Origin of the sequence: Stenotrophomonas sp. LMG 10879 (assembly GCF_002750935.1) — a bacterium.
GTDB classification, from domain to species: domain Bacteria; phylum Pseudomonadota; class Gammaproteobacteria; order Xanthomonadales; family Xanthomonadaceae; genus Stenotrophomonas; species Stenotrophomonas lactitubi_B.
Genome location: NZ_PEJT01000018.1, coordinates 1 through 80825, shown reverse-complemented (window position 1 = coordinate 80825; position 80825 = coordinate 1). Strand labels below are relative to the sequence as shown.

74 protein-coding genes and 1 riboswitch are annotated in these 80825 nt (G+C 67.7%); of the genes, 31 read left to right on the top strand and 43 right to left on the bottom strand.

The annotated features are described in order from the left end of the window. Positions 1-352: 352 nt before the first annotated feature. Entirely contained in the window at positions 353-2254 is a 1902-nt protein-coding gene (gene asnB, locus CR919_RS20560) for an asparagine synthase (glutamine-hydrolyzing) (RefSeq protein WP_099821603.1), read from the bottom strand. Positions 2255-2599: 345 nt separating this feature from the next. On the opposite strand from asnB, the gene CR919_RS20555 reads away from it, so the two are divergent. Next, entirely contained in the window at positions 2600-3289 is a 690-nt protein-coding gene (locus CR919_RS20555) for a winged helix-turn-helix domain-containing protein (protein ID WP_099821602.1), read from the top strand. After that, positions 3286-4629: an ATP-binding protein gene (locus tag CR919_RS20550; protein WP_099821601.1), complete on the top strand. Its 1344-nt coding sequence runs from the start codon at positions 3286-3288 to the stop codon at positions 4627-4629. Before CR919_RS20555 ends, CR919_RS20550 begins: the two co-directional genes overlap by 4 nt. Here CR919_RS20550 and CR919_RS20545 read toward each other — a convergent pair. Beyond that, positions 4626-6098 carry a HAMP domain-containing sensor histidine kinase gene (locus CR919_RS20545; RefSeq protein WP_099821600.1) on the bottom strand — a complete coding sequence of 491 codons (1473 nt, stop codon included), beginning with the start codon at positions 6096-6098 and terminating at the stop codon, positions 4626-4628. The genes CR919_RS20550 and CR919_RS20545 overlap by 4 nt on opposite strands. Next, on the bottom strand, positions 6095-6814 hold the full coding sequence (locus CR919_RS20540) for a response regulator transcription factor (RefSeq protein WP_099821599.1): 720 nt from the start codon (positions 6812-6814) through the stop codon (positions 6095-6097). The genes CR919_RS20545 and CR919_RS20540 overlap by 4 nt, the downstream gene beginning before the upstream one ends. A gap of 144 nt (positions 6815-6958) precedes the next feature. Between CR919_RS20540 and msrB (CR919_RS20535) the strand changes: the two genes are divergently transcribed. The 4 genes from msrB (CR919_RS20535) (at position 6959) to CR919_RS20520 (ending at position 11708) form a co-directional block, all read left to right on the top strand. Further along, complete coding sequence (msrB, locus tag CR919_RS20535; protein ID WP_099821598.1) at positions 6959-7534, top strand: peptide-methionine (R)-S-oxide reductase MsrB; 576 nt, start codon at positions 6959-6961, stop codon at positions 7532-7534. Between the two features lie 2 nt (positions 7535-7536). After that, positions 7537-9300, top strand: coding sequence for a cytochrome c biogenesis protein DipZ (locus CR919_RS20530; RefSeq protein WP_099821597.1), 1764 nt, complete (start codon positions 7537-7539; stop codon positions 9298-9300). Positions 9301-9314: 14 nt separating this feature from the next. After that, positions 9315-10052: a peptide-methionine (S)-S-oxide reductase MsrA gene (msrA, locus tag CR919_RS20525; RefSeq protein ID WP_099821596.1), complete on the top strand. Its 738-nt coding sequence runs from the start codon at positions 9315-9317 to the stop codon at positions 10050-10052. 213 nt (positions 10053-10265) lie between these two features. After that, positions 10266-11708: a PLP-dependent aminotransferase family protein gene (locus CR919_RS20520; protein ID WP_099821595.1), complete on the top strand. Its 1443-nt coding sequence runs from the start codon at positions 10266-10268 to the stop codon at positions 11706-11708. Positions 11709-11790: 82 nt separating this feature from the next. On the opposite strand, the gene bioD is transcribed toward CR919_RS20520, so the two are convergent. Next, positions 11791-12477, bottom strand: coding sequence for a dethiobiotin synthase (gene bioD / locus CR919_RS20515; protein ID WP_099821594.1), 687 nt, complete (start codon positions 12475-12477; stop codon positions 11791-11793). Between the two features lie 68 nt (positions 12478-12545). Here bioD and CR919_RS20510 point away from each other — a divergent pair, with 68 nt between their 5' ends. Both CR919_RS20510 and CR919_RS20505 read left to right on the top strand, forming a co-directional pair. Next, positions 12546-13028 carry a GAF domain-containing protein gene (locus CR919_RS20510; protein WP_099821593.1) on the top strand — a complete coding sequence of 161 codons (483 nt, stop codon included), beginning with the start codon at positions 12546-12548 and terminating at the stop codon, positions 13026-13028. After that, complete coding sequence (locus tag CR919_RS20505) at positions 13025-13387, top strand: TfoX/Sxy family protein (protein ID WP_099821592.1); 363 nt, start codon at positions 13025-13027, stop codon at positions 13385-13387. Before CR919_RS20510 ends, CR919_RS20505 begins: the two co-directional genes overlap by 4 nt. An 84-nt stretch (positions 13388-13471) precedes the next feature. On the opposite strand, the gene CR919_RS20500 is transcribed toward CR919_RS20505, so the two are convergent. Continuing rightward, entirely contained in the window at positions 13472-14050 is a 579-nt protein-coding gene (locus CR919_RS20500) for a histidine phosphatase family protein (protein WP_099821605.1), read from the bottom strand. Between the two features lie 176 nt (positions 14051-14226). Continuing rightward, positions 14227-14448: riboswitch (cobalamin riboswitch) on the top strand. Between the two features lie 116 nt (positions 14449-14564). Between CR919_RS20500 and btuB the strand changes: the two genes are divergently transcribed. After that, positions 14565-16406, top strand: a complete 1842-nt coding sequence (btuB, locus tag CR919_RS20495; RefSeq protein WP_099821591.1) for a TonB-dependent vitamin B12 receptor — start codon at positions 14565-14567, stop codon at positions 16404-16406. 87 nt (positions 16407-16493) lie between these two features. Here btuB and gph read toward each other — a convergent pair whose 3' ends face one another. Beyond that, positions 16494-17162: a phosphoglycolate phosphatase gene (gph, locus tag CR919_RS20490; protein WP_099821590.1), complete on the bottom strand. Its 669-nt coding sequence runs from the start codon at positions 17160-17162 to the stop codon at positions 16494-16496. 127 nt (positions 17163-17289) lie between these two features. After that, complete coding sequence (locus CR919_RS20485) at positions 17290-18219, bottom strand: LysR family transcriptional regulator (protein WP_099821589.1); 930 nt, start codon at positions 18217-18219, stop codon at positions 17290-17292. A 105-nt stretch (positions 18220-18324) separates the two neighbouring features. Here CR919_RS20485 and CR919_RS20480 point away from each other — a divergent pair, with 105 nt between their 5' ends. Further along, complete coding sequence (locus CR919_RS20480; RefSeq protein WP_099821588.1) at positions 18325-18963, top strand: NAD(P)H-binding protein; 639 nt, start codon at positions 18325-18327, stop codon at positions 18961-18963. Between the two features lie 164 nt (positions 18964-19127). Beyond that, positions 19128-20039, top strand: coding sequence for an MBL fold metallo-hydrolase (locus tag CR919_RS20475; RefSeq protein WP_099821587.1), 912 nt, complete (start codon positions 19128-19130; stop codon positions 20037-20039). Between the two features lie 280 nt (positions 20040-20319). Here CR919_RS20475 and dinB read toward each other — a convergent pair whose 3' ends face one another. Beyond that, positions 20320-21408, bottom strand: coding sequence for a DNA polymerase IV (dinB, locus tag CR919_RS20470; RefSeq protein WP_099821586.1), 1089 nt, complete (start codon positions 21406-21408; stop codon positions 20320-20322). Positions 21409-21599: 191 nt separating this feature from the next. On the opposite strand from dinB, the gene fabA reads away from it, so the two are divergent. Both fabA and fabB read left to right on the top strand, forming a co-directional pair. After that, positions 21600-22115: a 3-hydroxyacyl-[acyl-carrier-protein] dehydratase FabA gene (gene fabA / locus CR919_RS20465; RefSeq protein WP_025878420.1), complete on the top strand. Its 516-nt coding sequence runs from the start codon at positions 21600-21602 to the stop codon at positions 22113-22115. Next, positions 22115-23323: a beta-ketoacyl-ACP synthase I gene (gene fabB, locus CR919_RS20460; RefSeq protein ID WP_025878419.1), complete on the top strand. Its 1209-nt coding sequence runs from the start codon at positions 22115-22117 to the stop codon at positions 23321-23323. Before fabA ends, fabB begins: the two co-directional genes overlap by 1 nt. A gap of 233 nt (positions 23324-23556) precedes the next feature. Here fabB and CR919_RS20455 read toward each other — a convergent pair whose 3' ends face one another. Genes CR919_RS20455 through CR919_RS20445 form a run of 3 tightly spaced genes read right to left on the bottom strand, consistent with a single transcriptional unit; the run spans position 23557 to position 26005 of the window. Further along, positions 23557-24240, bottom strand: a complete 684-nt coding sequence (locus tag CR919_RS20455; protein ID WP_099821585.1) for an HAD family phosphatase — start codon at positions 24238-24240, stop codon at positions 23557-23559. Beyond that, on the bottom strand, positions 24237-24938 hold the full coding sequence (locus CR919_RS20450; RefSeq protein ID WP_099821584.1) for a pseudouridine synthase: 702 nt from the start codon (positions 24936-24938) through the stop codon (positions 24237-24239). The genes CR919_RS20455 and CR919_RS20450 overlap by 4 nt, the downstream gene beginning before the upstream one ends. Continuing rightward, on the bottom strand, positions 24935-26005 hold the full coding sequence (locus CR919_RS20445) for a class I SAM-dependent methyltransferase (RefSeq protein ID WP_099821583.1): 1071 nt from the start codon (positions 26003-26005) through the stop codon (positions 24935-24937). The genes CR919_RS20450 and CR919_RS20445 overlap by 4 nt, the downstream gene beginning before the upstream one ends. 156 nt (positions 26006-26161) lie before the next feature. Between CR919_RS20445 and CR919_RS20440 the strand changes: the two genes are divergently transcribed. Beyond that, positions 26162-26425, top strand: a complete 264-nt coding sequence (locus tag CR919_RS20440; RefSeq protein ID WP_025878415.1) for a hypothetical protein — start codon at positions 26162-26164, stop codon at positions 26423-26425. A gap of 85 nt (positions 26426-26510) precedes the next feature. Here the strand turns inward: CR919_RS20440 and CR919_RS20435 are convergent, their stop codons facing one another. Together CR919_RS20435 and CR919_RS20430 are read right to left on the bottom strand one after the other, a co-directional pair. Beyond that, positions 26511-26804, bottom strand: a complete 294-nt coding sequence (locus CR919_RS20435) for a DUF3247 family protein (RefSeq protein ID WP_099821582.1) — start codon at positions 26802-26804, stop codon at positions 26511-26513. Between the two features lie 44 nt (positions 26805-26848). Next, positions 26849-28834: an ATP-binding protein gene (locus tag CR919_RS20430; protein ID WP_243380374.1), complete on the bottom strand. Its 1986-nt coding sequence runs from the start codon at positions 28832-28834 to the stop codon at positions 26849-26851. Between the two features lie 247 nt (positions 28835-29081). Here CR919_RS20430 and CR919_RS20425 point away from each other — a divergent pair, with 247 nt between their 5' ends. After that, the gene (locus tag CR919_RS20425; RefSeq protein ID WP_089238446.1) at positions 29082-29648 is read left to right on the top strand and encodes a DUF3016 domain-containing protein; all 567 of its coding nucleotides are present in this window, start codon (positions 29082-29084) and stop codon (positions 29646-29648) included. A 62-nt stretch (positions 29649-29710) separates the two neighbouring features. Here the strand turns inward: CR919_RS20425 and alr are convergent, their stop codons facing one another. Together alr and CR919_RS20415 are read right to left on the bottom strand one after the other, a co-directional pair. Beyond that, entirely contained in the window at positions 29711-30781 is a 1071-nt protein-coding gene (gene alr, locus CR919_RS20420) for an alanine racemase (RefSeq protein ID WP_099821580.1), read from the bottom strand. Beyond that, positions 30760-32064, bottom strand: a complete 1305-nt coding sequence (locus tag CR919_RS20415; RefSeq protein ID WP_099821579.1) for a D-amino acid dehydrogenase — start codon at positions 32062-32064, stop codon at positions 30760-30762. The genes alr and CR919_RS20415 overlap by 22 nt, the downstream gene beginning before the upstream one ends. Before the next feature lie 149 nt (positions 32065-32213). Here CR919_RS20415 and CR919_RS20410 point away from each other — a divergent pair, with 149 nt between their 5' ends. Beyond that, positions 32214-32693, top strand: a complete 480-nt coding sequence (locus tag CR919_RS20410) for an Lrp/AsnC ligand binding domain-containing protein (protein ID WP_089241164.1) — start codon at positions 32214-32216, stop codon at positions 32691-32693. 57 nt (positions 32694-32750) lie between these two features. On the opposite strand, the gene CR919_RS20405 is transcribed toward CR919_RS20410, so the two are convergent. Beyond that, a complete protein-coding gene (locus CR919_RS20405; RefSeq protein WP_089238441.1) occupies positions 32751-32903 on the bottom strand; it encodes a lana protein in 153 nt (50 codons plus the stop codon). Between the two features lie 417 nt (positions 32904-33320). Next, the gene (locus CR919_RS20400) at positions 33321-33695 is read right to left on the bottom strand and encodes a classical arabinogalactan protein 4 (protein WP_099821578.1); all 375 of its coding nucleotides are present in this window, start codon (positions 33693-33695) and stop codon (positions 33321-33323) included. Between the two features lie 137 nt (positions 33696-33832). On the opposite strand from CR919_RS20400, the gene msrB (CR919_RS20395) reads away from it, so the two are divergent. The 5 genes from msrB (CR919_RS20395) to CR919_RS20375 all read left to right on the top strand — a co-directional run bounded on the left by msrB (CR919_RS20395) (position 33833) and on the right by CR919_RS20375 (position 37166). Next, positions 33833-34300 (top strand): peptide-methionine (R)-S-oxide reductase MsrB, encoded by a 468-nt coding sequence (gene msrB, locus CR919_RS20395; protein ID WP_099821577.1) that lies wholly within the window; start codon positions 33833-33835, stop codon positions 34298-34300. A gap of 101 nt (positions 34301-34401) precedes the next feature. Continuing rightward, a complete protein-coding gene (gene motA, locus CR919_RS20390; protein WP_012509934.1) occupies positions 34402-35256 on the top strand; it encodes a flagellar motor stator protein MotA in 855 nt (284 codons plus the stop codon). A 3-nt stretch (positions 35257-35259) separates the two neighbouring features. Then, positions 35260-36234: a flagellar motor protein MotB gene (motB, locus tag CR919_RS20385; protein ID WP_099821576.1), complete on the top strand. Its 975-nt coding sequence runs from the start codon at positions 35260-35262 to the stop codon at positions 36232-36234. Between the two features lie 133 nt (positions 36235-36367). After that, the gene (locus tag CR919_RS20380; protein WP_099821575.1) at positions 36368-36877 is read left to right on the top strand and encodes a hypothetical protein; all 510 of its coding nucleotides are present in this window, start codon (positions 36368-36370) and stop codon (positions 36875-36877) included. Positions 36878-36890: 13 nt separating this feature from the next. Continuing rightward, positions 36891-37166, top strand: a complete 276-nt coding sequence (locus CR919_RS20375; protein ID WP_099821574.1) for a DUF4031 domain-containing protein — start codon at positions 36891-36893, stop codon at positions 37164-37166. Between the two features lie 136 nt (positions 37167-37302). Here the strand turns inward: CR919_RS20375 and CR919_RS20370 are convergent, their stop codons facing one another. Then, positions 37303-37845 carry a hypothetical protein gene (locus CR919_RS20370; protein ID WP_099821573.1) on the bottom strand — a complete coding sequence of 181 codons (543 nt, stop codon included), beginning with the start codon at positions 37843-37845 and terminating at the stop codon, positions 37303-37305. Positions 37846-37935: 90 nt separating this feature from the next. Here CR919_RS20370 and CR919_RS20365 point away from each other — a divergent pair, with 90 nt between their 5' ends. After that, positions 37936-38187 carry a DUF3297 family protein gene (locus CR919_RS20365; RefSeq protein ID WP_049466119.1) on the top strand — a complete coding sequence of 84 codons (252 nt, stop codon included), beginning with the start codon at positions 37936-37938 and terminating at the stop codon, positions 38185-38187. A 110-nt stretch (positions 38188-38297) separates the two neighbouring features. Here the strand turns inward: CR919_RS20365 and CR919_RS20360 are convergent, their stop codons facing one another. The 3 genes from CR919_RS20360 to CR919_RS20350 form a co-directional block, all read right to left on the bottom strand. Further along, positions 38298-39941 carry a Na+/H+ antiporter gene (locus tag CR919_RS20360; RefSeq protein WP_099821572.1) on the bottom strand — a complete coding sequence of 548 codons (1644 nt, stop codon included), beginning with the start codon at positions 39939-39941 and terminating at the stop codon, positions 38298-38300. A gap of 235 nt (positions 39942-40176) precedes the next feature. Continuing rightward, positions 40177-40986 (bottom strand): class III extradiol ring-cleavage dioxygenase, encoded by an 810-nt coding sequence (locus CR919_RS20355; protein WP_099821571.1) that lies wholly within the window; start codon positions 40984-40986, stop codon positions 40177-40179. Positions 40987-41029: 43 nt separating this feature from the next. Next, positions 41030-41440 carry a DoxX family protein gene (locus CR919_RS20350; protein WP_099821570.1) on the bottom strand — a complete coding sequence of 137 codons (411 nt, stop codon included), beginning with the start codon at positions 41438-41440 and terminating at the stop codon, positions 41030-41032. A gap of 95 nt (positions 41441-41535) precedes the next feature. Here CR919_RS20350 and CR919_RS20345 point away from each other — a divergent pair, with 95 nt between their 5' ends. Next, positions 41536-42417, top strand: a complete 882-nt coding sequence (locus CR919_RS20345; RefSeq protein WP_099821569.1) for a LysR family transcriptional regulator — start codon at positions 41536-41538, stop codon at positions 42415-42417. A gap of 68 nt (positions 42418-42485) precedes the next feature. Here CR919_RS20345 and CR919_RS20340 read toward each other — a convergent pair whose 3' ends face one another. Then, the gene (locus CR919_RS20340) at positions 42486-45548 is read right to left on the bottom strand and encodes an EAL domain-containing protein (RefSeq protein WP_099821568.1); all 3063 of its coding nucleotides are present in this window, start codon (positions 45546-45548) and stop codon (positions 42486-42488) included. Between the two features lie 174 nt (positions 45549-45722). On the opposite strand from CR919_RS20340, the gene CR919_RS20335 reads away from it, so the two are divergent. Then, positions 45723-47834, top strand: a complete 2112-nt coding sequence (locus CR919_RS20335; protein ID WP_099821567.1) for a M13 family metallopeptidase — start codon at positions 45723-45725, stop codon at positions 47832-47834. A 97-nt stretch (positions 47835-47931) separates the two neighbouring features. Here the strand turns inward: CR919_RS20335 and CR919_RS20330 are convergent, their stop codons facing one another. Together CR919_RS20330 and CR919_RS20325 are read right to left on the bottom strand one after the other, a co-directional pair. Continuing rightward, positions 47932-49107, bottom strand: a complete 1176-nt coding sequence (locus tag CR919_RS20330) for an MFS transporter (protein ID WP_099821566.1) — start codon at positions 49105-49107, stop codon at positions 47932-47934. Beyond that, on the bottom strand, positions 49104-50318 hold the full coding sequence (locus CR919_RS20325) for an MFS transporter (protein WP_099821565.1): 1215 nt from the start codon (positions 50316-50318) through the stop codon (positions 49104-49106). Before CR919_RS20325 ends, CR919_RS20330 begins: the two co-directional genes overlap by 4 nt. Positions 50319-50451: 133 nt before the next feature. Between CR919_RS20325 and CR919_RS20320 the strand changes: the two genes are divergently transcribed. Continuing rightward, the gene (locus tag CR919_RS20320; RefSeq protein ID WP_099821564.1) at positions 50452-51039 is read left to right on the top strand and encodes a TetR family transcriptional regulator; all 588 of its coding nucleotides are present in this window, start codon (positions 50452-50454) and stop codon (positions 51037-51039) included. A gap of 150 nt (positions 51040-51189) precedes the next feature. Here the strand turns inward: CR919_RS20320 and CR919_RS20315 are convergent, their stop codons facing one another. Beyond that, positions 51190-52119, bottom strand: coding sequence for an oxygenase MpaB family protein (locus CR919_RS20315; RefSeq protein WP_099821563.1), 930 nt, complete (start codon positions 52117-52119; stop codon positions 51190-51192). A 310-nt stretch (positions 52120-52429) separates the two neighbouring features. On the opposite strand from CR919_RS20315, the gene CR919_RS20310 reads away from it, so the two are divergent. Beyond that, positions 52430-53044, top strand: a complete 615-nt coding sequence (locus CR919_RS20310) for a hypothetical protein (protein ID WP_025878393.1) — start codon at positions 52430-52432, stop codon at positions 53042-53044. Positions 53045-53083: 39 nt separating this feature from the next. On the opposite strand, the gene CR919_RS20305 is transcribed toward CR919_RS20310, so the two are convergent. From CR919_RS20305 to CR919_RS20245, 13 genes are all read right to left on the bottom strand, one after another. Then, positions 53084-53428, bottom strand: a complete 345-nt coding sequence (locus tag CR919_RS20305; RefSeq protein ID WP_099821562.1) for a hypothetical protein — start codon at positions 53426-53428, stop codon at positions 53084-53086. A 32-nt stretch (positions 53429-53460) separates the two neighbouring features. Further along, a complete protein-coding gene (locus CR919_RS20300) occupies positions 53461-54231 on the bottom strand; it encodes a LytTR family DNA-binding domain-containing protein (RefSeq protein ID WP_099821561.1) in 771 nt (256 codons plus the stop codon). Then, on the bottom strand, positions 54221-55480 hold the full coding sequence (locus CR919_RS20295) for a histidine kinase (RefSeq protein ID WP_099821560.1): 1260 nt from the start codon (positions 55478-55480) through the stop codon (positions 54221-54223). The genes CR919_RS20300 and CR919_RS20295 overlap by 11 nt, the downstream gene beginning before the upstream one ends. 161 nt (positions 55481-55641) lie before the next feature. Next, positions 55642-57291 carry a M28 family metallopeptidase gene (locus tag CR919_RS20290; protein ID WP_099821559.1) on the bottom strand — a complete coding sequence of 550 codons (1650 nt, stop codon included), beginning with the start codon at positions 57289-57291 and terminating at the stop codon, positions 55642-55644. Positions 57292-57678: 387 nt separating this feature from the next. Continuing rightward, positions 57679-59325 carry a CsgG/HfaB family protein gene (locus CR919_RS20285; RefSeq protein ID WP_099821558.1) on the bottom strand — a complete coding sequence of 549 codons (1647 nt, stop codon included), beginning with the start codon at positions 59323-59325 and terminating at the stop codon, positions 57679-57681. Positions 59326-59341: 16 nt separating this feature from the next. Then, positions 59342-60016: a hypothetical protein gene (locus CR919_RS20280; protein ID WP_099821557.1), complete on the bottom strand. Its 675-nt coding sequence runs from the start codon at positions 60014-60016 to the stop codon at positions 59342-59344. 110 nt (positions 60017-60126) lie between these two features. Continuing rightward, positions 60127-61227 carry a hypothetical protein gene (locus CR919_RS20275; protein WP_099821556.1) on the bottom strand — a complete coding sequence of 367 codons (1101 nt, stop codon included), beginning with the start codon at positions 61225-61227 and terminating at the stop codon, positions 60127-60129. Continuing rightward, on the bottom strand, positions 61218-62414 hold the full coding sequence (locus tag CR919_RS20270; protein WP_099821555.1) for a hypothetical protein: 1197 nt from the start codon (positions 62412-62414) through the stop codon (positions 61218-61220). The genes CR919_RS20275 and CR919_RS20270 overlap by 10 nt, the downstream gene beginning before the upstream one ends. Before the next feature lie 107 nt (positions 62415-62521). Then, positions 62522-63784, bottom strand: a complete 1263-nt coding sequence (locus CR919_RS20265) for a sigma-70 family RNA polymerase sigma factor (RefSeq protein ID WP_099821554.1) — start codon at positions 63782-63784, stop codon at positions 62522-62524. 45 nt (positions 63785-63829) lie between these two features. Beyond that, positions 63830-64186 (bottom strand): DUF1428 domain-containing protein, encoded by a 357-nt coding sequence (locus CR919_RS20260; protein ID WP_099821553.1) that lies wholly within the window; start codon positions 64184-64186, stop codon positions 63830-63832. 24 nt (positions 64187-64210) lie between these two features. Then, positions 64211-64621, bottom strand: coding sequence for a VOC family protein (locus tag CR919_RS20255; protein WP_099821552.1), 411 nt, complete (start codon positions 64619-64621; stop codon positions 64211-64213). A 34-nt stretch (positions 64622-64655) separates the two neighbouring features. Next, positions 64656-65078: a VOC family protein gene (locus tag CR919_RS20250; RefSeq protein WP_033830236.1), complete on the bottom strand. Its 423-nt coding sequence runs from the start codon at positions 65076-65078 to the stop codon at positions 64656-64658. Between the two features lie 67 nt (positions 65079-65145). Next, on the bottom strand, positions 65146-65559 hold the full coding sequence (locus CR919_RS20245; RefSeq protein ID WP_099821551.1) for a YciI family protein: 414 nt from the start codon (positions 65557-65559) through the stop codon (positions 65146-65148). 730 nt (positions 65560-66289) lie between these two features. Between CR919_RS20245 and CR919_RS20240 the strand changes: the two genes are divergently transcribed. Next, on the top strand, positions 66290-66697 hold the full coding sequence (locus CR919_RS20240) for a YciI family protein (RefSeq protein WP_089238385.1): 408 nt from the start codon (positions 66290-66292) through the stop codon (positions 66695-66697). On the opposite strand, the gene CR919_RS20235 is transcribed toward CR919_RS20240, so the two are convergent. Continuing rightward, entirely contained in the window at positions 66675-68759 is a 2085-nt protein-coding gene (locus CR919_RS20235; protein ID WP_099821604.1) for an SMP-30/gluconolactonase/LRE family protein, read from the bottom strand. The genes CR919_RS20240 and CR919_RS20235 overlap by 23 nt on opposite strands. Before the next feature lie 163 nt (positions 68760-68922). Between CR919_RS20235 and CR919_RS20230 the strand changes: the two genes are divergently transcribed. Continuing rightward, entirely contained in the window at positions 68923-70458 is a 1536-nt protein-coding gene (locus CR919_RS20230) for a hypothetical protein (protein ID WP_099821550.1), read from the top strand. Positions 70459-70545: 87 nt separating this feature from the next. On the opposite strand, the gene CR919_RS20225 is transcribed toward CR919_RS20230, so the two are convergent. Together CR919_RS20225 and cycA are read right to left on the bottom strand one after the other, a co-directional pair. Continuing rightward, on the bottom strand, positions 70546-71322 hold the full coding sequence (locus CR919_RS20225; RefSeq protein WP_099821549.1) for a lytic transglycosylase domain-containing protein: 777 nt from the start codon (positions 71320-71322) through the stop codon (positions 70546-70548). Positions 71323-71656: 334 nt separating this feature from the next. Then, a complete protein-coding gene (cycA, locus tag CR919_RS20215; RefSeq protein ID WP_099821548.1) occupies positions 71657-73030 on the bottom strand; it encodes a D-serine/D-alanine/glycine transporter in 1374 nt (457 codons plus the stop codon). 228 nt (positions 73031-73258) lie between these two features. On the opposite strand from cycA, the gene CR919_RS20210 reads away from it, so the two are divergent. Further along, a complete protein-coding gene (locus CR919_RS20210) occupies positions 73259-74881 on the top strand; it encodes an EAL domain-containing protein (RefSeq protein ID WP_099821547.1) in 1623 nt (540 codons plus the stop codon). Between the two features lie 361 nt (positions 74882-75242). Here CR919_RS20210 and CR919_RS20205 read toward each other — a convergent pair whose 3' ends face one another. Together CR919_RS20205 and CR919_RS20200 are read right to left on the bottom strand one after the other, a co-directional pair. Continuing rightward, positions 75243-76427 (bottom strand): MFS transporter, encoded by a 1185-nt coding sequence (locus CR919_RS20205; protein ID WP_099821546.1) that lies wholly within the window; start codon positions 76425-76427, stop codon positions 75243-75245. Beyond that, entirely contained in the window at positions 76424-77602 is a 1179-nt protein-coding gene (locus CR919_RS20200) for a serine hydrolase domain-containing protein (RefSeq protein WP_099821545.1), read from the bottom strand. Before CR919_RS20200 ends, CR919_RS20205 begins: the two co-directional genes overlap by 4 nt. 228 nt (positions 77603-77830) lie before the next feature. On the opposite strand from CR919_RS20200, the gene CR919_RS20195 reads away from it, so the two are divergent. Continuing rightward, a complete protein-coding gene (locus tag CR919_RS20195; protein ID WP_099821544.1) occupies positions 77831-78730 on the top strand; it encodes a LysR family transcriptional regulator in 900 nt (299 codons plus the stop codon). Between the two features lie 166 nt (positions 78731-78896). Continuing rightward, positions 78897-80504, top strand: coding sequence for an ATP-binding cassette domain-containing protein (locus tag CR919_RS20190; RefSeq protein ID WP_099821543.1), 1608 nt, complete (start codon positions 78897-78899; stop codon positions 80502-80504). Positions 80505-80825: the final 321 nt, after the last annotated feature.

Below are 80825 nucleotides of genomic sequence, written 5' to 3'. Positions count from 1 at the left end.
ACAATTTGTGAACTGGTACAACCACCGTCGGCTGCACAGTGCCAACGGCCTTGTGCCACCTGCGCTCCGTGAAGTGCAGGTGGCCTGAACTCCCTTTGGGAGTGTCCAGAAGTACTTGACCACCACATACTTTGCCCAGACCCCTACCCGCCCCGACGAGGCTCGGCTTGCGGCACCAGGCGCGCAGATCGCTGCTTTCCTGAGGCCACCGAAGATCTCCCCACGCAGGGCGGAGGCCCTTGCGTGCGAAGTAAAGGGGGAGGTGACGGCCACAGGCCGGCGCCGGAGGACATTCGCACGCAAGGGCCTCCGCCCTGCGCCGCGCAGAATGAGTTCGTCGCGCAAGGAGTACTCAGCGCCCGCGATTCCCGTGCCAATGCTGGTACCACGCCTGGAACATCAACACGTTCCACAGGTGCGTATGCCATTTGCGCTCGCCGCGCAGGAACGCCTCCCAGATCGCGCGCACGCGCACCGCATCGAAGCAGCCCTGGTTGCGCAGCAGTTGCGGGTCGAGCAGCGCTTCCGCCCAGTCGCGCAGCGGACCGGCCAGCCAGCGCGCCATCGGCGGGCCGAAACCGCGCTTGGGACGATAGACCAGCGGCGCGGGCAGGTAGCGCGACAGCAGATGCTTGAGGATCCGCTTGTGCTCACCGTCGTGGTATTTCAGGTGCTGCGGCAGGCGCCAGGCCAGGCGCACCACCTCCATGTCCAGCAACGGCGAGCGCGTTTCCACGCCGGCCGCCATGCCGGCGCGGTCGACCTTGGCAAGGATGCCTTCGGCCAGATCCATGCGGAAATCCAGCAGCTGGATGCGTGCTTCTGCCGGCAGTGCGGTGTCCTGCTGCTGGAAGATCGTCGCCGGCTCGCGTGCGCCCAATACCACCTGGGTCGGCTGCCGCCAGCGGGTGACGCGCTGCAGGTAATGCCCCTCCACATCGTTGGCGGCCACCTCGGCCACCAGTGCCCGCCATCCGCCAAGCCGACCCCGCTCGACGTTCAAGCGGCTGCTGCCACGTCGCGCGAGGTCGCGCACCCAGTCCGGCAGGCCACCGCACAGGCGCGCATTGCGCAACGCGCGGCCATAACTGGGATGGCCGAAGAACAGTTCATCGCCGCCGTCGCCGGTCAACGCCACCGGCTTGCGCGCGCCGAGCAGCTCGCTGGCCAGCAGGGTGGGCAGCTGCGAGGCATCGGCGAACGGTTCGCACCAGACCTGCGGCAAGCGTTGCAGCAGATCCAGGCCCTGCCGGCTGTCCATCCTGTGCAGGTGGTGATGCACGCCCAGGTGGCGGGCGACCTGCGAGGCCCAGTCGCTCTCGTCGTGACCGGGGTCGTCGAAACCCACCGTCCATGCTTCGATCGGCAGCGCCGATTGCGCCTGCATCATCGCCACCACCAGCGACGAATCGGTGCCACCGGACAGGAACGCACCGCAGGCCACGGGCGAATGCATGCGCGCGGCGATCGCCTGCTGCAGCACCACCTCCAACTGGTCGGTGGCCTGCTCCAGGCTGGGCGCCGGCTGCAACGGCTCCTGCAGCGCGGATTGCATCGCATCGCGCGCGCACCAGTAGCGATGGCCTCCCTGCGTCGCCTGCGTTGATCCGCCGGCGGCATGGTCGTTGAGGTCCACGCGCAGCATCGCCCCGGCCACCAGCTTGTGGATGCCCCGATAGATGGTGTGCGGCGCGGGCACATAGTCATGGCGCAGCAGCAGGCTCAGTGCATCCTGGTCGATGCTGGGAGCGAATCCGGCAAAGGCCTGCAGCGCCTTCAGCTCCGAAGCGAACAGGAACTGGCCCTGGTACCACCCGTAATACAACGGCCGTTCGCCGACCGGGTCGCGCGCCAGCCAGAGTTCATGCGCCTGGCGGTCCCAGACACTGAACGCAAACGCCCCTTCGATGCGCGTCAGCGCACGCTGCACGCCCCACTCGACGATGGCCTGCAGCAGCAGGCGTGCATCGGTGCAGCTGCGTGGCAGATCGCGCAGCTGCGACTGCAGCGCCGCCCTGTTGTAGATGCGGCCATCCAGGCACAGCACGTAGCGCCCACAGCTGGAACTGAGCGGCTGCAACGGCATGTCGGTCGGCGCACGGCAATGACCGAGGGCCAGTCCTGCGTCGGCATCGGTCCAGTAACCGATGCGACCGCGGCCGCGCTGCTGCAGCGCCCGCAGCATCGGCGCCAGCTGCTGCAGCAGCTGCTCGTCGTCGGCCGGCGGCAGCCAGGCCCCGACCACGCCGCTCATCGCTGGCCTCCATGGCAATGGCAATCAAGGGAAAGCACGGGGCAGGAGGCGGACGGCATGAGGGCGGCACGCGGAGGGGGAGAGCTGCCATGCTCGGCCCCGCCGAGCGCCACGTCAGTCGTAGCGCTGTCAGCGACCGTCACCGCAGGCGCGCCTTGCGTAACGTTTTGTAACAACGCGATTGCTACGCTGCAGCCAAGTCATTGCCCGGCCTGACGCCCGGCCCGTGCGCCAGCAACCCCGGCTGAATGGCGCCCGCCCCCAGGACCCGGGCGGCCCGACAGCTGGGATAGCATCGCCGCGCTCGTGCCACGGCGGTACGGAAGCGCCCCGGAGGCCTTGTAAATGCTGGATATCGTACTGGTTGAAGACGACGCTCGGCTGGGCACGATGGTCAGCGACTACCTGCAGCGGCACGGTTACCAGGTCGCCCATGAGCGCTGCGGCCAGCGCGCGATCGCCCGGATCCTCAGCGAAAAGCCGGCGCTGGTCCTGCTCGATATCGGCCTTCCGGGCCAGGATGGTTTCGAAGTGTGTCGGCAGATCCGGCCCCACTATGACGGGATCATCTGCGTGCTGAGCGCCCGTACCGACAACATCGACCAGGTGCTGGGACTGGAACTGGGCGCCGACGACTACATCGGCAAGCCGATCGAGCCGCGGGTGCTGCTGGCCCGCCTGCGCGCCCACCTGCGCCGTCATCGCCGGGTCGAGCCACGCGATGAAGCGCTGCGTTTCGGTGAACTGAGCATCGACCCGTCCACCCGCAACGTGCATCTGCAGGGCCGCCTGCTGGAACTGACCACCGCCGAATTCGACCTGCTGTTCCTGCTGGCCGGCAACGCGGGCCAGATCCTCGACCGCGATGCGCTGCTGCGCGGCCTGCGCGGCATCGCCTTCGATGGCCTGGACCGCTCGATCGATGCGCGCATCTCGCGGCTGCGGCGCAAGCTGGGCGACAACCCGGAACAGCCCGAGCGGATCAAGACCGTGCGCGGCCGTGGCTACCTGTTCAGCCGATCGGCATGGGGATGAAGCATCCATCGTCGGCCATGCGTGGCCACGCCTTCCACTTCCTGCGCTACGGCATCGGCTTCCTGGTCGCCCATCTGCTGCTGATCGTGGTCGGATTGTGGGCCTGGGATACGCTGCTGGAAGACCGCACCGAGGCCAGCCTGCAGGCGGAAATGCGCGGCCCACATGCGATGCTGCAACATCGCTTCGCCGAAACGCCACCGGCGCAGTGGCCAGCCCTGGCACAACAGCTGGACAGCGATTTCGCCTATCCGCTGCAGCTGATGCCGCTGACCGAGGCGGCCGCGATACTGCCGGCGAAACAGCGCAAGGGCTTGCTCAACGGACACGTGCAGATCGAGCTGGACAGCATGCGCAGCCTGCAGCGCGTCGGCAACAGCAGCAGTGCGCTGATCCTGGGACCATTGGACCAGGCCCTGCCCGAGGAAGGCTGGCAGGACAGCGAGGCCTCCGGCGTGGCCATCATCCTGCTGATCCTGATGGTGGCGGTGGCGTTGCCGATGTACGTGATGGTCTACCGGCTGTGGCGCGATGTCTCGCAGCTGGCGCAGACCGCGCGACGGATGCGCGATGGCCAGCTCGACAGCCGTGCGCCGCGTGCCGGTACCGCGCTGGTGCGGCCGTTGGCCAAGGCGTTCAACCACATGGCCGAACAGCTGCAGTTGCTGCTGGAAAGCCAGCGCGTGCTGGCCCAGGCGGTGGCGCACGAAGTACGTACACCGCTGGCGCGGATGCGTTTCGGTCTGGCCGATCTGGAAGACACCGGATTGGACGACGCCCAGCGCGATGCGCTGTCCGGGCTGCGCATCGATGTGGACCGGCTGCAGCACCTGACCGACGCCGGCGTTGAATATGCGGCACTCGGGCGCTGCCATCAGCTCACCCGCCAGCGCCTGCAGCTGGCCGCGCTGGTACGCGGCGTGGTCGACCAGTTCGCACCACTGACGATCCCGGTGCAGCTGGACCTGTCGCCGGCAGGGCTGGTCAACGTCAACCGGCACATGCTGGAACTGGCGCTGCGCAACCTGCTGGGCAACGCGCTGCGCTATGCGCGCCGGCAGATCCGCATTGTCAGCACGCTCAACGAGGGATGGCTGTGCCTGCAGGTGGAGGACGACGGCCCCGGCATCGCCGTCGAACTGCGCAGCCAGGTATTGCAGCCTTACGTGCGGCTGGACCAGGCCAGCCCGGGTTTCGGGCTGGGGCTGGCGCTGGTGCAGGTGGTGGCGGACAAGCATCGCGGCCACGTGGAAGTGGCCGATTCGGCGCTCGGTGGTGCCTGCATCCGGCTGCTGCTGCCGATGGAAAGCGGCGTGGCGCCACCAGCAGAAGACGTCTAGTTCGTCTCCGCGTCCGCGCGCGGCAAGGCGAACACGAACAGCGCACCCTGCTCGCTTTCGCGCAGCTCGATGCGGCGGCCATGCAACTGCACGATGCGCTGCACGATCAGCAGGCCGAGCCCGCCGTTTTCGCCACGCCGTGCCCCCAGTGCCGCCGGCGCCTGGAACAGTTGCCCACGCAGCGCTGGCGGCACTCCGGGGCCATCGTCCTGTACTGCCACCTGCACACTGTCGGGCAGCGCCGACAGCTGCACCTGCACGCGGCCACCGTCCGGTGCATGCCGCAGCGCGTTGTCGAGCAGGTTGGTCAGCACGCGCTCCACCAGACCGAGATCGGCGCGTACCAGCGGCAGGCCCGGCGGGAAGTCAGCATGCAGGCGCTGCCCACGCGCCTGCGCGGCCAGTTCGAATTTCTGCAGTACGTCCTGCAGCAGTTCCGGCAGCGCGAAGACTTCCCACTCCAGCCGCACTTCACCGTGCTCCAGCCGCGCCAGTTCGAACAGCGCGCGGGCAAGACGGCCGACCTTGGCGCTCTGCGCCAGTGCGATACCGAGATAGCGACGACGCTCCTGCGGCGACAGCGTGGCTTCCTTCAGCGCCAGCGTTTCCAGGTAACCGTGCAGCGAGGACAACGGCGTGCGCAGGTCGTGCGAGATGTTGGCCACCAGTTCGCGGCGCTGCAGGTCCTGCTGGCGCAGCTGCTGCCACTGCTCGCCCAGCCGCTGTGCCATCTGTGCATGGGCATGTTCGAGGATCTTCAGCTCATCGCGCTCACCCACGCGCAGCGGTACCGGCGCGGGCAGCGGCGTTGGTGCATCGATATCGAAGGCCTGTATGCGCCGGGTGACCTGGCGCAGCGGCCGGGTCACCCAGTAGAAGGCCACCAGGCCGGCAAGCAGGCCCAGCCCGCCGATCAACAGCACCGACCACAGCGTGGTGCGCCATTGGCTGCCGGCGGCCAGGTCATCGGCCAGCATCTGCCGGTGTTCGCCCACCAGCACCACATACACGTAGCCGGCCTGGCGCCCCTGCACCACCAGCGGCGCGACACTGAACACCTTGCGGCCATCCGTGCTGCGCGGATCGTCACCGAGGATCGGCAGCGGCGCACCGGACAGCAGCCGCCGCAGCGGTGCCACGTCCACCTGGCTGCGCATCAGGTGGCCGCTGGGTGCATCGTGGCCGAGGATGCGGCCCTGGTCGTCCAGCAGGTACACCTCGACGCTGGGGTTGACCGCCATCAGCTGGCCGAACAAGGCGCGCACCGCCGCATCGCGCATGCCGCTGGTGTCCATCAGCTCGCTGCGCTGGGCGATGTGCTCGGCCAACCCCAGCGACAGGCGCTGCACCACTTCCTGCTCATGGCGGGTATTGGTGCGCATCTGCCAGGCCAGCAGCGCCATGCAGCACGTCAGCATCAGCGCCGACATCACCAGCGCCAGTTTCTGCCACAGGTTCGGCTTGATCATGCTGCCGCCCCGGCCGGGTCGACCAGCTTGTAGCCGCGCCCCCACACCGTCAGCAGACGCCGTGGGTTGCCCGGGTCGGTCTCGATCTTGCTGCGCAGGCGGTTGATGTGGGTGTTGACCGTGTGCTCGTAACCATCGTGCTGATAGCCCCAGACCTGGTTGAGCAGTTCCATCCGCGCAAAGACCTGGTCCGGGTGGCGGGCGAAGAACAGCAGCAGTTCGAACTCACGCGGGGTGAGCTCCAGCGCGTTGCCATCGACGGCGGCGGTGCGCGCGACCGGGTCCAGGCGCAGCCCACCGAGCTCGATCGCCCCTGCATCGATGCGCGCGTTCTGTGCCATGGCTTCGGCGCGGCGCAGCAGTGCACGCACGCGCGCCACCAGTTCCGGCATCGAGAAGGGCTTGGCCAGGTAGTCGTCCGCGCCCAGTTCCAGGCCGACGATGCGCTGGGTCTCGCTGCCGCGCGCACTGATGATGATGATCGGCACATAGCGCGCCATCGCGCGTGCACGCTGGCAGACCTGCAGGCCGTCCACGCCCGGCAGCATCACGTCCAGCACCAGCGCATCCCACGGACCTTCCTGTTCGATCAGGCGCAGGCCGGCATCACCGCTGGCGGCATGCGCGACGTCATAGCCCTCATCACCCAGGTGCATGCGCAGCAGGTCGGCGATATGGGCATCATCTTCAACGATCAGGACACGTTTGGCGGACATCGGCAGGGTCGGGCCAGTGGGGAGGCTGCCCGCATTGTGGCGCGGGAGCGGCGTGGATACCTCACGAAAAATTGAATCCTGCGTGAGGATTCGTTGACCGGAGGGGGCGCAGCATGGCCCCGTCGCCCCTTCCAGGAGTCCGCCATGTCCCTCACCCGCCGCCATCTGCTGGGCCTGGGCGGTGCTGTCACCGCCGCCGGCCTGCTGGGCCTGGGCGCATGCAGCCGCGCTGCCCCCGCCGCTGCCGAGGCACGGCCTTCGCGACAGTTCGAGGTGGCCCGCAGCGATGCCGAGTGGCGCCGGCTGCTGAGCCCGGCGCAGTACGCCGTGCTGCGCCAGCAGGCCACCGAGCGCCCCTGGAGCAGCCCGCTGAACAAGGAACACAGGCAGGGGACGTTCGCCTGCGCCGGCTGCGCGCTGCCGCTGTTCTCGTCGTCCACCAAGTTCGAGAGCCACACCGGCTGGCCCAGCTTCTGGGCGCCGCTGCACAACGCCATCGGCGAAGACCGTGACACCACCTTCGGCATGTTGCGGGTGGAAGCACATTGCCGTCGTTGTGGCGGCCACCTCGGCCATGTGTTCAACGACGGCCCGCGTCCGACCGGACTGCGCTACTGCATGAACGGCGCGGCGATGACGTTCATTCCCGGGGCTGCACAACAGGACGCCGCTGGCGGCTGGCGCGTGCCACTCGGTTCTTCCCCCACTTCGGGAGCATGATGATGCTGCTGTTGCTGCTTGCCTATCTCGGGGGCGTGCTGACCCTGCTCAGCCCGTGCATCCTGCCGGTGCTGCCGTTCGTGTTCGCACGCGCCGATCGTCCTTTCCTGCGCAGCACCCTGCCGCTGCTGCTGGGCATGGCGCTGACCTTCACCGTGGTTGCCAGCCTGGCCGCGGTCGGCAGCCAGTGGGTGGCGCAGGCCAACCAGATCGGCCGCTGGGTGGCACTGGTGCTGATGGCTGTGTTCGCCGTCGCGCTGCTGTGGCCGACCCTGGCCGACCATCTGCTGGCGCCGTTCCAGCGCATCGGCGCGCGGCTGAGCGCGCGTGCCGACGCCGCGGATGCGGCCGGCCGTGGCGGCGCCTGGACCTCGCTGCTGATCGGCATCGCCACCGGCCTGCTGTGGGCACCCTGCGCCGGCCCGATTCTTGGCCTGGTGCTGACCGGCGCCGCCCTGAACGGCGCCAGCGTCGGCACCAGTTCGCTGCTGCTGGCCTACGCGCTGGGCGCAGTCACCGCACTGGCGCTGGCAGTGTGGGTGGGTGGCCGCGTGTTCCGTGCCCTGCAGGCCCGGCTCGGGCTGGGCAATGTGGTGCGCCGGGTGCTGGGTGTGGCCGCGCTGCTGGCAGTAGTGGCGATCGGCCTGGGCTGGGACACCGGCCTGCTGACCCGCCTGTCCGCGGTCAGCACCGCGCGCATCGAGCAGGGCCTGCTGGACGCCGTGCCCGACGCGCAACCGGCAGCACCGCCGATGATGATGATGGCGGCCGGGCAGGCAGGCGCGCCGCTGCCGGTGGAAGGCACACTGCCTTCGCTGAGCGGCGCCACCGGCTGGCTCAACAGCCCACCGCTGAGTGCGGAGCAGCTGCGCGGCAAGGTGGTGCTGATCGATTTCTGGACCTACTCCTGCATCAACTGCCTGCGCGCGATGCCGTTCGTGCACGAGTGGGCGCAGCGCTACCGCGACCATGGCCTGGTGGTGGTCGGCGTGCATACGCCGGAGTTCGCCTTCGAGCGCGACCCGCGCAACGTGATGAAGGCCGTGCAGCAGCTGAAGGTCGAATACCCGGTCGCGCTCGACAACCAATATGCGATCTGGCGCGCGTTCAACAACCGCTACTGGCCGGCGCACTACTTCATCGACGCGCAGGGCAACATCCGCGGCCATCAGTTCGGCGAGGGCAACTACGCGCATTCCGAACAGGTGATCCGCCGTCTGCTGGTGGAAGCCGGGCAGACCGACCTGCCACCGCCTGCGGACCCCGCTGCGGCCGACCTGCAGGGCGTAGCCACGCAGGCCGACATGGGCAACCTGCGCTCGCCGGAAACCTACCTGGGCCACGCACGTGCCGAGCAGTTCGCCTCGCCGGGCGGGCAGCACGCCGACACAGCATTCGGCTACACGCTGCCGTCCACCCTGGCGCTGAACCAATGGGGCCTGTCCGGACAGTGGCGGGTCAACGATGAAGCGGCGCAGCTGCAGCAGGCCGGAGGCCGCATCGCCTTCCAGTTCCATGCCCGCGACCTGCATCTGGTGCTGGCACCGGGCGAGGACGGGAAGCCGGTGCGCTTCCGCGTGCTGCTTGATGGCAAGCCACTGCCAGCGGCCGATGCCGGCGCCGACGTGGCGGCCGATGGCACCGGCACCGTCAACGAACACCGTCTGTACCAGCTGATCCGCCAGCAAGGCACGATCGGTCCGCATCGTTTCGAGATCGAATTCCTCGACGCAGGCGTGCAGGCCTACGCCTTCACCTTCGGTTGAACCGGGAGCACACGATGAAACTCTCCTTCGAACAGGGCATTGCCGCCGGCGTCGCCGGCCTGGTCGCCACCGCGCTGGTCGCGGGCGTGCTGCTGGTGGACCGCGGTGCGGTGGCCGCAGCGGCCGAGCCCACGGCACAGGTGCAGGCGTTGCCTGCGCCCAGCGGCGACGCGGCGTTCCGCGATGACGCCAGCCATGCCAGCGTGGTCTTCGCCGGCGGGTGCTTCTGGGGCGTGCAGGGCGTGTTCCAGCACGTCAAAGGGGTGAGCAACGCGGTGTCTGGTTACATCGGGGGCAGTGCCGCCGATGCCCGCTATGAACGCGTCAGCAGTGGCCGCACCGGCCACGCCGAAGCGGTGAAGGTGGACTACGACCCGCGCCAGGTCAGCTATGGGCAGCTGATGCAGGTGTTCTTCTCGGTGGTGCACGACCCGACCCAGCTCAACCGCCAGGGGCCCGATCATGGCAGCCAGTACCGCTCGGCGATCTTCGTCGATGACACGCGCCAGCAGGCAGCAAGCCGCGCCTACATCGGACAGCTCGGCCAGGCCGGCAGCTACCGCGCGCCGATCGTTACCCAGGTGGGCAGTGGCCAGCGCTTCTACCCGGCCGAGAGCTATCACCAGAACTATATGAGCAACTACCCGCAGGCCGCATACATCCGCTACTACGACGCGCCCAAGCTGGCCGCGCTCGGCAAACAGTTCCCGGCGTTGTACCGCCGCGATCCGGCGCTGGTACCGATGCGGTAACACCCCTCTTCTGTAGAGCCGAGCCCATGCTCGGCTGCTCTTCCGCCAACAGCAGCCGAGCATGGGCTCGGCTCTACACACAACAAAAAAAGACGCACGGCCACAGGGCCGTGCGCTTGGGAAGTATCGACCCGGCCCCGATCAGGCCCGGCCGACAACGACATGCTAGGCTCGTCGGCATCACGGGTACAGAACCAGATGCGGGCTGAGTCGATGGATACAGAAGACACCACCACGATGATCCCACCCCGCTACCAGCGGCTGTCGGACGAGCTGGCTGAAGCCATCCACGGCGGGCGCCTGCCGGTCGGCAGCCGGTTGCCCTCGCTGCGGCAGATGGCTTCGCAGCGCCAGCTCAGCCTGAACACCGTGATTGCGGCCTATCGCCAGCTGGAAGACGCCGGGCTGGTCATCCCGCGGCCGAAGGCCGGCTTCGAAGTCGCGCCGCGACTGTCGGCGCCGCAGCGATCGCTGCGCGATGCGCCGTCAGCACCGACCGCGCCGCTGCAGCAGGTGCTGATGGCCCGCGTGCTGGAAGCACAGCGTCGCCCCGGCGTGGTCGACCTGGCCTTTGCCGGCCCGCGCGGACGACAGTTCTACCCGGGTGCGCAGCTGGCCCGGCACACCGCGCAGGTACTGCGCCATGGCCAGCAGACCGTGGAAACCTACGCCCGCCCCAACGGTTCGCAGCGCCTGCTGGCGCAGATCGTGCGGCGTGGCCCACGGCTGGGCCTGCATACCCATGCCGAGCGCCTGCTGCTGACCCATGGCGCGATGGAGGCACTGCAGCTGGCCCTGCGCGCGGTCACCCAGGCCGGTGATGCCGTCGGCATCGAGGCGCCCTCGTACTTCAACCTGTACCCCTTGCTGACCACCCTCGGCCTGCAGCCGATCGAACTGCCCACCCATCCGCAGCGCGGTCTGGACGTGGATGCGCTGGACGCACTGCTGGAGCACACACCGCTGGCGGCGCTGGTGGTGATGCCGACCGTACACAACCCTCTGGGCTGCACGATGCCGATCGCCGACAAGCAACGCCTTGCCGAGCTGGTCAACGCGCGCCAGCTGCCGCTGATCGAAGACGCGGTGTATGCCGAACTGCAGTTCTGCGAGCCGCCGGCCCCCTTGCTGAAGGCGTTCGACCGCGATGGCTGGGTGATGGTGGTCGGTGGCTTTTCAAAGACGCTGGCGCCGGACTACCGGATCGGCTGGCTCGATGGAGGACGCTTCGCCGAACGCATCGCGCTGCTCAAATTCCAGTCCACCGGCGGCGAACCGCAGCTGCTCGGTGATGCGGTGGCCGCCTACCTGGAAGCAGGCAGTTACGAGCACCACCTGCATCGCATGCGCCGCCTGTACCGCGAACAGGTCGGTCGCCTGCGGCAACTGGTGGCCGAACATTTCCCTGCCGGCACCCGCGCGACCGAGCCGCAGGGCGGCTTCCTGCTGTGGCTGGAACTGCCGGGCGTGGACACCCGTGAACTGTTCGAGCGCGCACTGGCAGAGGACATCGTGTTCATGCCGGGCCAGGTGTATTCGCGTGGCGCGCGGTACCGGCACTGCCTGCGGCTGTCGTGCTGCCAGACCCTGGACGCGCGCTTCATCGGTGCGGTGGAACGGTTGGGTGCGATCGCGCGGGAGCTGGTAGCACGTTGATGGATCGGTAGCGCCGGGCCATGCCCGGCGGCTTCTTTCCCTGCCGCGCTGCGCGCTCGCCGGGCATGGCCCGGCGCTACCCTCACGCGTCGTGCAGGTGTGTGCTCAATGCTTCGCCACCGGCTTCCGGCAGATGCGGCAGCCGTCCCCAGCAGGGCATCGGCAGGCGCTGCTGCAGGGTCGCGAAATTCTCATCCTGGCGTTGCATCGACGGATCGATGTGGTTGCCGATCCAGCCCACGCAGTCCACGCCGCTGGCCTGCAGCGATTGCGCGGTCAACCGCGCGTGGTTGACGCAGCCCAGGCGCATGCCGACCACCAGCACCACCGGCAGCCGCAGCGCTCGCACCAGATCACGCTGGTCCAGCTGCGCCGACAGCGGCGCCAGCCAGCCGCCCACGCCTTCGACCACCACCACGTCGGCCTGTGCGCGCAGGCGTTCGAAGGCCGCCACGATCGGGGCCAGTTCGATGTGCACGCCATCTTCTGCCGCCGCCAGCTCCGGCGCCAACGGCTGGCGCAATGCGTAGGGGTTCAGATCGGCGTAGTCCGGCACCGGCAGGCTGGCGGCCTGCAGTGCCAGCGCGTCGTCGTTGCGCAGCCCCTGCCCCGGATCGTGGCTGCCGCTGGCCACCGGCTTCATGCCCACCGCGCGCAGGCCGCGCCGGCGCAGCGCGTGCAGCAGCGCGGTACTGGCGGCGGTCTTGCCGATCTCGGTATCGGTGCCGGTGACGAACAGGGCAGGCGGCAGCGTGGCGGGCAACGGCATCGATGGGCTCCAACGGGGAAACAGTGTGTGCATTATCGCCGGCCCGGCACGCTTGCTAGACTGCGGCCATGTTCGCCAACGCCTCGCTCACCGGCAGCAAGCCGGAACAATACGCCCAGCTGCTGGAACAGGCCCGTGGCCTGGTCTACGGCGAGTCCGACCGCATCGCCAATGCGGCCAACCTCGCTGCACTGGTCTACCACGCCCTGCCCGACCTGAACTGGGTCGGCTTCTACCTGTATGACGGCAAGGAACTGGTGGTCGGTCCGTTCCAGGGCCTGCCGGCCTGCGTGCGCATTCCGCTGGACAAGGGCGTGTGCGGTGCGGCCGCCAGCCAGCGCGTGACCCAGCGCATCGAAGACGTGGAGGCCTTTCCCGGCCATATCGCCTGCGATGCCGCATCGCGCTCGGAGCTGGTGGTGCCGCTGCTCCGGGGTGAGGAGCTGATCGGTGTGTTCGATATCGACAGCCCGGTCGTCGGCCGCTTCGATGCTGAGGACCAGGCCGGTCTGGAAGCCATCGCCCAGGTGTTCGTCGGGGCGTTGGCGTGAGCGCGGTCAAGCTGCGCAACATCGGCCCGAAGAGTGCGGCATGGCTGCGCCAGGTGGGCCTGCGCAGCCGCGAGGATCTGGTTGCCATCGGTGCCGTCGGCGCCTTCGTCAAGGTCAAGCGTGCCGGCTTCAAGCCCAGCCTCAACCTGCTGTATTCGCTGGAAGGTGCGCTGCTGGATTGCCACTGGCAGGAACTGAGCGAAGCGCAGCGCACCGCGCTGGTGCAGGACTACGAAGCGCGTATCGCCGTGCATCCGCTGAAGGCGGCAGGTCCGGCATCAGGCCCGGTGCATGAGCAGCGCTTCGACGCCGAGGACGACGGCGAAGAAGGCGCGGCCGAAAGCACCGACGAGGATTGATCGGTAGCGCCGGGCCATGCCCGGCGAGCGCGTAGCGCGGGTGATGTGGAATCCGCCGGGCATGGCCCGGCGCTACCGGATTCGTCAGGGCTGCTGCAGCTCCAGCAGCTCGCCCACCAGACCCGTTTCACCGCGCTCGACCCACACCCGCAGGCGTGTTCCGTGGTCGATGCGCAGCGCCCAGCACAGCGACATCGGCAGGCCACACACCTGCGACAGCACCATGCGCAACGGACCGCCGTGGCTGACCACGACCGTCGGCGCCGGGTCGTCGTCATCCAGCAGTCGATCCAGTGCGCGTGCGATGCGCCGTTCGAAGTGGCCCCAGCTCTCGCCATGCGGTGGCGGAAACGCGTGCGGATCGGCGTGGAAGGCGGCCAACGCGTCTTCCGGCAGGTCGAACAGCGATTGGCCATCCCAGTCGCCGAAATCCAGCTCTTCCCACTCCTCGTCCGTCTCCACGTCCAGCGCGCGCGGTGTGGCCAGTGCCATCGCCGTATGCAGCGAGCGCAGGCGCGGCGAACTGATCACCCGTTCCCACGACTGCCCGGCATAGGCATCGACCAGCTCCTGCGGCAAGCGGGCCAGCTGCGGCGGATCGCTGCGGCCATCAAGGAACTCATCACGACCGTTGCCGGCATGGCGGACCAGGTCGAGGATCATGCGCGTGCCCAGTACGGGCGGCGCGGGAACAGCGGAAAACAGACGGACATCGGCAACGGCACCACGATAATTCGAGCTGCATTCTAGGCGCTGGCGCAGGTCTGCTGCACCGTGCAGGTGCATTCGCGCCTGTCCAGGCGCGCAGGTTCAACGCTACGGGTCGGCCGCGATGCCGTAGACTGCGCGCACTTCCAGGTGACCTGCGGCCCTGCCGGCAGGTTGAAACGGGAAGCCGGTGACGCGTGACAACACGCCATGCCGGCGCTGCCCCCGCAACGGTAAGCACGTCAGTTCCAGGCAACCCGCCACTGTGCCGCAGGCATGGGAAGGCGCCTGGACGGTGGCCTCGGGCCACCCGGCGGCGAGCCCGGAGACCGGCCCGGAAGCCTCAGGTCGCGATGCGGTGGGCATGGCGCTGGATGTCTGTGGCGATGGCCGCGGCATCGGCGCGTGCCTGCCTGTTGTGACTCCTCCCCTTCGCTGCGCGGGCGTGCGCGGCACCTGGAGTCCCCCGATGAAACTGCAGTCCCGAATGCTGTCCCTGGCCGTGCTGGCCGCACTTCCTGCATTGGCCCTGGCCGATGATGGCGCCGCCGACCTCGACCAGGTGCTGGTCACCGCCACCCGCACGCCGATCGCCCTGCAGGACAGCATTGCGCCTGCGCAGGTGATCGACCGCGCGCAGATCGAATCCAGCCAGGCCACCTCGCTGCAGGAACTGCTGCAGGGCCGCGCCGGCATCAACCTGACCAATGCCGGTGGCCTCGGCAAGCAGAGCTCGCTGTTCCTGCGTGGCACCAACTCCTCGCATACCGTGGTGCTGGTCGATGGCGTGCGCATCAACAGCGCCGACCTCGGCCTGGCGATGTACCAGGATCTGACGCTGGCGCAGATCGAGCGCGTGGAAATCGTGCGCGGCCCGCAGTCCAGCCTGTACGGTGCCGACGCCATCGGTGGCGTGATCCAGATCTTCACCCGCCGCAACCAAGGTGATTTTGCTCCGCACTTCCAGCTGGGGGGCGGCAGCAATGGGCTGCGTGAAGCCAGTGGCGGCATCGGTGGTGGCACCGAACGCGGCTGGTTCGGCGCCGACATCGCCTACCAGCATTCGGACGGCATCGATGCCTGCCGCGGTTCGGCCACGCTGTTCACCGGCTGCTTTGCCGATGAACCCGACCGCGATGGCTACCGCAACCTGTCCAAGAGCCTGCGTGGTGGTTACAACCTGAGCGACGAGTGGACCGTGGAAGGCAGCGCCCTGCGTGCCGACGGCAAGAACCACTACGACGGCTACTACAACTACTCCGAGACCCGCCAGCAGGTGCTGGCCGGCAAGGTGCGCTACACCCCGTCCGAGCAGTTGACGCTGACCGCCAACGTCGGCCGCAGCGACAACGAGTCCGACAACTTCGGTGATTTCGGTGCACGCGGCAGCGCACAGACGCACCGTGACAGCGCTTCGCTGCAGGCCGACCTCGGTGTGGCCGAAGGCCAGCTGCTCAGCGCCGGCGTGGACTGGAGCGAGGACAACCTGGATGGCAGCAGCGCCGGTTACCTGGTCGACAACCGCCGCAATACCGGCGTGTTCCTGCAGTACCAGGCGCGCTTCGGCCGTCACCAGCTGCAGGCCAGCGCGCGCAACGACGACAACCAGCAGTTCGGCAACCACGCCACCGGCAGCCTCGGCTGGGCGATGGAGCTGGGCCATGGCCTGCGCGCCAACGCCAGCTACGGCACCGCGTTCAAGGCGCCGACCTTCAGCGACCTGTACGACCCATGGAGCGGCGTGCCGACGCTGGACCCGGAGAAGTCCAAGAGTGCCAACCTCGGCATCTCGCAGCAGGGCCAGGGCTGGCGTTGGGGCCTGGACGTGTACGAGACCCGCATCGATGACCTGATCACCTATGACGCGGCCACCTTCCGCATGCAGCAGGTCGAGAAGGCACGCATCCGCGGTGCGGAACTGACCGGCGGCGCCACCGTGGCCGGCTTCGACATCAACGCGCAGCTCAGCTTCACCGATCCGCGCAACCGCACCCGCGGCAGCGCGCAGTTCGACAACTGGCTGGCACGCCGTGCGCAGCAGACCGCGCGCCTGGACATCGACCGCCGCTTCGGTGATTTCCGCACCGGGCTGACCGTGCAGGGCGCGGGCAAGCGCTACGACGATGCCGCCAACGCGGTGAAGGTCGGCGGCTACGGCACGCTGGATCTGCGCGCCGAATACGCGCTGACCCCGGCATGGTCGGTGCTGGCGCGGGTGGCCAATGTGTTCGACCGCGCGTACGAGACCGTGGCGTGGTTCAACCAGCCCGGCCGCGAGTACCAGCTGAGCGTGCGTTACCAGCCGAAGTGAAAAGGGGCGCCGGGCATTGCCCGGCGCCCCCTGATGCCATCGACGCATGGCGTCGATCTACTTGTAGAGCCGAGCGCAGGCTCGGCTCTACGCCGGGATGCCTGCAGCCAGGCCCGGCAATTCGCGCAGGTCGTCGATCACTGCGACAGCGTGCGCATTGTCCAGGTCCAGGCCGCGCGGATAGCCGTAACGCACCAGAGCGATCGGCATGCCGGCGTCTTCGGCGGCGCGGTAATCGGTAAGCGAGTCGCCCACCATCAGGCACGCATCAACGGGCAGTTCGAAATGCGCGGCGATATGCCGCAACGGCTCGCCGCTGGGCTTGCGCTGCGGCAGCGAATCACCGCCCAGCACCAGCGCGAAGGCCTCGGCGATGCCCAGGTGCTGCAGCAACGGCGGCACCAGGGCGGCCGGCTTGTTGGTGCAGATGGCCAGCGGTACGTTCAACGCGCGCAGTTGCGCCAGCGCTTCGACCACGCCATCGAACAGCTGCGGGCTGCGCAGCAGGCATTCGCGGTAGTGGACCATGAACGTCGGCATCACCGCTGCCAGGTCGATTTCGCACCCGGCAGCCTGCACGGCCTGTTCGACCAGCCGGCGCACGCCGTCGCCGATCCAGCCCAGCACGGTGGCTTCGGGTACGCGTGCCAGACCGATGTCTTGCAGCGTGCGGTTCAGTGCTTCGGCGATATCAGCGGCGCTGTCGACCAGCGTGCCATCGAGGTCGAACACGACCAGCGGATAGGGATACGACAAGGGACGGCTCACTCGTGCAACGTGGGGCCGTCCATTGTACGCCCGCGCTTTCAGCCGATCCGGCGTGCGCGGCTGGCCTGGCGGTCCCAGGCGGCACGGTCGTGGTCGATCAACGCCTGTCCATGGTTCATGTGTTCTCCTTGCCCGAAGGGCGCCAGTCCAGATCCTGGAAGGCCGGGCTCGCGAAGCATTCGGCGAGGAAGTCCAGGAATCGCCGCATGATGGCGGGCTGCTGTCGACGCGACGCGTACACCGCATGGATGCCGAGCTCGTCCAGGCTGTACTCGGGCAGCAGTTCGATCAGTTCGCCACTGCGCAGCAACGGTGCGACCTGGTAGGTCGGCAACATGGCGATGCCTGCATTGGCGCGGACGGCCTCCAGCAGCAGCGATGCTTCATTGGCACTGATGTTGCCGCCCACCGCAACCGACAACGAACGCCCTTCGCGATGCAGCTGCCATAGGCTCTTGCCGACGTAGTGATGGGTCAGGCAGTTGTGCGTGGCGAGATGTTCGGGGGCAGTCGGCGTGCCGCGTGCCTGCAGGTAGGCCGGCGTCGCGCACAGCACCGAGCGGCAGATCGCCAAGCGACGTGCGATCAGGCTGGGATCGATCTGCCTTGCGATGCGCACCGCCAGGTCGACGCGCTCCTCCACCAGGTTGACCGTGCGGTCGACCAGCAGCAGTTCGATGCGTGCGGCCGGATGGCGCTGCACGAAGGCGGCCACTGCGCGCGCCAGATGGCTCTGCCCGAACGACACGCTGGCGGTGATGCGCAATGTGCCGTGCGGCTCGGGATCGTCGCTGGCCAGCTCGCCCTGCAGTTCATCGCCGATCGCCAGCATCTGCCGGAAACGCGCCAGCGCGGCTTCACCTGCCCCGGTCAGGCTGACCCGCCGCGTGGTCCGGTGCAGCAGCCGCGCACCCAGCCAGCCTTCTACTTCGGCCAGGTAGCGGCTGACCATCGCCCGCGACATGTCCAGCACCTCGGCGGCGGCGGTCAGGCTGCCGCGCTCGGCGACCTCGACGAACACGGTCATGGCGGTCAATCGGTCCATCTGCTCGATCCATGCAACAAACAAGCGCGTTATACGCTGTTTTTCGAGCGACTGCAGCGGCCTACAGTGGCCTCATTCCCCCGCCCTACCCCACGGAGTCCTGCCATGAAGATCGCCCTCGTCGGTGCCACCGGCAACATCGGCCGCCAGATCGCCCGCCACGCGCTGGCCAACGGCCACCAACTGACCGTCATCGTGCGCAGCGCGCAGGACCTGCCGGCCGAGCTGGCCGGCGCCCATCCGGTCATCGCCTCGCTGGACGACCAGGATGCCCTGGTCGCCGCCATTGCCGGCCACGATGTGCTGGCCAGCGCCTACGGCCCGCGCCCGGGCGACGACATCGGTCGCGTCGGCGAGGTTGCCGCGCAGCTGGCCGACGCCGCCCGCAAGGCCAACGTGCCGCGCCTGGTGGTGGTCGGCGGTGCTGGCAGCCTGGAAGTCGCCCCCGGCGTGCAGCTGGTCGACACCCCCACCTTCCCGGAGGCCTACAAGCCCTACGCGCTGGCCCACCGTGAAGCCTTCAACCGCCTGCAGGCAGTGGATGACCTGGACTGGACCTTCTTCTCGCCGGCGGCCGAAATCGGCCCGGGTGAAGAGCGTGGGCAGTATCGCGTGCAGCCCAAGGCCTTCCTCGCCGATGCCAGCGGCCACAGCCGCATCAGCTACGCCGACTACGGCGCCGCGTTCGTCGCCGAACTGGAAGCGCGCAAGTACCCGAAGCAGATCATCACGGCGGCGTACTGATCGACACGCTTGTTCTGTAGAGCCGAAGGCAACGGCAGGAGCCGTTGCCAACGTCGCTTGCGACGGCCCGTAGGGGGCCGGGCAAGGACGCCCGGCGTAGCCCACGCTCGGCTCAACGCAAACATGTAGCCGAGCATGGCTCGGCTCTACACGAGGAATTCCCCATGCGTACCGCTGCCCTGCTGCTTCCCCTCGCGCTGGCTGCCAGCTTCGCCAGCACCCCGCTGCTGGCCGCACCGGCCGCGCCTGCGCCTGCCAGCGCCGCGAAATCCCAGCTGCGCCTGCAGACCTTCCATCCCGGCCCGCAGGCGATGTTCTCGGTGTCCTCGGTGCTGATCGAAGGGCGCAACGACGCGATCCTGGTCAACGCGCAGTTCGCTGCCGGCGATGCGCGCCGGCTGGTCGAGCAGATCCGCGCCAGCGGCAAGCGGCTGACCACCATCTACATCAGCCATGGCGATCCGGACTATTACTTCGGCCTGGCCACCGTGCAGGACGCGTTCCCGCAGGCGCGCATCGTCGCCACCGCGCAGACCGTGGCGCATATCCGTGAATCCCAGGCCGGCAAGCTGGCGTACTGGGGGCCGAAGATGGGTGCCGACGTTCCCGCACGCATCGTGGTGCCAGCGATACTGGAAGGCGATGCACTGCAGCTGGAAGGCCAGCGCCTGCCGTTGATCGGCCTGGATGGACCGACGCCGGACCGCAGCGTGCTGTGGGTGCCGTCACTGCGCGCGATCGTCGGTGGCATTCCGGTGGTGGCCGGCGAGCATGTGTGGATGGCCGACACGCAGACGCCGCAGTCGCATGCCGATTGGTTGCGCACGCTGCAGCAGCTGCAGGCGTTGAAGCCGAAGGTGGTGGTGCCCGGTCATTACGCGGAGGGTGCGGCACTGGATGCCAGTGCGCTGCGCTTCACGGCGGATTACATCCGCGCCTTCGATGTTGAAACGGCCAAGGCCAAGGACAGTGCGGCGTTGGTGAAGGCGATGCAGGCGCGCTATCCGAAGCTGGCGGGCGTGACGTCGCTGGAGTTGAGTGCGAAGGTGGCCAAGGGCGAGATGCAGTGGCCGTAAGGTAGGAGTTTTCTTTTGCAGGGCTGCGCCCTGCACCTGCCGAATCGACGGCAACGGCAAAAGCGGGCATTCCGTGGGTGGGCGGGGTGGGTCCGGTTGCGGGGGACGCCGTGAATACGTCCCTGTAGGCTTGGCCGCGGCATCCATGCCGCGGACACCCCCGCAACCGGACCCACCCCGCCTTCGACAGATCTCCGCAATCTGTCTGGATGGCATGGCCTGCCCTTGGTAGGTGTCGACCTTGGTCGACACGCAGATCCAGACATGCGTGGATGAACAATCAGGATCGGTCGGTCGGGGAGTGCTCGAACAATTCGCCCTGCACCACCGGCTCCTTTTCGCGGAAACCGCCGAGGCCGACGCCGACCAGGCGGTAACGGGTGTCGGCGGGCAGGTCGACGCGGGCGCGCAGTGACAGCGCGATGTCGCGCAGTTCGGCCATCGATTCCGGCGGGCGTTCCGGGGTGAAGCTGCGGGTGAGGAGGCGGAACTGCGCGGTCTTCAGCTTCAACACCACGGTGTGGCCGATGCGTTCGGTCTTGCGCGTGGCATGCCAGGTCTTCTCGGCCAGCTGCACGATCGCTTCAGCGAGGTCTTCCAGCAACAGGTCCTCGGCGAAGGTGTCTTCGGAGGAGATCGACTGCACCTGCTGGTCAGGCTCCACCGGCCGCTCGTCGACACCGCGTGCGCGGTTGTACAGGCTGCGGCCGAAGCTGCCGAAGGCTTCTTCCAGGTCCGGCAGCGTCCACTGCCGCAGGTCGCCGCAGGTGACGATGCCACGCGCCGCCAGCTTGCCTTCCATCACCTTGCCGACGCCGGGCACGCGGTTCACCGGCAGCGGCAGCAGGAACGCATCCACCCGCTGCGGCGGAATCACGAACTGACCGTCGGGCTTGCGCCAGTCCGAGGCGATCTTGGCCAGGAACTTGTTCGGCGCGATTCCGGCTGAAGCAGTCAGCCGGGTTTCCTCGCGGATCTGCGCGCGGATGGTGCGCGCGATGTCGGTGGCCAGTTCGATGTTGCTCTTCGGCACCGTGACATCCAGATAGGCCTCATCCAGTGACAACGGCTCGACCAGGTCGGTATGGCGCAGGAAGATCTCGCGCACGTGGCGCGACACCGCCTTGTAACGTGCGAAGTCCGGCGGCACGAAGATCGCGTCCGGGCACAGGCGCTCGGCGCGCAGGGCCGGCATCGCCGAACGCACGCCGAACACGCGCGCCTCGTACGAGGCGGCGCACACCACTGAACGCGCGCCGCGCCATGCCACAACCACCGGCTTGCCGCGCAGTGACGGATCGTCGCGCTGCTCCACCGACGCGTAGAAGGCGTCCATGTCAACGTGGATGATCTTGCGCAGTGCGTTCATGGTTGGCCCACATGATACCTGCACCGTACCCGTCCAGACGCCGAAGTATGGTCGTTGTGCATCAACGGGATGCGTGGTTTCAGCTGAAAACACTACGCACGCGTACGGAGACGCGGTTTGATATCCGCCTGATCCGTCGTGCATCCTCGGGAACTCGTTGCCTTGTTTTCGCTTCCAGGATTGCGCTTTCCATGACTCGTCTCCACGCGTTCAACCGCGACCAGCTGCTGGCCAGCGCACGCGGTGAACTGTTCGGCGCTGCCGCCGGCCGGTTGCCCAACGACCCGATGCTGATGTTCGACCGCATCACCGAAATCCGCGAGGACGGCGGACCGCATGGCAAGGGCATGGTACGCGCCGAACTGGATATCCGCCCGGACCTGTGGTTCTTCGGCTGCCACTTCATCGGCGACCCGGTGATGCCCGGCTGCCTGGGCCTGGATGCCATGTGGCAGCTGACCGGCTTCTTCCTCACCTGGCTGGGTGCCCCCGGCAAGGGCCGCGCCCTGGGCTGCGGCGAAGTGAAGTTCACCGGCCAGGTGCTGCCAGACGCGAAGCTGGTGCGCTACGAGATCGACATCAGCCGCGTCATCAACCGCAAGCTGGTGATGGCCCAGTCCGACGCCCGCATGTACGTGGACGACCGCGAGATCTACAACGCCCGCGACCTGCGCGTGGGCCTGTTCACTGAAACCGGGAGCTTCTGATGCGTCGCGTCGTCATCACCGGCATGGGCATCACGTCCTGCCTCGGCAATGATCTGGATACCGTTTCTGCCGCCCTGCGCGAGAGCCGTGCCGGCATCACCGCGCTGGCCGACCACGCCGAAGCCGGCCTGCGCAGCCAGGTCGGCGGTCGCGTCGACCTCGACCTGGACGCGCTGATCGACCGCAAGCAGAAGCGCTTCATGAGCGATGCCGCCGCCTTCGCCTACCTGGCGATGGCCGATGCCATCACCGATGCGGGCCTGACCCCGGAGCAGGTCAGTGGCCTGCGCACCGGCCTGATCGCCGGTTCCGGCGGTGGCTCCAGCGAATGGCAGGTGGGTGCGGTCGATCTGCTGCGCAGCCGTGGCGTGCGCAAGGTCGGTCCGTACATGGTGCCGCGCACGATGTGCTCGACCGTGTCGGCGTGCCTGGCCACCGCGTTCCAGATCAAGGGCGTCAGCTACTCGCTGTCGGCCGCCTGCGCCACCTCCGCACACTGCATCGGCGCGGCTGCCGACCTCATCCGCCACGGCGCGCAGGACATCATGTTCGCCGGCGGCGGTGAAGACCTGCACTGGTCGATGAGCGTGATGTTCGATGCGATGGGTGCACTGTCCACCAGCTTCAACGACACCCCCGCCAGCGCCTCGCGCCCGTATGACAAGGACCGCGATGGCTTCGTCATCGCCGGTGGTGGCGGCATGCTGGTGCTGGAGGATTACGACCACGCCGTGGCACGTGGCGCGCACATCCATGCCGAGCTGATCGGCTATGGCGTGACCTCCGATGGCGCCGACATGGTCGCGCCGTCCGGTGAAGGCGCCGTGCGCTGCATGAAGATGGCGCTGCAGAACGTGGACCGTCCGCTGGATTACCTCAACACCCACGGCACCTCGACCCCGCTGGGCGATGTGACCGAGCTGGGTGCGATCCGCGAGGTGTTCGGCGATGCGATTCCGCCGCTGTCCTCGACCAAGGCGCTGTCGGGCCATTCGCTGGGCGCTGCCAGCGTGCATGAAGCGATCTACTGCCTGCTGATGATGCGCGACGGCTTCGTGGCCGGTTCGGCCAACATCGGTGAGCTGGACCCGAGGGTGGAAGGCTTCCCGATCCTGCGCGAAAGCCGCGAGCAGAAGCTGGATACGGTGATGTCCAACAGCTTCGGCTTCGGCGGCACCAACGCGGCGCTGGTGTTCGGCAGGGTGTGATCTGAAAGCGTGCCAACCAAGGTTGGCACCTACCAGAGCGGTAGCGCCGGGCCATGCCCGGCGAGAGCGGTGAAGCGTGCCGACCAACGGTCGGCACCCACCGGGTTCAAGGTTGGCATCCCGGGTTCAGGGGTGGCACCTACCAGGGCGGTAGCGCCGGGCCATGCCCGGCGAGAGCGGTGAAGCGTGCCGACCAACGGTCGGCACCCACCAGCACCCACCCTCACCCACCGTTACCTCGGCAACAGCGGCAGCAGCAGTGCGTGGGCGTCCACCAGCGAGCCGACGATGCGGTGGCCCAACGCACGCAGTTCTTCATCGGGATGCACCAGGTCCGGCACCTGGATCACGGTCATGCCCGCCGCCAGCGCGGCACGCGTGCCGGCCGGGGAATCCTCCAGCGCCAGGCAGCGTTCCGGTGCCTTGCCCAGCCGCTGCGCGGCCAGCAGGTAGATGTCCGGTGCCGGCTTGGCCCGCGCCACGTCGCCACCGGCGATCACCGCATCGAAGTACGGCAGCAACCCGGTCGCGGCCAGCTTGCGGTTGGCCCGCGGTTGCCGTGTCGAGGTCGCCACCGCACGCGGCACCGCGTGCGACTTCAACAACTCAAGCAGTTCCAGGATGCCCGGACGCAACGGCAGGCCGGTCTGGGTGCGTTCCTCGTACAGATCATGACAACGCGCGGCCATCGCCTCGATCACGCTGTCTTCGATCCCCTGCTGGCGCAGCAGCGCCTGGCTGTCGCGGTCGCCAAGACCGACCATGCGCACGAAGAAGCTGGCATCCAGCGGCAGGCCGAACTCCTCTGCGGCCTCGCTCCAGCATGCAAGCGACACACGCTCGCTGTCGATCATCAGGCCGTCCATGTCGAAGATGACGGCGTCAGGCAGGAACGGCAGCGCAGCGATGGAGGTCATGGAGCGAACAGCGTATCCAGATCGGTGGAGGTCAGCAGCCGCCATTGCCCTTCGGCCAGTCCCTGCAGGTCCAGGCCACCGACACGGCTGCGATGCAGTGCCTGCACGTGGTTGCCTGCGGCAGCGAACATGCGGCGTACCTGATGGTAGCGACCTTCGTGCAGCACCAGGCGCGCTTTGCGCGGCCCGAGCACCTGCAGTTCAGCCGGCAGCAGGGGCGTCTTTTCCGCTTCCAGCATCAGCGTGCCGCTGGCAAACAGCGCCACCTCGTCACCACGCAGGTCTTCAGCCAGCTCCACTTCGTAGACCTTGGGCAGCTTCGACTTCGGCGAAATGATCCGGTGCAGCAGGTTGCCGTCGTCGGTCAGCAGCAGCAGACCGCTGGTCTCGCGGTCCAGGCGGCCGACGGTGGACAGCACCGGGTCGCGGTCGCGGAAGCGCGGCGGCAGCAGGTCGTAGATCAGGCGGCCCTTGTCCTTGGTCGAACAGGTGTAGCCGGCCGGCTTGTACATCGCCAGCGACAGGCCCACCGGCGGGTCCAGCGGCTCGCCATCGACCCGCACCGCTTCATGCGGCACCTGGTCGTCGGCATACAGCACCTCGCCGTCAGCGTCGGTGACGCGGCCTTCGCGGAACATCCACTGCACCTGCTTGCGGCTGCCGTAGCCGAGGTTGGCGATGAGCTTGACCAGTTTCACCGGCCCTTCCCCTTGCCCTTTACCGCCTCGACCAGCTTGAAGCCATCGCGCTCGGCAACCACGCGCACCGCGCCGAAGCTCTCATTGAGCGTGTACTCGTACGGCAGGTGGCGGTTGGCCACCACGTACAGGCGCCCACCCGGGCGCAGTGCCTGCGCGGCCACAGCGATGAAGCGCTGGCCGATGTCCGGGCGATCCGCACGCGAGGGCGTGTGGAATGGCGGGTTGCTGATGATGACGTCGTAGTCCGGCTCGATACCGGCGGTGACATCGCGCCACAGGAAGCGCAGCGGCACCGGGCGCGGCGGCGGCGCCAGATTGAGTTCGGCCAGGTCCAGCGCGCGCTTCTCGGCCTCGTACAGGTCCAGCGCGGTGATCTTCGGGCAGCGCTCCAGCAGCTCGCGCGACAGGTAGCCGTAACCGGCACCGAGGTCGGCCGCACGCCCGGCCAGATCGGCCGGCAGGTGCTCGGCCAGCAGCGCCGAGGCCGGGTCGATGCGGTCCCAGGCGAATACGCCCGGTCGGCTGAGGAAGCGGCCACCCACGATCGGACGCACCGCGTCCAGGCTGCCCCAGCGCTTGGCCACGTCCGCATCATGCTGGCCCTGCAGCGGCGCGGTCCAGAACACGCGGCAGTGGTTCTTGGTCAGGCTGCCGCCGAGGCCGGCCAACTGCTTGAGGTCGCCTTCGCCGGAGCGGGCGCCCTCGTTGTTGTGCTGGCAGGCCACGATGCGGCCCCCCTCGGCGACCAGCGCCAGGGCGCGGGCGAACAGCGCGCGGGCTTCCTCACGCTGGCGCGGCGGCAGCACCAGCACCAGCGGGTAACGGCCGCGGCCGGCAACATCATCCAGCTGGCCGCTGACGGTCCAGCCAGCGGCCTGCTGCAGCGGCTGCGCGAACGGAGCGAAGCTCTGCTCGCAGTCGACCTCACGGCCGCCGGCCTGCTCGCGCAGAGGCCAGCCGTCACGGGCGCGCAGGAAGGCCACCGGACCCTCCGGCCAGCGCAGGGCGCCGCTGGAGAACGGCAGGAACAGGGTCTGCAGGGGGGCGTCGTCGCTGGATGCCATCGGCGCGGGTACTGGAAGCGTGAGGGCCGTCCATTGTACCGGCTTGTCCGGCCCGGCCCCGGCCGCCGCTTTGCGAAACTTCAACGTTGCCTTGATGCCGCAGCAACATGCCAGCGTTCAGGGTAGAAGCTCCCCCGCAACTCCTGGAGATCCTGCATGCGTGCCTTGTTCGTCGGAGGTGTTGTCGACAACAGTGAAATGGACCTGGAAGGCAGCCATCCCCCCGTGCATTACCCGGAGGACACCGGCGGTGGTCATTCCCGCTACCGCCTGCACCAGGTCGGCCACGGCGCCGATGGCAGTGTGGCCTACGCCGTGTATGGGGCACCGGATCTGGCCGACGATGAAGTGACCCGGGTAGCCGAGGAGCGCGCCTATGCGCGCAGGTTCGAGGCGACGGCAACGCTGTTCGAGCACTGACAGGCCTGTAGCGCCCGAGCCCATGCTCGGGCGGCGGCACAGCCGCGCAAACGGCAGCCGAGCATGGGCTCGGCTCTACATCGGATCAAGGCGCCGTGGGCGGCAGCTCGCGGATGCTGGCGATTTCATCCAACCACACGTGATGCTGCTGCACCGGCGTATCGAGATCGTCCAGCCGCAGCTGGCCGTTGCTGCCTTCGTCGCCGGCGTCGTTGCGGTACTGCTGCAGCGTCGGCTGCACCGCAACCGTGCCCAGCAGGCGGCGGCCATCGTGCAGGGTCAGCTGCACCTGGGTTTCGCCGCGCAATTGTGGCAGCAGGGCTTCCAGGCGCGTGATCTGCGCTGGATCGGTATGAATTCGGGGAGCAATACGGGACATCGGCGACCTCCTGCTCTGCAGGGTCGCCGATTGGCCGTGAATGCTCAGTGCAGCAGTCCGTCCCCGCGCGTGGCCTGCACGCGCCGCACGACACCTACCAGCTGGGCCACCGAGTACGGCTTGGCCACGTGTTCCTGGAAGCCCGAGGCCAGCGCGCGACGTCGGTCGTCCGCGCGCGCCAGCGCCGTCACCGCCACCGCTGGCAGTGCGGCGGCATCCACGCCCAGATCCTGTCGCAGCGTGCTCACCAGGCCATAGCCATCCATGCCCGGCATGCCGATATCGGTCAGCAGCACGTGGTACTGCAGGTGGCCATTGTCGGCCAGCAGCGCCAGCGCCTCGCCTGCGGAACTGGCCGCGGACACGCTGGCGCCCTGCTCTTCCAGCATGCGCCGCAGGTACTCCAGCACTTCTGGCTGGTCTTCCACCGCCAGCACATGCAGGCCGCGCAGCGGGTAGGGCTCGACCACCATCGGCTCCAGGATCGGACCGCTGACGACCTCACGCAGCGGACGCCGTTCGGCATCGGGCAGGTGCTGCGGCAGGCGCACGGTGAAGGTGGAGCCGTGGCCGTGGCCATCGCTGGCCGCGCTGACCGTACCGCCATGCAGTTCGACCAGCTGCTGCACGATGGCCAAGCCCAGGCCCAGACCGCCATGGCGGCGGGTGGTGGTGCCGTCGGCCTGGCGGAAGCGGCTGAACAGATGGTTCAGGAACTCCGGCGCGATGCCGTCGCCGGTATCGCGCACGGTGATCGTCCAGTAGTTGCCATCGGCCTGCAGCTGCACATCGATGCGGCCTTCGGCCGGGGTGAACTTGATCGCGTTGGACAGCAGGTTCCAGAACACCTGCTGCAGCCGGGTGGCATCGCCCAGCACCTGGCAGGCCTGCGCCGGCAGCTGCAGGGTGACGTCCAGCGCCTTGCCCTCGGCCACCAGCTCCTGCGCGCCCATCGCTTCGTTCAACTGGTCGCGCAGGTCCAGCACTTCCACTTCCAGCTGCACCTTGCCCAGCAGCATGCTGCTGAGATCGAGCATGTCCGAGATCAACCGCTTCTGCGCGGTGGCACTGTTGGCGATCACCCCCAGGCCCTTGTACAGCGGGCTGGTGGCATCGACGCGCTGCAGCAGCAGTTCGCTCCAGCCCAGGATCGTGGTCAGCGGCGTGCGCAGCTCGTGCGACAGCGTGGCCAGGAATTCATCCTTCAGCCGCGCCATGTTCTCCGCAGCACTGCGCGCGGCGCGCTCGGACTGCAGCAGCTCCTCGCGCGCCAGTTCGATCTCGCGACGCTCGGTGACGTCCGGGCTGCTGCCGGCCAGGCCGATGAAGCGGCCCATCCGCGAGAAGCGCGGACGCGCGTTCATTTCCAGCCAGCGCCACTGTCCATCGGCACGGCGGGCGCGCACCAGCGCGTGCATCGAACGCTGCGCTTTCAGTGCTTCCTGCAGTTCGTATTCGAACACCGAGGCATCGTCGGGATGCACCAGGCCGCGCCAGACATCTTCCGGCACGCGGTTCTCGTCGCCGCCGAAGAACTCGCTGAAGGCACTGTTGACGAAACGGGCGTGGCCGCGCTCATCCAGCACCCACACCGGCATCGGCAGGCCATCGGCCAACGCACTGAAACGGGCCTCGCTCTCGCCCAGTTCCACTTCCATCTGCTTGCGCGCGGTCACATCGAAGAACAGGATGCCGACCTTGTCCTCGCCTGGCCGCCCCACCCGAACGGCATCAACGGCGAACGTACGCCCCAGGGCACGTGCCTCCATCTCGAATTGGGCCGGCCGCCCGGTCCGGGCGACTTCGCCATAGATGCGGAACCAGTCGCCTTCGTGCTGCGGCTCCAGTGCGCTCATGCGCTTGCCACAGGCATCCTTCAGGCCGGTGTGGCGCTCGAAAGCGTCGTTGACCTCGAGGAAGCGGTAATCGATCGCCTCGTCGCCATCGAACAGCACCTGGATCACACAGAAACCTGCGTTGATGCGCTCAAGCACGCCATGGTGCAGGTCAGTTTCGGGCGTCGGCACCATCAAGGGTGAGCGCTCCACGAGGGGCGGCAGTGTGGACAAGGGCGTCGTGAAAAGACCGGATGGAGGTACAGCATCTTCCAGAGCGCGTATTCACAGCGTCAAGCGCCGTCAGTCACGGTTGACGACCATGAATTGGCGGCAACTGTTGACGCATTTGACGCTACTGACCATTGCTGCGGCCCTCCAGCGGGATCACACTCGATCCGAGATCATCACCCTCCCCGCTTCGGGGACGCAGGAGACTGCCATGAAAGGTTCGCTTTCTACCGCCCTGCTGCTGGCCGGCATGCTTGCCGTGGGCAGCGTGGCCGCCGCGCCGCGCACGGTAACCGCGCCCGACGCACCGCGCGCGCTGCAGGCCGATGGCCCGGTCAGCGTGAAGTGGGACGATCCGGCGAAGTTCACCGAGCTCCGTCAGAGCAGCAACCGCTTCGAGGCTGAACGTGGGGACTGGGTGCAGCAGCTGGCACGTTACGTACAGACCAGCGCCGCCAAGCCACTGCAGGCCGGGCAGACGCTGGACGTGACCCTGGTCGATATCAAGCGCGCGGGCGACTACGAGCCCTGGCACGGCCCGCGTGGCAGCGACATCCGGATCATGCGCGACATCTACCCGCCGCGGATCACCCTGCAGTACACGCTGAAGGATGCCAGCGGGCGCATCATCGATGAAGGCGACGCCCGCCTGAGCGACAGCGGCTACCTGCACAACATCGGCCTGAAGAGCGATACCGATCCGCTGCGCTACGAAAAGCGCCTGATCGATGATTGGGTGAAGCGCCAGCTGACCTCGCGCGTCACCGCTGCCCGGTAGGTGTCGACCTTGGTCGACACGCATTCACGGCGCCGACCAGGGTCGCCCGTTACCAGCGCCGGTCAATCCTGGTAGACGCGTGCCACGCGCTTGACACCACACGGCAGCTGGTAGGCACTGACACCGCAACGCGGCGCCAACTCTGAAAGGGTCGGCGCAGTGCCCCACAGTTCCACCACGCTGCCGACGCCGGCGTGCGCATGCGCGGTCAGGTCCACGGTCAGCATGTCCATCGACACGCGGCCGATCAGCCCACCGGGTTGGCCATCGATCAGCACCGGGGTGCCATTGGGAGCGAACTGCGGATAGCCATCGGCATAGCCCAGTGCGACCACGCCCACGCGTGTGCGTGCCTTGGCGACGAAACGCGCACCGTAGCCGACCGGCTCGCCGGCCTCGATCCAGCGCTCGGCGATCACCTTGGACTGCATCGTCATCACCGGGCGCAGGCGCGCAGTGAGTTCGCTGTTGTCCGGCAGCGGGTTGGCCCCGTACAGCATCAGGCCCGGGCGCACCCAGTCACTGCGCACATCCGGCCAGCCCAGCAGCGCCGGCGAATTGCAGACGCTGGTCTCACCTTGCAGGCCTTCGATGGCCTCCACGAAGGTCGCGGCCTGCTCATGGGTGCGCTCGCTGTCCAGCTCATCGGCGCGCGCCAGGTGGGTCATCAGTACGATGCGCGCCACCTGCGGCAGTGCCGACACGCGCGCGTGCGCGGCGCGGAAACCGGCCACGTCCAGGCCCAGCCGGTGCATGCCACTGTCCAGCTTCAGCCACACCGTCAGCGGGCGCGGGCTGTCGAACGCGGCCAGCGCTTCCAGCTGCCACGGCGAACCGACCGAGAACCACAGGTCATGCTCGGCCACCAGCGCCATTTCGCTCGGCTCGAAGATGCCTTCCAGCAGCAGGATCGGGGCACGGATACCGGCCTGGCGCAGTTCCAGCGCCTCTTCAATCGTGGCCACACCGAAGCCGTCGGCCTCACCTTCCAGTGCCTGCGCGCAGCGCACCGCACCATGGCCATAGGCATCGGCCTTGATGATCGCCAGCGCCTTGCCACCGCCCAGTTCACGGGCCAGGCGATAGTTGCTGCGCAGTGCGCCCAGGTCGATCAGCGCGCGGGCAGGACGCATGTGCGGTTCTCATGTTGCGGGGCGTGGCGGTACTGGCCGTAGCGGAAGATATCCAGGCCTTCGGTGCTGATCTGCGGCTGGCGCGCGCTCATCAGGTCGGCCAGGTAGCGGCCCGAGCCGCAGGCCATGGTCCAACCCAGCGTGCCGTGGCCGGTGTTGAGGAACAGGTTGCGGAACGGCGTGGCGCCGATCACCGGTGTGCCGTCCGGCGTAGCAGGGCGTAGGCCGGTCCAGAACTCGGCCTTGGCCAGGTCACCGCCCTTCGGGTACAGATCGCGCACCACCAGTTCCAGCGTCTCGCGCCGGCGCGGCGACAGCGACAGGTCAAAGCCGGCCACTTCGGCCATGCCGCCGACGCGGATGCGGTTGTCGAAGCGGGTGACCGCCACCTTGTAGCTCTCATCGAGGATGGTCGAGGTGGGCGCCATCGCCGGATCGGTGATCGGCAGGGTCAGCGAGTAGCCCTTCAGCGGGTACACCGGCAGGCGCATGCCCAGCGGCGCAACCAGTGCCGGCGAATAGCTGCCCAGTGCGACCACGAAGCGGTCCGCGGTTTCCAGCTTGCCGCCGATGCGCACGCCGGTGATGCGGTCGCCGTCGAATTCCACGCCGGTGATGTCCTGGTCGTAGCGGAACTCGACGCCCGCTTCGGCCGCCATCTGCGCCAGACGGCGGGTGAACAGCTGGCAATCGCCGGTCTGGTCGCGCGGCAGGCGCAGTGCGCCGACCAGGCCATCGACGTGGGCCAGCGCGGGCTCGGCCTTGATGATGCCGGCGCGATCCAGCACTTCGTACGGCACGCCGTACTGGGCCAGGATCTCGATGTCCTGCGCCGAGGCATCCAGCTGCTGCTGGGTGCGGAACAGCTGGGTGGTGCCCAGGTCGCGCCCTTCGAAATCGATGCCGATCTGCGCGCGCAGCTCATTCAGGCAGTCGCGGCTGTACTCGGACATGCGCACCATGCGCGCCTTGTTGATCGCGTAGCGCTCGTGGGTGCAGTTGCGCAGCATCTGCCACAGCCAGCGGTACTGGGCCAGGTCCATGCCCGGCTTGATCGCCAGCGGCGCGTGCTTCTCGAACAGCCAACCGATGGCCTTCTTCGGCACGCCCGGGGCGGCCCACGGCGAGGTGTAGCCGAAGGACAGCTGGCCGGCATTGGCGAAGCTGGTTTCCAGCGCGGGACCGGGCTGGCGGTCGACGACCGTGACTTCAAACCCGGCCTGTCGCAGGTACCAGGCACTGGTGGTGCCGATCACGCCGCTGCCGAGAACTAGGACTCGCATGGGAATTCTCCAACCCGATCATTCCCTGCATTTGGGTGCGCAGGGGCCACAATCGGGGAAGTATATTCTTCCGTTCCTAGGTGATTTGCCTGATTTTAGGAATGCAGGCAGGATATTTTCCTCTGATTCATTCCCCGAGGTTGACGGCCATGACCACCCGCCCCCGCGAACTGGACAAGATCGACCGCAAGATCCTGCGCATCCTGCAGGGCGAAGGCCGCATTTCCTTCACCGAGCTGGGCGAACGTGTCGGTCTGTCGACCACCCCGTGTACCGAGCGCGTGCGCCGGCTGGAGCGCGAAGCGGTGATCACCGGCTATCACGCCCACCTGGACCCGTCGGCGCTGAAAGCCAGCCTGCTGGTGTTCGTCGAGATCAGCCTGGCCTACAAGTCCGGTGACATCTTCGAGGAGTTCCGGCGGGCGGCGCTGAAGCTGCCCAACGTGCTGGAATGCCATCTGGTGTCGGGCGATTTCGATTACCTGCTGAAAGCGCGGATCAGCGAGATGGCTTCGTATCGCAAGCTGCTTGGCAGCACCCTGCTGACCCTGCCGCATGTGCGTGAATCGAAGAGCTACATCGTGATGGAAGAGGTCAAGGAGACCTGGTCGCTGCCGATTCCCGATTGAATCGACCGGCGGCAGCGGGACCAGATCCCGTAGCACGGGCTCTGGCCCCTGGCTGCATCAACGCTGCTGCGGGTTCTTCATGGAACCCTGTTGCGGATTCTTCTTCTGCTGCTCGTTCGGCTGCTGTTGCTGTTGCTGCTGGCGCTGCTGGTCCTGCGGTGTTTTGCCCTGCTGTTCCTTGCCGGGATGACGGTTCTGCTGGTTGGCCATGATCGTATTCCAAGGGGACGAGGGAAGCGCGACGGCGGGGATGCCGGCGCAGGTCCACCGTGGTCCTGGCGCGGTTAATCGCAGGCGAAAAACGGGTGATGCGGGGCGTGCAGGGCGGGGGCTGTTTTCCGGCGTTCATGTGGGTGGCGGGTTTCCTGCCAACGGCTGAGCCCCTTGTGGCTGGGCCGGGTGCGGTGCTGCGGGTGGGCCGGGCGGGTGGGCTGTGCAGGGGGCGCTGCAAGTACGTCCCTGTAAGCTCGGTCGCCGCATCCATGCGGCTCACGCCCCTGCACAGCCCACCCGCCCGGCCTTGGACAGGTTCATGCGGGCGCCAGCCACGGAAAAGAAAAAGAAAAAAGAGCGACAGCGGGTCGCTGCGCTCTCTTTGGGTTACTCGATTGGTTTCAGGCGCTGGGGTCAGCGCTTGATCTGCTGGCCGTCGCCGGTGGGTACGCTGTCGTAGTAGCGGCCGGTGCGCGAGTCGAACACTCGGTTGGGGCCGACCGGTTTGACGCCGGGAACGATGCGGCCGTTGCGGTCGTAGACCTTGTCCGGCAACGTCGGTGCGGGCGTGGGGGCCACCTGGGCCGGGCCGGTCGAGCGGATCGGCTGGGCCGGCTGCGGCGAGGGCAGCACCTGCGGCTGCGGGCGCGATGCCTGCGGTGGCGGGGCGACAGGCGGCGGTGCCAGCGTCGAGCTGCTGCGGGTGGCGGTCGGATTGCCGGTGGGCACCTGCGCCTGGACAAGCAGAGGCAGCAGGGCCGTCAACAGTAGAACCAGACGGGGTTTCATGGCGCGCTCCAGGGTGGACCACATCCACCCTGCACCTGCCCCTGTGTGCCGCCCATGAACGGCCATCACACTTGCAAGCGCGTGCCGACACCCCCACGTCTGCGGCATCCCAGGCCACAACCCCACGGAGAGCCGGCATGAGCGCTTTCGATCTGACGCCCCCCACCGCCACGCAGACCGACGCCCTGGTCGCCGGGCTCAGCGCCGAGGAGCGCCGCGTGCTGCTGCAGCATGGCACCGAGGCACCCTTCTGCGGGGTGTTCCTCGACAACAAGCGTGAGGGGGTCTACTGCTGCCGGCTGTGCGCGCTGCCGCTGTTCCGCTCCAGCACCAAGTTCGATTCGGGCACCGGCTGGCCCAGTTTCTTCGCTCCGTTCGACCCGGCACATGTGCGCGAGATCCACGACAGCAGCCACGGCATGGTCCGCACCGAGATCACCTGCGCCCGCTGCGGCAGCCACCTGGGCCACGTATTCCCGGACGGTCCGCCGCCCACCTACGAGCGCCATTGCCTGAACTCGGTCTCACTTTCGTTCACCGGCAACGGCGAGCCCTGGCCCGATCCGCTGCAGCGTGGCGGCGCGGAAGCCGGCGTGGCGGGCTGACACCCGCCGCACTGCCCTGCTGACCGACTTCACAGAATTCCCTCTTCAGAAACACCGGTGTCAGGCCGACAAGGAGATATCCCCTCTCCTTGCGTCGCGCCATGCTCATCATCGTTGGATTCCTGGTCGTCATCATCAGCGTGCTGGGCGGCTACCTCGGCGCACACGGCCGCCTTGGGGCGCTGTGGCAGCCTTATGAGCTGGTCATCATCGGCGGTGCCGCGCTGGGTGCGTTCCTGGTCGGCACACCGGCCAAGACCGTCAAGCAGACGCTGCAGGCCATGGTCGGCGTGTTCAAGGGCCCGCGTTACAAGCAGCAGGACTACATCGATGTCCTCAGCCTGGTGTACGAACTGCTCAACAAGGCCCGCCGTGAAGGCTTCATGGCGCTGGAAGACCATGTCGAGCGCCCGGCCGAAAGCGCGCTGTTCGGCAACTACCCGAAGGTGCAGGCCGACCACCACCTGATCGACTTCATCACCGACTGCCTGCGCCTGATGATCGGCAGCAACATCGAGCCGCACGAGCTGGAGCCGCTGCTGGAGCTGGAGCTGGAGAAGCACCACGCCGAGGCGATGGCACCGTCGCAGGTACTGACCAAGGTCGCCGACGGCCTGCCCGGTTTCGGCATCGTCGCGGCAGTGCTGGGCATCGTCATCACCATGGGCTCGATCGGCGGCGACATCGTCGAAGTGGGTGGCCATGTGGCCGGCGCGCTGGTCGGCACGTTCCTCGGCATCCTGCTGGGCTATGGCTTCGTCGGCCCGATGGCGTCGGCGATGGAAGCCCGTGCCGAGCAGGACAGCCGCATCTATGAGTCGGTGAAGACCGCCCTGCTGGCCTGCCTGCGCGGCTACAACCCGAAGATCGCGCTGGAGTTCGCCCGCAAGACGCTGCCGTCGAACGTGCGCCCGGCGTTCTCCGACTTCGAGCAGCACCTGAAGACGGTCAAGTAAGCCATGGCCGAGACCAAGCCCACCGTCATCGTCCGCCGGGTCAAGAAGGCCGGCCACGCCGCCCACCATGGCGGTTCGTGGAAGGTGGCCTATGCCGACTTCGTGACCGCGATGATGGCCTTCTTCCTGGTGCTGTGGCTGATGGCCAGCACCAGCAAGCCCGAGCGTGCGGCCATTTCCGAATACTTCCGCAATCCCAGCCCGCTGGTCGGCTCCAGCGCAACGCCGGCGCCGGGCATGGCCGGGCCGGGCGGCGCCAGCACTTCGATGATCAAGCTGGGTGGCGCCACCGACGTCTCGCGTGGCAACAGCAACGATCCCTTCCAGAACCAGCAGAAGTCGATACCGCAGCCGGTGGACGAACAGCAGCGCGACAAGCAGCAGCTGGAAGCGTTGATGAAGGAACTGCAGGAGGCGATCAGCCGCAGCCAGGCGCTGGAACCGTTCAAGGACCAGCTGCTGCTGGACCTGACCCCGGAAGGCCTGCGCATCCAGATCGTGGACAAGCAGAACCGGCCGATGTTCGACCTCGGCAGCGCCACCCTGAAGCCGTACACGCAGCAGATCCTGCACGAGCTGGCCGAGTACCTGAACCACGTACCGAACCGGATCAGCCTGACCGGCCACACCGACATCACCGCCTATTCGGCCGCACGCGGCTACGGCAACTGGGAACTGAGTGCCGACCGCGCCAATGCCGCGCGCCGCGCGTTGATCGATGGCGGCATGGACGACGGCAAGATCACCCGCGTGGTCGGTCTGTCTTCGTCGGTGCTGTTCGACAAGACCGACCCGCAGAACCCGATCAACCGCCGCATCAGCATCGTGGTGATGACCAAGGCCGCCGAGGAGGCCGCACTGGCCGGCGCCGGGCCGCAGGTGGGCCTGTCGGCGACTACCGTGGATCCGGACGTGCAGGCCGCGCAGGGGCCAGCAGGGGTCGGATCCCTTTCTGCAGGAAAGGGCTCTGAGCCCTGACCGGGTTCCGCCGGGCATGGCCCGGCGCTACCGGATCCCAGCGCCCAAAGGCAGCGCCGGGCCATGCCCGGCGAGCGCGCAGCGCGGCACCCAGTACAATGGCGGTCTTTCCGTTTCCAGGTGATCCCACCCCATGTCCCAGTCCTCCAAGGCCAAGCGCGACAAGCGCAAGAAGCAGCAGGCCAAGCGCCCGTTCCTCCGTCTGAACGCCCAGCAGCAGGTGCAGAACCATGCCGTGCTGGTCAACGAGGACGGCCAGGCCGTGGCCGCCATCGGCCTGCAGGGCCGCGAGTGGCTGCTGGCCATCGGTGGCCAGACCATGGGCAATGCCGACAACCCGGTGCCGATGCTGGCCATGCTCAAGCACCTGTCCAACGTGCAGGAAGCCGAAGGCCGCAAGGTCACCCTGGAATATTCCGAGCTGATGCAGAAGCTGCTCGACACGCTGGCCGAAGAAGCGGGCCAGACCGGCGAGGAGTACCTGGACAAGCTGGTGGCCGAGTTCGCCAGCGAGCAGGCTGAAGACGCAGCCGCCGAAGGCGACGCTGCCGATGAAGCGGCTGCGGATACTGCCGGCGCCGAAGGCGCTGCCGACGCCGAGGCCGCTACGGCCGCCGACGCCGACGGCAAGCCGCAGGCCTGATCCGGCGGCGGCGGTGTCGGTCTACGTCGATGACGCGGTGCATCCCTGGCGCGGTCAGCGCTGGGCGCACCTGATGGCCGATACCCTGGCCGAGCTGCACGCGATGGCGGCGCAGCTCGGCATTCCCCCACGCGCCTTCCAGAACAAGGCCAGCGGGGCGCATTACGATGTCACCGTCGAGCTGCGTGCGCAGGCGCTCGCGCTGGGCGCGGTGGCCATTTCCCGGCACGTGGATCGCGCGCTGGTGAAAGCGGTGATCGCCAATGCCAGGGCGCAGTACCGGCCGTAGGCGCGCCCAAGGAACACGAGGGCGCGATTGGCATGAACGCATCGCAATGCGCGCGAAACCTGCCGCGACACATTGGACACGATTCATCCAGCGCGGCGAGAAGCCGCCGGGCATGGCCCGGCGCTACCGGTGAATCTCAGAACGGGTCGCTGCCCAGCCGCACTTCCACGTTCAGCAGCGAGCACAGCGCCAGCAGGGCGTCGTCATCGCGGGTCAGCGCCATCCAGCCACTGAAGCCGTCGTTGCCGGCATCCACGCTCCACAGCGTGTAGTTGTGCTCGCGCAGGCGGTCGAAGGCGGTGCTCATCAGCTGCACGCCGTCCAGGTCTGCGGCGAAGTCCTCATCGTCCAGGTCGCCACCCCAGTCCAGCTGCAGGTTGAAGCGCGCTGACAGCTCGTTCACCGCCGACTGCAGCGAATCGAAGTCATCACGCTCGACCTCGAAGCCGGACTGCCAGGCGATGGCGGTGAACAGCGCCGGCAGCCAATTGCTGTCGGCTTCCAGCGGCTGGCCGTCCTCGGACAGATGCTCGCGCCAGCGGTTGAACTGCTGCAGGGCCAGCTCTTCGTCGCCCGGATTGATCAGCACGAGCAGGTTCCAGACCCGCGCCTCGAAATCGTCCTCGTCGAAATCGTGGGCGTCTTCCTCGAAGTCGAAATAGTCGCTGTTGTCAGGCATGGCGGAACGTCCTCGGGAGCAGGTGGGCATTCTACGGTTTATCCTGTACCGCTGAAGCCGGCCGTGGTGGCCGTCACTGTGAATGAAGCGATGAGCGATACCCCTCCCGACCACCTGGCGATCAACCCGGCCAGCCCCTTCCACGATGCGCAGGCCCTGGAGCGCGGCGTCGGCGTGCGCTTCAACGATGTCGAGCGCGACAACGTCGAGGAATACTCGGTCAGCGAAGGCTGGATCCGCGTGCAGGCCGGCAAGGCCCGCGACCGTCGCGGCAACCCGATGACCATCAAGGTCAAGGGCAAGGTCGAGGCGTATTTCCTGGAACAGAAGCCGGAAGCCTGACGGCTGCCTTGTAGAGCCGAGCCCACGCTCGGCTGCTTTCTGCTCAGGTGTCATGAAACCTGGACGGAAAGCTCAGCCCAGCGTGGGCTCGGCTCTACACAACACGCCGGTCACTCGCGCTTGCGCGATTCCAGCAGGTCCAGGTTGCGGATCAGCCGCCGCGCGATCTCGTCCGACACCACGCCGCGACGGGTCAGCCGGAACAGTTCCTCGCGCTCGGCGTTGAGGCCGGCGCTGCGCAGCTGGCGGTAGCCCATCTCCATCCGGTTCACCTTTTCCGGGTCCACGTCGGGGTTGTCGCGGTCCAGATGCCGCTGATACAGCAGGCTCACCCGCGATGCGGCGTCGTTGTACAGCTGCACGTTCTCGGTGTTCTGGTTCAGCACCAGCTGCTGGCGCATGCGCTCCACGCCCGCCAACGCCGCCTTCGAGGACAGCTTGCGGGCCAGATCCTCTTCCTTGCGCTCACCCGAATCGGCCGGCAGCTGCAGGCCCTTCAACAGCTGCGGCAGCGCCACGCTGGCGCCGACCAGCGAGCACAGGATCACTGCGGCAGCCAGGAAGATCACCAGGTCGCGTGCCGGGAACGGGCTGCCATCGGGCAGGAACAGCGGCAGGGTCAACACACCGGCCAGGGTGATCGCACCCCGCACGCCCGCCACCGAGGTGGCCACCACGATGCGCCAGTTCGGTGCCTCGCCATGCTCCAGGCCGCGGCGCCGTGCACGCAGCAGGTTCCACCGCAGCGACAGCCACACCCACAGCAGGCGCAGCGCGATCAGCGTGGCGTTGATCACCAGCACGTACACCAGCAGCCACCACGCGCTCTGGTGGCCGCTCTCGTTCATGGTGGTGGTGGCGCGTTCGACGATGCCCGGCAACTGCTCGCCCAGCAGCACGAACATGATGCCGTTGAAGCTGAACTGCAGCATGTTCCAGACGCCGGCACGCTGCACGCGCATGCTGCCGGACACGCGGCCGGTCATTTCCACGTAGCTCATGGAGATGCCCGCTGCGACCGCAGCGAGGATGCCCGAGGCGTTGATCTCTTCTGCCAGCAGGTATGCCGCGAACGGGATCAGCAGGTTGACCAGCATCGCCGCGCCCGGCTCTTCGCCGAAGCGGCGCCACAGCCAGCGCTGGAACGTGGACACGCCCAGAGTGACCGCCACGCCGACGGCCAGGCCGGCCACCGCCACCCACAGGAAGGTCAGCGAGGCAGTCGCCAGCGAGAAGGTGCCGGTCATCACCGCCGCCACCGCGAAGCGGAAGCAGACCAGGCCGGAGGCATCGTTGAGCAGCGACTCGCCTTCGAGGATGTGCATCAGGCGCTTGGGGATCGGCGCCTTCGAAGCGATTGCACCAACCGCCACCGGGTCGGTCGGCGACACGATCGCGGCCAACGCGAAGCACACCGCCAGCGGCATCACCGGAATCATCCAGTGGATCAGCAGGCCCGCGCCGATCACGGTGAACACCACCAGCCCAAATGCCAGTTCGAGGATCGCGCCCTTGTCGCGGAACAGGCCCTGCTTGGGAATGCGCCAGCCATCGAGGAACAGCAGCGGCGGCAGGAACAGCAGGAAGAACACTTCCGGTTCCAGCGCGTGGCCGCGGTTGAATACCCCGGCGATCACCGCACCGAGGCCGATCTGCACCAACGGCAGCGGCAGCGAGAATGGCAGGACGCGAACCAGGTAACCGCTGGCGACAACGGCCACCAGCATCGCCAGGACGACTTCGATGGTGTGCATGCTTCTTCCACAGGAGCGGCGCGTGGGGCCGGAAAAACCGGAGTGCGCCGGGGGACGGGAAAAAACTTAACACAGCAGGCCGCCACTGCGGCCAGCCATCTGAATGCGCGTCAGGACCGCGACAGCAAGCGCCACTCGAGCCGCGCCGCAGCGCTGCCCGCCCCAGGCGGCAGCACACCCCGGCCCTGCCCTTGTGCCTGGGCAGGGCGTTCCAGCACCGGCTGCAGCAGCCGGCTCATGCCGCGTTCTGAGCGCGATCTGCGCCATCGAAGCGGTACAGGTCCATCGCCAGGAAGCCGGCATCGACACCGGCATCGATGCGCTTGGCACCAAAGCCGCCCTCGCCCGCCGCACCCATCGCGAAGTACAACGGCAGCAGGTGCTCGTCGGTGGGGTGCGCACGCTCCGCAAACGGTGCCTGTCGGCGGTAATCGAACAGGGCATCGCGGTCGTTGGCGGCCAGCCGCTGCTCCACCCAGTCGATGAAAGGACGCACGTAGGGCGCTTCCTTGCCGTCCTGGTAGTTGCCCCAGTCGTGCAGGTTGTGGGTGATGCTGCCCGAGCCGATCAGCAGTACGCCCTGTTCGCGCAGCGGCGCCAGTGCACGGCCCAGCGCGAACTGATGCTGCGGGCCCAGCATCGGCTGGATCGACACCGGCACTACCGGAATGTCAGCCTGCGGGTGCAGCAGGCGCAGCGGTACCCATGCGCCGTGGTCGAGGCCACGTTGCGGATCGAGCGCCACCGGCAGGCCGGCGGCGGCGATGCGGCCCGCCACGTCTTCCGCCAACGCCGGATCACCGGGCGCCGGGTACTGCAGCTCGAACAATTCGCGTGGAAAGCCACCGAAATCGTGGATGGTCGGGGGCTGCGGATGGTTGCCGACCAGCGGCTGCCGGGCCAGCCAATGCGCCGAGGCGATGACGATCGCACGCGGTGCCGGCAGGTCGCGGGCCAGCTCGGCCAGGCGCACGCCGACCTGGCCCGGATGCAGGGCGGTCATCGGCGAGCCGTGGGAGATGTACAGCGAAGGCAGGCGGGACATGATCTTCTCCAATGACAGGAACAGGCAGCGGGCTGGGTAACGATCAGCGCGAACGCAGGGTCCAGCGGCCATCGCCCAGCAGGAACAGCACGACCAGGGCCAGCGCCCAGAACGCCGGGTATTCCCAGCCGCCGCCCGTGTTGGCGAAGCTGAAACCGTTGGCGCCATGCACCGTCACGATGGTGCCCAGCAGCAGCGGCACACCGAGCAGGCCGATCCAGCGCGCGTAGATGCCGAGCAGCAGCGCTGCGGAAATCGTCAGTTCAACGGCAATGGTGAGGTAGCCCAGCACGCCGGGCAGGCCCAGCGACTCGAAGAAGGCAGCGGTACCGCAGGGGGTGAACACCAGCAGCTTGGTCAGCGCATGGACCAGGAACAACCCACCCAGGGCCAGCCGCAGCAGGGTCGCGGCATACGGGGCGAGCGGGGACACGGGGGCGGCGGTAGCGTTCATGGGGGCACCTCGGAGGGGACAGAGCACAGGTTATTGCGCTCTCCATCACCGATAAATACGATGAATCGACCGTATTTATTTCAAAAGGCGCAACAATGGACACCCTGGATGCCATGCGCGTGTTCGTCGCAGTGGTCGAACGCAACGGCTTCAGCGCCGCCGCACAGGCGCTGGACATGTCCACGGCCGGGGTCACCCGCCAGGTCGCCGCGCTGGAAAAACGCCTGTCCACCCGCCTGCTCCACCGCACCACCCGCCGGGTCAGCCCGACCAGTGCCGGCGCCGCCTACTACGCCCAGTGCGTGCGCCTGCTGGCCGAGTTCGATGCGCTCGAGGCCAGCATCGGTGCACAGGCGCTGGAGCCGTCCGGCATGCTGCGCATCAACGCACCGGTCAGCTGGGGCATCGCCCGCCTCGGCCCGTTGCTGGCCGGCTACCGCGAGCGCTTCCCGCAGGTCGAACTGGACCTGGCGCTGTCCGACCGCCTGGTGGACATGGTCGAAGAAGGCTACGACGTGGCCATCCGCATCACCCGCGAGCCCAGCCCGACCCTGATCGCGCGGCGCCTGGGCCAATCACGGATCAGCCTGTGTGCCGCACCGGCCTACCTGGCTGCGAACGGCACGCCGCAGGCACCCGAGGATCTGCAGACGCATACCTGCCTCGGCTACAGCTACTGGGCAGCCGGCGACCACTGGCCACTGCAGGGGCCCGGCGGCGAAGTGAAGGTGGCAGTGACCACCCTGCTGCGCGCCAACAACGGCGACGTCCTGCGCGAAGCGGCGATTGCCGGCATGGGCGTGATCCTGCAGCCGGACTTTCTGTTGGAGGAGGCGCTTGCCGATGGCCGCCTGGTACGGATCCTGCCGGAATGGGAGGCCGCGCCGATCGGCATCTTCGCCGTCTACACCAGCCGCAGCCACCTCGCGCCGAAGGTGCGCAGCTTCATCGATTACCTGGTGGAAACCGGGGTGTGAGGGCGCTACCAGAGGCGTGCCCATGACACGGTAGCGCCGGGCTATGCCCGGCGAGCACGACGCGCGGCCTAGGCAACAACCTCATCCAGCTGCGCGATGATCTTCTCCAGCGGTGCCGGCCGCCCCAACAGGTAACCCTGCACCTGGTCGCAGCCATGCGCGGCCAGCCAGTCCAGCTGTCCCGGCGTCTCCACGCCCTCGGCGATGATCGTCAGCCCCATGCTGTGGCCCAGCGACAGCAGCGCCCGGCAGATCGACGCGTTGCGCGGATTGGTCTCCACGTCGGCAACGAAGCTGCGATCGATCTTGAGGATGTCCAGCGGCAGGTGCTGCAGATAGGACATGCTCGAGTAGCCGGTACCGAAATCGTCCAGCGACACGCTGATGCCCTGCTCGTGCAGGCGCTGCATGGTCTGCATCGCCTGTGCCGGCTTGCGCATCAGGCTGCTCTCGGTCAGCTCCACGTGCAGTGCGCCGCGGGCCAGGCCGAAATCCTGCTGCGCGCGGGCGAACTCGGCCACCAGATCGCTGTTGAAGAACTGCACAGCCGACACGTTGACCGCGATCGACAGCTCGCCCCAGCCGGCTTCGACCAGACGCCGCTGCGCCTGTGCCGCCGCGCGGATCACCCAGCGTCCCAACGCCAGGATCAGGCCGGTGTCTTCGCACAACTGGATGAACTCGCTGGGCGGGATGAAACTGCCGTCGGCCTGCGGCCAGCGCAGCAGGGCCTCCAGTGACGCCGGGCTGCCATCGCTGGCGTGCCGGATCGGCTGGAAGTACAGCTGGAACTCGTTGTCGATGGCCGCGTGGATGCGACCTGCCAGGCGCAGGCGGTCGGCCAGGCGGGTGGTCACCGCCGCATCGAACCAGGCCACGACGTTGCCTTCGGCGCGGGCCGCGTGCGCCGCCTGCGCGGCCATGCCGATCGCCTGTTCCGCACTGTGTCCTGCACCGGCGTCATGCACCGCCACACCAATGCGGGGTTCGAACTGGTGCAGCGAATCCTGTCCGCGCATCGGTGCCGAGACGATCTGCAGCAGATCGTCCAGCACGCGCTGGGTGTTGTGTTCCGGCGCGATCGCCAGCACGAAGTCCTCCGCCGGCTGGAACGCCAGCAGGCCAAAGCGCGCGCCCAGCCCACCCAGGCGCGAGGCCATCGACTGCAGAACCGCATCGCCGATCTCGCGGCCCAGCGTATCGGCCACCAGCTGCAGGCCGCGCAGCTGTACATAGGCGATGGTGTAGGCGCCGGACTGCTCGTCCAGCTGTTCGCTCAGCGCACGCACGTTGAGCAGGCCCGTGGCCGGGTTGTGGCGTGCGTGATAGGCCAGGTCGCGCTCGTAGGCCAGACGCTCGCTGACATCCTCGGCCAGCACCAGGCATGCGGGCTGGCCGTCGAAATCCAGCTGCGACAGGTGCACGCGCACTTCAAACACCGTGCCATCCTTGCGCTGGTGCAGGCGCACCGCAGCATCCTGCAGTTCACCACTGCGCACCTGCGCGATGGCGCCCTTGACCTCGTCCCAGCCCTCGCGCGGGCGGATGTCGAGGATGCTCATCGCCAGGAATTCATCGCGGCTGTAGCCGTACTGCTGCACGGCCGCTTCGTTGACCTCGATGAAGCGCAATGTGTCCGGATCGAACACCCAGAACGGCGCGGGGTTGCGATCGAACAGCAGGCGGAAGCGGCGCTCGACCTGGCGCATCTGCTCGCGCGCCTGGTAGCGCTCGCTGAGGTCGGTCAGTGCACCGATCATGCGCCGCTGGCGATCGGCCACCGCCACCCGCTGGCCGCGCGCGGCCACCCAGCGCACGGCACCGCCGGGCAGCACCAGGCGGAATTCTTCGTCGAGTACCGCGGTGCCGGCGAAGGCCTGGTCGAAGGCCTGCTGCATGCGTGCGCTGTCATCGTGGTGCACGCGGGCGAAGAAATCGGCCACCGGCAGCGCATCGGTCTGCACACCGAAGATCTCACGCGCCAGCGGTGACCAGCGCAGCAGCGCAGCGTCTTCGTCGACATACCAGGTACATACGCGGCCCACCTGATGGGCCAGGCGCAGCTCGGCGTGGCCGGTCCGCAGCTCTTCGGCCATCGACTGCTGCCGGCAAGTGCTGCGGCGCACCGCATACAGCAGCGCCACCAGCACTCCGACGTAGGCCAGCACGATGGCGATCGCCGCCTGCAGGTACGGCCACCAGGGCTTCAGCACGTCCTCGTCGGCCAGGCCGACCTGCACCGCCAGCGGGCTGCGTTCGAGGGTACTGATGGTGGAGATGCGCGGTATCTGGTCCACCGCGCCGGGAATGCTGCCCAGTTCAACCACTGCCTGCCGGCCCAGCAGCTTGCGTGCCGGCAACAGGTAGCGGCGGCCGACGGTGCCATCCGGATCGGGCACGCGGGCCAGCATGTAGCCATCGGCATCGCTGATCGAGGCCAGGCCGCTCGGTCCCACATCCAGACCGCCCACGATCCGCTGCAGTTCGCCGCAGCGCAGCCGCGCCAGCAGCCAGCGATCACCCTCCATCGGCAGCGCCAGCGGCACCACCCAGCCGCCGTCGTTGGCACGCTGCGGCGGGCCGATGTACAGCGCACTTCCCTGGCCTCGTCGCTGCGGATCGGTCCACAGCGGCAGCTGCAGGTCGCCCTTGCCGGCCGTCAGGGCGCGGCCGTAGGTATCGAGCACGACAATGCTGTGCAGTTCAGCGTGCCGGCCCAGCACGCCGGCGATGGCAGCGTCCAGCAGCACGGGCGCCTGCGCAGGCACCGTGCGGAACAGCTCGGCCGCATCCGCGGCGATGCCGCCCATCGCCCGCTCCAGGTTACGCAGCTCCAGTGCCAGCAGGCGCTCGCTGCCTATCGCCAGCGCCCGGCTCTGCCGCTGCGCGGCTTCCAGCCGGCGCTGGTAATCGTTGGCCAGCATCGCGGCCAGGCCGAGCGCCAGCAGCACGCCCAGCACCACGCCGCCCCAGGTAATGGCACGCAACGGCCGGGCCAGCGCGTGTCTCAGCGCCGGCATCGGTCGGTCTTCCCTGTGCAGTCGGCTGGCTTCATGCGCGAACGATTCCTCCACATCCCCGACCTCAACGGCCGGCGGACGCCATTCTTGACGCCTCAACCTGTCCTGCATGCGCCCTCCCCCGGGTGCTGCAGACATCCAGCCCGCAGCATGCACCACGCCGGTGACCGCGTGAAGGTCGGCGCTGCGTGTTCAGCCAGATCACGCACAGTGCTGGCCCTGCCGGGCACGTCCAGCCGGCCCGCAGCGGATTAGACTTGGAGTTTTCCGCCGCAAGAGAAGTCCATGTCCAAGCTGCGCCGCCCCACCCTGGCACTGGCCATCGTTGCCAGCCTGTCCCTGGCCGCCTGCGACCGCCCGGCCGATCCGGCCGCCGGCACCGCCGCACCGGCCGAGGCGACCCCCGCTGCCGCCAAGCCGATGCTGGGCAGCTTTGGTTTCGATGCCAGTGGCATGGACCGCAGCATCGCCGCCGGTGACGACTTCTTCGGCTTCGCCAACGGCAGCTGGGTGAAGAACACCGAGATCCCGGCCGACCGCTCGCGCTTCGGCAGCTTCAACGTGATCGCCGAGAAGACCCAGGCCGATACCCGCGCGATCCTGGAAGGCGCTGCCGGCAACGCCCAGGCCAGCGGCGAAGACAAGCTGATCGGCGACTACTACGCCGCCTACATGGACGAGGCCGGCATCGAACAGCGCGGCCTGGCGCCGGTGCAGCCGCAGCTGAAGAACATCGATGCGATCGCCGACAAGGCCGGCCTGGCCCGCGCCCTCGGCGGCGACGTGCGCGCCGATGTCGACCTGCTCAATGCCACCAACTTCTACACCGACCGCCTGTTCGGCCTGTGGGTGTCGGTGGACCTGCTGCAGCCCGACCGCACCGCGCCGTACCTGGTGCAGGGCGGCCTGGGCATGCCGGACCGCGATTTCTACCTGGGGGGTGGCCGCATGGCCGAGCTGCGCAAGCAGTACCAGGCCTACATCGCGCAGGTGCTGCAGTTGGCCGGCGTGGCCGACCCGGCCGGCAAGGCGCAGCGCATCCTCGCCCTGGAAACGAAGATCGCGCAGGCGCATGCCACCCAGGAAGAAACCAATGACGTGACCAAGGGCGCCAACCCCTGGACCCAGGCCGACTTCAACGCCAAGGCCCCGGGCATGGACTGGGCCGCGTTCCTGGACGCAGCCGCACTCGGCAAGCAGCAGGACTTCATCGTGTGGCAGCCGAAGGCCGTGGCCGGCCTGTCCAAGCTGGTGGCCACCGAGCCGCTGGATGCCTGGAAGGACTACATGACCTTCCACGCGCTGGACCGCGCCGCCGCCTACCTGCCGAAGAAGTTCGCCGATGCGCGCTTCGCCTTCCACGGCACCGCGCTCAGCGGAACGCCGCAGCAGAGCGACCGCTGGAAGCGTGCGGTGGATGACGCCAACCATGCGGTCGGCGAAGCCATCGGCAAGCGCTATGTCGAAAAGCACTTCGATGCGAAGACCAAGGAACGTGCCGACGAGATGGCGAAGAACATCATCGCCGCCTTCGCCAAGCGCATCGATGCACTGGCCTGGATGTCACCGCAGACCAAGGCCAGCGCCAAGGCCAAGGTGGCCGGCCTGACCGTGGGCATGGGCTATCCGGACAAGTGGCGCGACTACAGCGGCCTGGAGATCCGCCGTGATGATCCGCTGGGCAATGCGCAGCGCGCCGAACTGTTCGAGTACCAGCGCAACATCGCCAAGCTGGGCAAGCCGGTCGACCACAGCGAGTGGGCGATGCTGCCGCAGACCATCAATGCGATGAACGTGCCGCTGGAAAACCGCCTGGTGTTCCCGGCGGCGATCCTGCAGCCGCCGTTCTTCGATGGCGCCGCCGACGACGCGGTGAACTACGGTGCCATCGGCGCGGTGATCGGCCATGAGATCAGCCACGGCTTCGACAACGCGGGCGCGCTGTTTGACGACACCGGCAAGCTGCACAACTGGTGGACGGCCGAAGACCTCAAGCAGTTCAACGCGGCCGGTGATGCGCTGGCCGCGCAGTTCAGCAGCTACGAACCGTTCCCGGGCGTGCACGTCAACGGCAAGCTGACCCTGGGCGAGAACATCGCCGACGTCGCCGGCCTGGGCACCGCTTACGACGCCTACCAGCTGTCGCTGCAGGGCAAGCCGGGCCAGACCCTGGAAGGTTTCACCCCGGACCAGCGCTTCTTCCTCGGCTTCGCCCAGGCCTGGCGCAGCAAGAGCCGCGAGCAGGCGCTGCGCAATTCGCTGCTGACCGATGTACATGCACCGGGCCAGTTCCGCGCGCTGACGGTGCGCAACATCGACGCCTGGTACCCGGCGTTCGACGTGAAGGAAGGCCAGAAGCTGTACCTGGCCCCGGACAAGCGGGTCAAGGTCTGGTGATGTAACGCGAACGGGCGCCGAAAGGCGCCCGTTTCGTTTTCATGGGTAGATGCCAACCTTGGTTGGCGCTTTTCCGCCATCCACGAATGGCGTGGATCTAGTGCCTGCGCATACCCGCCACAACCAACGTCGCCGCCGCCGCGAACCCGGCCGCCGCCCACAGATTGGCGTGCAACCCGAGGCCATCCAGCAGCAGTCCCCCACCCCACGCACCCAGCGCGATGCCGATGTTGAACACGCCCACGTAAAGCGCCGTAGCGATCTCCACGGCTTTGGGGACGGCCGCCATCATCCATGTCATCAACCCCACCGATACCCCACCATAGGCCAGGCCCCACAACAGCAACACCACCACACCGCTGGCCGGCGTGCCGCCGGTCCACAGGAGCAACAACGGTGTCAGCAGCAACCCCAGCGCAATGGCCAGCAGCAACCCGCGCGGACGTCGCGCTGCCAGCAGGCCAACGATGAAGTTGCCGACGATGCCGGCCATGCCATAGGCAAACAGCAGGCCTCCGATCCACGCCGCATCGATGTGTGCCAGCGTGGTCAGCAGCGGCCGCACGTAGGTGAACGCGATGAAGTGCCCCGCCACCAGCAGCAGGGTCAGCAGCAGCCCCTGCTGCAGGCCGCGGTTGCCCAGCTGCTGCACGAACTGGCGCGCGCGCACCGAGCCGTCCACCGGCAACGCCGGTACCACCCACAGGTGCAACAGCAGGACGGCTGCACTGAACGCAGCCATCACCACGAAGGCCCAACGCCATCCCAGCGCCTCGCCGATCAGCGCACCCAGCGGCACGCCCAGCACCGAGGCCGCGGCTACGCCACCGAAGATGATCGAGGTGGCCAGGCCGATGCGCGCTGACGGCACCAGGCGCGCCGCCAGTCCGCCGGCGATGGCCCATATGCCGCCCATGCAGAAACCCACCAGCACGCGCGCGGCCAGCAACCCTCCGATGCCTGGCGCCAATGCCGAGGCGACGTTGGCCACCAGCAGCAGGCCGAGCAGCGCGCACAGGATGCGGCGACGATCAATGCCACCGGCTGCAATCACCACCAGCGGTGCGAACAGCGCCGCCAGCAGTGCCGGCAACGAGATCATCAGACCGGCGGTGCCTACGGACGCGCCGAGGCTGTCGGCGATCGGAGTAAGCAGTCCGACCGGCAGCATTTCGGTGGTGACCACGGAGAAGGTGGCGAGGCCGACGGCCGAGATGGCCCACCACGGATGGCGTGGCACAGGCGCGGCGTGCGCGGGCGATGAAGTACTCACGGGACCATCCCTGCAGAGGAAGTGGACGAAGTAGAAGTGCGTAGCGCACCTTGCGCGAGCAGGGCGACCAGCAGCACGACACTGCCTGCCACCAACGCGACGACGAAGCCGCTGCGCGCACCACCGGCATCGACGCGCTGCCCGGACAACGCAGCACCCAGTGCCACGCCGATGTTCAGGCCAGCCAGCAACCAGGTCATGCCCTCGGTGAGGCGCCATTCGGGCACGCGCTGTTCCACCAGCGACATCGCCACGATCATGGTCGGCGCGAAAGCCAGCCCAGCCAGCAGCACCGCAGCGGCCAGTGCAGGCAGGGTGCCCACCAACAGCAGCGGCAACGTGGTCAGCGCGGTGGCTGCTGCACCCAGCAGCAACAGGCGCTGCAATGGCACCTGCAGCTTCAACGCACCAAACAGAAGGCCTGCCGCGCAGCTGCCAAGCGCGTAGGCCGACAGCACTGCGCTGGCTGCCAGGGGCTGACCTCGCTGTTCGGCAAAGGCCACGCTGGTGATGTCGACCGTGCCGACGATCACACCCATCGCCAGCATCAGCAATGCGAGCAGGCAGATCTCCGGTTGCCGCAGCAGGGAGCGCGACGGTGCGGCGCCCTCGCAGCTCTGCAGCGGTGGTTCGGTGCCACGCTGCAGCACCAGTAGAGCCACGCCGACGACAAGCAGCAGGGCGGCAGCCAGCACGCCGGCCTGCGGCCATACCGCCACCGACAGCCCGACCGACAACGGCGGCCCGGCGATGAAGGTGACCTCATCGAACACCGTCTCCAGCGAATAGGCCGTCTGCAGTTGCGGGCGGCCGCGGTGGATCGCGGTCCAGCGCGCGCGCACCATCGCCGACACGCTGGGCATGCAGCCGGCCAGCATCGCCGCAGCGAACAAGGTCCAGTCCGGCGCCCGCAGCACCGTACAGGCCAGCAGGAGCAGCAGGCCTGTCGCGCTGGCTGCGGTGGCCCACGGCAGCACCCTGCCCTGCCCATGGCGGTCGACCAAGCGCGACACCTGCGGCGACAGCAATGCATAGGTGAGCACGAAGGTGGCCGACACCGCCCCGGCCAACGCATAACTGCCGCGCAGCTGCGACAGCAAGGTGATGAGGCCGATGCCGGTCATCGGCAGCGGCAGGCGTGCCAGCAGCCCGGCCAGGGCAAGGCCGGTGGTGCCGGGGGCTGCGAACAGGTCACGGTACGGGGTGGCCATCAAAATCTCCAGGGCAGCGACTTGCCTGGCGCACGCGGCGCCACGACAATACATACAGAGCGTATGAATAAGAGCCTACATTCATACGCTCCGTATGTAAATAATCATGCACTTCGTATGTAAGGAGTTCCGGATGGTCCGTCGCACCCGCGCCGAGATGGAAGAAACCCGCGCCAAGCTGCTGGCTACTGCCCGCCGCGTGTTCAGCGAACAAGGCTATGCCGCCACCTCGATGGACGACCTGACAGCCCAGGCTGGTCTGACCCGCGGTGCGCTGTATCACCACTTCGGCGACAAGAAGGGGCTGCTGGCGGCGGTAGTCGCCCAGCTCGACGCCGAGACAGATGCGCGCCTGCAGGCGATCAGCGATGGCGCCGACGATGCCTGGGACGGCTTCGTGCGGCGCTGTGGTGCCTACCTGGAGATGGCGCTGGAACCGGAGATACAGCGCATCGTGCTGCGCGACGCACGTGCGGTGCTCGGTGGTGCATCACCGGAATCGCAGCGGCACTGCGTGCACTCGATGCAGCGATTGATCGAACAGTTGATCGCGCAGAATGTAGTCGCGCCGGTGGATGCGCAGGCGCTGGCTTCGCTGATCTACGGCAGCTTGGCCGAAGCAGCGTTCTGGATCGCGGAAGGCGAAGATGGCGATGCACGGCTTCGCCAAGCAACGGCGGCACTGGAGATGCTGTTGCGTGGGCTGAAGTCGACCAGGTAAGGCCTATCCACGCATGGCGTGGATCTACTGGGCATCATCCACGCATGGCGTGGATCTACCGTTGCATTCACCCGGGTCGCGAGCGTGCAGTAGATCCACGCCATGCGTGGATGCGGCGCCGCGCGGCGGCGCGCCGACCAAGGTCGGCATCTACCGGGGCAGTGCTGGCCACTCGCGCAACACGTCCACCGGCACCCCCACCCGTGCGCAGGCGCGGGTCGCCAGGCCATCGGGCAGCGCGCGGCGGAACAGCGGCGCCATGCCCTGCATCAGCTTGGCCGAGGCTGCGGCCTGCGCACGCTGGCGCGTGCTGCGCTCGAGCATGCCCTCGGCCCAGTCCGGCAGCAGCGCGGCACCGGCACCGAGGAAAATTTCGCGTGACAGGCCAGGCACCGGCACCGGCAGGCGCACGCCGGACAGCACCTGCAGCACCTCGCGTGAGCGTTCGTCCACCACCAGCTCCGGCTGCCGCGCGCAGAAATACGCATCCACTTCCGCCTCGCTGCGCGGCACATCCACCGCGCCCAGCGCTTCGGCCACGCAGCGGTACTCGTCGTAGTAGCGGTCGGCGATCGCGGCAGGCACTTCACGCCCGTAGCGGCGATAGCCCTGCAGGAAGCCGTAGGCCTCGGTCACATGCACCCACGTCAGCAGCTGCGGATCGTCAGCGGCATACGGCTCGCCCTGCGCGGTATGGCCGCGGATCTGCGCGTGGATGCGCCGCACCTTGGCCACCAGCGCTTCCACCTCGCCTGCCGGTGCGTAGCTGGTGCCTGCCACGAAGGCGGTGGTACGGCGCAGGCGGCCGACCAGATCCTGGCGGAAATTGGAATGGTCGTAGACACCGGCCAGCGCGCGCGGATGCAGGGTCTGCAGCATCAGGGCACACAGGCCGCCGGCCAGCATCGAGGGAAGTTCGGCGTGCATGCGCCAGGTCACGCTGTCCGGCCCGAACCAGCCCGGATCGCCCAGCGGGTGGTCGTAGTCGATGCCGCTCTGGCCACGCGGAAACGCATCCAGTACCCAGCGTCGGATCGGGGCGGTGACGGGGCGGGAAAGACGGTGCAGCAACGGCGGCATCACGGGTCCAGATCGGCGGAGGGGCGGACCGCGTCCTGCGCGGTACACCCCGATTCTGGGCGATCACGACAGGCACGGCGAGCCCGGCCGCTCAGCGTCGGTTTCATGTGCGCGCGCAGCACGTTTCACTCTGCGACATCTTGTCGCAGGCCATGCGACCAATGCTGCGCCGCACAAATATTCACCTGTTCAGACAGAACCCTTGTGCCGCGTGGCCTTGAGGCCATTGCACCGCTCGCTGGAAGTGCTAGAACTGAACCCGCCACACCGTCCACTGCAGATCGCCGCACGTTCCACCAAGGAGCCAGCCATGATTGCTTTGTTCAAGGGTTTGGGATTACTGCTTCGCGACAACGAGCTCTACAGCAGCCCGTTCGAAAAACAGGTCGCGCACTGGCGCAGCCTCAGCGAACAGCAGATCCGCGATGAAGTGGCGGTGCTGGCCCAGGCCAAGTGCCAGTGGCTGATCACTTCGATCGTCGGATGGCAGGCCGCTTCGCTGCTGATCCTCGGCCTGATCACAAATTACCTGTGGCGCGACGATTACCACATCACCTTCACCCGCGTGGTCGTGGTGTTCGGCTCGTGGATCTCGATCCTGTTCGTGATCTGGTTCATGGCCAACATGTTCGACCGCACCGCCGGCTTCGAGCGCTGGATGAAGGCCTTCAACAGCCGCGCCCGCATCACATCCAAGGCCGACAGCGTCGAGCACGTGGCCGAAGCGCTGGACCTGGCTGAACACTATCCGGAAGTGCTGGACTACAAGCAGGCGGTCACCGCCAAGCGCGAGCTGCGCCACGAGGACATCCGCATCATGACCGAGATCGGGCGCATGAAGCAGCACTCCGAACTGGTGGGTCGCCTGAACCATGTCGGTGAAACCGAACACCATCACGACATGACGCTGCAGCCGGCTTACTGAGCCGAACGCAATCCGGGGGGAGCCACAATGCCACCGTGCTCAGTCACGGTGGCATTGTTCTTTCTGCACGTCGCTGACGCACTGGCGGAAGTCCCTGGGCAGGCCACTGACCTGCTCGCTCCTGCCTACGGCCACCGCGAAATGGCGCAGCGGCGGCGTCGCACAGGCAGCATCGGTACTGCAGCCCGGGGCCAGCACCAGGTAGTGGCATTGCCCACTGCTGCTGGCGATGCATTCGAAACGCGCCACGCCATCGACCACCGTGCTCTTGCTGTACAGCGTGTCCACGCCATTGGCATTGGTGCGGGTGATCGAGGTGTTGCTGGAGTTTTCGCAGCCGGTAATGGCCAGCACGGCGGCAGCTGCAAGCAGGATACGGCGCATGTTCGTTCCTCGGTGAATGGCAAAGGCCACGGCTACATGCCGCGGAACAGGCTCATGAACGGCTGGCTGACCACCAGCGTTTCCGCACGCTGGCGCAGGCGCAGCACGCCGCGGCCGGTGTCATCGCGGCTGACCGCTGCGACGGCCTTCATGTTGACGATGGTGGAGCGGTGCACCTGGCGGAAGTGCTGCGGATCAAGCACTTCCAGCAGCTCGCGCAACGGTGTGCGCAGCAGGCTTTCGCCGGCGGCAGTGACCACGGTGGTGTACTTGTTGTCCGCGCGGAAATAGATCACATCGTCGAGCATGATCAGCTGCGTATCGCGACCGTTGCTGGCGGTGATCCAGGCCAGCGGCGGCCGATCATTGGCGGCCGGGCCTGCACCGAGGCGCTGCAGCAGGCGCTCCAGCACCGCATCGTCCTGGCGCGCGGATGGCAGCCGCGCAAGAATGCGATCGCGCGTGGCCAGCAGCCGCTCGTCGCTGACCGGCTTGAGCAGGTAATCCATCGCACCCTGCTCGAAGGCATCGATGGCGTATTGATCGTAGGCGGTGACGAACACCACCTGGGTGCGCGGGCTCAGTTCGGCCAATGACCGCGCCACTTCGATGCCGCTGATGCCGGGCATGCGGATGTCGAGGAAGGCGATGTCCGGCTGCTTCTCGGCCAGCTGTTCCAGCGCACTGGCACCGTCTTCGCATTCGGCCACCAGCTTCAGCTCCGGCCACAGCCGCCCGAGCTGCTCGACCAGCGAGTGCCGCAGCAGCTCTTCATCTTCGGCGATCAGCGCTTCAAGCGGCATGGCTGGGCTCCTTGGCCGACTGCGGCAGGGTCATGGTGGCGGCTACACCACTGGGGAAATTGGCCACGATCGCCACCCCGGCCTGCTCGCCGCAGGTCAGGCGCAGGCGCTCGCGCAGGTTCTTCAGGCCGATGCCGGTACCGCTGGTGCCCTGGCCGAAGCCGAGCCCATCGTCGGCGACGGTCACGGTGACGTGGTCATCGAAACCACGCGCGAGGATCCAGATCGTGCCGCCACCGGGCTTGGGCTCCAGGCCATGCTTGATCGCGTTCTCGACCAGGGTCTGCAGCGCCATCGCCGGCAGCTTCACCTCGTGCAGCTCGGTGGGCACCTGCACTTCCACCGCCAGCCGTGCGCCCATGCGGATGCGCAGGATCTCCAGGTAGGCGCGGGTGCGTTCCAGCTCCACGCCCAGCGTGGACATCGATTCATCCACCTGCGGCAGCGAACTGCGCAGGTACTGGATCAGGTGGCCCAGCATCTGCTCGGCGCGCGCGGGGTCGGTGCGGGTCAGCACCTGGGCGTTGGCCAGCGAGTTGTACAGGAAGTGCGGCTCGACCTGCGCGTGCAGCAGGTTCAAGCGCGCGACCGACAGTTCCTTTTCCACCTGGGTCTGTTCGGCGGCGGCCTGCTCGTCGCGGCGCTGGTCGGCCACGCGGCGGCTGATCGCGCGGGTCACCGCTTCGGCGTTCTCGTAGTTGCTGCCTTCATCCAGTGCCAGCAGATCGGCCCACCAGCCGGCGTCCGGTTCGAACAGCAGGGTGACGGTGCTGGTGCCCTGCCCCGGCGTTACCGTGGCCAGCACACTGTTGCGCTTGATCGCCAGCCGCGCCGGCAGGTTCCAGCGCGATGGTTGCCGGCCGTTCCACAGGTCGACGCGCCGCACATAGGCACGCACCTGCAGGCTGCCGGCAGAACTCTCCACCTCTTCCACCCGTGGCAGTTCGCCGACGGCTGCTTCGACCACCGCAAAGGCCTGGCCGGCATCCATCGGAAGCTCGATCTGCCGGCGCTGGCGGCCCGACAAGGTGGCGCCATCGAGGCGACCGGCCACCAGCCAGACCCGGCGCACGTGGGTGATCGCGCTGCCCAGCGCGGAGATCATCAGGAACATCACCAGCAGCCCGAACACCCAGCCCGGGCCGTCGTTCATGCCGCTGAAGATGCCACTCCAGACCATGCCGGCAACGAACAGCGCCGCGGCCCAGGCCAACAGGTGACGGATGATGAGGGAGAAGCTGGCGATCACGGCGGCGCCTTGGTGGAAGGGGTGAGCCGAGCATAGAGCGGCCCTTCGGGCAAACAAGCGGTGTGCGACGAAGGGCCGGAAAGGGTGGATGGAAGCCCTTGCGGAAACGCCGGGCATGGCCCGGCGCTACCAGGTGTGGCGGAGCAGCGCCCCGCCTTCCCTTATTTGCGCTGGTCGGCGCTGGCGTCACGCACGGCGCGGAACGCCTCGTCCTTGCTCCAGTTCGGCCAGGCTCGCGAATTGGCCAACTGGTTGCCCAGGGTGTACAGCACTTCCAGGTCGCGGGCGGCGCCGGCGAATACCCAGTCCGGCTGCCACTCGTCGCCCTGCTGGTGGTAACGCTTGGCGGTGTAGTCCTCGGACGCCTTCTTGCCCGCCGCGACGCCACCGTCCACCCAGTCCTGCCCGGCCGACCAGGACAGCGCCGGCACGCCACGCTTGGCGAACGGGAAGTGGTCGGAGCGGAAGAACAAGCCGGCCTCCGGCTTCGGGTCCGGCGTGTAGCGGATGTCCCAGCCCTTGGCCACGTCCTTCAACTGGTCCAGCAGTTCGAAGCGCGCCGCGCCATAGATGCCGAAATCGCGCGACGGACCGAACGGCGCCATGCCGTCCATGTTGATCATCGCCACGGTCTTTTCCAGCGGGTACAGGGGGTGCGTTGCGTAGTACTCCGAACCCAGCAGGCCCTTCTCCTCGGCCGTCACCGCCAGGAACACGACCGAACGCTGCGGACGCGGCGCCTTGGCAAAGCCACGTGCCAGTTCGATCAGCGAGGCGGTGCCGCTGGCGTTGTCCAGCGCGCCGTTGAAGATGCGGTCACCGCGTGCATCCGGTTCGCCCACGCCGATGTGGTCCCAGTGCGCGCTGTAGATGATGGTCTCGTCCGCATGCGTGCTGCCTTCCAGGCGCGCGGCCACATTGTGCGAGGTGATCACTTCGGTCTTCACCGCGTACTTCGCATCCAGGCTGGCGCCGGTCAGCGGCACGGGGGTGAAGTCGCGCTGCTGCGCCTTCTTCTTCAAGGCTTCGAAATCCTGCCCGGCCGAGCGGAACAGCTCCACGGCCAGATCGCGCTGGATCCAGCCTTCCAGCAGCGGGTGGCTGTCGGCCGGGTTGTCGCGCACCACGTCGAACATGGTGTTGGTGTTGGAACCGGCCACCGTGGCCCAGCCGTACGAGGCCGGTGCGGTCTCATGCACGATCAGCACGCCGAGTGCGCCCTGGCGTGCGCCTTCTTCGTACTTGTACGGCCAGCGCCCGTACCAGGTCATGCCCTTGCCGTCGAAGTCGCCCTTGCCGGTTTCGAAGTCCGGGTCGTTGATCAGCACGACGGCGATCTTGCCTTTCAGGTCCACGCCCTTGAAGTCATCCCAGTTGCGCTCCGGTGCCTTCACGCCGTAGCCGAGGAACACCAGCGGCGCCTTGCTGATGTCGACGTTGCTGGCGCCGTTCATGGCGGCGCGTACGGCAATCTGCTTGCCCTGCTCCAGCGTGATGGTCTTGCTGCCCTGCTGCAGCGACAGCTGCGGGGTGCCAACGATGTCGCCCTTGCGCAGCGGCACGGCCTGGGTCCACAGGCGCTTGCCGTCCTTCAGGTCTCCGCCGGGCTGCAGGCCGGCATCGGCGAACTGCTTGCTGAGGAAGGCGATGGTCTTTTCTTCGCCGGCGGTGGCCGGTGAGCGGCCTTCGTAGGCGTCGGAGGCCAGTTCCTTGACGTCGGCGGAGATCCGCGCGCCATCGAATTTCGGGGTGGCCGCCATCAGTGCGCTCGACACCGACAGGGCCAGCACGCCCAGTACTACTCGCTTCATTGCTCTCTCCAGCAGGGAAATCGTTCTGGAGTGTAAGGGGTTCGCCCGGGCGGCGCCCGGGACCCGCCGAAACAACGGCGACAGCCGAAGCAACGGCAACAGCCGAAGCAACGGCAACAGCCGAAGCAACAGCAGAAGCTGGTTTCCTGAGGGTAGGCGGGGTGGGGCAGCGTGCGGGGGCCGCTGCAAGTACGTCCATGTAAGCTCGGTCGCCGCATCCATGCGGCTCACGCCCCCGCACGCTGCCCCACCCCGCCTTCGACAGATCTCCGCAATCTGTCGGAACGGCGGTCTGCTCGGGTAGGTGTCGAACGAAAACAAGAAGGGGTCAGATCCCTTTCCCGGCGGGAAAGGGCTCTGACCCCATCTGTGTGTTGCTTGGACGTGTTACCAGTTCGGGTCTTCAGCCGGGGCGGCGGCGGGCTTGGGCTTCGGCTTGCTGGCCGGGCGCGCGGCAGCGGTCGGGGCGGCCGATGCGGTGGCCGATGCGGCAGCCTTGGGCTTGCTGCCCAGCTTCTGACGCAGTTCGATCTGGCCCGGGCGGAAACCACCGCGCATCGCGTCCACGCCCTCTTCCAGGGTGCCGTAGGAGGTCTGCGCGGCCACGCGGTCGATGCGGATGGTGCAGCACGGATGCTCGCTGCGGCCGAGCGAGCGGCCGGTCTGCGGGTCCTTCAGCTCTTCGCCCAGGCGCACGGCCTGCCAGCGCTGGCCGACCTGCACGGTGTCACCGCCCTGGCTCAGCACCACCTGGTCGCCATCGACGGACACCACCGACACCGGGAACAGCGTGGTGACGATCGTGCTGCCGATCTGGCCGGACAGCGAATCCATCATGGAGGCAGCCATGCTGCGGCCGTTGACCACGCGCGGCAGCGTGCTCGGGCCGGTCGAGGCCAGCTGGTGGTCGAAGCTGTCGGACATCACCACCTGGCCGGTGGTGGCGTTGACCAGGCGCAGGGTGATGCGGCCGCCACCGGAGTACGAGGTCACCTGGCGATCGGACATGCGCAGGTTGCGCACGCTGCGCGGGTACTCGAAACGTTCGATGGTCGGAATCAGGATCAGGTCGGTCGCCAGCTGCTGGCCAACGCGTGCGGTGTCCTGCAGGCGCACGTTGCCACTGTTGATGTGGTCGATCTCGGCCTGCAGTTCGTCGCCGAACTCGCGGTCCAGCACGATGAAGCGCTGGGTCTGGGTAAGCGTGTCGGACAGCCGCGCGCGGATCGCCTGAGCGACCTCGTCGGCATTCACCCGGCCATCGCCAACCGCATAGCTGCCCGACTTGGTGCGCGGCAGGGCCACCACGATCTTCGGCTTGCCTTCTTCATCCGGTGCACGGTACTGGGCAATCTGCGCGCGGACACGTACCTTCCAGTAGCTGCGCATGCTGCGCCGGGTGACGTCCGAATCGAAGGAGCTGGCACCGCGCTTGGCGTCGACCTTGACCTGCTCTTCGTAGCTTTCCTTGACGCTGGCCGACGCCGAACCGCCCTTGGCGGAGGCTTCGCCGGAGGCGCTGGCCGAGGCCGAACCCTTGAAGCTCCAGCCTTCGTCGCTGGCGCGCACGCGGGCAATGGTCTCTTCGTCGAGCTGGCTCACTTCATCCTGCGAGAGGATTTCATAGCCGAGCACCGCGCCCTGCGAGCCGGCAATCATCTGCTGGGAGAACGCGTCGGCGCGGATATCGCCGACGTGTTCACCGTCCACGTCCACATGCAGGCCTGCGCGCAGGCTCTGCATCTGGCTGGCCACGCGTACGCCGTTGACCTGGGCCACGGCCGACTGCAATGCCGCCAGCACCGCCAGTTCCGGGGTGCTGCCGATACCGTCGGCTTCGCGCGCAACCTGGGTGGTGCCGCCGAAATCCGGCGTGCCACGCAGGGGCGCTTCCTGCACCGGCGCATTGCTGGCCAGTGCGCTGGCGGCCTTGTCCTTGGCGGGTGCGGCTTCTGCCGGTGCATCCTGCTTGCCGCAGGCTGCCAGCAGGGCCGCGGCCAGGCCCAGGCCGATCAATCGAGTCGTCGTACGCATGCGGAGCTGCCTCGTATCAGAGCGAATCCAGCATCGAATCGGCGTTGGACGGCACCTTCACCTTGCTCTTCTTGGCGAAGGTCACGGCCGACTTGGTCGAGCCGTACAGGCCCTTGATGAAGCCCGGCGATTCCTTGGCAACCCAGGCACCAGCGGCCAGCTTGCGGCCAACGGTGGCCATCTGGGTGGCGCCCAGGTTCTTCATGCCGGCCGCAAAGCCGCTGGCTTCGCCGCTCAGCTTCTGTGCTTCGGCAGCCGAGGCCAGCAGCGAGACCAGGCCTTCGGCGTAGTGCTGCTTGGATTCAGCGTTCAGTTCCGGCTGTGCGGCCTGGCGCTCGTCGATGGCAGCCTGTGCGGCTTCGCTGACCGACACCGACTTCTTCATCGCATCGACGTTCACCGAACCGGACGACAGCGCCTGGCGCTCGGCTTCCAGCAGCTGCACCTGCTCGGCCAGGCCGAAGGCACGGGCGAAGGAGGTCTGCGCCTGCAGCGAGTGCGACTGCGAGCTGACGAAACGACGGACCAGCGCTTCCTGCGCGGCTTCGTCCGGGGCGGCAGCGCTGGTGCTGCTGCTGGAGGTGCCGGTGGCGGCGCCGGCAATGTCCTTCAGCTTGCCGAACTGGGCATGGGCCGACATCGACAGGGTGGCGGCCGCGATGGCAACGACGAGAGCGGTATTACGGATCATGGAAGATTCCTTTGGGAGAGACGGCCGCGATGCGGCACGTGGAAGCAATGGGTGGCGCTGGTCAGCCCACTGGTAGCGCCGGGCCATGCCCGGCGAGCGCAGCGGTAACGTCAGCGGACCGCCTTGACGTTCAGTTCGTTGATCATCTGCTGGGCCGCCTTTTCGGCAGCCAGCTGCAGCGCATTGGTACGGGCGACGGTTTCGTTCGGGCCGGTACCGGAGAACTGCACCGGGCCCACCGACGACACGGTGCGCGGGAAGCGACCGGTCACGTCCAGCACCTTGCCGGTGACGGTGACGAACACGCGGGTGTTGCCGCTGGCCGGATCACGGTCGCGCATGCCGACGTCGAGGGTGCCGACGGCGATGTACGGGATGTTCGCCGCGCGGATGCCGTTGGCGGTATCACGCAGGGTGGCCGGGGACAGATCGTTGCCGGTGCTGAAGTCCTTGCGGATGCGCTCGATGCTGAGCAGGCCGCGCGACTCGCCTTCCACGTATTCGGCTTCAACCACTTCGTAGCCGGCGGCGCTGAAGGCACCGGTCATAGCGGTGTTGACTTCGGCGGCGTTGGCCACCTTCCAGCTGATGTTGTCGCTGCGTGCGGTGGTGCTGCCGCCGCTGGTGACCGACACCGAGCCGTTCTGGTTGATGCTGCCGTTGGTGCTGACCGAGTTGCCGCGGAAGCTGTCGCCTTCACGGGTGTTCTCGCTGTAGCTGCTGCTGGCATCGACGCGACGGTATTCCTTGTCCTGGAACGACTGCACGGTGTCCTGCGAGCGCGCCATGAACAGGAAGGTCAGCAGCGAACGCTGTGCAGCGGTGGCACCGGCCACGGCCGAACCGGCATCCAGCTTGGTCTGCAGCAGCGTGGTGTTGATTTCGGCGCGGACGGTGACGCTGTAGGTCTTGGCCTTCTTGTCTTCGGTGTCCGACAGCGGCACGGCGCTGAGCACGTAGCGGTCGATTTCGCCGAGGAACTCGGCGCGACGCGATTCGAACAGGCGCAGCTTGGCCGCACCGGATTCGGCGATGTACGCCTCCAGTGCATTGGCCTTGGCCTTGTTCAGGGCCTGGGCACGGGTATCGGCACTCAGGCGCAGGCTGTAGCTGGCCGAACCGGTACCGCGCGAGCTGGCGGTCTGCGCGGCGACCGGCGAGGCCACCGCCAGGGCGATGAGGATGAGCAGGATGGTACGCATCAACGACATGATTTGATCAACTCCTGGAGGGCTTGGGTCTGTTGCTGCAGCGGGCGTCCGCCCGGCTTCTGCTCGTCCAGCCAGGCGCGCGAATCGGCACGCTTGGCGGCGGCGCCGGCGAAGGCATCGAAGCCGGCCAGCAGGGTTTCGTAGCTGGCCGACCACTGGTCGACCTGCCACTGCGTGACCGGCACCACCTTGGTGGCGCCCTTGCGCAGCGGTTGTTCGAAGTACACCTTGCCGGAGAACGGCTCGATGACCTTGGCGGTGAAGAAGGCGCCGAACAGCATCGTCTTCATCGCCGGCGTTTCACTGATGACGCCGTTCTTCAGCGCATCCACTTGCAGGCTGATGACGTAGTCCGCCTCGGGAATCTTCAGCTGGTAGACCTTGCCGTCGGCAAAGCGCGCGGCCATGGCACCGCCGATCGCCTGGCCCGAGGCCGGCGGCAGCAGGCCGACACCGGTATTGGACGACAGCGTCTTGGACAGTTCATGGGCCAGCGTGGCACGCAGCGGACCGGCCCACTTCGGGTCGGGCAGCTTGGCCAGCGTGGCGTCGGAGAGGGTCACCGCACCCACCTGCAGGCGACGCGTGGCCGCTTCCGGCAGCTTGGCCTGGGCCAGGGTCGTGGCCAGCACCTGCGACAGGCTGGTATCGGCACCGCCGTACAGCAGATCGGCGACGATCGCGTCGATATCGTCGCTGTCCGGGCGGTACTCCTGCACGTCGATACGCTGCAGGGTGAGCGGATAGGAGGCGATCACCTGGCGCTCGCGGAAATCGAAGAACAGCGCCTGCAGGGCCACTTCCACCAGCACCTTGTACTGGTCGCCGATCGGTTCGACCGACACCAGTTCGCGGTCCAGCGCAGCGGCCAGCACCACGGCACTGGTGGTGCCATCGAGCATCGCCACCGGCTGGTCGATCAGTTCCAGGTTGGCCGGCGCGCGGCGCTTCAGCGCCTGTGCCAGGGTCTGGTTGAGCGGAATCAGGCCACGCTTTTCCAGCACGGCGTGCGCATGCGGGGTGGTTGCCTGTACGGCGGCGGCGTCAGCGGTGTAGGCAAAGCCGGCCCAGTAGGCCTGCTGCGATTTGTCTGCGGCCTGGCTGGCCAACGGCCATACGGCCAGGCACAGGGCATAGGCAAGCAGACGCGCAAAAGCGCGCGGTGCGCTCTTCGTCCTTGAAAACATCCAACCGCTCCTCGGTCATGACACACGAAAGACAGGCGTGAACACGCCCGCTGGGCGCGAAACATAGCCGCTCCGGGGCAAACCGACAAGTGCTGACCTTGTCGGCTTCAATTTTCCGACGGCAGGCCGGCCCGTTGCCGCAGCAGGGTCCGCTCTGCCTGGTTCTGGCTCAGAGCCGCTGCCGAGGCGAATGCGTCACGTGCATCCTGCTCCCGCCCCAGTTGCTGCAGCAGCTCACCCCGCACCACCAGCAGCGGTGCATAGCCCTGCAGGCGCGGTTCGTCCAGCAAGGGCTGCAACAGCGCCCACGCCGCGAACGCACCTTCGCTGCGCGACACCGCCACCACCCGGTTCAATGCCACCACCGGCGACGGCATCACCTGCAGCAACTGCGCATACAGTGCGGCGATCCGCGCCCAGTCGGTGTCTTCGGCGCGACGCGCACTGGCGTGGCAGAAGGCGATCCTCGCCTGCAGCACATACGGATCATCGCCGCCGCCTGCCGACACCGCGCGCGCCAATGCCTGCTGGCCGCGTTCGATCTGCAGCCAGTCCCAGTGCGCCCGGTTCTGCTGGTCCAGCAGGATCGGCGCGCCCTGCGCATCCACCCGGGCCGCCGCGCGCGAGGCCTGCAGTTCCATCAGCGCCAACAGACCCAGCACCGAAGGCGCCGGCATCCGATGGGCCAGAATGCGCGCCAGCCGCAGCGCCTCGGCACACAGTGCCGGTCGCATCCAGTCGTCGCCGGCGCTGGCCGCATAGCCTTCGTTGAATACCAGGTAGATCGCCTCCAGCACCGACGCCAGTCGTTCCGGCAATGCTTCGGCACGCGGCACTTCGTAGGGCACCTGCTTCTGCGCCAACGTACGCTTGGCCCGCACGATGCGCTGGGCGATGGTCGGCTCCGGCTGCAGGAACGCGCGGGCGATCTCGATCGTGGTCAACCCACCCAGCAGGCGCAGGGTCAGCGCTACCCGCGCGTCGGCAGGCAGGACGGGATGGCAGGCCACGAACATCAGGCGCAGCAGGTCATCGCCGATGTCATCTTCCAGGGCCTGGCTGTCGTCGGGCGCGGGCAATGCGGCCGGATGCAGCTCCTCTCCCCATTGCGCATGCTGCTGCGCCACCCGCTGGTGCTGGCGCAGCACATCAATGGCACGGTTGCGCGCGGTGGTCATCAACCAGGCTCCGGGATTGTCCGGGATGCCCTGCACCGGCCAGCGCTCCAGCGCGGCCAGCCAGGTGTCCTGGGCCAGCTCTTCGGCGCGGCCGACGTCGCCGCCGAGCAGGCGCGCGAGGCGCGCGATCAACACTGGCGATTCCATCCGCCAGAGGGTGTCCAGGCGCTGGCTCAGGGCGGGCTCGTGCATGCAGCGATCACAGCATGCGGGCCCGGCCGGCACAAGCACCGGCGTTCACGCGTCCACGATCGGCTTGAAGCCGCCCCAGAACATGCGCTTGGTATCGAATGGCATGTCCTTGGGGCCGATATGCGCCAGCCGCGGGTCGGCCATCACCTTCTTGTTGATGCGATCACGCGCCGCGCGCGTGCGGAACACCACGAAGGCCACGATCACCGTTTCGCCCGGCTTGAGTTTCACCGCCTGCGGGAACGAGGTCGATTTCCCGGGCTGCACGTCATCGGCCACGCATTCCATGTACTGCAGCGCGCCATGGTCCTTCCACACCGCGCCGGCCTGGCGGGCAAGGCGGCGATAGGCCGCCACCTTGTCCTGCGGGCACGGCAGCACGTAAGCATCCACGTAAGCCATGGGGATTCTCCCTGCGGCGGCCGGTCAGCCCGGCTCGCCGTCCATGTGTGCGATTTCCCAGAGATGCCCATCCAGGTCCTGGAAACCGCGCTGGTACATGAAGCCGTAGTCGCGCGCCGGCTGCGGTTCGCTGGCACCGGCAGCCAGCGCCTTGTCGACCATGGCATCCACCGCCGTGCGGCTGTCGGCCGACAGGCAGGTGATCACCTCGGTCTGGGTGTGCGCATCGGCAATCGCCTTGGTGGTGAACTGCTTGAAGAACGGCTGGGTCAGCAGCATCACGAAGATGCTCTCGCTGATGACCATGCAGGCCGCATCATCGTTGGTGAAGGTCGGGTTGAAGCTGTAGCCCAGCGCGGCGAAAAAGGCCTTGGACGCGTTCAGATCCTGCACGGGCAGGTTGACGAAGATCATCTGCGGTTGCGGTGCACTCATCGGTAAAGTTCCTTGTGGATGAAGGAAAAAGGGATCAGGGCTGCTTCATGCAGTTGACCATCCACGGCTTGCCGTAACGGTCGGTCAACATGCCCCAGCGGTGCGCCCAGAAGGTTTCGGCGATCGGCATCTGCACCTGGCCGCCCTCGGCCAGCGCGGCGAACACGCGTTCGGCTTCTTCGATACTGTCCACGTCGACGTTGATGGTGGTGGAACCACCCTCGCCGCCGCCGGGGCCGTCGGCCGCCATCACGATCGCGCTGCCGATCTCCAACTGGCTGTGGGCCACATGGTCGAGCGTGTCGGCCGGCATCTCATTGCAGCCCGGCGAACCGTCGGACGGCGGCATGTCGCGGTACTTCATTTCCGAGGTGACCTGGCCGCCGAGTGCTTTCGCATAGAACGCCATCGCGTCGTGGGCCTGGCCGCTGAAGCCAAGGAAGGGAATCAGTTTCATGGCATTGCTCCGTTGTACGTTTCAGGGCGGTAGCGCCGGGCCATGCCCGGCGGAGAAATGGATCGAATCAACCTTCCAGCTGTGCACGCAGACGCTGTTCCTGCTGCTGTAAGTCGGGGGTGAAGGCTTCACCGAAGTCTTCGGCGGTGATCAGCGGGCGCAGCTCCAGCGCACCGCCTGCGCCGAAGGGCGCACGACTGGCCCATTCGGTGGCTTCGTCCAGCGAGCGCACGTCCCACAGCCAGAACCCGGCGATCTGCTCGCCGGCCGGACCGAACGGGCCGGTCTCGACCCGCGGCGCGCCGCTGCCGAAATGAATGCGGCGGCCGCGCTGGGTGGCATGCAGACCTTCCCCGGCGAGCATGATGCCGGCGGCCACCAGTTGTTCGTTGTAGGCGCCCATGGCGGCCAGTTCCTGTTCACTGGGCATGCGCCCGGCTTCGGAATCGGAGTTGGCTTTGACGATCACCATCACTTTCATTGCGGTCTCCGCTGGGCTGCGGGTGCGTGCCCTTCTCTGGTACGACGAACCACGGTCGCGGGAATCGACACCGTCGTGCGAATTATTTTTTCTGCGGAAGGCGCGCCTTCGGCGGGGATCGGCGAACGGCGGAGCCCCTCCGTGGTGGGGTGGGTTGATCGCTGAAAGCTGGGTTTCTGAGTGAGGGCTGGGCGGGTGGAATTGGCGGGGACGCCGTGAATCCGTCCTTGGAGGCTTAGCCGCGCCATCCATGGCGCGGATACCCCGCCAACCCCACCCGCCCAGCCCCAGACAGATTCCGGTGGCCGAACCACCACGGGAAGATCAAGAAAAAAGGCAGAAGCAACAGCAACAGCAACAGCAACAGCGGTTGGCTGGCTGCCTTGGCTTTGCGAGCGAAGCGACCCGCGTTTGCCTTTTCCTGTGATTTCCCGTGGTGGACGCCGCAGGAACCTGTCCGTGGCCGGGCGGGTGGGTTGCGCAGGGGCGTAAGCGCCATGGATGGCGCGCCCGAGCCTACAGGGACGTATTCACGGCGTCCCCTGCGCAGCCCACCCGCCCGGCCAACCCACAGAGATGCAGCTCTTCACGACCAACCGCCACCACGGAGGGGCCCCGCCGTTCGCCGATCCCCGCCGAAGGCGCGCTTCCCGCTCTGCCTTTCGCAGTGCAGCATGCCCCCGCGCAAACCTGCGCGATCATGGACCCTCGCCCCCGCCAGGACTCCGCCATGCAGCAGTATCTGCTTCTGATCTACATCGACCCGTCACTGCTGCGCACCCTGCCCATCGACGACTTCAACACGTTGATGCGCGACTGCCTCGCCCACGCCGACAAACTACAGGCCGAGGGCACGTTGCTGGCCGCGCAGAAACTGCAGCCGATCGAATCGGCGCAGACCCTGCGCGTGCGCGATGGCCACAGCCGGGTGCTCGATGGCCCCTTCGCCGAAACCCGCGAACTGCTGGCCGGCTTCAACCTGATCGTCGCCCACGACCGCGATGAGGCCATGCGTATCGCGCAGGGGTTCCCGTGGGCACGCTTCGGCAGCATCGAGGTGCGGCCGCTGGAGGACATGGACGCCGAGCGCGAACGCTGCGGCGCCCCCGCTGCGGCTATGGCAGCAGCCGTACCCTGATCTCGCGCGGGCCTACGCCTTCGTTGCCGCTGTAATCGCGCGCGCTGGCACGCACGATGTACTCGCCCGGCGGCAACGCCGCCGGCTGCCAGCGACCGGTTTCCATCAGGCCATCGCGCACGGTGTTGGTCACCAGATAACGGAAGCGGGTGACCGCACTGCCGTGCACGGTGATGCCGCTGTCGGGTGCGTAAGCCACTTTCACCGCCTGCTTCTGCGGCGGCATGCGGTTGAAGACGATGTTCCAGCGCGGTTGCTCGTAGCCCTGCAGTGGCTGCCCGGCGGCATCCAGGATCTGGTAGCCCACCTGGTACGGCCCCAGCCGGCGACGCGGCAGGTTGTTGTCCACCTGGTCCCAGGCTTCTACCACGATCTGCACGCCACGTCCCTGCCGGGCCAGCATTACCACGCCATCGCTGCCGGCAGCCAGCGGCTGGTCGTTGTCGTCCAGCAGCGCCACCTCGGTGATGCGCGGTGCGAAATGGTCGGCGTAGTCCTTGAACCCCAGCGCCACCGCATTGGTCTCGAAACCGCCATTGCCCACGGCCAGGTGCACGTGCGCCTGGCTGTTGATGCTGCCCAGACGGTCGCCCACGTGGATGCGCGTACCACGGCGCACGCGGATGCGCTCCAGCGTGCCGTCTTCGGCGTACAGCGGCTGCCAGCGCGTGTCGAACGGTTCGCCGCGTGGCGTACGACCGACGCGCATATGGATGTACTTCAACCGGTCCACGGCCAAGCCTTCAGCCTGCCCGCCCAGGCTCCAGGCGGCGATCGGGCTGCTGATCTTGCCCTCGGCAATCGCCAGCACGGTCTGGCCGACATCGCCGCGCACGTCAAAGCCGCCGTGCAGGTGGTGGCGGCTCTCACCCTGGAAGGTGCCACGCACCTCGCCGAGCGTGCCGACCACTTCATGCCAGCCGTCCTGTGGTGCCAGTGGCCAGCGCCCGCCGCTGTCCGGCAGCGCCGCGTCGGAGGCCGGGCCCACCAGCGCCGGTGCAGGCAGTTCACCCACCGGCAGCGGGCGCAGGCGATGCAGGCGATAACCTGCGGAGTCGGCGACCAGCAGAGCACCGTCGGCCTCCACGGCCAGGCCACTGGGCCGCGCCAGCCGCGGCAGGCGGTCGTTGCCCAGCAGCGCCAGTTGATGGCCCTGCGGGGTCACCTGCACGATGCGCCCGTCCAGGTCGCCCACATACAGCACACCGTCGTGCGTGGTGGCCAGTGACAGCGGGCCGTTGATGACCTCACCCCTGCCGACTGCGGTACTGACCGTGCCATCGGCACCGACACGGCGGATCGCGTTGTTGAACAGATCGGCCACCAGCAGTGCGCCGTGCGCATCGAAGGCCAGCGCCACCGGCGTGTCGAAGCGCGCGTCAATACCGGGCGCATCGGCGAAGCCCGGGCGGTCGCCGCCGGCCAGCGTACGCACGTTGCCATCGGTGCCGATCACGCGGATGCGGTCGTTCCAGGTATCGGCCACATAGACCTGCCCCTGCGCATCCACGGCGATGCCCATCGGCCCATCGAAACGCGCCTGTGCGGCAGGACCATCGGCGAAACCCTGCTGGCCACCGGCCAGCGTCGTCACCTGTCCATCGGTGCTGATGCGCCGGATCGCATGATTGCCGGTGTCGGCCACATACAGATTGCCCCGTGCATCGGCGGCAATACCCGAAGGGGTGTTGAAACTCGCCTGCAGGGCAGGCCCATCAACACGACCCTCGCCCTGCCCCGCGACCGTTTCGATACGACCATCGGGCAGGCGACGGCGGATGCGGTTGTTGTCACCGGCATCGGTGAAATAAACGCTGCCATCGGCACTGCCCAGCAGTGCGTAGGGATCGGCGAAGCGTGCCTGCGCCGAGGCGCCATCGCGATCACCCGGATGACCGTCGCCGGCCAGCAGCTCGATCTGTGCGGTCCACGCCAGCGGCGTCGGTACAGGGCCAGCCGGCACCTGCGGACCGGAGGCGGGGAATTCCCACCAGGTTGCCGCCAGGGCCACCGCTGTTGCCACCACCACCGCGCCCACCGCCATCCCTTGCCACCGCGCCATCGTTCCGTTTGCCTGTGCTTGCATGAAGAGGCACGAACGATAATCGCTGCGCCCGTGCAGCGCCATGGCCGATGGTCAGGGCCGATGGTCAGGGCAATCTCACAGCGCTTGTCCTGCGCTGCCACAGCAGGTTCAATGTCCACTCCATGGACGGAGGCCCACCATGCCCCGCTGCACCCCACTTTTCATGCTGCTGTTTGTCGCGCTGACCAGCACGCCTGCCCTGGCCAACGTGCCGCGGACTGCCGCTTCCACCTCGCAGCCTCCGTCCGATGCGGCGATGGATGCTGCGCATGCCGCGTACGCGCAGCAATGGGATACGGCCATCGAACAGTCGCGCAGCGGCAATACGCTGGCCGCGTTGATCGCCATGCAACGGCTGATGGACAGCCCACTGCTGGCCGACTTCGATGCCGAGCGCCGCGGCCGCGCCGCGCAGTTTGCCGGCTGGACGGCGGCCATGCAGAAGCAACCGGCGCTGGCACGGCGCTATCTGCAGCAGGCGCTGCTGGCGTTGCCGGGCGATGCAAGCATCCTGACCACGCTGGTGTCGCTGGACCTCAACGATGACAATCCGGCAGCGGCAGTCGAGCATCTGACACAGGCGCTGGCGCGTGCCGACGGCCCGCTGGCGATCGATCACCACACCATCAGCTACCTGCAGTACCACCTGCGCGAGCAGCCCGCGCAGCGCATGGCGCTGCTGCAGGCGCTGTTCGACAACGGCTGGAAGAGCGGCGGCAGCGAACCCACCGGCCTGTGGCTGGCGCTGGCGACGCTGCAGGCCGACAACGGTCGCGGCGATGCCATTCCAACCACGCTGGCCCGCATCGACAGCCCGGCCGAGCTGATCCGCTTGCGCAGCGACAAGCGCTTCGACCGTTACGTGGACCGCCGCGATGCACGCTTCGATCCGGTCAAGGCCGCGCAGGTCCATCTGGACACCCTGCGCGTATCGGGCCTGCTGGATCGTGAGCTGGATGCACGCCTGGTGGATTTCAGCAGCACGCTGCTGATGCTGGACCGCAACGAGGAAGTCCTGGCGCTGACCGATGACCTGGCCCAGGCCGCCGCGGAAGGACAATCGCCGCCCGCTGTCAAAGCGGAGTGGCTGGCGTGGCTGCTCAACAGCCGCATCGCAGCGCTGCGACGCCTGGAGCGTACCGATGAGGCGCTGGCGACGGCGAAGCTGGCCGCCCGCATCGGCGCACTCGGCCCCGATGGTCTGGAGCATCAGATGAACGTGGCCTTCGTGCTCAACTCACTCGGCAAGACGCAGGAAGCAGAGGCCGCGATGGCCACATTGACCGGTCTGAGCGGCTATGGCCAGGCCGCACAGGCCTTGATCCATTTCGTCGCCGCCCGCCAGCGTGGTGATGCCACCGCTGCCGCCGCCGCACGTGCTGTCATCGTCGCCCAGCGCCAGGACGCCCGGCTCTTCTATCGCGAGATGCTGCTGGAAGAAGGGGATCTGGATGGAGCCGCCGTCGCGCTGATCGAGCAGCTGCGCTCGCCGCTGGAACGCAGCGACGCGCTGGCCAGCCTGCAGGACATGCGCGTGTATCCGTCGTTGCCGGGCGATGTACGCATCGATGCCGCTTGGCGCGAACTCAAGCAGCGTGCCGACGTGCAGGCCGAAGTCTCTCGCGTTGGTCGCATCGAGCGCTACGACCTGGTGGGCAGCGCCACCTCGCGCTGAGCTGATGTCCTGTAGCGCCGAGCCCATGCTCGGCTCCCCGTGCGAGCAGCCGAGCATGGGCTCGGCGCTACAACACCACTGCACTTCCTAGCGCGCCGGCACCTCGGTACGGATGCCCATCGCCTCACGGTAGCGCGCATACAGCGCCATCACCTTGTCCACGTAGGCCAGGGTTTCGGCATACGGTGGCACGCCCTTGTAGCGTGCCACCGCACCGATGCCGGCGTTGTAGGCCGCCGCCGCCAACGGACGGTCGCCGTTGTAGCGGCGCAGCAGCGCGCGCATGTAGCGGGCGCCGCCATCAATGGACTGCTGCGGCGAGAACGGGTCGCGCACGCCGTATTCCACTGCGGTATCGGGCATCAGCTGCATCACGCCCTGCGCGCCCTTGCTGGACACCGCCAGCGCGTCGAAATTGCTTTCGGCATGGGCGATCGCCCGCAACCAGGCATCGTCAACACCGGTGGCCTTGGCCGCCGCCTTGAACTGTTTGGCGTGCTGGGCCAGCTGAGGCTTGCCGATCTTGCCGAGGCCTTCATGCGCCGGTTCGCCGGGTGGCGTGGCCACGGTGAACTTCAGGAATATGCGCGAGCCGGGCAGGTTGCGGGTGGAATAGACAAGCTTGCCGTCCTGCTCGCGCTCGTACAGCACGCCACTGAACACGCCCATGTTGCCCCACAGGTTGGGTGTCTGCACGGCGCTGTCGTCGATTTCCTTTGGCGTGCACCGCGAGCCGGGCTCCGGTGCGGTGGCCAGGCTGACCGTGTTGCCCTGTACGCAGCGGTAGACCGTGCGCGCAGCGGCCAGCCCTGGCCACAGGCCAGACAGCAGCAACAGCGCGACGAGGGCGGGACGGAGGGACATGGCGGCCGGATGATCCGGCGGCGGCCGCTAACAATGAGTGAATGGGGGTTTGGCCGGGCGGCGCCCGGCACCCGCAGAGGCAACGGCAACGGCAACGGCCGAGGCAACAGCGGGCATCCCGTGGGATGGCGGGGCGGGTCCGGTGGCGGGGGCCGCTGCAAGTACGTCCATGTAAGCTCGGTCGCCGCATCCATGCGGCTCACGCCCCCGCAACCGGACCCACCACGCCTTCGACAGATTTCCGCGATCTGCCGGAATGGCATGGCCTGCTCTTGGTGGGTGTCGACCTTGGTCGACACATGGATTCACGCCATGTGTGGATGGGTCTTCCCGACTAGCGTGCCATCTTCCGCCGCAGCCAGTAGCCCGCGCCCAGCAGCACAAACCATGCAGGGCTGGCCACCAGCGCCTGGCGGGTGTCGGCCTGCAGGCTCAGCAGCACCAGCACGGCGGCGAAGAAGACCAGGCAGGCCCAGCACATCGCCACGCCACCGGGCATCTTGAAGATCGAGGCCGCATGGCGCTCCGGGTAGCGACGGCGGTAGACCATGTAGGCCACCAGGATCAGCGACCAGACGAAGATGAACAACACTGTCGCCAGGGTCGTCACCAGGGTGAAGGCGGTCACCAGGTTGGGGATCAGGTAGATCAGCAGGGTGCCGCCCAGCAGGCACAGGCAGGAGAACAGCAGGCCTCGTGCCGGCACCGCTGCGCGCGAGAGCTTGGACAGGCCGCGCGGTGCATGGCCTTCCTCGGCCAGGCCGAACAGCATGCGGCTGGTGGAGAAGATGCCGCTGTTGGCCGACGACGTGGCCGAGGTCAGCACCACGAAGTTGATCAGGCTGGCGGCGGCGGGAATGCCCGCCAGCACGAACAGCTGCACGAACGGGCTCTTGTCCGGCACCACCTGGCGCCACGGGGTGACGGCCATGATCGCGATCAGCGCCAGCACGTAGAAGATGATGATGCGCACCGGGATCGAGTTGATCGCCTTGGGCAGGTTGCGCTCCGGGTCGGCCGTTTCCGCAGCGGTGGTACCCACCAGTTCGATGCCGACGAAGGCGAACACCGCGATCTGGAAGCCGGCGAAGAAACCGACCAGGCCCATCGGGAACATGCCGCCGTCATTCCACAGGTTCGACAGCGCTGCGGTATGCCCGCTCGGCGAGGTGAAGCCCCACGCCACCAGCCCGGCACCGGTGATGATCAGCGCGCAGATCGCCACGATCTTGATCAGCGCGAACCAGAATTCCATTTCGCCGAACAGCTTCACCGTCACCAGGTTCAGTGCCAGCAACAGCAGCACACAGGCCAACGCGGGTATCCATGCATCCAGTCCGGGGAACCAGAACTGCGCATAGGCGGCGATGGCGATCACATCGGCGATGGCGGTGACGATCCAGCAGAACCAGTACGTCCAGCCACAGAAGAACCCGGCCCACGGCCCGAGCAGGTCGGTGGAGAAATCGATGAAGGATTTGTACTGCAGGTTGGACAGCAGCAGCTCGCCCATCGCGCGCATCACGAAGAACAGCATCGCGCCGATGATCAGGTAGACGAACACGATGGACGGGCCAGCCAGGCTGATGGTCTTGCCCGAGCCCATGAACAGGCCGGTACCGATGGCACCGCCGATGGCGATCAGTTGCAGGTGGCGGTTGGACAGGCTGCGGCGCAGGTGCTCGGGGGGCGTGGCGGGCTCGGTCATGGGCGCGGAAGGAGGCGGGCGAAGCATTCGACGGTAGTCCTCCGGCTGCCACAACGCCAGCGCCGGACGGCCCAGGGCCGTCAGCAAGTGTCACTTTCACCACAATGTGACCCATTACCGCATTTGTCCCATTCCGCCCAGCCCGGCGCCGTGTTCATATACCGCCATCGCCCAAGGACCGGCCCCGCCCATGTGCCCAGCCCTGCACACCTCTCTGGAGCCCCGGTCATGAGCCGACTGCGGGTCATCATCGGCGGTACCGTACTGGCCGTGCTGGCCGCTGCGTTGCCGATCGCGGTCATGGTCTATGCCACCTGGGACCGCGCCGTCAGCGTCGAGCAACAGCGCCTGCATGCCATCGCCGATCGCACCCTGCGCCGCACCGAAGTGTCCTACCAGGAAGCGCTTGCCGCATTGAAGTCGGCGGAGGCCACGGTGCTGCCGGCCTGCGGGGCCGAACACATCCAGCGCATGCAGACGCTGGTGATGACCACCCCGTCGTCCGACCAGATGGGCTACTTCGAGGGCGGCAAGCTGCGCTGCACGTCGTGGGGGCCGTTCCAGCGGGACGTGGACCAGCCCACGCCGGACCACGTCACCAGTGATGGCGCCGGCATCACCGTCGATGTGCGCCCCGAGGCGGCCGGCCGGCGGCCGATGCTGTCCATGATGTACGGCTCCTACGACGTGCTGGTCGACCCTCGGCGCTTCGTCGACGTCATCGTCGATCCGGACGTGCGGCTGGCCCTGGCAAGCCCGGATGGGCGGCTGCTGACCCAGCAGGACGGCATGGACCCGACCCTGTTGCAGAAGCTGCTGCGCGAACCCGGCGAGGGGCTGGACCGCGACACGCTGTACGCCAGCGCGCGCAGCGGGGAATGGCTGGCGATCGCCACGGCACCGCGCACCGCGCTGGCCGCTACCTTCCGGCAGCAGGCGTGGTTGTTCGTGCCCTTGGGACTGCTGATGGCCGCCGCCGGTGCCGGCCTGGTGATCTGGCTGTCGCGGCGACGGCTGTCGATGCGCGGCGAACTGGGCATCGCCATCCGCCGCCGCGAACTCTACCTGCACTACCAGCCGATCATCGAACTGGACACCGGCATCTGCGTCGGCGCCGAGGCGCTGGTGCGCTGGCAGCGGCCCGACGGCACGCAGGTGCGCCCGGACCTGTTCATTCCCCTGGCCGAGGAGGCCGGGATGATTGCAGCCATCACCGACCTGGTGATCGAGAACGTGGTTGCCGACATGCGTGAACTGCTGGCCGAGGATCGCAGCGCACACATCGCGATCAATCTGGCGGCCGAGGACATCAGCAGCGGGCGGGCGCTGAAGGTGATCTCGCAGCGCATGGCCGGCAGCGGCATCCTGCCACAGCAGATCTGGCTGGAGGCTACCGAACATGGCTTCCTCGATATCGACCGTGCGCGCACCATGCTAGCGGCGGCGCGACGCGCGGGCCACAGCGTGGCCATCGATGATTTCGGCGTCGGCTATTCCAGCCTGCAGTACCTGCAGCAGCTGCCGTTGGATGCGTTGAAGATCGACAAGTCCTTCGTCGATGCAATCGGCACCGAGAGCGCGACCAGCCCGGTCACCCCGCACATCATCGGCATGGCCCGCGAGCTGGGCCTGTGGCTGGTGGCCGAAGGCGTGGAAACCGAGGCGCAGCTGGCCTACCTGCACAGCCAGCACGTGCAGTTCGGCCAAGGCTGGCTGTTCTCGCGACCGTTGCCGCGCGATGAGTTCATCGCTTTCCATCGCAAGCGCCAGCAACAGTACGGCGCGGCGCGGGAGCACATGCAGAATCCGCGTAGCGTGCCGTTCGAGCGTGAGCAGGCGGGGGAGGAGTAGTCGGCGAACGGCGCGGCCCCTCGTGGTGGGTCGCTAAGAGCGGTTCGTGGGTTGGCCGGGCGGGGTGGGTACGCGGGAGACGCCGTGAATCCCCAGACCTGCCCAGCCGCTGGCGGCTGTGCGTTCGAGCGCCTGCGAAGCAGTGCTTCGCAAGCAAAGCGCCCTCACCCATGGAGGCTTGGCCGCGGCATCCATGCCGCGGACACCCCCGCGTACCCACCCCGCCCGACCCGGGACAGATCTCTGCGGCGTTCCACCACGTAAGAGAGAAGAGAAAACAAGAGCGGGTCGCTGCGCTCGCACGTTCTGCTCTCTGTAGTGCCGGCCGCTGGCCGGCAACTCCGTCATTGTTGATCGACGCCTATGCCCAGGCCTTCGGCCGGGCCCATAGCCAGGCTGCACACACCGCCAGCAGCAGCAACGGCAACCACGCCAGGTGCTGGGCGCCGCTGGCCTGCAGCATCAGGCCGCCGCCCACACCGCCGGCGGCGATGGCCAGGTTCCAACCGGTTACCAGCATCGATTGCGCGAGGTCGGCAGCGGCGCCGGCACGGCGGGCCAGTGCGGTCTGGAACAGGGTTGGCACGGCACCGAACGCGACGCCCCACAGGATCGTCACCAGCAGCAGCACGGCCGGTACGCCCGGCCACAGCAGCAGCGAAACCACTGCCATCACGAAGCCGATCACGCTGGCCCATACAAGCGCACGCAGATGGCGGTCCACGCCCCAGCCGGCAATGGCGATGCCCACGATCGCGGCGATGCCGAACGCCAGCAGCAGCCGGTCCAGCCAGCCGCCCGCGCCGGCCTGCACCGCCAACGGCTCGATGTAGGTGTACAGCACATTGTGCGCCAGTACGTACAGCACCATCACCAGCAGCGTGCTGCGGATGCCGGGCATGCGCCAGACCGAACCCAGCGACATTCGCCGGCCTGCGCCGGCCGCCGGCAATGCGGGCAGCGCCCAACGCGCGTAGCCGAGCAGCAGCACCGCCAGCACGCTCATCAACGCGAACGCCCAGCGCCAGCCGATCTGCTGGCCCAGCAACGTGCCGGCCGGCACCCCCAGCGACAACGCCAGCGGCGAGCCGATCATCGCCACCGCGATCGCCCTGCCCTGCAGTTCCGGCACCACCATGCGCGCGGCATAGCCGGCCACCAGCGACCACAGCAGGCCCGCGCCCACGCCGGCCAGGAAGCGCGCCACCAGGGTCAGCATGTAGTCGTGGCTCAGCGCGGTCACGGTGTTGACCACCATGAAGCCGGCAATCGCCGCCAGCAGCAGCGGACGACGCGGCAGGCGCTGGGTGAGCGCGGTCATCGGCAACGCAGCCAGCAGCGAGCCCAGTGCGTACACGCTCACCAGCTGCCCTGCCGCCGCGTCGCTGACGCCGAGACTGTCGCCCATCGGCCGCAGCACGCCGGCGGGCAGCGTTTCGGTCAACAGGGTGATGAAGCCACCACCGGCCAAGGCCAGCAGGCCACGCCACGGCAGGCGCGTTGCCTCACCGGCCGGTGCCCCGGCGTCGATCGCGTGGCCGCTCATCGCGCCGTCTCCAGATCGGCGTATACCGCATCGCGCAGTTCATCCACGAACGCACCGTGCATGCCTTCGTACAGCGTGTTGGTCAGCGCGACCACGCTCAGGCCGCGCGCCGGATCGACGAACCAGCTGTGGCCGTAGGCACCGCCCCAGCGCCATGTGCCCACGGTCTGTGGTGTGCCGCTGGCTGCGGCATCACGCAGCACGGCAAAGCCCAGGCCGAAGCCCCAACCGGGTGGATCGACTGGTCCCAGCTCGCCCAACTGAGGCATTCCCATCTGTGCCATCAAACTGTCGGGCAGCAACTGTGAGACACGCGAATCGCGCAGTGCCTCCAGCACGGTCATCACCTCGTCAGCGGTGCCCACCAGCCCTGCGCCGGCCGACGGATAACGGTGCGGATCGGTCGCACGTGCCAGGCTGTATTCGATACCTACCGAGCCCTCGAAGGCAGGCACCACCTCGCCCTCCTGCAAGCGATGCGGCTGCGGCAGGTCACTGACATACGGCGTCGCCAGGCGGCCACCGTCGCTGGTGGCAAACGCGGTATCGCGCAGGCCCAGCGGCTGCACCAGCAGCCGGTCGAACAACGCCTGCAACGTCTCGCCTGTCGCTGCTTCAGCCACCGCGCCAGCCACGTCCACGCCCAGCGAGTACAGCCACTGGCTGCCCGGTGCGAACAGCAGCGGCGCCTGCGCGATGCGCTGCACGTTCTGCTGCAGCGTCACCGCGTTCGCGTCCATGCCATCGCTCACGCCCGCCTGCGCATAAGGCCCCTCGGCATCGGCTTCCAGGAAGCGGTAGCCCAGCCCACTGCTGTGGCTGAGCAGCTGGCGCAGGCTGATCGATGGCCGGCTGCCGTCGGCCAGTGCCGGGCGGAACGCCGGCAACCAGCGCTGCACCGGCGTATCCAGGTCGAGCACGCCCTCGGCTACCAGCCGCAGGATCACCGTGGTCAGCAGCGGCTTGCTCACCGAAGCCAGCCGGAACAGCTGGTCGCGGCGCATCGGTGTATTCGATTCACGATCGGCCAGGCCACTGGCGCTGGCATGGCGAAGCACGCCGTGCTCGCGCACCAGCACCACCGCACCGACCAGACGCTGCGGGTGCACGGCCTGCAGCAGCGCGCTCACCGCGGGCAGCGCCGGTGCAGTTTCAACAGGAAGGGCGAGGGTCATCGGGGTGATCCGTGGGGAGAGGCCCGCCACGGTAGGCAGCTTCGGCGCCCGCAAAAAGCGGGGCCGGGCTCCGCGCATCATGGACCACACGGTCCGTAATCGGCATGATGCCCGGAACCGTTGGGCCGCAAATACCCGTCTGGGGCCCGCACCGCACTGTTGCAGCGGCTGTGTCACCGGCCGTACCGGCGGCCGCCTACCCTGCCCTCTTTCGCAGCGACCTTCCCCATGTCCGTCCTCGACAACCTGGCCAACCTGCAGACTTTCGTCCACGCCGCAGACACCCGCAGCTTCGTCGACACCGGTCGCGTGCAGGGCATCTCGGCCTCGGCCGCCGGCAAGTGCGTGGCCCGGCTGGAGCACGCACTCGGCGTACGCCTGTTCCACCGCAGCACGCGCAGCATCACCCTCACTGCTGAGGGCCAGCTGTTCCTGGCGCGTTGCCGGCGCATCCTCGACGAGCGCGACGCCGCACGCACCGAACTGGCCCAGCAGCACGCGACGCCCAGCGGCACCCTGCGCATCAGCCTGCCGCTGGTGGGCGACCTCACCCTGCCGCTGATGGCCGAGTTCATGGCCGCCTATCCCGACATCCGCCTGGAGCTGGATTTCTCCGATCGACTGGTCGACGTCATCGAGGAAGGCTTCGACGCCGTGCTGCGCGTTGGCGAGCCCAGCGACTCACGCCTCACCGCGCGCCGCCTTGGTGTGTTCCCCCGCCGTGTGGTTGCATCGCCGGCGTATCTGCAACGGCATGGCGTTCCACGCACGCCGGGCGACCTGCAGCAGCACCGCCTGCTGCATTACCGCTTCCCCAGCAGCGGCAAACTCGAACCGTGGCCGATCCTTTGGCCCGAGGGAGAAACGGCGCAGGAACTGCCGGTGCACCTGGTCGCCAACACCATCGAGGCACGGGTGGCACTGGCACTGCGCGACGGTGGCCTGGCCTTCGTGCCGGTGCATTCGGTGCGCGATGCACTCGCTGACGGCCGGCTGGTCACCGTGCTGGATGAGCACGTGCATTCCTGCGGCACCTTCCACCTGTTGTGGCCGTCGGGCCGACATGTGCTGCCGAAGCTGCGGGTGTTCATCGAATTCGTCGGCGCACGGCTGGATTCGGTGCCGTAACGCAGCGCAGTGGCCGCGACCATTCAGCTCACGGCGCTATACTGCGCACTCATTCCTGCAAGAGGCTCGCGACCAATGCGCCAGTGATGCCGCCGTCTTCGCACTAGACGGCCCGACTCTTCCCGCCCCTGCGCGCAGGGGAGAACCAGGCATCCATGGAGGTCGCATGACTTCGCATTCCCTCACGCTTGATCGCGTGTCGTATCGGTTGGCCGATGGCCGTCCGCTGTTTTCCGATCTGTGCTTTTCCTTCGAACCGGTGGCCACCGGCCTGGTCGGCGCCAATGGTGTCGGCAAGAGCGTGCTCGCGCGCCTGCTCGCTGGCCAGCTGTCGCCTGACGAGGGTCAGGTGCACCGCAGTGGCCAGGTATTCCTGTTGCCTACGCCTGGCTATCCGCCACGTGGCACGGTGGGCGAACTGGCCGGCGTGGGCGCCGAACTGGCGGCGCTGGCGCGCATCGAAGCGGGCAGCGTCGATGCAGCCGACTTCACCTGCATCGGCGACCGCTGGAACCTGCGCGAACGCCTGCAGCAGCAGTGGCAGGCACTGCAGCTGCCGGCCGACCTTGATCCCGCGCAACCCGCCGCGCGGCTCAGTGGTGGCCAGGCGATGCAGGTCGCCCTGTCTGGCGCGTGGGCCAGCGGCGCGGACTGGCTGATCCTCGACGAGCCCAGCAATCACCTCGACGCCCATCATCGCCGCCAGCTGTATGCACAACTGCAGCAGTGGCAAGGCGGCCTGCTGGTGATCAGCCACGACCGCGCCCTGCTTTCGCAGATGGCGCAGATCGTCGAACTGGACGCACACGGACTGCATCGCTATGGCGACCCATGGCAGCACTACGCCGACACCCGTGCCGCCGAACGCGAGGCCGCCGCCGCCCAGCTCGACCACGTCCGCGCCCAGCACCGGCAGCAGCAACGCAGCGCGCGCGAACAGCACGAGCGCCAGCAACAGCGCCAGGCACGCGGCAACCGTGCGGCACGCGAGGCCAACCAGGCGCCGATCCTGCTTGGTCTGCAGAAGCAGCGCGCTGAAGCCAGCCATGGGCGGGCTCGGCAGATCCAGAGCGATCGCCTGCAGGCCAGCGCCGCGCAGGTACGCACCGCCGCCGCAGCGGTGCACGTGGCGCCGGAACTTGCGTTGTTCAGTGGCGAAGGCGAGCGTGGCCAAGCCCGTTTGCTGCAGGCGCATGAGCTGGTGCTGCCGCGCGGCTGTCGGGCACCACTGCAGCTGGAGATCCGTCGTGGCCAGCGCATTGCCGTGGTCGGCGACAACGGCAGCGGCAAGTCGACGCTGTTGCGCGTGCTGGCCGGTGAGCTGGCCGCAGACAGCGGGCAGGTGCAACGGCACGCGCCCTTGGCCCTGCTCGACCAGCAGCTGCTGAATCTGCGCAGCGAAGAGAGCATTCTCGACGCGGTGCAGGCCGGCCATCCCACGGCCGATCCGGCTGAGCTGCGCACACGGTTGGCGTTGCTGGGCCTGGATGCGCAGCGCATCCAGCGCCCGGCCAGCAGCCTCAGCGATGGCGAGCGGGTGAAAGGTGCGCTGGCCAGCGTGCTGTATGCCGATCCTGCCCCGCAGCTGTTGTTGCTGGACGAGCCGGGCAACGCGCTGGACTTGGCCGCGCTGCAGGCGCTGGAAGAACTGCTGGCGGCATGGCCGGGGGCGTTGCTGATGGTCAGCCATGACACCCACCTGCTGCAGGCCCTGCGGCCAACGCAGGTGCTGCAGGTGAGTGATGCAGGTTGGCAGTGGCGCGATGAACTGTAGAGCCGAGCCCATGCTCGGCTCCTGCCGGCTGGCATCCACGCATGGCGTGGATCTACTGGCTGGCAATGCGTCCACGTCCATCGGAAGCGATGCGTTGTAGAGCCGAGCCCATGCTCGGCTCCTGCCGGCTGGCATCCACGCATGGCGTGGATCTACTGGCTGGCAATGCGTCCACGTCCATCGGAAGCGATGAGCTGTAGAGCCGAGATCCTATGTTTGTGGTCAAGCCTGCTGGAAGCAGGCTTGACCCACTTTCAGCATGGATGGATCAAAGTCCCGACCGCTCTTGAAGACGCCCCAGGCGATCTTGGCCAGCTTTCT

What these genes read in the sequence shown, in the direction of transcription:
- asnB (WP_099821603.1), bottom strand. Translation starts at nt 2,254, where the DNA reads ATGAGCGGCGTGGTCGGGGCCTGGCTGCCGCCGGCCGACGACGAGCAG.
- CR919_RS20555 (WP_099821602.1), top strand. Translation starts at nt 2,600, where the DNA reads ATGCTGGATATCGTACTGGTTGAAGACGACGCTCGGCTGGGCACGATG.
- CR919_RS20550 (WP_099821601.1), top strand. Translation starts at nt 3,286, where the DNA reads ATGAAGCATCCATCGTCGGCCATGCGTGGCCACGCCTTCCACTTCCTG.
- CR919_RS20545 (WP_099821600.1), bottom strand. Translation starts at nt 6,098, where the DNA reads ATGATCAAGCCGAACCTGTGGCAGAAACTGGCGCTGGTGATGTCGGCG.
- CR919_RS20540 (WP_099821599.1), bottom strand. Translation starts at nt 6,814, where the DNA reads ATGTCCGCCAAACGTGTCCTGATCGTTGAAGATGATGCCCATATCGCC.
- msrB (WP_099821598.1), top strand. Translation starts at nt 6,959, where the DNA reads ATGTCCCTCACCCGCCGCCATCTGCTGGGCCTGGGCGGTGCTGTCACC.
- CR919_RS20530 (WP_099821597.1), top strand. Translation starts at nt 7,537, where the DNA reads ATGCTGCTGTTGCTGCTTGCCTATCTCGGGGGCGTGCTGACCCTGCTC.
- msrA (WP_099821596.1), top strand. Translation starts at nt 9,315, where the DNA reads ATGAAACTCTCCTTCGAACAGGGCATTGCCGCCGGCGTCGCCGGCCTG.
- CR919_RS20520 (WP_099821595.1), top strand. Translation starts at nt 10,266, where the DNA reads ATGGATACAGAAGACACCACCACGATGATCCCACCCCGCTACCAGCGG.
- bioD (WP_099821594.1), bottom strand. Translation starts at nt 12,477, where the DNA reads ATGCCGTTGCCCGCCACGCTGCCGCCTGCCCTGTTCGTCACCGGCACC.
- CR919_RS20510 (WP_099821593.1), top strand. Translation starts at nt 12,546, where the DNA reads ATGTTCGCCAACGCCTCGCTCACCGGCAGCAAGCCGGAACAATACGCC.
- CR919_RS20500 (WP_099821605.1), bottom strand. Translation starts at nt 14,050, where the DNA reads ATGATCCTCGACCTGGTCCGCCATGCCGGCAACGGTCGTGATGAGTTC.
- btuB (WP_099821591.1), top strand. Translation starts at nt 14,565, where the DNA reads ATGAAACTGCAGTCCCGAATGCTGTCCCTGGCCGTGCTGGCCGCACTT.
- CR919_RS20485 (WP_099821589.1), bottom strand. Translation starts at nt 18,219, where the DNA reads ATGGACCGATTGACCGCCATGACCGTGTTCGTCGAGGTCGCCGAGCGC.
- CR919_RS20480 (WP_099821588.1), top strand. Translation starts at nt 18,325, where the DNA reads ATGAAGATCGCCCTCGTCGGTGCCACCGGCAACATCGGCCGCCAGATC.
- CR919_RS20475 (WP_099821587.1), top strand. Translation starts at nt 19,128, where the DNA reads ATGCGTACCGCTGCCCTGCTGCTTCCCCTCGCGCTGGCTGCCAGCTTC.
- dinB (WP_099821586.1), bottom strand. Translation starts at nt 21,408, where the DNA reads ATGAACGCACTGCGCAAGATCATCCACGTTGACATGGACGCCTTCTAC.
- fabA (WP_025878420.1), top strand. Translation starts at nt 21,600, where the DNA reads ATGACTCGTCTCCACGCGTTCAACCGCGACCAGCTGCTGGCCAGCGCA.
- fabB (WP_025878419.1), top strand. Translation starts at nt 22,115, where the DNA reads ATGCGTCGCGTCGTCATCACCGGCATGGGCATCACGTCCTGCCTCGGC.
- CR919_RS20455 (WP_099821585.1), bottom strand. Translation starts at nt 24,240, where the DNA reads ATGACCTCCATCGCTGCGCTGCCGTTCCTGCCTGACGCCGTCATCTTC.
- CR919_RS20445 (WP_099821583.1), bottom strand. Translation starts at nt 26,005, where the DNA reads ATGGCATCCAGCGACGACGCCCCCCTGCAGACCCTGTTCCTGCCGTTC.
- CR919_RS20440 (WP_025878415.1), top strand. Translation starts at nt 26,162, where the DNA reads ATGCGTGCCTTGTTCGTCGGAGGTGTTGTCGACAACAGTGAAATGGAC.
- CR919_RS20435 (WP_099821582.1), bottom strand. Translation starts at nt 26,804, where the DNA reads ATGTCCCGTATTGCTCCCCGAATTCATACCGATCCAGCGCAGATCACG.
- CR919_RS20430 (WP_243380374.1), bottom strand. Translation starts at nt 28,834, where the DNA reads ATGGTGCCGACGCCCGAAACTGACCTGCACCATGGCGTGCTTGAGCGC.
- CR919_RS20425 (WP_089238446.1), top strand. Translation starts at nt 29,082, where the DNA reads ATGAAAGGTTCGCTTTCTACCGCCCTGCTGCTGGCCGGCATGCTTGCC.
- alr (WP_099821580.1), bottom strand. Translation starts at nt 30,781, where the DNA reads ATGCGTCCTGCCCGCGCGCTGATCGACCTGGGCGCACTGCGCAGCAAC.
- CR919_RS20415 (WP_099821579.1), bottom strand. Translation starts at nt 32,064, where the DNA reads ATGCGAGTCCTAGTTCTCGGCAGCGGCGTGATCGGCACCACCAGTGCC.
- CR919_RS20410 (WP_089241164.1), top strand. Translation starts at nt 32,214, where the DNA reads ATGACCACCCGCCCCCGCGAACTGGACAAGATCGACCGCAAGATCCTG.
- CR919_RS20405 (WP_089238441.1), bottom strand. Translation starts at nt 32,903, where the DNA reads ATGGCCAACCAGCAGAACCGTCATCCCGGCAAGGAACAGCAGGGCAAA.
- CR919_RS20400 (WP_099821578.1), bottom strand. Translation starts at nt 33,695, where the DNA reads ATGAAACCCCGTCTGGTTCTACTGTTGACGGCCCTGCTGCCTCTGCTT.
- msrB (WP_099821577.1), top strand. Translation starts at nt 33,833, where the DNA reads ATGAGCGCTTTCGATCTGACGCCCCCCACCGCCACGCAGACCGACGCC.
- motA (WP_012509934.1), top strand. Translation starts at nt 34,402, where the DNA reads ATGCTCATCATCGTTGGATTCCTGGTCGTCATCATCAGCGTGCTGGGC.
- motB (WP_099821576.1), top strand. Translation starts at nt 35,260, where the DNA reads ATGGCCGAGACCAAGCCCACCGTCATCGTCCGCCGGGTCAAGAAGGCC.
- CR919_RS20380 (WP_099821575.1), top strand. Translation starts at nt 36,368, where the DNA reads ATGTCCCAGTCCTCCAAGGCCAAGCGCGACAAGCGCAAGAAGCAGCAG.
- CR919_RS20370 (WP_099821573.1), bottom strand. Translation starts at nt 37,845, where the DNA reads ATGCCTGACAACAGCGACTATTTCGACTTCGAGGAAGACGCCCACGAT.
- CR919_RS20365 (WP_049466119.1), top strand. Translation starts at nt 37,936, where the DNA reads ATGAGCGATACCCCTCCCGACCACCTGGCGATCAACCCGGCCAGCCCC.
- CR919_RS20360 (WP_099821572.1), bottom strand. Translation starts at nt 39,941, where the DNA reads ATGCACACCATCGAAGTCGTCCTGGCGATGCTGGTGGCCGTTGTCGCC.
- CR919_RS20355 (WP_099821571.1), bottom strand. Translation starts at nt 40,986, where the DNA reads ATGTCCCGCCTGCCTTCGCTGTACATCTCCCACGGCTCGCCGATGACC.
- CR919_RS20350 (WP_099821570.1), bottom strand. Translation starts at nt 41,440, where the DNA reads ATGAACGCTACCGCCGCCCCCGTGTCCCCGCTCGCCCCGTATGCCGCG.
- CR919_RS20345 (WP_099821569.1), top strand. Translation starts at nt 41,536, where the DNA reads ATGGACACCCTGGATGCCATGCGCGTGTTCGTCGCAGTGGTCGAACGC.
- CR919_RS20340 (WP_099821568.1), bottom strand. Translation starts at nt 45,548, where the DNA reads ATGCAGGACAGGTTGAGGCGTCAAGAATGGCGTCCGCCGGCCGTTGAG.
- CR919_RS20335 (WP_099821567.1), top strand. Translation starts at nt 45,723, where the DNA reads ATGTCCAAGCTGCGCCGCCCCACCCTGGCACTGGCCATCGTTGCCAGC.
- CR919_RS20325 (WP_099821565.1), bottom strand. Translation starts at nt 50,318, where the DNA reads ATGGCCACCCCGTACCGTGACCTGTTCGCAGCCCCCGGCACCACCGGC.
- CR919_RS20320 (WP_099821564.1), top strand. Translation starts at nt 50,452, where the DNA reads ATGGTCCGTCGCACCCGCGCCGAGATGGAAGAAACCCGCGCCAAGCTG.
- CR919_RS20315 (WP_099821563.1), bottom strand. Translation starts at nt 52,119, where the DNA reads ATGCCGCCGTTGCTGCACCGTCTTTCCCGCCCCGTCACCGCCCCGATC.
- CR919_RS20310 (WP_025878393.1), top strand. Translation starts at nt 52,430, where the DNA reads ATGATTGCTTTGTTCAAGGGTTTGGGATTACTGCTTCGCGACAACGAG.
- CR919_RS20305 (WP_099821562.1), bottom strand. Translation starts at nt 53,428, where the DNA reads ATGCGCCGTATCCTGCTTGCAGCTGCCGCCGTGCTGGCCATTACCGGC.
- CR919_RS20300 (WP_099821561.1), bottom strand. Translation starts at nt 54,231, where the DNA reads ATGCCGCTTGAAGCGCTGATCGCCGAAGATGAAGAGCTGCTGCGGCAC.
- CR919_RS20290 (WP_099821559.1), bottom strand. Translation starts at nt 57,291, where the DNA reads ATGAAGCGAGTAGTACTGGGCGTGCTGGCCCTGTCGGTGTCGAGCGCA.
- CR919_RS20285 (WP_099821558.1), bottom strand. Translation starts at nt 59,325, where the DNA reads ATGCGTACGACGACTCGATTGATCGGCCTGGGCCTGGCCGCGGCCCTG.
- CR919_RS20280 (WP_099821557.1), bottom strand. Translation starts at nt 60,016, where the DNA reads ATGATCCGTAATACCGCTCTCGTCGTTGCCATCGCGGCCGCCACCCTG.
- CR919_RS20275 (WP_099821556.1), bottom strand. Translation starts at nt 61,227, where the DNA reads ATGTCGTTGATGCGTACCATCCTGCTCATCCTCATCGCCCTGGCGGTG.
- CR919_RS20270 (WP_099821555.1), bottom strand. Translation starts at nt 62,414, where the DNA reads ATGTTTTCAAGGACGAAGAGCGCACCGCGCGCTTTTGCGCGTCTGCTT.
- CR919_RS20265 (WP_099821554.1), bottom strand. Translation starts at nt 63,784, where the DNA reads ATGCACGAGCCCGCCCTGAGCCAGCGCCTGGACACCCTCTGGCGGATG.
- CR919_RS20260 (WP_099821553.1), bottom strand. Translation starts at nt 64,186, where the DNA reads ATGGCTTACGTGGATGCTTACGTGCTGCCGTGCCCGCAGGACAAGGTG.
- CR919_RS20255 (WP_099821552.1), bottom strand. Translation starts at nt 64,621, where the DNA reads ATGAGTGCACCGCAACCGCAGATGATCTTCGTCAACCTGCCCGTGCAG.
- CR919_RS20250 (WP_033830236.1), bottom strand. Translation starts at nt 65,078, where the DNA reads ATGAAACTGATTCCCTTCCTTGGCTTCAGCGGCCAGGCCCACGACGCG.
- CR919_RS20245 (WP_099821551.1), bottom strand. Translation starts at nt 65,559, where the DNA reads ATGAAAGTGATGGTGATCGTCAAAGCCAACTCCGATTCCGAAGCCGGG.
- CR919_RS20240 (WP_089238385.1), top strand. Translation starts at nt 66,290, where the DNA reads ATGCAGCAGTATCTGCTTCTGATCTACATCGACCCGTCACTGCTGCGC.
- CR919_RS20235 (WP_099821604.1), bottom strand. Translation starts at nt 68,759, where the DNA reads ATGGCGCGGTGGCAAGGGATGGCGGTGGGCGCGGTGGTGGTGGCAACA.
- CR919_RS20230 (WP_099821550.1), top strand. Translation starts at nt 68,923, where the DNA reads ATGCCCCGCTGCACCCCACTTTTCATGCTGCTGTTTGTCGCGCTGACC.
- CR919_RS20225 (WP_099821549.1), bottom strand. Translation starts at nt 71,322, where the DNA reads ATGTCCCTCCGTCCCGCCCTCGTCGCGCTGTTGCTGCTGTCTGGCCTG.
- cycA (WP_099821548.1), bottom strand. Translation starts at nt 73,030, where the DNA reads ATGACCGAGCCCGCCACGCCCCCCGAGCACCTGCGCCGCAGCCTGTCC.
- CR919_RS20210 (WP_099821547.1), top strand. Translation starts at nt 73,259, where the DNA reads ATGAGCCGACTGCGGGTCATCATCGGCGGTACCGTACTGGCCGTGCTG.
- CR919_RS20205 (WP_099821546.1), bottom strand. Translation starts at nt 76,427, where the DNA reads ATGAGCGGCCACGCGATCGACGCCGGGGCACCGGCCGGTGAGGCAACG.
- CR919_RS20200 (WP_099821545.1), bottom strand. Translation starts at nt 77,602, where the DNA reads ATGACCCTCGCCCTTCCTGTTGAAACTGCACCGGCGCTGCCCGCGGTG.
- CR919_RS20195 (WP_099821544.1), top strand. Translation starts at nt 77,831, where the DNA reads ATGTCCGTCCTCGACAACCTGGCCAACCTGCAGACTTTCGTCCACGCC.
- CR919_RS20190 (WP_099821543.1), top strand. Translation starts at nt 78,897, where the DNA reads ATGACTTCGCATTCCCTCACGCTTGATCGCGTGTCGTATCGGTTGGCC.